This window comes from Natrinema versiforme JCM 10478 (assembly GCF_000337195.1).
Classification (GTDB): Archaea; Halobacteriota; Halobacteria; order Halobacteriales; family Natrialbaceae; genus Natrinema; species Natrinema versiforme.
The window spans coordinates 1-115,343 of sequence record NZ_AOID01000063.1 but is presented as its reverse complement, the minus strand read 5'-3'; the positions used below and the strand labels follow the sequence as shown (position 1 = coordinate 115,343).

General features: G+C 60.8%; 105 protein-coding genes and 6 pseudogenes. 50 read left to right on the top strand and 61 right to left on the bottom strand.

What is annotated here, in order from left to right; genetic code table 11:
* Positions 1-338: 338 nt before the first annotated feature.
* The 5 genes from C489_RS19720 to C489_RS19700 all read right to left on the bottom strand — a co-directional run bounded on the left by C489_RS19720 (position 339) and on the right by C489_RS19700 (position 5,403).
* The gene (locus tag C489_RS19720; RefSeq protein ID WP_006433152.1) at positions 339-1,415 is read right to left on the bottom strand and encodes a mannonate dehydratase; all 1,077 of its coding nucleotides are present in this window, start codon (positions 1,413-1,415) and stop codon (positions 339-341) included.
* A 446-nt stretch (positions 1,416-1,861) separates the two neighbouring features.
* Positions 1,862-2,305, bottom strand: coding sequence for a universal stress protein (locus tag C489_RS19715; RefSeq protein WP_049891141.1), 444 nt, complete (start codon positions 2,303-2,305; stop codon positions 1,862-1,864).
* Between the two features lie 122 nt (positions 2,306-2,427).
* Positions 2,428-3,723 (bottom strand): TRAP transporter large permease, encoded by a 1,296-nt coding sequence (locus C489_RS19710; RefSeq protein WP_006433150.1) that lies wholly within the window; start codon positions 3,721-3,723, stop codon positions 2,428-2,430.
* 1 nt (position 3,724) lies between these two features.
* Entirely contained in the window at positions 3,725-4,285 is a 561-nt protein-coding gene (locus C489_RS19705) for a TRAP transporter small permease (protein ID WP_006433149.1), read from the bottom strand.
* Between the two features lie 80 nt (positions 4,286-4,365).
* A complete protein-coding gene (locus C489_RS19700) occupies positions 4,366-5,403 on the bottom strand; it encodes a TRAP transporter substrate-binding protein (RefSeq protein WP_239642096.1) in 1,038 nt (345 codons plus the stop codon).
* A gap of 1,150 nt (positions 5,404-6,553) precedes the next feature.
* On the opposite strand from C489_RS19700, the gene xacF reads away from it, so the two are divergent.
* The 4 genes from xacF (at position 6,554) to C489_RS19680 (ending at position 14,125) form a co-directional block, all read left to right on the top strand.
* Positions 6,554-8,005 (top strand): 2,5-dioxovalerate dehydrogenase, encoded by a 1,452-nt coding sequence (gene xacF, locus C489_RS19695; RefSeq protein ID WP_006433147.1) that lies wholly within the window; start codon positions 6,554-6,556, stop codon positions 8,003-8,005.
* Between the two features lie 213 nt (positions 8,006-8,218).
* Positions 8,219-9,157, top strand: a complete 939-nt coding sequence (locus tag C489_RS19690) for a dihydrodipicolinate synthase family protein (RefSeq protein ID WP_049891139.1) — start codon at positions 8,219-8,221, stop codon at positions 9,155-9,157.
* 1,077 nt (positions 9,158-10,234) lie between these two features.
* Positions 10,235-11,929, top strand: a complete 1,695-nt coding sequence (locus C489_RS19685) for a thiamine pyrophosphate-binding protein (protein WP_006433145.1) — start codon at positions 10,235-10,237, stop codon at positions 11,927-11,929.
* Between the two features lie 936 nt (positions 11,930-12,865).
* Positions 12,866-14,125, top strand: a complete 1,260-nt coding sequence (locus C489_RS19680; RefSeq protein ID WP_006433144.1) for an orc1/cdc6 family replication initiation protein — start codon at positions 12,866-12,868, stop codon at positions 14,123-14,125.
* Between the two features lie 19 nt (positions 14,126-14,144).
* On the opposite strand, the gene C489_RS19675 is transcribed toward C489_RS19680, so the two are convergent.
* A complete protein-coding gene (locus tag C489_RS19675) occupies positions 14,145-14,927 on the bottom strand; it encodes a helix-turn-helix transcriptional regulator (protein WP_006433143.1) in 783 nt (260 codons plus the stop codon).
* A gap of 129 nt (positions 14,928-15,056) precedes the next feature.
* On the opposite strand from C489_RS19675, the gene C489_RS19670 reads away from it, so the two are divergent.
* Positions 15,057-15,707: an HAD family hydrolase gene (locus C489_RS19670; RefSeq protein WP_006433141.1), complete on the top strand. Its 651-nt coding sequence runs from the start codon at positions 15,057-15,059 to the stop codon at positions 15,705-15,707.
* 628 nt (positions 15,708-16,335) lie between these two features.
* On the opposite strand, the gene C489_RS19665 is transcribed toward C489_RS19670, so the two are convergent.
* A complete protein-coding gene (locus C489_RS19665; RefSeq protein ID WP_006433140.1) occupies positions 16,336-17,763 on the bottom strand; it encodes an orc1/cdc6 family replication initiation protein in 1,428 nt (475 codons plus the stop codon).
* Positions 17,764-18,742: 979 nt separating this feature from the next.
* Between C489_RS19665 and C489_RS19660 the strand changes: the two genes are divergently transcribed.
* From C489_RS19660 to C489_RS19595, 15 genes and pseudogenes are all read left to right on the top strand, one after another.
* Positions 18,743-19,738 (top strand): sister chromatid cohesion protein PDS5, encoded by a 996-nt coding sequence (locus tag C489_RS19660; RefSeq protein WP_006433139.1) that lies wholly within the window; start codon positions 18,743-18,745, stop codon positions 19,736-19,738.
* A gap of 289 nt (positions 19,739-20,027) precedes the next feature.
* Positions 20,028-21,158: a FecCD family ABC transporter permease gene (locus C489_RS19655; RefSeq protein WP_006433138.1), complete on the top strand. Its 1,131-nt coding sequence runs from the start codon at positions 20,028-20,030 to the stop codon at positions 21,156-21,158.
* Entirely contained in the window at positions 21,159-22,079 is a 921-nt protein-coding gene (locus C489_RS19650; RefSeq protein ID WP_006433137.1) for an ABC transporter ATP-binding protein, read from the top strand.
* Positions 22,080-22,093: 14 nt separating this feature from the next.
* Positions 22,094-22,369, top strand: a pseudogene (locus tag C489_RS19645) (ABC transporter ATP-binding protein); the annotation flags it as partial.
* 57 nt (positions 22,370-22,426) lie between these two features.
* Positions 22,427-23,623 carry an ABC transporter substrate-binding protein gene (locus tag C489_RS19640; protein ID WP_239642095.1) on the top strand — a complete coding sequence of 399 codons (1,197 nt, stop codon included), beginning with the start codon at positions 22,427-22,429 and terminating at the stop codon, positions 23,621-23,623.
* The gene (locus tag C489_RS19635; RefSeq protein WP_006433134.1) at positions 23,620-24,807 is read left to right on the top strand and encodes an ABC transporter substrate-binding protein; all 1,188 of its coding nucleotides are present in this window, start codon (positions 23,620-23,622) and stop codon (positions 24,805-24,807) included. Before C489_RS19640 ends, C489_RS19635 begins: the two co-directional genes overlap by 4 nt.
* A complete protein-coding gene (locus tag C489_RS19630; RefSeq protein ID WP_006433133.1) occupies positions 24,808-25,977 on the top strand; it encodes an ABC transporter substrate-binding protein in 1,170 nt (389 codons plus the stop codon).
* On the top strand, positions 25,974-27,152 hold the full coding sequence (locus C489_RS19625; RefSeq protein WP_006433132.1) for an ABC transporter substrate-binding protein: 1,179 nt from the start codon (positions 25,974-25,976) through the stop codon (positions 27,150-27,152). Before C489_RS19630 ends, C489_RS19625 begins: the two co-directional genes overlap by 4 nt.
* The gene (locus tag C489_RS19620; protein ID WP_006433131.1) at positions 27,149-28,342 is read left to right on the top strand and encodes an ABC transporter substrate-binding protein; all 1,194 of its coding nucleotides are present in this window, start codon (positions 27,149-27,151) and stop codon (positions 28,340-28,342) included. Before C489_RS19625 ends, C489_RS19620 begins: the two co-directional genes overlap by 4 nt.
* Positions 28,339-29,526 carry an ABC transporter substrate-binding protein gene (locus C489_RS19615; protein WP_006433130.1) on the top strand — a complete coding sequence of 396 codons (1,188 nt, stop codon included), beginning with the start codon at positions 28,339-28,341 and terminating at the stop codon, positions 29,524-29,526. The genes C489_RS19620 and C489_RS19615 overlap by 4 nt, the downstream gene beginning before the upstream one ends.
* The gene (locus C489_RS19610) at positions 29,523-30,689 is read left to right on the top strand and encodes an ABC transporter substrate-binding protein (RefSeq protein WP_006433129.1); all 1,167 of its coding nucleotides are present in this window, start codon (positions 29,523-29,525) and stop codon (positions 30,687-30,689) included. The genes C489_RS19615 and C489_RS19610 overlap by 4 nt, the downstream gene beginning before the upstream one ends.
* Positions 30,690-30,863, top strand: coding sequence for a hypothetical protein (locus C489_RS22360; protein ID WP_006433128.1), 174 nt, complete (start codon positions 30,690-30,692; stop codon positions 30,861-30,863).
* Positions 30,864-30,872: 9 nt separating this feature from the next.
* The gene (locus C489_RS19605) at positions 30,873-32,006 is read left to right on the top strand and encodes an ABC transporter substrate-binding protein (protein ID WP_006433127.1); all 1,134 of its coding nucleotides are present in this window, start codon (positions 30,873-30,875) and stop codon (positions 32,004-32,006) included.
* A complete protein-coding gene (locus C489_RS19600; RefSeq protein WP_006433126.1) occupies positions 32,003-32,914 on the top strand; it encodes an FAD-dependent oxidoreductase in 912 nt (303 codons plus the stop codon). Before C489_RS19605 ends, C489_RS19600 begins: the two co-directional genes overlap by 4 nt.
* Before the next feature lie 218 nt (positions 32,915-33,132).
* Positions 33,133-33,489: a metal-dependent transcriptional regulator gene (locus tag C489_RS19595; RefSeq protein ID WP_006433125.1), complete on the top strand. Its 357-nt coding sequence runs from the start codon at positions 33,133-33,135 to the stop codon at positions 33,487-33,489.
* Between the two features lie 398 nt (positions 33,490-33,887).
* Here C489_RS19595 and dpsA read toward each other — a convergent pair whose 3' ends face one another.
* Entirely contained in the window at positions 33,888-34,433 is a 546-nt protein-coding gene (dpsA, locus tag C489_RS19590) for a DNA starvation/stationary phase protection protein DpsA (protein ID WP_006433124.1), read from the bottom strand.
* A gap of 1,151 nt (positions 34,434-35,584) precedes the next feature.
* On the bottom strand, positions 35,585-36,457 hold the full coding sequence (locus C489_RS19585; protein WP_006433123.1) for a DMT family transporter: 873 nt from the start codon (positions 36,455-36,457) through the stop codon (positions 35,585-35,587).
* Positions 36,458-36,700: 243 nt separating this feature from the next.
* Between C489_RS19585 and C489_RS22800 the strand changes: the two are divergent.
* Positions 36,701-36,888 (top strand): annotated as a pseudogene (locus tag C489_RS22800) (hypothetical protein); the annotation flags it as partial.
* A 2,369-nt stretch (positions 36,889-39,257) separates the two neighbouring features.
* On the opposite strand, the gene C489_RS19575 reads toward C489_RS22800, so the two are convergent.
* A complete protein-coding gene (locus C489_RS19575; protein WP_006433121.1) occupies positions 39,258-39,980 on the bottom strand; it encodes a hypothetical protein in 723 nt (240 codons plus the stop codon).
* 145 nt (positions 39,981-40,125) lie between these two features.
* Here C489_RS19575 and C489_RS19570 point away from each other — a divergent pair, with 145 nt between their 5' ends.
* Positions 40,126-40,707 (top strand): helix-turn-helix transcriptional regulator, encoded by a 582-nt coding sequence (locus C489_RS19570; RefSeq protein ID WP_049891134.1) that lies wholly within the window; start codon positions 40,126-40,128, stop codon positions 40,705-40,707.
* 238 nt (positions 40,708-40,945) lie between these two features.
* Positions 40,946-41,362, top strand: a complete 417-nt coding sequence (locus C489_RS19565; protein WP_152423209.1) for a hypothetical protein — start codon at positions 40,946-40,948, stop codon at positions 41,360-41,362.
* 110 nt (positions 41,363-41,472) lie between these two features.
* Here the strand turns inward: C489_RS19565 and C489_RS22440 are convergent, their stop codons facing one another.
* Positions 41,473-41,742 carry a hypothetical protein gene (locus C489_RS22440; RefSeq protein WP_160163655.1) on the bottom strand — a complete coding sequence of 90 codons (270 nt, stop codon included), beginning with the start codon at positions 41,740-41,742 and terminating at the stop codon, positions 41,473-41,475.
* A 356-nt stretch (positions 41,743-42,098) separates the two neighbouring features.
* Between C489_RS22440 and C489_RS19555 the strand changes: the two genes are divergently transcribed.
* Positions 42,099-42,698: a hypothetical protein gene (locus tag C489_RS19555; protein ID WP_239642094.1), complete on the top strand. Its 600-nt coding sequence runs from the start codon at positions 42,099-42,101 to the stop codon at positions 42,696-42,698.
* Positions 42,699-42,905: 207 nt separating this feature from the next.
* Here the strand turns inward: C489_RS19555 and C489_RS19550 are convergent, their stop codons facing one another.
* From C489_RS19550 to C489_RS19520, 7 genes are all read right to left on the bottom strand, one after another.
* On the bottom strand, positions 42,906-43,571 hold the full coding sequence (locus tag C489_RS19550; RefSeq protein ID WP_006433116.1) for an HD domain-containing protein: 666 nt from the start codon (positions 43,569-43,571) through the stop codon (positions 42,906-42,908).
* Between the two features lie 98 nt (positions 43,572-43,669).
* Positions 43,670-44,113 (bottom strand): DUF5518 domain-containing protein, encoded by a 444-nt coding sequence (locus C489_RS19545; protein ID WP_006433115.1) that lies wholly within the window; start codon positions 44,111-44,113, stop codon positions 43,670-43,672.
* A 128-nt stretch (positions 44,114-44,241) separates the two neighbouring features.
* Entirely contained in the window at positions 44,242-45,027 is a 786-nt protein-coding gene (locus tag C489_RS23170; protein WP_394296307.1) for an RNA-guided endonuclease InsQ/TnpB family protein, read from the bottom strand.
* Positions 45,028-45,683: 656 nt separating this feature from the next.
* Complete coding sequence (locus C489_RS19535) at positions 45,684-46,814, bottom strand: hypothetical protein (RefSeq protein ID WP_006433114.1); 1,131 nt, start codon at positions 46,812-46,814, stop codon at positions 45,684-45,686.
* 104 nt (positions 46,815-46,918) lie between these two features.
* Positions 46,919-47,182, bottom strand: a complete 264-nt coding sequence (locus tag C489_RS19530; RefSeq protein ID WP_006433113.1) for a hypothetical protein — start codon at positions 47,180-47,182, stop codon at positions 46,919-46,921.
* A 34-nt stretch (positions 47,183-47,216) separates the two neighbouring features.
* The gene (locus C489_RS19525) at positions 47,217-47,717 is read right to left on the bottom strand and encodes a hypothetical protein (RefSeq protein ID WP_152423207.1); all 501 of its coding nucleotides are present in this window, start codon (positions 47,715-47,717) and stop codon (positions 47,217-47,219) included.
* A 106-nt stretch (positions 47,718-47,823) separates the two neighbouring features.
* Positions 47,824-48,408, bottom strand: coding sequence for an LURP-one-related/scramblase family protein (locus C489_RS19520; protein WP_049891152.1), 585 nt, complete (start codon positions 48,406-48,408; stop codon positions 47,824-47,826).
* A gap of 170 nt (positions 48,409-48,578) precedes the next feature.
* Between C489_RS19520 and C489_RS21165 the strand changes: the two are divergent.
* A pseudogene (locus tag C489_RS21165) lies at positions 48,579-49,309 on the top strand (IS6 family transposase).
* Positions 49,310-49,618: 309 nt separating this feature from the next.
* On the opposite strand, the gene C489_RS19510 reads toward C489_RS21165, so the two are convergent.
* Both C489_RS19510 and C489_RS19505 read right to left on the bottom strand, forming a co-directional pair.
* Positions 49,619-50,470 carry an ABC transporter permease subunit gene (locus tag C489_RS19510; protein WP_083902859.1) on the bottom strand — a complete coding sequence of 284 codons (852 nt, stop codon included), beginning with the start codon at positions 50,468-50,470 and terminating at the stop codon, positions 49,619-49,621.
* The gene (locus tag C489_RS19505) at positions 50,467-51,378 is read right to left on the bottom strand and encodes an ABC transporter ATP-binding protein (protein ID WP_006433108.1); all 912 of its coding nucleotides are present in this window, start codon (positions 51,376-51,378) and stop codon (positions 50,467-50,469) included. Before C489_RS19505 ends, C489_RS19510 begins: the two co-directional genes overlap by 4 nt.
* 263 nt (positions 51,379-51,641) lie before the next feature.
* Here C489_RS19505 and C489_RS21160 point away from each other — a divergent pair.
* A pseudogene (locus tag C489_RS21160) lies at positions 51,642-52,274 on the top strand (IS6 family transposase).
* A 3-nt stretch (positions 52,275-52,277) separates the two neighbouring features.
* Here C489_RS21160 and C489_RS23165 read toward each other — a convergent pair.
* Together C489_RS23165 and C489_RS22490 are read right to left on the bottom strand one after the other, a co-directional pair.
* Positions 52,278-52,499, bottom strand: a complete 222-nt coding sequence (locus C489_RS23165; protein ID WP_394296308.1) for a helix-turn-helix domain-containing protein — start codon at positions 52,497-52,499, stop codon at positions 52,278-52,280.
* A gap of 11 nt (positions 52,500-52,510) precedes the next feature.
* The gene (locus C489_RS22490; protein ID WP_006433106.1) at positions 52,511-52,939 is read right to left on the bottom strand and encodes a hypothetical protein; all 429 of its coding nucleotides are present in this window, start codon (positions 52,937-52,939) and stop codon (positions 52,511-52,513) included.
* A gap of 83 nt (positions 52,940-53,022) precedes the next feature.
* On the opposite strand from C489_RS22490, the gene C489_RS21155 reads away from it, so the two are divergent.
* On the top strand, positions 53,023-53,577 hold the full coding sequence (locus C489_RS21155) for an SDR family oxidoreductase (RefSeq protein WP_338041776.1): 555 nt from the start codon (positions 53,023-53,025) through the stop codon (positions 53,575-53,577).
* A 670-nt stretch (positions 53,578-54,247) separates the two neighbouring features.
* Positions 54,248-54,427, top strand: coding sequence for a hypothetical protein (locus C489_RS19495; protein WP_239642092.1), 180 nt, complete (start codon positions 54,248-54,250; stop codon positions 54,425-54,427).
* Between the two features lie 126 nt (positions 54,428-54,553).
* On the opposite strand, the gene C489_RS19490 is transcribed toward C489_RS19495, so the two are convergent.
* The 4 genes from C489_RS19490 to C489_RS19475 all read right to left on the bottom strand — a co-directional run bounded on the left by C489_RS19490 (position 54,554) and on the right by C489_RS19475 (position 58,843).
* Positions 54,554-56,212, bottom strand: coding sequence for a sensor histidine kinase (locus C489_RS19490; RefSeq protein WP_006433105.1), 1,659 nt, complete (start codon positions 56,210-56,212; stop codon positions 54,554-54,556).
* Between the two features lie 101 nt (positions 56,213-56,313).
* Positions 56,314-57,126 (bottom strand): ABC transporter permease, encoded by an 813-nt coding sequence (locus tag C489_RS19485; protein WP_006433104.1) that lies wholly within the window; start codon positions 57,124-57,126, stop codon positions 56,314-56,316.
* Positions 57,123-57,932 (bottom strand): ABC transporter permease subunit, encoded by an 810-nt coding sequence (locus C489_RS19480; RefSeq protein WP_049891130.1) that lies wholly within the window; start codon positions 57,930-57,932, stop codon positions 57,123-57,125. The genes C489_RS19485 and C489_RS19480 overlap by 4 nt, the downstream gene beginning before the upstream one ends.
* Entirely contained in the window at positions 57,929-58,843 is a 915-nt protein-coding gene (locus C489_RS19475) for an ABC transporter ATP-binding protein (protein WP_006433102.1), read from the bottom strand. The genes C489_RS19480 and C489_RS19475 overlap by 4 nt, the downstream gene beginning before the upstream one ends.
* Positions 58,844-59,005: 162 nt before the next feature.
* Here C489_RS19475 and C489_RS19470 point away from each other — a divergent pair, with 162 nt between their 5' ends.
* From C489_RS19470 to C489_RS19455, 4 genes are all read left to right on the top strand, one after another.
* Entirely contained in the window at positions 59,006-59,275 is a 270-nt protein-coding gene (locus C489_RS19470; protein ID WP_049891129.1) for a hypothetical protein, read from the top strand.
* A gap of 150 nt (positions 59,276-59,425) precedes the next feature.
* Positions 59,426-59,851, top strand: coding sequence for an EamA family transporter (locus tag C489_RS19465; RefSeq protein ID WP_006433100.1), 426 nt, complete (start codon positions 59,426-59,428; stop codon positions 59,849-59,851).
* Positions 59,852-60,377: 526 nt separating this feature from the next.
* Positions 60,378-61,469 carry a sensor histidine kinase gene (locus C489_RS19460; protein WP_006433099.1) on the top strand — a complete coding sequence of 364 codons (1,092 nt, stop codon included), beginning with the start codon at positions 60,378-60,380 and terminating at the stop codon, positions 61,467-61,469.
* Complete coding sequence (locus tag C489_RS19455) at positions 61,466-63,094, top strand: bacterio-opsin activator domain-containing protein (RefSeq protein ID WP_006433098.1); 1,629 nt, start codon at positions 61,466-61,468, stop codon at positions 63,092-63,094. The genes C489_RS19460 and C489_RS19455 overlap by 4 nt, the downstream gene beginning before the upstream one ends.
* Positions 63,095-63,101: 7 nt before the next feature.
* Here C489_RS19455 and C489_RS19450 read toward each other — a convergent pair whose 3' ends face one another.
* Entirely contained in the window at positions 63,102-63,686 is a 585-nt protein-coding gene (locus C489_RS19450; RefSeq protein ID WP_006433097.1) for a response regulator transcription factor, read from the bottom strand.
* Between the two features lie 317 nt (positions 63,687-64,003).
* Between C489_RS19450 and C489_RS19445 the strand changes: the two genes are divergently transcribed.
* A complete protein-coding gene (locus C489_RS19445; RefSeq protein ID WP_239642090.1) occupies positions 64,004-64,315 on the top strand; it encodes an ArsR/SmtB family transcription factor in 312 nt (103 codons plus the stop codon).
* A 233-nt stretch (positions 64,316-64,548) separates the two neighbouring features.
* On the opposite strand, the gene C489_RS19440 is transcribed toward C489_RS19445, so the two are convergent.
* Together C489_RS19440 and C489_RS19435 are read right to left on the bottom strand one after the other, a co-directional pair.
* Positions 64,549-64,896: a helix-turn-helix domain-containing protein gene (locus tag C489_RS19440; RefSeq protein ID WP_006433093.1), complete on the bottom strand. Its 348-nt coding sequence runs from the start codon at positions 64,894-64,896 to the stop codon at positions 64,549-64,551.
* 100 nt (positions 64,897-64,996) lie between these two features.
* The gene (locus C489_RS19435; RefSeq protein WP_006433091.1) at positions 64,997-65,452 is read right to left on the bottom strand and encodes a hypothetical protein; all 456 of its coding nucleotides are present in this window, start codon (positions 65,450-65,452) and stop codon (positions 64,997-64,999) included.
* Between the two features lie 223 nt (positions 65,453-65,675).
* Here C489_RS19435 and C489_RS19430 point away from each other — a divergent pair, with 223 nt between their 5' ends.
* A complete protein-coding gene (locus tag C489_RS19430; RefSeq protein ID WP_006433089.1) occupies positions 65,676-67,304 on the top strand; it encodes an RNA-guided endonuclease InsQ/TnpB family protein in 1,629 nt (542 codons plus the stop codon).
* A 301-nt stretch (positions 67,305-67,605) separates the two neighbouring features.
* The gene (locus tag C489_RS21740; protein WP_152423206.1) at positions 67,606-68,316 is read left to right on the top strand and encodes a hypothetical protein; all 711 of its coding nucleotides are present in this window, start codon (positions 67,606-67,608) and stop codon (positions 68,314-68,316) included.
* A gap of 154 nt (positions 68,317-68,470) precedes the next feature.
* On the opposite strand, the gene C489_RS19425 is transcribed toward C489_RS21740, so the two are convergent.
* Positions 68,471-69,319 (bottom strand): universal stress protein, encoded by an 849-nt coding sequence (locus C489_RS19425; protein ID WP_006433087.1) that lies wholly within the window; start codon positions 69,317-69,319, stop codon positions 68,471-68,473.
* 229 nt (positions 69,320-69,548) lie between these two features.
* Positions 69,549-70,049: a hypothetical protein gene (locus tag C489_RS19420; RefSeq protein WP_152423205.1), complete on the bottom strand. Its 501-nt coding sequence runs from the start codon at positions 70,047-70,049 to the stop codon at positions 69,549-69,551.
* A 190-nt stretch (positions 70,050-70,239) separates the two neighbouring features.
* Between C489_RS19420 and C489_RS19415 the strand changes: the two genes are divergently transcribed.
* The 3 genes from C489_RS19415 to C489_RS19405 all read left to right on the top strand — a co-directional run bounded on the left by C489_RS19415 (position 70,240) and on the right by C489_RS19405 (position 72,606).
* On the top strand, positions 70,240-70,677 hold the full coding sequence (locus C489_RS19415) for a DUF6653 family protein (RefSeq protein ID WP_006433084.1): 438 nt from the start codon (positions 70,240-70,242) through the stop codon (positions 70,675-70,677).
* A 108-nt stretch (positions 70,678-70,785) separates the two neighbouring features.
* Positions 70,786-71,400, top strand: coding sequence for a DUF7351 domain-containing protein (locus C489_RS19410; RefSeq protein ID WP_006433082.1), 615 nt, complete (start codon positions 70,786-70,788; stop codon positions 71,398-71,400).
* A gap of 144 nt (positions 71,401-71,544) precedes the next feature.
* Positions 71,545-72,606 carry a PAS domain S-box protein gene (locus C489_RS19405; protein WP_006433081.1) on the top strand — a complete coding sequence of 354 codons (1,062 nt, stop codon included), beginning with the start codon at positions 71,545-71,547 and terminating at the stop codon, positions 72,604-72,606.
* A gap of 306 nt (positions 72,607-72,912) precedes the next feature.
* On the opposite strand, the gene trxA is transcribed toward C489_RS19405, so the two are convergent.
* Entirely contained in the window at positions 72,913-73,269 is a 357-nt protein-coding gene (gene trxA / locus C489_RS19400) for a thioredoxin (protein WP_006433080.1), read from the bottom strand.
* 484 nt (positions 73,270-73,753) lie between these two features.
* On the opposite strand from trxA, the gene C489_RS19395 reads away from it, so the two are divergent.
* The gene (locus tag C489_RS19395) at positions 73,754-74,827 is read left to right on the top strand and encodes a CNNM domain-containing protein (RefSeq protein WP_049891126.1); all 1,074 of its coding nucleotides are present in this window, start codon (positions 73,754-73,756) and stop codon (positions 74,825-74,827) included.
* 64 nt (positions 74,828-74,891) lie between these two features.
* On the opposite strand, the gene C489_RS19390 is transcribed toward C489_RS19395, so the two are convergent.
* The 3 genes from C489_RS19390 to C489_RS22350 all read right to left on the bottom strand — a co-directional run bounded on the left by C489_RS19390 (position 74,892) and on the right by C489_RS22350 (position 76,593).
* Entirely contained in the window at positions 74,892-75,299 is a 408-nt protein-coding gene (locus C489_RS19390) for a helix-turn-helix domain-containing protein (RefSeq protein ID WP_006433078.1), read from the bottom strand.
* A gap of 103 nt (positions 75,300-75,402) precedes the next feature.
* Positions 75,403-76,443: a sulfite exporter TauE/SafE family protein gene (locus C489_RS19385; RefSeq protein ID WP_006433077.1), complete on the bottom strand. Its 1,041-nt coding sequence runs from the start codon at positions 76,441-76,443 to the stop codon at positions 75,403-75,405.
* Complete coding sequence (locus C489_RS22350) at positions 76,444-76,593, bottom strand: DUF7512 family protein (protein ID WP_006433076.1); 150 nt, start codon at positions 76,591-76,593, stop codon at positions 76,444-76,446.
* Positions 76,594-76,943: 350 nt separating this feature from the next.
* Here C489_RS22350 and C489_RS19380 point away from each other — a divergent pair, with 350 nt between their 5' ends.
* Positions 76,944-77,789: a universal stress protein gene (locus tag C489_RS19380; protein ID WP_006433075.1), complete on the top strand. Its 846-nt coding sequence runs from the start codon at positions 76,944-76,946 to the stop codon at positions 77,787-77,789.
* Positions 77,790-77,986: 197 nt separating this feature from the next.
* Here the strand turns inward: C489_RS19380 and C489_RS19375 are convergent, their stop codons facing one another.
* From C489_RS19375 to C489_RS19365, 3 genes are read right to left on the bottom strand one after another with little or no spacing between them, the layout of a single operon-like run.
* Positions 77,987-78,448 (bottom strand): DUF6691 family protein, encoded by a 462-nt coding sequence (locus C489_RS19375; RefSeq protein WP_338041775.1) that lies wholly within the window; start codon positions 78,446-78,448, stop codon positions 77,987-77,989.
* A gap of 49 nt (positions 78,449-78,497) precedes the next feature.
* On the bottom strand, positions 78,498-79,055 hold the full coding sequence (locus C489_RS19370) for a YeeE/YedE family protein (protein WP_006433073.1): 558 nt from the start codon (positions 79,053-79,055) through the stop codon (positions 78,498-78,500).
* Between the two features lie 6 nt (positions 79,056-79,061).
* The gene (locus tag C489_RS19365) at positions 79,062-80,255 is read right to left on the bottom strand and encodes an MBL fold metallo-hydrolase (protein WP_006433072.1); all 1,194 of its coding nucleotides are present in this window, start codon (positions 80,253-80,255) and stop codon (positions 79,062-79,064) included.
* Between the two features lie 250 nt (positions 80,256-80,505).
* On the opposite strand from C489_RS19365, the gene C489_RS19360 reads away from it, so the two are divergent.
* The 4 genes and pseudogenes from C489_RS19360 to C489_RS22785 form a co-directional block, all read left to right on the top strand.
* Positions 80,506-80,754: a sulfurtransferase TusA family protein gene (locus C489_RS19360; protein ID WP_006433071.1), complete on the top strand. Its 249-nt coding sequence runs from the start codon at positions 80,506-80,508 to the stop codon at positions 80,752-80,754.
* Positions 80,751-81,353, top strand: coding sequence for a DsrE/DsrF/DrsH-like family protein (locus tag C489_RS19355; protein WP_006433070.1), 603 nt, complete (start codon positions 80,751-80,753; stop codon positions 81,351-81,353). The genes C489_RS19360 and C489_RS19355 overlap by 4 nt, the downstream gene beginning before the upstream one ends.
* Positions 81,354-81,788 carry an ABC transporter substrate-binding protein gene (locus C489_RS22790; RefSeq protein ID WP_338041777.1) on the top strand — a complete coding sequence of 145 codons (435 nt, stop codon included), beginning with the start codon at positions 81,354-81,356 and terminating at the stop codon, positions 81,786-81,788.
* Between the two features lie 42 nt (positions 81,789-81,830).
* A pseudogene (locus C489_RS22785) lies at positions 81,831-82,058 on the top strand (universal stress protein); the annotation flags it as partial.
* A 10-nt stretch (positions 82,059-82,068) separates the two neighbouring features.
* On the opposite strand, the gene C489_RS19340 reads toward C489_RS22785, so the two are convergent.
* From C489_RS19340 to C489_RS19310, 7 genes are all read right to left on the bottom strand, one after another.
* On the bottom strand, positions 82,069-83,457 hold the full coding sequence (locus C489_RS19340; RefSeq protein ID WP_006433066.1) for a hemolysin family protein: 1,389 nt from the start codon (positions 83,455-83,457) through the stop codon (positions 82,069-82,071).
* A gap of 5 nt (positions 83,458-83,462) precedes the next feature.
* The gene (locus C489_RS19335) at positions 83,463-85,565 is read right to left on the bottom strand and encodes a dipeptide ABC transporter ATP-binding protein (protein ID WP_006433065.1); all 2,103 of its coding nucleotides are present in this window, start codon (positions 85,563-85,565) and stop codon (positions 83,463-83,465) included.
* Positions 85,562-86,482 carry an ABC transporter permease gene (locus tag C489_RS19330; protein ID WP_006433064.1) on the bottom strand — a complete coding sequence of 307 codons (921 nt, stop codon included), beginning with the start codon at positions 86,480-86,482 and terminating at the stop codon, positions 85,562-85,564. Before C489_RS19330 ends, C489_RS19335 begins: the two co-directional genes overlap by 4 nt.
* A complete protein-coding gene (locus C489_RS19325) occupies positions 86,479-87,474 on the bottom strand; it encodes an ABC transporter permease (protein ID WP_006433063.1) in 996 nt (331 codons plus the stop codon). The genes C489_RS19330 and C489_RS19325 overlap by 4 nt, the downstream gene beginning before the upstream one ends.
* A 187-nt stretch (positions 87,475-87,661) precedes the next feature.
* On the bottom strand, positions 87,662-89,572 hold the full coding sequence (locus C489_RS19320) for an ABC transporter substrate-binding protein (RefSeq protein WP_006433062.1): 1,911 nt from the start codon (positions 89,570-89,572) through the stop codon (positions 87,662-87,664).
* A 117-nt stretch (positions 89,573-89,689) separates the two neighbouring features.
* Positions 89,690-90,340, bottom strand: a complete 651-nt coding sequence (locus C489_RS19315; RefSeq protein ID WP_006433061.1) for a helix-turn-helix domain-containing protein — start codon at positions 90,338-90,340, stop codon at positions 89,690-89,692.
* 99 nt (positions 90,341-90,439) lie between these two features.
* The gene (locus C489_RS19310; RefSeq protein WP_006433060.1) at positions 90,440-91,876 is read right to left on the bottom strand and encodes an SLC13 family permease; all 1,437 of its coding nucleotides are present in this window, start codon (positions 91,874-91,876) and stop codon (positions 90,440-90,442) included.
* A gap of 88 nt (positions 91,877-91,964) precedes the next feature.
* Between C489_RS19310 and C489_RS23160 the strand changes: the two are divergent.
* Positions 91,965-92,078, top strand: a pseudogene (locus tag C489_RS23160) (twitching motility protein PilT); the annotation flags it as partial.
* Between the two features lie 1,416 nt (positions 92,079-93,494).
* Here the strand turns inward: C489_RS23160 and C489_RS19300 are convergent.
* Positions 93,495-94,250 carry a pirin family protein gene (locus C489_RS19300; protein WP_006433058.1) on the bottom strand — a complete coding sequence of 252 codons (756 nt, stop codon included), beginning with the start codon at positions 94,248-94,250 and terminating at the stop codon, positions 93,495-93,497.
* A 202-nt stretch (positions 94,251-94,452) separates the two neighbouring features.
* On the opposite strand from C489_RS19300, the gene sod reads away from it, so the two are divergent.
* On the top strand, positions 94,453-95,055 hold the full coding sequence (sod, locus tag C489_RS19295) for a superoxide dismutase (protein WP_006433057.1): 603 nt from the start codon (positions 94,453-94,455) through the stop codon (positions 95,053-95,055).
* Between the two features lie 197 nt (positions 95,056-95,252).
* Here sod and C489_RS19290 read toward each other — a convergent pair whose 3' ends face one another.
* Positions 95,253-96,209 carry a winged helix-turn-helix domain-containing protein gene (locus C489_RS19290; protein WP_049891149.1) on the bottom strand — a complete coding sequence of 319 codons (957 nt, stop codon included), beginning with the start codon at positions 96,207-96,209 and terminating at the stop codon, positions 95,253-95,255.
* 143 nt (positions 96,210-96,352) lie between these two features.
* Here C489_RS19290 and C489_RS19285 point away from each other — a divergent pair, with 143 nt between their 5' ends.
* Both C489_RS19285 and C489_RS19280 read left to right on the top strand, forming a co-directional pair.
* A complete protein-coding gene (locus tag C489_RS19285; RefSeq protein WP_006433055.1) occupies positions 96,353-96,982 on the top strand; it encodes a TetR/AcrR family transcriptional regulator in 630 nt (209 codons plus the stop codon).
* A 135-nt stretch (positions 96,983-97,117) separates the two neighbouring features.
* Entirely contained in the window at positions 97,118-98,680 is a 1,563-nt protein-coding gene (locus tag C489_RS19280; protein WP_006433054.1) for an aldehyde dehydrogenase family protein, read from the top strand.
* Positions 98,681-98,781: 101 nt separating this feature from the next.
* Here the strand turns inward: C489_RS19280 and C489_RS21970 are convergent, their stop codons facing one another.
* The 7 genes from C489_RS21970 to fba all read right to left on the bottom strand — a co-directional run bounded on the left by C489_RS21970 (position 98,782) and on the right by fba (position 106,469).
* Positions 98,782-98,946 (bottom strand): NAD(P)-dependent oxidoreductase, encoded by a 165-nt coding sequence (locus C489_RS21970; RefSeq protein ID WP_006433053.1) that lies wholly within the window; start codon positions 98,944-98,946, stop codon positions 98,782-98,784.
* Between the two features lie 176 nt (positions 98,947-99,122).
* Positions 99,123-99,509, bottom strand: coding sequence for a hypothetical protein (locus tag C489_RS19275; RefSeq protein ID WP_006433052.1), 387 nt, complete (start codon positions 99,507-99,509; stop codon positions 99,123-99,125).
* 210 nt (positions 99,510-99,719) lie between these two features.
* Entirely contained in the window at positions 99,720-101,198 is a 1,479-nt protein-coding gene (locus C489_RS19270) for an amidohydrolase family protein (protein WP_006433051.1), read from the bottom strand.
* Positions 101,199-101,312: 114 nt separating this feature from the next.
* Positions 101,313-102,071 carry a helix-turn-helix domain-containing protein gene (locus C489_RS19265; RefSeq protein WP_006433050.1) on the bottom strand — a complete coding sequence of 253 codons (759 nt, stop codon included), beginning with the start codon at positions 102,069-102,071 and terminating at the stop codon, positions 101,313-101,315.
* 846 nt (positions 102,072-102,917) lie between these two features.
* The gene (locus tag C489_RS19255; RefSeq protein ID WP_049891124.1) at positions 102,918-103,955 is read right to left on the bottom strand and encodes a 2-hydroxyacid dehydrogenase; all 1,038 of its coding nucleotides are present in this window, start codon (positions 103,953-103,955) and stop codon (positions 102,918-102,920) included.
* A gap of 4 nt (positions 103,956-103,959) precedes the next feature.
* Positions 103,960-105,468 (bottom strand): FGGY-family carbohydrate kinase, encoded by a 1,509-nt coding sequence (locus C489_RS19250; RefSeq protein WP_006433047.1) that lies wholly within the window; start codon positions 105,466-105,468, stop codon positions 103,960-103,962.
* Positions 105,465-106,469 carry a class II fructose-bisphosphate aldolase gene (gene fba, locus C489_RS19245; protein ID WP_006433046.1) on the bottom strand — a complete coding sequence of 335 codons (1,005 nt, stop codon included), beginning with the start codon at positions 106,467-106,469 and terminating at the stop codon, positions 105,465-105,467. Before fba ends, C489_RS19250 begins: the two co-directional genes overlap by 4 nt.
* A 435-nt stretch (positions 106,470-106,904) precedes the next feature.
* On the opposite strand from fba, the gene glpR reads away from it, so the two are divergent.
* The gene (gene glpR / locus C489_RS19240; protein WP_006433045.1) at positions 106,905-107,663 is read left to right on the top strand and encodes an HTH-type transcriptional regulator GlpR; all 759 of its coding nucleotides are present in this window, start codon (positions 106,905-106,907) and stop codon (positions 107,661-107,663) included.
* A gap of 332 nt (positions 107,664-107,995) precedes the next feature.
* Positions 107,996-109,276: a tyrosine-type recombinase/integrase gene (locus C489_RS19235; protein ID WP_006433044.1), complete on the top strand. Its 1,281-nt coding sequence runs from the start codon at positions 107,996-107,998 to the stop codon at positions 109,274-109,276.
* 255 nt (positions 109,277-109,531) lie between these two features.
* On the opposite strand, the gene C489_RS19230 is transcribed toward C489_RS19235, so the two are convergent.
* The 7 genes from C489_RS19230 to ureC form a co-directional block, all read right to left on the bottom strand.
* A complete protein-coding gene (locus tag C489_RS19230) occupies positions 109,532-110,101 on the bottom strand; it encodes a hypothetical protein (RefSeq protein WP_006433043.1) in 570 nt (189 codons plus the stop codon).
* Positions 110,102-110,257: 156 nt separating this feature from the next.
* On the bottom strand, positions 110,258-111,022 hold the full coding sequence (locus C489_RS19225) for an urease accessory protein UreF (protein WP_006433042.1): 765 nt from the start codon (positions 111,020-111,022) through the stop codon (positions 110,258-110,260).
* Positions 111,012-111,677: an urease accessory protein UreE gene (gene ureE, locus C489_RS19220; protein ID WP_006433041.1), complete on the bottom strand. Its 666-nt coding sequence runs from the start codon at positions 111,675-111,677 to the stop codon at positions 111,012-111,014. The genes C489_RS19225 and ureE overlap by 11 nt, the downstream gene beginning before the upstream one ends.
* Entirely contained in the window at positions 111,677-112,672 is a 996-nt protein-coding gene (locus tag C489_RS19215; protein WP_006433040.1) for an urease accessory protein UreD, read from the bottom strand. Before C489_RS19215 ends, ureE begins: the two co-directional genes overlap by 1 nt.
* On the bottom strand, positions 112,669-113,289 hold the full coding sequence (gene ureG / locus C489_RS19210; protein WP_006433039.1) for an urease accessory protein UreG: 621 nt from the start codon (positions 113,287-113,289) through the stop codon (positions 112,669-112,671). The genes C489_RS19215 and ureG overlap by 4 nt, the downstream gene beginning before the upstream one ends.
* Positions 113,289-113,666: an urease subunit gamma gene (locus C489_RS19205; RefSeq protein WP_006433038.1), complete on the bottom strand. Its 378-nt coding sequence runs from the start codon at positions 113,664-113,666 to the stop codon at positions 113,289-113,291. Before C489_RS19205 ends, ureG begins: the two co-directional genes overlap by 1 nt.
* A gap of 117 nt (positions 113,667-113,783) precedes the next feature.
* Positions 113,784-115,331 (bottom strand): urease subunit alpha, encoded by a 1,548-nt coding sequence (ureC, locus tag C489_RS19200; RefSeq protein WP_083902858.1) that lies wholly within the window; start codon positions 115,329-115,331, stop codon positions 113,784-113,786.
* Positions 115,332-115,343 lie beyond the last annotated feature (12 nt).

Below are 115,343 nucleotides of genomic sequence, written 5' to 3'. Positions count from 1 at the left end.
TGGCCTTTTGCTCACATACACATAGTTGTAAAGTTCGCCAGAGGGGAACTGAAGTTGTTCCGAAACGAGTTGGAAGTGGCCATCGGTGAGTAGAGAGATCCACTCCAGATAGTCACCGAGACAGTGAATGAGGACAGAGAGTATTATCATTACATCTGCATTGTCACTATCAACAACCGGATGATGTATTCGTCGCTTCTCGCCTCTGTGGGCACTACGGGTTTGTTCTCTCGTCATCAAGCCCGTTACTGAACGTTCTCTGATTCGTATACGGCTTTAGTCAACGACAGGAGGATTCGTACCGGTCGCGTCAACGAACGAAATGGAGACGTCTCAATCTACTCGGCCTCGGCTGTCGGCGTTGTCCGAGTTGTTTCCGAACAGACCGTATCGATGACACCACGGAGGTATCCGACAGTAAATCCACGTCCTCGGTGACGCCAGTCGTCGTCACCCTCCATCTTCGGGACGTGGTCGGGAATGACCGGTCCCTCGAAACCGATTTCGTGGAGCGTTCGCACCACGTCAGCGGTATCGAAGTTGCCTTTATCGACGAACGTCTCGTGGAACTTCGGCATCGTGCCGACGACGTCACGGAAGTGGATAAAGGTAATCTGGTCGCGCTCGCCGAATCGGCGGATGACATCGGTAACGTCCTCACCCATCTGTGAGAAACAGCCCAGACAGAGCTTCAATCCGTGATTATCGCTCGGGACTAGCTCCATCCCCTTCTCGAAGTTCTCCACGTTGCGGAACAGACGCGGAATCCCACCGAGCGACTCGAGACTCGGCGGATCAACCGGGTGAAGCGCTAGGTCGACACCTGCCTCCTCGGCTACCGGAAGAACGGTTTCGAGGAAGTACTGGTAGTTCTCCCAGAACTCCGCTTCGGTGTACGGACGATCAATACCAGGCGCCAACTCGTCCGGCTCGTCGAGTTCATCATAATCGAAAGCAGTAGATTCAGCGCCGCCTCGGTCTTCGACAGGAGACGTGCGCATCGGAACGACGCTGCGGGGATTCCACTGATATCCCAATATGGGGATGCCGGCCTCTCCGAGATTTCGAATCAGGGTCGTGATCTGATCGAGCGCTTCGTCCGCACCCTCACGGTCGAACATGATGTCTCCGTACATCGAGTACGGGAGCGATTGGATACCCGTAAAGGAAAGTCCCGCATCCTCGACCCGTTCTCGAGCGGCCGTGAGTTCCGAAACGGACGGAATCTGATTTGGACCGACTGCGATCGTGTCGGTTCCATCGCGGTCGTTGAACTCGTCGGGTTCCTCCTCTGTATCGGCATGATCAACGAAAATATCCGTTGCGCCCAGTTGACGAATGTACCGTAGCCGAGGTTCCGAAAGGGACCGTGTTCGAACGCCAACACGGACGTCAGCGTTACTATCCTGACTCATACTCTGTACTCATTTCGAGGCGACTAAACTGTTACGAAGGCGATAGCGACCGCGACTCGGATGGGTGTGATAATCGACATCGACTCCGGATCCCGTGTATCGATTATGAGAAACATGAGGAAGCATGGATCATCGAACGCGGACGAATATGGGTACCAGAAAGCTAGGTATACCCGCTTGCTATGGGACAGCAACACGGGACTAGCAGTTTCGATGAGCTACGACAGGTGGCGCAACGTTCCCTCGGAGCGGTCCGAAGCGGTGGCCGACTTGCAGTCTGGTACTCACCGTACTGGATTGCGCCATGTGTTGGGTCACTGCACAGTGGGATAAACGCTGCTATCTCCTATTCGAGTGGAACCCATCACGATCGGACTGTCCGTCAAAGAGATCTATATCGACAGCTACTAGATATCAGCTCGTGACGGTTGGCCGATCTCGCTCCGTTAGCTCGACATCGTCGTTACCGTTACCGGCCCATCGAACTGGAGAATGACCGATTGGGCCACATCCCCGAAAACCGCTTTTCCGGCCGGGGAACGTTCCTTTCCGCTAATGAAGATGTGTTCACAATTTTCTTCCTCGGCCACCCGGATGATGTCGTCAGGGATCGTCCCGACGAGGCCCATTGCTCTGTAGGAGATATCGCCACCGAACGCATCGCTCGCGATATCTTTCGCTTCGGTCTCTGCAATCTCCTCCATCTCGTCGATACTCTCGATCTTTCGCCCCGAGTTTGCCTGTCGTTGAAGATTATTCTGTAGCTTCTTTTCATCAACAATTCTACATAATATGATCTCGGCTTCCACTCCAGTGGCGTGTCGCGTTGCTGTACGTAGCAGTTGTTGATCCGGTTCATCCGCTGTCTGAACGACAAGCACGGTATCCATACTCTCTGTATTTCCGTGAGGACATATAAAACCCAGCCTGCGATGACACTGATCAGATTATTAAATCGGCAGGTTCCGATCACTCTCAGCGAGGGTGAACGCGCGAAAACGGGGAAATCGGGCTAGAAGAAATAGTTGTTCGGGACGTAGACCGAGACTTCCGGTACGAGGGCCACAATCAAGATGACAATTAGCAACGGAATGTAGAACAAGACCATCGCGCGCATGACGGTCTCGAGCGAGGCATCGGTCACCTTCTCTAGGACGAAGAGGACGGACCCTAGTGGCGGCGTCACGACGCCCGTCATGAGCGAGAGGATCATGACGATCCCGAAGTGGATCGGATCGATTCCGAGCGTCTCGATGATTGGCATGAGGATCGGAACCATGATCATAATCGTTGCAGTGATACTCATGAACGTCCCGATGAGCATGAACAGTGGGACGAAGATCAGAATTGCCACTGTCGGATCCGTGGTAAAGCCTGTAATTGCGTCAGCTAACAGAATCGGTATCCGGAGCTGCAGCGCGACGAGACCGTAGAGCATAGCAAGAGAGATGATGAACAGAATAGAGAACGTCTCGACCATTCCGTCTCGGAACTCCTCGAGCAGTACCCCTCCAGTGAGAGAGCCCTGATAGAAGCCAAGCCCGATCGCGTAGACGACTGCAACCGCGCCGGCCTCCGTCGCGGTGAACATCCCCGAGAGAATACCGCCGACGATGAATACGGGGATAATCAACGCGGGGAGAGCGTTGACGAACTCGTGACCGATCGTCCGGAGTCCGACGGCCTCGCCTTTCCCATATCCCTTCCATCGGACGACGAGATACGTGAATACGGAGAGGACTCCCGCGAGTAGCAGTCCAGGGACAATTCCGGCGAGGAACAAAGCCCCGATAGACTCTTCGGCTAACACGCCGTATAGAATGATCGGCACACTCGGCGGAATGATCGGTCCAATGATCGACGACGCGCCAGTGACACCGATTGCCGTCTTTTTATCGTATCCCTGATCGCGCATCGCATTGTACTCAACCCGGCCGAGCCCCGCAGCGTCAGCGACCGCCAGTCCGGACATCCCGGAGAAGATGACGCTTGCGCCGATATTAACCTGGGCAATCCCACCTCTAATTCGGCCGAATATCGCGTTTGCGAAGTCGAAAACCTCCGAAGTCATGTCCGTCCTGTTCATCAACCGGCCTAACATGAGATAGAACGGAACTGCGAGTAACGTAAACGAGTTCAGGCCGTGCATCAACTGGTTCGACATCAAGCCATAGTTGAGAGCGGGGCCGAACGGGGAGAGCATGATGAGGACACATGCTGATCCGATCGCGACCGCGACGGGCATGCCAAGCGCGTAGAGGAACAACAATCCGCCGAGGAAGATGAGTCCGATCAGTAATAGCTCCATCCTATTCTCCCTCCTTGTTCGCGCGGTTTTCCTTGTTCATGAGTTGTTGACTGAAGTTGGTTGTCGTTAGTAGAGAGCGAAGGTTGATCAGTTCGTAGAACACCATCATCCCGATGAATACCGTTATTGATCCGTAGACCCATCCCTGTTGCACCGCTCCGACGGCCATCATCGGTGTATCCCAGTTCTGGAGTGACGCACGTAATCCGGCATACCCCAACATGATCAGAAAGACGACCGTCAAGACCTGTGCAAGGATATCGACGATCGATCCGATCAGCGGAGCTCGCTTTTCGAGCTGAGTGGAAACGATTGTCATCTTGATGTGTTCCCCGTTTCTGGAGGCAACTGCAGCCCCACCGTATGTCCCGACGATGAGCAGATACCGTGCGAGCGGTTCCGTCCACCATGCACCCCCGCTGATTGGGAGATCGAATACACGGACGGTTATCTGAAATATTGTCAGAAGCAACATTAATATAAATATGAATGTTGCTACATTTAGCACGATCCAATCGTACCATGTATCTCTTTTTAATCCTAGCGACTGATCGATATCCATGCTGAATAATAATGGTTGCGATAGTATAATAGCACCGGTTCAGTGTGGCTGTACCACTCCGATAGTATGCCGCTCGGATGTTACGCCATGTCGCGCCACTTCTCCCACGAACCAGCGTACGTCTCTTCGAATAGCTGTTCGACAGCAGGGGCTGCTGCCTCGTAGAACGCGTCCGTATCAACGTCTTCGATGATTTCCATGCCGTTTTCTTCGGCCTCCGTGATCAGTTCCTCTTCCGAGTCTCGGGCCCACTGCGTTGCTTCTTCGGCGACTTCATTGACGATCTCGTCGATCATATCCTGCTGCGACTCGTCCAGTCCCTCATAGAAACTGGTACTCAGGTACATCTGCCCGCTCTGTGGGAGATGACTAGTGAGGCTGTAGTAGTCCTGCACTTCCCAAAGGCTGAGCGAGGCGATCTGGGCTGGCGGGCCTTCGGACGCTTCAACAACTCCCTGCTGAAGACCCGAATAGAGTTCGTCGAGCGAGACGGGCGATGGACTCGCGCCAACAGCTTCCCATGCTTTTACCCACGAATCGTGACTCGGAAGCCGTAGGTCCATCCCGTCAACGTCCTCAGGGGCACGAACTGGTTCATTGGACGTGTAATGTCGCATCCCTCTGTAGACCCGAGGACCAGCGACCTGAATCCCTGCTTCTTCAAGGGCCGGGTACACTTCTTCCTGGAACTCGTCCGACTCCATGATATTCTGCTGGTGTTCGAAACTCTCGAGGACGTACGGCGAGTTGAAGAAGTAGTACTCGGGTGCGTGCATGTCGTACGCGTCTGACCCACCAGTGTACATGTCAACTGCACCCTGATTCATCAGGTCGAACGTCTCGGTCTCCGATCCGTACGAACCACCGTAGGAGAACTCGACGCTGATGTCGCCATCCGATTCCTCTTCGATGCGCTCTTTGAATTGTTGACCGGCGTAGACCAGAGACGTTCCCTCCTCCATTACGCTGGCCATGGTGATGGTCGTTCCACCGCTGTCACCACCCATACACCCAGCGAGAGACGCGAGTCCGGATGCGCCAATTCCCATCTTAACGGCTTGACGGCGCGTCACATTGCCTAGTCGACTCTCTTCCCTAGCAGTCTGTTTGCCAGACATACTCAAGCCATTGCAATGGAGGGGTATAAATCTAATCATTATTAAGAGGCATCCGATCTTTCCCACCTGTCTAGTCGGTGAACACACGTCTTCGATTGGAGTTACAACAACGACGCTGTCTTCGCGACCACGACAGCGACAGAGGTCTCAAGGACATCAGCATTCGCGTATATAATGGTTCAACGTGTGCACGCGATATACTGAGGTCTACTCGTCCGCAATCAGTCAGCAACTCAAACGCGAACGTCTCGATTGATGCGTCCAATCTCCTCGAACTGATCGCGGTTTCGCAGTACTGAAACGGGGCCGTGCGACGCTTCACGGGGAACGTGACATCAGCATCCTGCCCCTCTCGCGACTGCCCATTGAAGAAATCCACCAGACGGCCCATCCTGTTACGTGTATTCTGATAGGCCGGACGATTGAGAGTAACCAAGGTGTAGGAGACGAGGACGGTTTGAGGGCGTTGCGGATATCTCGAACGCTGGCGTCGGGTCACGACCGCACAGGTTGCACGGGAATGCCAGCCCCATCCCTCGAGTTTCGCTTCGCAGGGCGGTTTCGAGAGTGCGGGATTGACTCCCTCGTCCTCGAGGACGGATATTCCGAGTTGGACGGATCAGCAGTGCTGACTCGGTTTGATGTGCTTGTGCCTGCCGCGGACACCGGTTGTAGCCTCGGTTCTACTACGCATACCCTTCTCAGTTCAGAGAGACAATTTCAACCTCCTTGCACTCCATCAGCGACCATCAGCACGATCACGAGTAGTGCATATTCGATGCTGCAAGCCAGATATGAGTTGACGGAGTGGATAACCTGCTGCATGAGGTCGTCGCTGGCGGGATCATGCTAGCCAAGCCAGTTGTTCTCACAGGAGCACTGTGACAATGCTACTTGCTGCCGTCTCGGTCGATAATCAATCAGCGAGCCGTTCCGTCGACAACCTTCTCGGAAGGAAATCGACGATCTGACGATGCGAGTTCTCAATCTCCAACGACGAAGGGACCGGTACCGCATTGGTTTCTTCTTCTGTATTACTTAGACGTATTCGTCATGGTGGATCTATGTCAGCAAGATCGCTGTCACCGATGCTGGTAGTATTGCCGAGAAACGAAGGTTCGTAAAGAGAACGACGAAACGACCAATTCGAATGTCGACAGTGCATCGCAACTACGTCGATGGAGAGTGGGTTGAATCACGTTCTGGAGAGACCTTCGAAGTACTGAATCCTGCAAAGACGACCGAGGTCGTCGGGAAGTTCCAGTCTTCGACGGCCGCTGACGCCGAGGAAGCAGTCGAAGCCGCAGTCGCCACCGAGGACGAATGGGCGTCGACGCCCGGTCCGGCGCGAGGAGCTATCCTCAAGGAAACGGCACAGATCCTCGAGGACCAGAAAGAGGTGGTGACCGAGACACTGACACGGGAGGAGGGGAAGACGCTCAGTGAAGCCGGCGGCGAGGTCCAGCGCGCGATCGACATCTTCTATTACTACGCACAGAAGGCCAGCGACCTCGGCGGTACCGTCAAGTCGCCCAGCGGCGAGAACAAGAACCTCTACACGAAGAAAGAGCCGCTCGGAACCGTCGGGCTGATCACGCCGTGGAACTACCCCATCGCGATCCCGGCCTGGAAGCTCGCTCCCGCACTGGCGGCCGGCAACACGGCCGTCCTCAAGCCCGCTTCGGCCGCCCCGACCGTTTCCCTGAAGCTGCTCGAGGCGCTCGACGAAGCGGGACTGCCCGACGGCGTCGCGAACTACGTCACCGGCTCCGGCAGCGAGGTCGGCGGCGTGCTGACCGACCACGAGGACATCGACGGCGTCTCCTTTACCGGGAGTACGCAGGTCGGAACTGCCGTCGCACAGGCCGCCGCGGACGACCTCAAACGCGTCCAGTGTGAGATGGGCGGGAAGAACCCGACGGTCGTCATGCCCAGCGCCGATGTCGACGAGGCGGTCGACATCGTCGGCGTCGGTGCGTTCGGGACGACCGGTCAGTCCTGTACCGCGGCCTCCCGCGCCATCGTCCACGAGGACGTCTACGACGAGTTCGTCGACGCTATCGCCGACTACGCCGAGACCATCGAGGTCGGCCCGGGTACGGATGATCCGGACATGGGTCCCCACGTGACCGAAAGCGAACTCGAGGGGAGCCTCGAGTACATCGACATCGCCGAAAGCGAGGGTGCGAACCTGGTCGCCGGCGGCGACGCGCTCACCGAGGGCGAGTACGCCGACGGCTACTACGTCGAGCCGACCGTCTTTGCCGACGTGGAAAACGACATGCGAATCGCCCAAGAAGAGGTCTTCGGACCGGTACTGGCAGTATTGAAGGTCAGCAGCTTCGAGGAGGGGCTTGCGGTCGCCAACGATATCGACTACGGGCTCTCGGCGAGTATCGTCACGCAGGATCTCTCCGAGGCCAACCAGTTCGCAGAGAACATCGAGTCGGGCGTCGCGAAGGTCAACGAGAAGACGACCGGGCTCGAACTGCACGTCCCCTTCGGCGGCTACAAGAACTCCTCGACGGACACCTACCGTGAACAGGGCGACGCGGGGCTGGACTTCTTCACGTCGACGAAGACGGTCTACATGAACTACTGACTCGTCTCTCTCATAGCGTGCGGTTCAATTTCGATTTTTCTCCGAAGACCTGAAGACCTCGTTCATCGCTGGCTCTGTATCATAACGTAAACCAGGCAATCGACAGTGTTGCCGGTCAAACAACGCCGGGATGCACTGATTTCGAGATTTACCTGCCGCACAGAATTCGTTTTAGACGATGGGTTTATATCGTACCAAATACATCCAGTTACTATGTCATCGTCAGCCGAGCAGGTACGGAGTCACCTCCGTGGCGTTGCTGTCGGTCTGTTGACGCCATTCGACGACGAACTCGAGATCGAACACGAAAAGATCGCGGAGAACGCTCGAGACCTATACGACGAGGGGATTCGGACGTTTCTAGCGACCGCGAACATCAGCGAGTATCACTCCCTCTCCCAGAGCGAGCGCGTCGACGTGGCCGAGACGAGCGTCGACGCGCTCCCGGACGACGCCTGCGTGCTCGCCGGCGTCGGCGGAAGTACGGCGGACGCACAGGAGTTGATTCGCGCCTACGATCGCATCGGCGTCGATGCGATGATGATCATGCCGCCCGACCACACCTATCTCCATGAACAGGGGCTACTGGAGTATTATCGAAGCCTCGCCTCGGTTACGGAGACACCGCTCGTTCCCTACGTCCGCGGATTCGATCCGTCAATCGACTACCTCGCCAGTCTCACCCGCGTGGAAGGCGTCGTCGGAATCAAGTACGCGCTCAAGGACCCGGTCAAGCTCGGTGCGGGCGTGGCTGCGGGTGCCGACGACGTCGTCTGGGTCGACGGGCTGGCAGAACCGTTCGCCGTCTCCTTCTGGGCCGAAGGCGCAGAAGGGTTTTCGGCGGGCGTGAGTAACTTCCGCCCCGAAATCGGGCTCGAGCTGTTCGATGCGCTCTCCGACGGCGACTGGGAACGCGCCCGCGAACTGCGGAACATCTGCCTTCCCTATCAGGACTTCCGAGACGAAACAGGCCAGGAAAACGAGATTCAGGGCGCGATCAGCGTCTCGGCGGTCAAAAAGGGACTCGAGCTCGCCGGATTGAACGGCGGCAACGTCCGGGAACCGATCCGGCCGCTCGCGCCCGAAGAAGAGCGAAAAGCCGAGGAACTCTACAGCCAACTCGAGGACGACATCGAATCGCTCATCGAATAGCACGGAGACACGGTCCGAACAGCAGTACGGCTAGTGATCTAGCTGCACTGGAAGAGTTGCAATCGTGCGGATAACGGGTCGGTTGCGCGGATAGCACTTCCGCGAGAACGTTTTTCGAAGGGGGTTCTGGTCCGATCGAGTACGGGGCAGTGTCCCGAAATCACGAACTCGGACAGAACACGTGATCAGCGGCCACTGGGCTGGTCCACCGAATGAGTTTGTCTGTGGGGAACAGAATCGGAGACACCGAGTACGGAAGCGACTCGAGTCGACGGAGTACGTTGTCTGAAAACACGGCTCTCAGAGGAACAGCGACGGAGAACGGGCGATACCGCGCAATGAACGCCTACCGAGATAGTACTCAGTGGCGGAACCGACTAGCGAGTTCGCCAACGGTACCGCCGATCGAACGATCGAAGACGATAGCGAACTGTAGTCAGTTCCCCTGTCGGGAATATTCCGTTAGAGTGGCCATTGGCGGCAGAAGATGGCGGTACTGGTGTGCATCTATTTTGACCGGTATAATACAGGTACTATCTGCCTGGAAATCTACTCTCGAGTGATCGAATTCGCGAATGTAGATTACAACCATATGCCTGTAAACGTTCGCATAGCGAGAATCGAGGAGTGGGCCCGCATTAGAAAACAAGCACCAGGTGAATGCTACTGATTGACTGGGGAAAGCCGTTGGACAAGTATTCCAGTATCTCTCGGCAGTCGCTGACAGCCGGTTCGAGATATCGCTGACGGCCGGTGGCGGCACCAACTGATTTCCAATCAGACGATGAGATTGTCTCGAGGCGGTCGATGTCGGAATCGACCGATGCGGTATTTGACTCGGAAAGTTGTTTCTTCTCGTTCCCGATAGGCAAACGCGTTAGTTCCAAGAGTTCGTCGCTCGTCGGTGAACTCCGTGACAAACTGGATGGCAGCAGTCGGAAATGCGGCGAAACCAGTCAGAACCAGTCAATACGATTAGCGGCGTCTATCGGAGTCGGTCGTGAAAATCCAAGCGGTGAAACGAGAGTGACCGGTGGTATTTATTGGTTTGTGTCGCGTTGGTCGAACCCAAGAGCGATGCCTACAACAAATGGCGGTTCGACGGCCCAACCCGGCAGTGAACAGTTGTACGACGCCCTCGTCGACGCCGGGGTCGACCTCCTCGTCGGGCTCCCCGGAACGCAGACGCTCCCGTTAGATCGTACCGTCGAGCAGCGGAGCGACATCAGATACGTGATGGCCCGCCACGAGACTGCGATCCCGCACATCGCGTGGGGACACTACGAGACCAGCGGCACTGTCGCCGCGACGCTTACCGTCCCCGGCCCCGGCGACACGAACGCGATGCACGGGCTGAAGAACGCGCTCGACGACCGCGTCCCGCTGATCCACGTCGCCGCCGACGCCGATCCGGCCGACCGCGGGAAGGGGCCGATCCACGAAATCGAACCCGAGACGTACGACACCGTCGTCAAGGAGAACATCTCGATCGAGCGGCCGGTCGAATTCCAGCAGGCGATCCAATCGGGGATCGAAACCGCGCTCACGCCTCCGCGCGGACCGGTCCGCCTCGGCGTTCCGAAGTCCCTCCTCGAGGCGGAGTTCCGCTCGCCAGCCGTAACGATCGATCCACAGACGAGTCGCTTCGACGGCGACGCCGAGTACGAAGACGCAAAGCAACTGCTCGCCGACGCGGAGCGACCGGTCGTCTACCTCGGCGTCGGTGCCCGCCGATCGGGAGATCCGGACTCGATTCGGGCCCTCGTCGAGACGCTGAACGCGCCGGTCGTCGCGTCCTACAAAGGAAAAGGGGTCTTCCCCGAGGACGATCCGCGCTGGCTCGGTGTCACGGGCAGTCACCTCCCGTCGGGGGCGACGAAGACCCTCGAGACCGCGGACGTCGTGCTCGCGCTCGGGACCCGGTTCGACGGCGTGACGACCGCCGACTGGTCGCTGCCGATGGGCGAGAAACTCGTCCACGTGACCCTCGAGACGAGTCGCATCGATATCGCCTACGACGCCGATATCGCGATCGTCGCGGACGTCGCCAGCGCGGTCGATCGGCTCCGGGCGGGACTCCGTTCCGCGTCGCGTCCCGACACCGCATGGGACGGGGCGTCCATCGGCGACCGCGTTCGTGCGGAGTACGATGATCAACTCCATGCCCGCGGTTTGCTCGAGGACGAGACGCCGATCGCGACGGCCGGCGCGCTCCGGACGCTTCGCGATGTCTTGCCGCGGGAGACCGTTGTGACGACCGATATCGGCGGCTTCCGGCTCTGGGCAAAGCAGACCTTCGAGACGTACGAACCCCAGACGTACGTTACTGCCGGATCGTGGGCGGGAATGGGCGTCGGACTGCCGGCTGCGATCGGCGCGAAACTCGCCGCGCCGGATCGGCCGGTCGTCGCGTTGACCGGCGACGGCGGGGCGATGATGTGCTTGCAGGAACTGCACACGGCGGCGGCGTACGACCTAGACGTGGTCACGATCCTCTTCAACAATCAGGACTACGGAATCATCAGTAAGTCGCCAGAAATCGATCAGTATGCGGAAGGACACCGGTTCGACTGGTCGTCTCCCGAGTTCGCCGCCATCGCGGAAGGCTTTGGCTGTCGGGGCGAGACGGTACGAACGCTCGCGGAACTCGAGAGCGCAGTCGATGCTGCACTGGCACGAGCCGACGGGCCGGAGCTGATCGACGTTCGCGTCGATCCGGACGAGCCGACGGCCGCCACCGTTGCCGAGTACGACTCGAGTGTGGAGTTTTGAGCTGCGAGGACTAATAGCCCGGTTTTCTTTCAGTCGCCACTTTCGTCCGATTGCTAAATTGGGGTGGGAACACCGTCCGAGGCGACCAAGAATGGTAATAGTCTATCCAGGTAGGCTAACTAGTTAGCCTAACTCGTAAAACCAGCACGATGGCTCGAATTTGAGGACTACGAATGCGAGTGGCGGCAATTGATGAGCAGTTCAGAAGGGCTACGAATATCGATTCTGTCGACACCACACCACCATGTCCGTTGTTATACTGATAGTTCGGTCGAGAACTGCGGACATGGTGGTGTGTGGTTGGACTGGGAGAACGGAACTCGAGAGAGGCCGGACCAAAGCACGGACACCACAATGTCCGCTGTTCCGTGTGGAAGACTGGGCGATCTCAGGGCTGTAGAGAGGAGAAACTCGGCGGGAAGGAGCGGCGGTATCCGCGATCCCGAAGAGATGGAACCGAACCGAGAGCAGCGGACAGCATGGTGTGGAAGAACGCAGTCGGCACCGATGGTATCGGAATACGCAGTTCGAGAAGACCAGTCAATCGGGTAGTATAGGGAGAAAACAATGGTGAGAGACGAGAGTTGCGGTCACACTGCTAACTCGAGTACGAGAGTCGACACACCCACCCCACCGTGTCCGCTGTTCTGCCGAACGAACGGGGGGTGCCTGATCTGGGAGCGTATATTTCAGATATTTACTAATCTGAAATATCAACTACAGTTGCCATTTGGACTAGCTCTCAGTGGATTGTATTAAAACTTCTGTAGTCTAGATAGCCATCTGAGACCATCCCCACCCTCGGAGCACAATTACTGCGGACATAGTGGGGTGGGTGTGTCCCGCGGTTTGATATAAGTGCAAAGAACTGCGGACACTCCGGACAGTGTGGTTTTATAAACCATGCCGAGAGACACACTGCCAGAGACAGTCCGAATGAGCCTGTTCGAACGAGACACCGAAATCTACAGAAATCGCGACGCGCTGCGGGAGGATTATCAACCGGCACAACTCGTCGGTCGTGACGAAGAAATCCAGATGTATCAGGCCGCGCTCCAGCCCGTGATCAACGGCGAACAGCCGAACAACGTCTTTCTCTACGGCAAGACCGGCGTCGGAAAGACCGCTGCAACCAGATATCTGCTTTCCCACCTCGAGGAAGACGCCAGCGAGTACGACGATATTGATCTCCGGCTCACGTTCCTCAACTGCGACGGCCTCACGTCCTCGTACCAAATCGCGACGCGTCTGGTCAACGAACTCCGGGACGAAACGAATCAGATCAGTACGACTGGCTACCCGCGAGCGACGGTCTACGAGATGCTCTGGGACGATCTCGACGATCTCGGCGGGACCAATCTCATCGTCCTGGACGAAGTCGACCACGTCGAAGACGACTCGATCCTCTATCAGCTTCCGCGAGCGCGTGCGAACAACAACCTCTCCGACGCGAAAATCGGGATTATCGGTATCTCGAACGATTTCTCGTTTCGCGACGACCTCTCCCCGAAGGTAAAGAGTTCGCTCTGTGAACAGGAGATCCATTTCCCCGCGTACGACGCGAGCGATCTACAGAAAATCCTCGAGCAGCGGGCGGCGGTCGCGTTTCACGACGACGTCCTCGACGATGCAGTGATTCCGCTGTGTGCCGCCTACGGGGCGAAAGACGCCGGCGATGCCCGCCAGTCGATCGACCTCCTGATGAAAGCCGGCGATCTCGCTCGAGAAGAAGCCGAGACGACCACCGTCGCCGAAACCCACGTCGAGGCGGGTCGTCACGACCTGGAACGCGGTCGGATCGAGGAGGGCATCAGCGGGCTTACCCAGCACGGTCATCTCGTGTTGTACTCCCTGCTCACGCTGCATCTCCAGGACGAGACCCCGGTCCGCTCACGAGACGTCCGGCCCCGGTACACCAACTTCGCACAGCGAGCCGGGCGGGACCCGCTTGTTCCGCGCCGGATGCGCGATCATCTGGCGGAACTGGCCATGCTCGGACTCGTCTCGGTCACCGAACGAAACGAGGGTCGGCGTGGGGGAACGTATCGCGAGTATACCCTCGATATGGACATCGAACTCATCCTTTCGGCACTCGACGAGGTCCTCGACGACGTCGGTATTCACGACTCCATTCAGGAGCATCTCCTCGACGAGGACGTGACCGACGAGAACACGTCACTCGCTCAATTTCAGTAATTCGGCTCCGTTGGGACCCTTAGCGCAGTGTGGCGGTGTCCTTGATCTCGTCGTACGTCTCCGTTGCCCACTGCAGGAGCTCCGATTGCGACGGCGCTGCGAGCACTGAATGGGTACGCATTCGTTCGTCGAACGCCCCGATAAGGACCGTCTCGTCGACGATACCGAGCGCGTACTCCGGCACCGCACTCGATTCGTAGAGCGTTACGTTTTCGGACGCGTCAATCGCGGCGAGCGTCTCGTCGTAGTCAGGACTCGCGGATTCGTACCCGGTTGGCGGTGCGACGACATCGAGCGTCAGGTCCTCGGTGATGCACTCGTGAAGCGTCTCGATGTAGAGCGGGTTGATGGTCGGTACGAATCCGCTGACACGGGTCGCGTCTACCACACTCCGGCGAACGTGGTAGAGTGGCTCAAACGGAGTATCCGTCGTCGATACGGTTATGTCACACGACGTCAGTGCATCCGAGCTAATGGGGAGCTCAGCCGGGAACCGCTCGAAGAAGGGGCCGAGTGATGCCCCGAGTTCGACTGCCGAGAGCGCGTCTCTGACCGCTTCGAACGCGATTTCGCCCGCGACGGTGATCTCGTATCGATTCTCCGTGACGACGTGGGAGATGTACCCCTGCTTCTCGAGGGCGGTGAGATTTCGTCGGAGCGTCGACCGAGGCAGGTCGAGCTCCTCGCCGAGCGCGTCCGGCGACGCTGCTCTCTCCGAGAGCGACCGCAGTAGTCGGTACCGATTCGGCGACGCGATCAGGAACTCGAGTCGCTCCAGGGTGGCCTCGCCAGGACTATCCATAACTCAGATGAAATCGGTGTGACACTTCGGCGTTTCGATACGCCGCGTTCACCCCGTGAACGGCGCTCACCCCTCGAGCGTCTCCCACGGAATAGCGTTATCCACCTGACGAAATATTCTCCGTTCACAATGAGCTACGACGCGGTACTGTTCGACTGTGACGGTGTCATCGTGGAACTGCCCGACAAGGTGGCCATGACGGAGGCGATGCGCCGCGTGCAGCAACGGCTCGGACTGTCCGCCCCGCCCGAACAGGTGGTCGAGGACTTCTTCCGGGGCAACCTCTCATCCATCACTGAGCGCTGCCGGTCGGCCGGAATCGAGCGCGAGACCTTCTGTACCGAGGCCGCTCGCGAGGGAGTCCGGGCACAAGTAGCCGAAATCCGGTCGGGGCTCCGCTCAACGTATGACGATGTCGTCGCCGTTCAGAACCTGAACTACCCGATGGGCGTCGTCAGCGATAACCACCCGCACGTGCTCTCGTTTCTCCTGCGACGGTTCGACCTGAGCAACTGTTTCGAGACGGTGCAGGGCTGTCGGTTTACGCCGTCGGACCTCAAGCGCCGGAAGCCCAACCCCCACAACGTCGAGGCCGCAATGGAGACGCTCGGTTCCGAGAGCGCGTTGTATGTCGGGGACCGGAAGATCGACGTCAAAGCGGCCGACAATGCCGGCATCGACTCCGCACTGCTACGACGCGAACGCCGGGTCGAGAACGGGGCCGACATTGCGCCGACGTACGAGGTATCCTCGCTCTGGCAACTCCACGATCTACTCTAAACGCAGATGGAATTCAGTGCACATCATGAGGACCGGTTACACAGGTCAAAACCGCTGTTCCCACACCAGCATGTCCGGAGTAAAACCGGATTTGGGTTGGTTCTAACCGTTATTTTGCCAGGTCTACTGGAAATCACTACCAGTAGCGAACCGACATCGTTTCTCTGCTCGCCTCCTTTCGACTTCCGATTTTGTCTGTCTGACTACAAGTCGATAGACGCTTCTGAAATAACTCACCACAGTACGGATACTAGCTGTGTGACTGTGGATGCGTTCGGGAATAACACCACTTCGTCCGCCGTTCTTCTTTCATTTTTCTCGTAACAATTCCGGGCTGTGGCTGGAGTACGAAACACTTCGATAGAGGTGTGTCTGGTTTCTCAGTTATTGAAAAGTCGGGAAGCCACGGAAGATTCCACGAATCGTTGGTGGCTGAGGTGTAATCACAAAACTGAGGACAAAATCAGAATGCAGATTTCGTGGTATATGGGCCATCTAAACGCAGATCACACATCGATAACGGTGTGTGGCGGAGGTCCGGGAATCGCGATTGCTCTCGCCGAGTTAGTCGAAATCAACGACAAACACGGAAAAACACATCGATAACGGGGTCCGTCGCGTCGGAACGTCAGGTTTCGTTTCGAACCTGCGCGTTAACGACGCTCGAGACTTCGTTTTCCGAGACCATCTCGAGACGCGAGTCCTCGCGCAGCGTTTCGAGGATCGTTTCGGGGCGTTCACCGAACTGGAACTCGAGGAACATCCCCGAACTCGGGCCGTGGCTCCGCCGTTCGAAGTCGACGAGCGAGTACGTCGTCATCTCTTTCATCTTGTTGACGTAGGTCTCTTGGTGATACTGCTCGGCGTCGATCGCGTCCGTGAGAAATTGGTACACGCGGTAGCCGGTCGTGCTGCGAGCGGATTCGTTGTCGGCCTCCGACGCGACGGCCGCCGTCGCGTAGAGACAGAGCTTCTTCTGCGTGCTGATACCGCGGACGACCTCGAGGACTCGGTTCTTCTCGACTTTGTCCTGTGCTTCGCGAACGTGTTCCTCGCGAACGCGTTCGTCGCCCTCTCGTTCCGCGAGCTCACCGGCGACTCGGACGAGATCGATTGCCTTCCGAGCGTCACCGTGGGTCTGCGCCGCGAAGGCCGCCGCCAGCGGGATAACGTCCTCGTCGAGAACATCATCATAGAAGGCGTCTCGCCGGCGACGGAGGATCGACTGGAGCTGGTTCGCGTTGTAGTCATCGAAGTGGACGTCTTCGGGGGTAAAGGAACTCAGGGCGCGGCTCCCCACGGACTCCATCATTTTCGTGTCGTTCGAAATCGCGACGACGGAGACGTGAGCAGTGAGGTCGTTGTTCGCGCCGGCTCGAGAGAGCTGGTAGAGCAGTCGGGAGAACGCGGGCTCCTGTTTGTCCCGTCGGCCGACGAGCATATCGAGTTCGTCGAGGACGAACACCGCGGAATCGAAGTTTTCGTTGACGATGCGATAGAGTTCGTCCCACTTCTCTTTGGTCGCGACGCCGTGTTTCGGGACCTGTACCTCGACGGCCGCTTCGTCCGCCGCGCGACTCGCGAGTTCGTAGACGGCGACGCCGAGGGTATCGAGATCTTGGCAGTTGACCTCGATCGTCCCGAACCGAATGTCTCGCGTCTCACAGATTTTGCTGATATTCTTGCAGACGGCTTTCGTGATCAGCGATTTTCCGGTTCCGGACGGACCGTAGAGAAAGAGGTTGGGCGGTCGGTTGTCTCCCAGAGCGACGCGGAGCATCTTGGTTACTTCTTGTAACTGTTCGTCCCGACCGACGATCCGGTCCTCGGAGACGATGTGATTCGGGTCGAGAAGCGATCGATCGCGAATGAGTCCCTCCTGTTGGTCGAACTCGAGGAGCATGTCCTCGATCGACTGCGACTCGCCCGCTGTTGCCGAATCGGTCGATGAGGAGGTCGGCTCGGGGATCGGAGAATCAGACGAGGAGTCAGCCTGCTCCGTCGTGTCATCCTTCGATGTCCCCGCCTCGTCTCGAGGGTCCTCGAAGTCATCCATGCGGTGACCCATACGGGGAAGATAGAAAAGTGTTACCCACCTCTATCGATGTGTATTTGTTCGATTGAGCGGACCGAATGCACTATTCCGACTCGGCGGAGGGAGAATACCGTCGAGGAGGTGTTGACGGCCGACGATGTGTTCGAGAGTCGGATCACCGGGACAGACACCCCTCTATCGATGTGTTTCCTCTCACTCGAGTGAGAGCGTCTCGGGACGTGTGAATCGGCGTTCGATCGAAACGAGACGGATTCAGCACAGAGAAGTACTGAAAAGGAGATCTATAGCTGTACTACCGCTCCACGTATGCCGGCGGATACGACGACCTCAAACCAACGAACCCCGTCCGGGTCGAAACACATCGAACACATCGATAGAGGGGTGTGTGAGTGTGTCGTCTAGAAAGCTAGAAGAAGAAAGAAGAAACCAGTCCGTGTGATCCTTGTAACTGGCCCCTCGATAGATTTCCTCCCGTAATCCCTCGAGTTCTCACTCTTCTCGCGTTTTCCCGATCAGCAATACCCCCTCCTGTTTGACGGGACAAACACATCGATAGAGGGGTGTCTGTGTTGTGGGCTACTCGCGCTGTCCGACGTTCGAACTGTCGAAGATCGATCATTCCTCGAGCGTGCAGGGATGCCGAGACACATCGATAGAGGGGTGTCCGCTCGGGAACGGGGACATCGAACGCGAGTGATGCGCACCGAATCCGTCCCTGCTCCCTTCCTCGAGGTGCGAGTGATCAACTCTCACGTACACTTCGATAGAGGGGTGCCCGGATCGGCGATCTACGCCTTCTCGAATCGCGTCGAACCGATGTCGGGGACAGTGAGACGACGAGTCACGTCTGGCGATCCGCATTCGGCGGAACCGAACCGATCCGCTCGTTGGAGCCGTCACACTCCCTCCCGTGCCGTCCGGACATCCAGTGGATTTTATTGTTCGCCGGGGTCCACTCTCCCGATACGCGCCGACGACTATGGACGATTCACCACAGCCGTCATCCGTCGACCGGCTCGAGGCCGCCCTCGACAGCGCCGCCTTCGAGGAGGCTGTCACGCACCTCGAGCGAGTCGAAACCCACGATATGGAGACGCGGAAAGCGGCGCTTCAAACGGTAACGAAGATCGCCGAAACACAGCCGAGCACGCTCGAGCCGATCCTCGAGACGGTAACGTCGTTTCTGACCGACGAGGAACGATCGGTCCGTCTGACGACCGCGAAACTGTTCGTCGAAATCGCGGCAGCCGATCCGGACGGCGTCTCGTCGGTCGTTCCCTCGCTCGCGGCCCGGTTGGCTGACGACGACGAGTTCTATTTCGTGCGCGCTCGATCGGCGGAGGCGCTGGGCTACGTCGCGTTGGAGCACCCGGAGACGGCCGCCACGCCCGAGGTGCTGGCCGACCTGCGAATCGGTTTGTCGTTCGATGAGCCCGAGGTCAGAGAGAAGCTCGCGAAAGCGCTCGAGTTCGTGGCGCTGGGCGATCAAAATCGGCTCCGCCACCACGTCGGAACCCTGACCGAGTCGCTCGACGATCCCAACGAACTCGTCCGCTATCACCTCTGTACCGCGCTCGTCGTGATCGGCTGTACGCACCCCGATGCGCTATCCGAGAGCGTCGGTACACTGCGTGATCGACTGGACGACGAGAACCCTTACGTGCGCGGACGGGCAGTTGAGGCGCTCGGTGTGCTAGAGCGAGCGGATGCGGACGTGTCGATTCCGGACGTGACCGCGGCCGTCGACGACGATCCCGAGCAGTTCCTCACCGCTCGAGTTCGCTTTGCGACCGGTCGGGACGACCCCGCAGATAACGTTCCTGAGACGGTCGGATCGATTCCGGCCATCCGCGACCGAACCGATGAGCTCGTCGCGGAAATAACCGCGCCGGACGGCGACGAGTGTCCGAACTGCGGACTCGTGCTCCCCGAAGCGAGCGTTCCGATGTGTCCGCGATGTGGCGTTCCGTACTGAGCCAGCGACACGTCGGTGTGGTGACTCGTCCTGACCACCAGTGGGATTAGGTGGGCCTAAATCGGAACGGTTTTGTATTTTAGGTGGCCCTAAACCAGTATGCGAGGCGAAACCGGGGCGATCGAATCTATCGGAAACCGTGAATGTCGGTCGGATAGTGACGCTGTCATCGATGGCGTGTCGCGGACACGGCGCGGGGGCCTACTCGGAAACGAGACCAAGCGATCTACCGGACCGGTCAGCGGGACGAGAGACCGCGATTGGATCGAACCTATCGGCGTGGTCCGTCATGAGTAAGCGAAAGTCGACCGTCGGGCCGGATCCGACGGCTCCGTCGTCGGCAAAGGAGTCACGATTCGGGTGGCTCTTCGATCCGAATCTCATCACGGTTGTCCTCGGCAGCCTCGCGATCGTGTTCGCCGGCGGGCTCATCCAGGTGAGTTACGGGGCGTATTCGATGACGTTCGCTCAGGCGTGGGCCGCGGTGTTCAATCCCAACGTCGTGTTCAATCCGCAGGCATGGGACGCGTTCCTCCTAGGAGAAACGATGCCGGAGATGAGCACCGAGAGCCTCATCGTCTGGAACATTCGTCTCCCCCGGGTGTTCGTCGCGGCCCTCGTCGGGATGAACCTCGGCGTCTCGGGGGCGATTTTCCAGGCGGTGACGCGGAACGAACTCGCGAGCCCGTTCATTCTCGGCGTCTCCTCCGGCGCAGGGTTGATGATTTTGCTGACGCTCGTCGTATTCGGGAGTCTGACCGCTTTCCTCCCGCTGATCGCCGCCCTCGGGGGTGCCGGCGCCTTTCTCATCGTCTACGTCATCGCGTGGAAGAACGGAACGTCACCGGTTCGACTGGTACTCGCCGGCGTCATCGTCGGCACGGTCTTCGGCTCGCTGCAGACGGCGCTGTTTTTCTTCGCGGACGACATCGGCGTCGTCCAGTCGGCGATCGCGTGGACGACCGGGTCACTTACCGGGACCGACTGGGAGCAGGTCCGTCTCGTGCTTCCGTGGTCGTTCGTGGTCGTGTTGCTCTCCGTCGCCGGCTCGAGGCAGATGAACGTCATGCTGTTGGGCGAGCAGACGGCGAAGTCGCTGGGCATGTCGATCGAGAAGGTTCGTTTTGCACTCTCTGGGGTCGCGGTCCTCGCGGCGGCGGCGAGCATCGCCGTCGCGGGTATCGTCGGCTTCGTCGGGCTCATCGTCCCGCACATGGTGCGAAACCTCGTCGGGAGCGACTCGAAGAAGCTGATCATCGGCTGTCTCTTCGTCGGGCCGGCGTTGATGGTCGGTGCCGACGTAGGGGCGCGACTCGCGTTGAGCCCCACACAGATCCCCGTCGGCATCGTTACCGGCCTCCTCGGTGGGCCGTACTTCCTCTATCTCATGCGAAAACAGGAGAATATGGGTGAGATCTGAATGGGTGCCCCTGTCACGGACCCGGATCGGTCGACCGAACCGGAAGACACAGCCGTCACCGACGCGGCAGCGAGTACGCTCTCCGGTTCGGAACTCGTGTTGCAGTACTCGAGTTCGGACGACCCGATAATCGGCGGCGAATCCATCGCGGCCGAACCGGGTGCGGTCACCGCGCTCGTCGGCCCGAACGGATCGGGGAAGAGCACGCTGTTGAAGGGACTTGCCAACCAGCTCGCGCCCGAGGGCGGGTCGGTACTGCTCGGTGGCGACGACGTCCAGTCGATGGGGACGAAGGCCCTCGCCCGGAAGCTCGGCCTGCTCTCCCAAGAGAGCACGTCGCCGAGCAGTATCACCGTGGAGGATCTCGTCTATCACGGCCGCTATCCCTACCGTGGCTTTTTCGAGTCGATCTCCGACGCGGATCGCGAGGCGGTCGAGCGTGCGATCTCCCTTGCGGGCTGTGGGCACCTCCGCGGGCGCGAGGTCGGCAGCCTCAGCGGTGGCCAGAAACAACTCGCGTGGATCGCGATGGTGCTGGCCCAGGAAACCGACGTGCTCTTGCTCGACGAACCGACGACGTTCCTCGATCTCCACCATCAGCTCACGGTCATCGAGATCATCAAACGGCTGCGCGAGGAAAGCGACATTACGGTCGTCGTCGTGCTCCACGACATCGAACAGGCGGCGCGGCTCGCCGATCACATGATCGTCCTCGAGGACGGCGAAATACGGGCTCGAGGGGCACCTTCGGAGGTTGTTACCGAATCGCTGCTCGAGGCGGTGTTCCGGATCGACGCCGATGTCGAACTGACCGAGCGCGGACCGCGGATCGATCCGCTCCGCGCCCGCAACGACGGTAATGAACCGGATCGCGATGACGCGGAGAGCCGGCGACACGATGGCACGGAGGCTACAGAATGACCGAGCAGAAGGGGCTCGAGACGGAACTCGATGCCTCGCGCTCGCTCGAGGAACTGACCACCGAGCGGACGACGGTGGCCATCGCCCACCGACTCTCGACGATCAAGGATGCGGACACGATCCTCGTCCTCGAGGACGGGCGGATCGTCGAGCACGGCACTCACGACGACTTGCTCGCAGCGGACGAGCTGTACGCGACGCTCTGGGGCGTCCAAGCCGGTGAAATTGATGCCGCCCCCGAATCGTTTCTCGAGGCCACCGCTCAAGAGGTAGTCGGCGACCGCTCTTGATTTAGGCCCGCCTAATAATCGGAGCGTTTATTATGTTTTAGGCAAGCCTAAAAGACGATGGGAGACAAAATGAGAGGCAACGGCCCGACACGGCGGGATTTCGTGACGTGCAGCGGCACGGCCGTCGGAAGCGGACTGCTGGCGGGGTGTTCGGAGTTCGTAGGCCAGACCGACTCGGGATCGACGGCGGAAGCAGGCGGGGGCTCCTACTCGGTGACGATATCACCGGTTGGAACCATCGAATTTGAGGCGGTCCCCGATCGGATCCTCACCTATAGTATAAATTACGTCGACATGGCGGTGGCTTTCGGCCACGGTGAAGCGATCAAGGCGATGCCGACGGAGCGCTTTTATACTGGCTATTACGACCAGTTACCCGATATCGGGTTTGACCCCTCTACACGGATGACGAGCAGTTACGACAACAAGGAACTTATCTACGATGTCGATCCCGACCTCATCTTGCTCGATCCGACGTGGTACTCCGTTTACGGCGAGTACTACGACTTCGATGAGAACGATGTTGAGGAAATCGAACGGAACGTGGCTTCCTACTTCGGAAATCGGTTCTCGCGGGCGCACAACGAGCGAGTCGATCAAAGCGTCGAGAATTACGAATTCTACACCGCCTGGGAGTTATACAACAAGGTCGCACAGGTATTCCGCGAGACCGAGAGGTATCAGGCGTTAAAACGCGTTCGTGACGATCTCGTCTCACTCGTCGAATCCAACCTCCCGCCTGCGGACGAACGCCCGACGGTGGCACTGGTTGCGATGAACGACTGGGGTGTGTTCTCGCCGTATAAGATAGACAACGAGGGATACGGCGTCTCACACTACCGGCCGCTCGGCGTGCGGGACGTATTCGCCGAGAGCGATCGGACGTACGAATCGGACGCAGGAACCTACGACCTCGAATTGATGCTCGAAATCGATCCGGACGTTCTCATTCACAACTTCGGCACGGGCGGCTTTGACGAACGATATCAGTCGATGCTCGAACTTGAAGACGATCCGGTTGGCTCGAAGTTGAGCGCGGTACAGAACGATCGGCTGTACGGTGGCGGCGATTCGATGCAGGGCCCGATTTATAATCTGTTCCAGATAGAGATGGCTGCGAAGCAAATCTACCCCGAGCAGTTTGGCGAGTTCCCAACCTACAACGACGATGGGACGTACGACATCCCGGAATCGGAGCAGTTGTTCTCGCGAACGCGCGTCGCGGACATCATCAATGGAGACTTCGATGCATGAATGGCGATGGCGACGGCACGACCGATGGACCGACGCGTAGGGAGACGCTGAAATACGGCGGCGCACTTGCGGCTGGGACCGCCCTCGCGGGCTGTTCGGAGTTGGCCGGGCAGGACGACGGCACTGCAGGGACTGACAGCCAAGGTTCGTACGAAGCCTGTATCGAGCCCGTCGACTGTCTCTCCCTCGAGGAGGTTCCGGAGACGTGGATGGCGCTTACGGGTCCGTGGGCGGATATGGCCGTTGCACTCGGCCAACGCGATGGGTTTCGGCCCGCCGGATGGTATCCAGAGTCGTACTTCTATGACCGCGTCGGCGTGTCGATGCCGACGGACGTTCCGAACCCGCTGGCCGGGGGCGGTTGGGACAAGGAGTTGTTCTACGAACTCGATCCGGATATCATCCTCTGTGACCCGAACTATCTCCACGGAACCGGCTTCGACGACTCGTGGGACGAGTCCGACACCGAGGAGATCGGAGAGACCGTCGCTCCCTTCTTCGGGAACAATATCGTTCGCCGACGCGAGTTTCACGACTACGAACTGTACTCGCTGTACGAGGCGTTCGACCGGTTGGCCGACGTCTTCGACGAGCGCGAGCGGTACGAGGCGTTCGCCGACGTCCACGACGACCTCTGGGCTGAGATCGACTCGGAATTATCGGCCGACCGCGATCGTCCCGAAATCGGACTCATCAACTTCGGATCCGACCTCGAAAGCGGCGATTTCGCGGCGATGACGACTGATTCCGAAGGCCTCGAGATGAAGCAGTATCGCGACCTCGGCATCGACTCAGCGTTCAGCGAGGAACACACCGACGGAATGCTCGACTACGAGGCGCTGGCGGATATCGACCCCGAAATCATCGTCGTCCACGGCGGCGTTCGCCTCACGGACGAAACCGGCGAGTTCTCCGCGAGCGCGTTTCACGACCAGTTCGTCGCGCCGCTTTCGGACCATCCCGTCGGCCGTCAACTCACTGCTGTCCAGAACGACGCCGTCTATCCGGGCCCGTACTTCCAACAGGGGCCGATCGTGAGCCTGTTCCAGACCGAACTCGTCGCACGCCTGCTCTACCCCGAAACGTTCGGCGCGTTCGACCCTGAGCGGTTCCCGGACGTTCCCGAGGACGAACAGCTGTTCGATCGCCAGCGCGTTGCAGAAATCATCGACGGTGAGATCTAAATGAATCCCGAGAATACAAACACGACAGCGGCACCGACACGCAGAGACACGATCAAGTACGGCGCGGCGCTTGCGACCGGGACCGCCCTCGCGGGCTGTTCGGACCTGGTCGGACAGGAGGGTTCCCAAGGGACCCAGACGACTGAGGACGGCTCGTACTCGGTATCGATGGAACCGATGGGGACGGTCTCGTTCGACGAGGTCCCCGAGCGATGGATCGCATACGACGGCGGCTACACCGATATGGCCGTCGCACTGGGCCAGGCCGATGGGTTGGCCGGCGTCGGTGGCGCGGACCGGTACTACACTTACGTCTACGACGAACTTCCCGGCGTCTCGGTCGATCAAGCCGTCCTTGAGCAGTATCCGGAGGTCAGGACCAAAGAGGAGTTCTACGAACTCGAGAGCGACGTCCACCTGTATGACCCCCAGATGCTCATCAACTGGTTCGACTGGGGTGAGGAAGACGTCGACGAGATCGCGACGACCGTCGCGCCGTTCGTCGGGAACCTGATCTTTCGGCGCTCCGACGGGTGGCACGACTACCGCTACTACACGCTATACGAAGCGTTCGAGAAGGTTGCCGAAGTGTTCCAACAGCAGGCACGCTACGAGGCCTTCAGCGACCTTCACGACGAGTTCATCGCGTCGATCCAAGAGCGACTCCCGCCGAGCGACGACCGACCGGACGTCTTCCTCACGTTCGAGGGGACCGACGAGCCGGAGACGTTCTCGCCGTATCGACTCGACGACGCTGGGACGAGCAAGAAACAGTGGCGCGATCTCGGCGTTCACGACGCACTGACGGGGACCGATATCGACAATCTCAGCACCACGAACCGCGGTGAACTCGACTACGAGAACTTACTTGAGGTCGATCCCGAGGTAATTCTCGTCCGCGGGCACGAACGAAAGTCCGCCGCGGAGTTCCGGGACGTCGTTCTCGACTACATGCAGAGCCATCCCGTCGGGAGCGAGCTTTCCGCCGTCCAGAACGGGCGCGTCTACCGCGGCGGCTACCTCAATCAGGGGCCGATTCACAACCTCTTCCTGACCGAGCGAGCGGCGAAGCAACTGTTCCCCGACGAGTTCGGGGAGGTGACCGGCGACGACCAACTCTTCGACCGACAGGCGGTCGCAGACATCATCACCGGAGAGTTCGAACGATGAGTGACAATACCGACAGCACGACCAGAGACCCGACGCGCAGAGACGCGTTGAAATACGGCAGTTCACTCGCGGCCGGCGTTGCCCTCGCGGGCTGTTCGGAGCTGGCCGGGCAGAGCGACGGAGTCGAGACGGACGGAAGCGAGTCGTACACGGTGTCGATGCCACCGATGGGCGAGGTCACCTTCGACGCCGTGCCCGAGACGTGGATGGCGTACTTCAGCACCTATGCTGACATGGCTATCGCGCTCGGCCAACTCGACGGTCTGCAGGGACTCATTTACACGGAGAACTGGCCGAGCGCGTTCTACGACGCGCTTCCGGGCGTCGATGTCTCGTTCGACGACGTTCCGCAGCTCATGAGTGAGGGCGGAATTGATAAGGAAACGTTCTACGACCTCCAGAGCGACGTCCACCTGTTCGATCCGAACTTCATCAGCGTCCTTGATGACAGCTGGGAATCGGCGGATTTCGATGAAGTCTCCACCGGCATCGGCCCAATCGTCGGCAACTCGATTCGTCGTCGCGGCGACGATTGGCACGACTATCCGTACTACTCGCTGTACGAGGCCTTCGACGTAATCGCCGATGTCTTCCAACAGCGAGAGCGATACGAGGCGCTCAACGAGATTCACGAACGCCTCCTCTCGAAGATTCAGTCCGAACTACCGCCGAACGAGGAACGACCGACCGTCGGACTGCTATCGATCAACTCGAACTTCGAGAAGGGTGCGTTCTATGCCTATCCGGTTCACGACGGGAACGGACACAAGCAGTACCGGGACCTCGAGATGCGAGGCGCGTTCGACGACGAGATCGATGGGAGCTACGCGGAGTGGGACTACGAACGGCTCCTCGAGATCGATCCGGACGCGCTGCTGTTCCAGTACGGGTTTTCTCACGTCTCGACCGAACAGTTCGAGCAGCGAATGGATGCCATGCGCGAAGACCCAGTCGGTAAACGGCTTACCGCTGTCCAGAACGATCGGCTCTATCGCGGTGGAACCTCCTATCAGGGACCGATTATCAACCTGTTCCAGACCGAAGCTGCCGCAAAGCAGTTCTACCCCGAGACGTTCGGAGAGTGGAACGGTCTCGAAACGCTGTCGAACGGCGATGAGCGCCTCTTCGACTACGATCGCGTTGCGGACATCATCAACGGAGAATTCGAACGATGACGGATGACGACGCGGTTCGACATGAGGCGGTGACGCGACGAGACACCCTGAAGTACGGCGGAACGGTCGTCGGCGGCGGGCTGCTGGCGGGCTGTTCGGAACTCGCCGGCCAGAGCGAACCGGGTTCGTCCGGCGAGTCGGACGGGTCCTACTCGGTGACGATGTCACCCGCCGGCGAGATCACGCTCGAGCAGCCGCCGGAGAACGTCCTCACAGTCCTCCCGCATCACGCGGATATGGCGCTTGCAGCCGGCCACGGCGATGCCGTCTCGTCGATGCTGTACAACCCCGAGTACAACGACACGATCTGGAATAAATTCCTCGAGCGCCTCGACGGTGTCTCCGCGGAGTGGGCCGACCTCCCCGGTACGTGGGATCCGGACAAGGAGTTCCTCTACGAACTCGAGAGTGACCTCCACTTGGCTGATCCAGCCTACATGACGACGATGGGTGCCTGGAGTACCGACGACATCGAGGAGATCGGCGAGACCGTCGCCCCGTGGTTCGGGAACACGTTCAGTAACGCGAACAAGGAGCCGCCGGCCGAGTGGGCCGACGGCTACGAGTACTACACGCTCTGGGAAATCTTCGCGAAGGTTGCACAGGTCTTCCAAGCGGAGGCGCGGTACCAGGCGCTCGCCGACGTTCACGCTGAGATGCTCGCGACCATCGAAGCGGACCTCCCGTCCGAAGACGAGCGACCGAGCGCGGCGATGATCATTCTCAACCAGTCCGAGGACAGCATGTACGTCTACGCGCTGAACGGTCCCGGTTTCCTGACGGCCCACACCCGTCCCCTCGGTGCGACGGACGTCTTCGCCGACGTGGCGACCGAGTCGACGGTCGACTTCGAGGCGCTCATCGAGGCCGACCCCGATGTCATCCTCTGTCTCGCGGGGATGTCCGAATTCAGGCACGTGTCGAAGACGCGAGAGCGACTCGCGGACGATCCGACGACGGCGTCGGTGTCGGCCGTCGAAAACGGCCGGATCTACACGCAGGGCGGGCGGAATCAGGGACCGATCATGAACCTGTTCCAGACCGAGATGGCCGCGAAGCAACTCTATCCCGATATCTTCGGCGAGTGGCCGACCTATACTGAGGGGCCATACCCCGAAATTCCGGCCGACGAGCAGTTGTTCGACCGCGATCAGGTTGCAGACATTATCAACGGTGACTTCGACGCATGAACGGTACTAACGACAGCACGACCGACGGACCAACGCGCAGAGAGACGCTGAAATACGCCGGCACGATCGCAGTTGGAACCGCCCTCGCGGGCTGTTCGGAACTCGTCGGACAGAGCGAGAACGAGGACGCGGGATCCGGCGACGGCACCTATTCGGTGACGATGGCACCGATGGGCGAGGTATCGTTCGACTCGCCGCCCGAGAGCATCTTCACGCGGCTGACCCACCACGCCGGGATGGCCTTCGCTCTCGGTCGCGGGAACGACGTCAACGCGATGCACGCACCCGAATACTATGACAAACTGTGGAATCAGTTCACGCCGCGACTGCCCGGCGTTACGCTCGACTGGACCGGGTTGTACTCCTCGTGGGAGCCGAGCAAGGAGAAGCTCTACGACCTCGACAGCGACGTTCACCTCGCCGATCCGGCGAGCGTCAACGCCCTCGATAGCTGGAACCCGGCGGATGTCGAGGAGATCGGAGAGACCGTGTCCCCGTGGTTCGGAAACACGTTCAGCGACAGACACGAACAGCCGCCATCAAACTGGGCCGATCGCTACGAGTACTACGGCCTCTGGGAGCTGTTCGAGAAGGTCGCGGCCGTCTTCCAGGAGGAAGAGCGGTACGAGGCGCTCGCGGAGATCCACACGTCCCTGTTGGACACGATCGAGACGAACCTGCCTCCGAAACAGGAGCGCCCGACCGTTGTCATGGCGGGGATGAGCGACATCGAGAGCATGTACGCCTACACGCTGGACACGCCCGGATTCCTGACGGCCCATGTGCGCCCGCTCGACCCGATCGGCGCGCTGGGCGATGACACCTCTTCGGGCGACGTGATCGACATGGAAGTGCTGCTCGAGGCGGATCCGGACGTGCTCTTCTCGCTTGGCGGGATGCACCCCGAAACGGATCTGGCCGGGATTCGATCATCGCTGCGGAACCACTCCGCCAGCAGCAGGCTCTCGGCGGTCCAAAACGACCGCGTCTACCCGCAGGGGGCCCGCTATCAGGGACCGATCCTGAACCTGTTCCAATTGGAGATGACCGCGAAACAACTCTATCCCGATGTCTTCGGCGAGTGGCCGACCTACACCGAGGGGCCGTATCCGGAGATTCCGGAAGGCGAGCAGTTATTCGATCGGCAGGCCGTCGCAGACGTAATCGACGGTGATTTCGAATGAGTGATCATACTGATAGCACGCTCGAGCGATCGACCCGAAGAGACGCACTGAGATACGGTGGCGCGCTCGCGGCCGTCGTCTCCCTTTCGGGCTGTTCGGACCTCGTCGGCCAGAGCGACCCGACCGAGACGTCGGAGACCGGCTCGTACTCGGTCTCGATGGAACCGACGGGGGAGGTGACCTTCGAGTCCGTCCCGGAAACGTGGGTTCCGTACGGTGGGGATTACGCCGATATGGGCGTTGCGCTGGGGCAGGTAGACGGGATGACCGGAATCGGGCAGGCCGGCGAGTACTATACCGACATCTACGACGAGTTACCGGGCGTGAGCGTCGATCGAGACCGGATCGCGACGAACGACCTAGTCGAGGCGGAGATGGACAAAGAACTGTTCTACGAAATGGACAACGACATCCACGTCATCGACCCTGGCATGCTCCGTAACTGGTTCGATTGGACCCAGTCGGACATCGATGAAATCAGTGAACACGTCGGTCCGTTCGTCGGCAACATGATCTTTCGGCGGTCCGATAGCTGGCACGACTACCGGTTCTATACGCTGTATCAAGCGTTCGAGAAGATGGCGGAACTGTTCCAAGAACGGGAGCGGTTCGAGGCTCTCACGCAGTTCCACGACGAGTTTATCGCCGATATTCGGTCGCGAATGCCGGCCGTAGGGGATCGTCCGAACGCCCTCTTGACCTACGAGGGAACGAACGAACCCGAGACGTTCTCGCCGTACCGACTCACCGACGAGGGGACGAGCAAAAAGCAGTGGAACGACCTCGGCGTCGAAGACGCGCTCGCGGGGACCGACATCGAGAACCTCAGCACCGAGAACCGTAGCGAACTCGACTACGAGACCCTCCTCGAAGTCGATCCCGACGTTCTCCTCGTTCGGGGACACGAACAAAAATCCGCAGCCGAGTTCCGCGATACGGTACTCGAGTACATGCGAGATCATCCCCTCGGGAGCGAACTGACGTCGGTCCGGAACGGCCGAGTGTATCGTGGCGGCTATCTCCGTCAGGGCCCGATTCACAACCTCTTCCTGACCGAGCGCGGGGCGAAACAACTCTATCCGGAAACGTTCGGTGACGTAACCAGTGATCACGACCTATTCGACCGGCAGGAGGTCGCGGAGATCATCACGGGTGATCGGTGAATGCGCGCTCGAGAGTGGGCGATCGCCGGTGCCTTTCGCGATCCGGTGGATTACGATATCCCCGACCTGCCGTCGTGGCGCGTCCGCCACAGCGAGTGCGGCGGGCTGTCCTTCGCCGACGGGGACGACGAACCGTTCATCGCCGCTGACCACCCAGTGACAGTGAGACGCTAACGATAACCTATGACTGACAATACCGATAGCACGACCGATGAACCGACACGCAGAGACACGCTGACGTACGGTGGCGCTGTGATCGGCGGCGGATTGCTCGCCGGCTGTGTGGCTAGCCCGGAGGACGAAACGAGCGAAACGGACGGATCGTACTCGGTCACGATGGAGCCCGTCGGCACCGTCGAGTTCGACGAGGTCCCCGAAACGTGGTTCCCGTACACGGGCGATTACGCGGACATGGGCGTCGCGCTCGGCCAGGGTGACGGACTTTCGGCCATCGGCATCCGCGCCCGGTTCGCCTCACACCTGTACGATGAACTCCCCGGCGTCTCCGTCGACGGAAGCGAACTCACCGAGCTCTATCAGGACGGCACCGGCAAAGAGATCTTTTACGAACTCGATGCCGACGTTCACCTCATCGATCCGAACTTCATGGAGAATCGTCTCCAGTGGGATCGGGCCGATGTCGACGAGATCCGAGACGCCGTCGCGCCGTTCGTGGGGAACACGATCTTCTCGCGTGTCTACGACTGGCACGACTACGCCGACTACACGCTGTACGAATCCTTCGAGAAGATCGCCCAGGTGTTCCAAGCCCAGGATCGCTACGAGGCGTTCGCGGCGTATCACGACGAGGTGCTCGCGGACATCCGAGCGCGCCTTCCGAGCGAACCCCCGACCATTGCGGTTCTCTATCCGGATGGAGTCCCGCCGGAATCGTTCTACCCGTACCTGATCGGCTCCGGGACACAGTCCAAACACTGGAACGATCTGAACGTTGGGGATAGTCTCGCCGAGAACGGCGTCGTGGATACGCAAGCCGGCGGGGGGACCATCGACTACGAAACGCTGTTGGAGATCGATCCGGACGCCCTCGCGATCAGGTTGCAAGGCGAGATTACACAGGAGTATTTCGATGCCGAAATCATCTCCCATCTCGAGGACCACAGCGTCGCGAGCGAGCTTCAGGCGGTTCAAAACGACCGCGTCATCTACGGTGGCCTGACCTACCAAGGGCCGATTATCCACCTGTTCCAGCTCGAGCGGGCGGCTCGTGGCCTGTATCCCGACGAGTTCGGAGGCGAACAGTTATTCGATCGCCAGCGCGTTGCGGACATCGTCACCGGGGAATTTCAGCAATGAGTGCTAGCGACACGACCGACACGGACGCAGCGTTCGATCACGACGTCGTCATCGTCGGCGGCGGCCCCGCGGGCTGTGCCGCGGGCGTCTTCACCGGCCGGTACGGGCTAGATACGGTCATTTTCGATCGCGGACGGTCCTCGATCCAGCGGTGTGCCGTCCTCGAGAATTACCTCGGCTTCCCTGCCGGGATCGACATCGAGACGCTGTACGGGCTGATCCACGACCACGCGGAGGAGGCCGGCTGTGAAATCGTTCCGGACTTCGTCGAGTCGCTCGAGCGTGCCGACGGCGGCGACGGGTTCGTCGTCGGCGTTCAGGAGGGTGAGCCGGTCACCGCTCGTCGCGTGATCGCGGCCACGCGCTACGACGGCGAGTACATGCGCGGGCTCGACGACGAGACGGTGATGTTCGAGACGCACGAACACGACGGCGAGGAACACGAACACTTCGACAAGGGGTACGCCGAGGGCGACGGAACGACACCGGTCGAGGATCTGTTCATCGCATCGCCGTACGGAGCTACCGGCTACCAGGCGAGTATGGCCGCCGGGCGCGGGACGCGGGTCGCGATCACCGTCGTCGAGGCAGTTCGGCGGGAACGGGGCTATCCCGAACCCGTCGCGAATTACTACGACTGGATGCGCCCGGAGGCGGAACTCGACGAGGAGTGGAGCGACCGGGACCGATGGCGGGAGTATTTTGACGACCGACTGCCCGACGACCACGACCTCGAGGACGAGGGACGCCGCGAGCTCCGCGAACGGGAGATCGATCGCCGACTCGCGACGTACCTTTCCGACGACGAGATCGACGCTCGCGTCGAGCGCGGCCACAAGCGGCTCCTCGAACACGTCGACGATGACCTGATCCTCGAGGCGGCGCGCGAAATCGAGGCCGAGGAGTGAGTTGCGAGTGACCAATGGCGCTCCCTGTAGACACACCCCCAGCTCCCGACCGTGTGCCGCGTCTGACCGTCGTGGCGGTGAGTGAGAACGAGCAGGAATCGCTCGAGCGTCTCGCAAAATGGCGGGCGTTTCCGAGCACCGCATCGGTCCTGCTGACGGGGATTCGTTCGGGTGGTCCCGTCACCACGGCTCGAGACCGGGTATCGATTCAGTCATAAATGACCGGTGCTCCCCAATACCTGCTCGTTCTATACCTCGCCGAACGGCGCGACTCGCCGCCGGTGTCCCCCGGCCACGTCGCCGATGTGGTCGATCGCTCGCCCGCGGCGACGACGGAGATGCTCCAGCGACTCGAGTCAAGAGGGCTGGTGACGTACGAACCCTACGAGGGAGCGACGCTTACCGCCGCGGGACGGGATGCCGCCGAAGAACTCTACGAAGCCTACACCACCCTCTCGACGTTCTTTCACGAGGTACTCGAGCTCGACGCGTACGAGCGCGAGGCGATGGAACTGGCGGGAACGATCAGCCCGGTCGTCGTCGAGCGACTCGAGTCGGCCCTGCTCGCCGAGTGAGACGCGTTCGGGACGGCTGTCGCGATCGAATCGAGACGAGGCGTTGCTCTCTGATCCTCCGCCGACGCGTCGACTGAGACGAACCGCGAGCTTTTTATTTTAGGTCTACCTAAATAGCGCTAATGGCTACCGGGACCAAGTCGTCTGCACCGTCCGACCTTGAACCGGCTGCGAACCATGGACCCGAGATAGCAGTCTGTGAAAGCAGCCCGACGAAATCCGTCTTCATCGAATCCGGGAACACCGACGGATGGATTTCGAGCGACCTCGTCGTCGATGTGAGCCGGTAGTCTCTCGAGTACCGATCCAGTCTCGGCCTCTCGTCGGCTTGCTCAGCCGTCGGCCTGTTTGAACCGACTGGAAAGCGATTCGATTCGGAACCGTTGAACGACCCGTCGTTAGTTCGTCGCGGACTCGAGGACGAGGGTGTCGTCTTCGAGGTAGTGTTCGATGTGGTGGGTGTGTTCTTCGATGGTCTCGAGTTGCTCGCGGAGGATCTCTCCCGTCGCGTAGTCGCCGAGTTGCTCCGCGAGTTCGATGTGCTGGCGGTAGCTCTCGATGATATCGCCCATCATCTCGAGGTCGTTGGCGAGCGAGGTTCGGATGTCGTAGACATCCTCGTCTTCGGGCTCGACCGTCGCGGTCTCTGCGAGCGTCGTCATGCTCGCGTTCGGGACGCCGCCGAGCGCTTGGAGTCGCTCGGCCAGTTCGTCGGCCGCGTCTTCGACGTCCTCGTAGACCTCTTGGAGGAAGACGTGGACATCGAGGAACTCCGCGCCTTCGACGTTCCAGTGGTGCTTGTGCAGCTGGTGGTAGAGGACGTAGGCGTCCGCGAGGTCGGTATTGAGCGCGTCGATGATCTGTTCGGCCTTTGCGGGCTCGAGTCGCAGCGCGTTCTCTTCGACGGTATCCGCTTCCTGTCGGATGCTCTTTTGCGTGTTCATCACGTTTCACTATTGTACCCTCACCCTCTTATAACTTTTCAAGTATCAAACAATTTTTCGCACCGCCTAAATCAGCGGTCGTTCCGAACCGTTGTGTCTCCCTTTTCATCCAGACTGGACTACAACTGAGAACGGACGGAAACGACCGATCGGGTGCTTGCTGTTTGATCTACGGCTATAAAAAGTCAGAATAATAGTAACTATATAGTCCTATAATGTTGTGTGTATTGAACAACATCTGGGCCATCGATGATTCTCGGTAGCGTAGCCGGCGAGATATCGAAACGCAAATCAAATCATACTCCACCGTACCTATTTTTTAAATAGGACCCGTTCTGAATACGGGTTTCCCCTCGGTAGAATCCGATGGAGAACTACCCAATCGAGCAGTATTGGCGGGCTATTCGGTTACCGAATCGAAACCCGATCAAATCGCGAGATCAAATTGCGACGTATGTACTTGTGGGGTAGATACAATACATCTGCGGGAAGAACATGATATGTGTCTGAATAGGTATGACGGGGCCGTGGTCCAAAGCAATATGCGCAGCATGGGATTACACCCGTGTTCCTGTAATATACTACCGCCAGTAGTGATCCATCACGGGGATGGGATCGAAGCGAACGCGGCGGCTAACCCACTCTGTGGGTAGGCGAACGACCCGAGCTGCCGTGTTGGCCACGGTTGCGGCGGATATTCAGTAACCGCCTTTCTAACTCGCTTTTTCGAAGCCGACCGAGAAGCCCCGCTAGCAGCGGCTCTACTCGCGACGCGTTGGGAAGATGGACCGACTGGGTCGCTACGAAAATGAAATCGACCGAGGTCGCCGTTTTACGGCGATACCGCTACTGGATCGATCACTCCCACTCATCCACTCGGGGACCTCACAGCGCAGCCGGCGATCGATGCCGTCGATCCGTTCGAAGTAGACTATCACTGTTCGAAGGTAGTTCACGATCATAGTATTGTAATGGTAGGGTGCTTTTGCCGCGCGGTCGAGTATCGATCACTGCTAGTCCGACCCGACCGTTTGAGAGACGCAAATCAGTTCCCGGTCGAGCTTCGACGTTCCGTTCTCGAGATGGGTGTGTTGCCGTCTTGCCGACGTGAATCAGTCCGGTCGGAGAGCGCGTGCAGACGACTCGCCGGGTCACCCGACCGAAATCATCGTAATGCCGACGATGGCCAAGCCGGTCGCGACGAGCCGGGCCTGGAGGTGTGACTCCTCGAGGAAAATCGCCCCCAAAATCACGGCGACGATCGCTTGCCCGTTGACGACGGGAGAGACGATACTCGCCGGCAGTCGCTGGAAGGCGAGCAAGACGATGTGGTTCCCCGACGTGATGATCAGCGCCGTGACGAGGAAGAAGGGCAGATCGCGCCACCAGTCGTTCGGCCAGCGAGATCGGGTCGCCAGTGGTCCCATCAACGCGATGATCCCGATGAACATCAATGGAACGTACGTCGTCGGGGCGATCGCTAGCTCTTGCATCAGCACGCGCTTGCCGACGTCGACGACCGCAAACGTCGCCGCCGATAGCAGCGCCAATTGGGCCGGTCGCGACCGAGCGGCTTGTTTGAGCGGGGCGAAGAACGTCGTTCCCTGCCAGTTGGCGACGTAGATCGCAACGGTTGCGACGACCACGCCCCCGATCTGGAGCGCGGAGAGATGCTGTCTGAGTAGCCCCACTTCGAGGGGCAGGACGAACACCGGGATTATTTTACTGATCGGCGAGACGTACGACACCTCGCCGATCCGAATCGCGCGGAACAGGAGTCCCATCGCGAGCGCCGTCAACGCGGTCACTGCGAAAATCGATCCGAGGGCATTGACCCGATTCGACGCCGGAAGGAAGGGCGCATCGCTGGCGATAACCACCGGAAGATAGAGGACCACCGAGAGCGCGTACGTAACCGACAGGAAAACCGGCGACGAGTAGTCGGCGAACCACCGCTTCATCGCGAACAACGACGTTCCGTACAGCAGCGCACCGAGGCCGGCGAATCCGATTCCGATGTTCACACTCCTGTCCACCCAGGCTGAATGCAAGAAGACTTCGTTTTCGGTCCGCGGGCGCTCGACGACTGCACTACGCCGAACCCAGTCGCCCCTGTATCGACATTCTGTAACCGGAAGCAGAAATCGGGGTATTCCGTCTGAACAGTATCGATAACTTATCATTCAGCTGCGGGAGATTTTAAGCCCTAGCTCCTATTCTGTGGATATGGGACTGTATAACAGAAGAATCAGTTAAGATGTCCACGTCTCGGCGCGTTACTCGAGAACCTCCTCGAAGAGCAAACGTCTCGCAGAGTGTTCGAGACCGTCGAATCATTTCGGCGGGCCGCCATCGAGTACCGCTCGGGCGAACTCGAGTCCCAGGACCCGCTCATCACCGAACTCGAGACCCTCTCGCCCAGACGCAACGAATCGTCGCCAGTGCGTTCACGAGTATGAACCGGTAGTTAGCCGTCTCGTAGCGTTGAAATGATATGAAGATAAGGTATGCGTCTTTCTGTTCTCTATTAGATATTTCCTAATATCCGGACCGGCTCTATTTTCATCCCGAAACGGGTGCCCGAATCACCGATTCCCTAACCAGAGATCGCCACTCTATCGACGACACAGATTGCCTTCGAGATTTTCTACTCCTCATCATCTTACGTATGAATCCTCCAAACGACGACGTTGTTTGCGTGTGTGACCGCAATGCAGTTGTGCGTTTTCTGATCGATAGTTCCGATAGTCGATACTACTAGATCCGAACTACTATCTCCTCGAGTACACTATATTTGGTGTCACACCGGAAACAAGGACTCGAGTACGCTCGCCTCTGCCCACGAACGGTGTTCGATGAGCGTTCGATACCAAATACTCGAGTCCTCGAACTGTATTCAAAAGCGAGAGATCAGTGATCCGATCCCGTTCGGCGTAGTCTTGCTGAATAAGGACCATCGGCATCGATCCGGGATCTGAGTGTCTGGACTCTCTTCGGTTGCAGGAGCAGCTGATGGTGGCGGTCGTATTCGCAAACGGACACGGCGAGAACGGCGAGACGCTGTCTCACCTCGCTCGAGAACTGACCGATCTGGAATCGATCGACGTGTACGTGTTCCGCTGGGAGTGGATCACGCTGTTGATTCCAGTGACTGTCCGACCAACACAACATAATTGGTGCCGTGATACGCAGGGACGATTCCAAGTTACTCGGAATCGGGGAGAAGTTGATAGTCTCATCGCCGAACATATTCACCGTCGCGCTCACCGCGTGACACGGCCGATCCAACCATCATCCCACCTGGCATTGTCCACATCTCGCCCGGCGACGGTTGCTACCCCTGACCTGCCGGGCGCTTTTGTAATTCTGACGAACCCGCTTCGTTCCCTTCTCGAGCCCCGAGCGCTCCCGTATTGCCACAACTATCGGACGCACGAACAGGGGGATTCTCTGTCCACTCGAGGTCGGAACACACGAGATTCCCCTCACAGCAGTGAAACCGTGTCGGGTCTACCGTCTCCGATAGCGGACTCGGAATGGACAGTCCGATTGTCAGTCTTCGGTTCGTTTCAGTTCGACCGTGATCGAGTCAATTACTGTCTCTCCTCGGATGATATCGATCCGATACGTCCGTTTTTCACCGGGGTCCCAGGGCGGCGGGAGATCGTTCTTGTGTGTCGGCTCGTGTCCCGTCAAGCCAGCCGTTGACACGAATTCGCTCGAACCGTTCGTCTGCCCGTACGTTTTGAGCGTATAGTTCCCGTTATACGCTGAACAGGCGCAATACCACGGCATTCACGCCGTGGATACGCGCCGTCACTTGCGAGAGGTTCCACGTTCGACAGCACTCTGAGTTTCAGAATACCGGTGTTTAAGTTAAGGCAACCATATCTACGGGTAGGAATCAGTCTGAACGGAGCGGATTCTGAACCGTCCTTCGGAGGCGGCCTGTCCGCCCACGAAACGAGGCAGTATCCGAAAGGATAGTCGGTGAACGCCACATCCTCGAAGGGTGTGCCGACGTGCCGACTGCTCAAAGCACGCGACACGATACCCCCGACTCTGCTGACGCCTGCTGGCGTCCCCATGGCAAAAACAACACATGGACGCCGTACACGGTAGAGGATAGGGGTAACGGCCACTTGGCATGGCCAGCAGTCCACCAGTCCGATACCATGGGACTACCCGTGCCCGAAAGGTCTGGTAGTCCGGTGACTGGATTGCGAACCTGAAACTCCACTGCTCGGGATTCCTCCGCGTTTACGCGGAGGGGGATGTCAAACTGCTGTTGCGGTTGTATTCTAGTTCGTGCTGTGCCCCATCGAGTTCGTTGATATCGGTGACAGAGAGGTTCTGAATGATTGTCCAGTTTGTCGGTTCATCGACCGACACTGAATAGTCGCTGGTCGTCACGCAACCGGCCAATAGTGTCGCACTCGCGACGACACCAAACCAGTAGCAGTCGTACGTTCGACGGACGCGAACCACGGTTTCCTTCCATTACGGTGTTGTTGAGTCCCACTCAGTCATTCGTTCAGTAGATGTACTGTCTGATATATTGAGACGTAACGCTGTCTTCCGTTTAGTCTCGTTCCTCGCTCAAAGAGAGATTGTATCTGCGTCTCCCTACTAAGGGGATACGGAGTCCGATTGGGTGGCTCTCGTACCCCCACGATCTAGTCGGGTTTCTCCTCCGAGATCGTCAGTCACTGGTTCGGGACCTTGCGGTTTGTCCGCTATCGAAATACAGCCCATTCCATCGTTCGTGACCGATAACGCGTCGCTCGAGGCAAAGCGAAACCCGGACGGTTTCGAACGGGGTTATCAGTTCTCGATATCGACCGTTTCAGACGAATTCAGTTCGCCGGTCATCGTGACCGTCGGCGACTCCTGTCGAATATCGTCCCAATCGGTGATATCCGTGACCGTTCCGTTCGCTACATCGATGTCGACCGTATATTGTAGCTCGTGGCGATCGCTGGCGTTGGGCTGTCGGATACGCACGTTCGCGCGGTCTTGGACGTAGCTGGGGTCGCGCTCGACGGTTATTGACCCGTCTCCGCCGTCGTCAGTGGTGCCGATGATGACCGTCCCGTTGTTCGTCTCGTTGAGCCCACCGGCGACATCGTACGATTCCTGACTGAAGGCATCCACGCTCAGCTTCCGGATCGGTTCGACCGAGAGCTCGTACGTGTCCATCTCGCCGAGTTCGGTTTTCACCGTTTCGTTCGTCATCGCAATCGTCCGCGCCCGTTCGCGTTCACTGTCGGTCAGCGGTCGCTCTTCGGTTGTTTGGACCGTGAACTCGCCGGTATCGGTCTCTTCGATCGTTATCTCGCTCACATTGGAGAGATCGTCCACTACGGTTTCCGATTCGTCACCCGTCGCGAACGTGACGTTGTCCTCGGCGACGACGAATTCGGCCGACGTTCCCGTAGTTGCGAGCGGTTCGGCCACGCCCAAGGCAGTCCCCACTCCGGCTAATCCGACGCCGATCACGGCCAACCCGACGAGAACCAGCAGGCGCGAGCGAACGACTTCGTTCATACTCTCGTCTTTGGGTGAAAGCCCTCATCAACGCTGGGATACACGCGTTCGAAACCAGTTGGAAACGTGTTTCATACCCGTTTCACGGCTGCTCGAGTCCATATAAATCGGTAGACATAAAGTTCCGGTATCGAATCGTTCCGCCATGGATTTCCGGTCCCTCCAACAGACACATTTGCTGGCGGCTGTCGTCTTTCTCGCTGCTGTCCTCGTTTTGGCCGTCCAGTTGATTACTCCCTCCCCAGTGATGGTCTCATCCGGTGAAAACGGCGCACAGGCGACGAGCGTCGGCGAATATTTCACCTACCGCGAGGTGGCCGTCGTCGTAGTCGCGGCCTTCGTCTGCGGGGCCAGTGGTACGTACCTCGTCGTTCACGATCAGACACACGTACTCGCCTCACCGGATCGAACGCCGACGGGAGCACGGACACAGCCGCGTCTCGAGACGAACGGTGGCACAACGCTATCGGAGCGACCACAGAGTCCAGGCGAGCAACCGGTCCCGGACGAAAAACGGTGGGAAGAGACGCTCGAGAAACTCTCGAACAATCAAGAAACCATCTACGCGGCGCTGGTTGAAGCTGGCGGGGAACTGGCACAGCAGGACCTCGTCGAGGAAACCGACCTTTCAAAGGCGACCGTCAGCCGTACCCTCGACAAACTCGAGTACCGGGAACTCGTGGAGCGACAGCGGAACGGCATGGGGAATACGATCCGTCTGCAGTGATTGATTCTCCTTTCTAAATCGATTACAACGGCTCTGCTGAAACCCCAGCTAAGCGGAACTGACAGCCTGTTCCCTTCGTTACTGACGCCGTGTCCAGCCATCCAACTACACTGTCTCTTACCGCCTTCTCACAATATAACAACATACTTTACATTTCGGATAGACCTCCCCGTGTATGCCCTCCAGACGAGACGTTCTTGCAGGCATCGTAGCGGGAGCTACCGGAGTGTCGGGCTGTTTGGCATCCGATACCGTGAGCGGCTACGTCCAACTCAAAAGTATTGAGGGCTGGCGGCTGGACGGCAGCAACGAGACCGTACTGGATATCGCATATAGCGATCGCGAAGAAAGCGTGGCCGGCCACGTTTACGAGCCCTGGACCGAGTACGTCGATGACCCCGATCGACCGACAGTCTCGGAGACGTTTCACGACGAATTACGTCAGACGTACGACCAGCTCTGGTACGTAATCGGCGTCTGTAGTGACCAATGGGACACCGGTGATTCCACGGGATGTCGTAACGACTTCACAGATCGTAATAATTTTAATCAGGCACAAGTCTACGACCGTGTGGAAGCCTCATACTCGAAAGAAGACGAATACATCGAGATTCATGATGTCACCGGTACTCAAACACCAGCAGAGACACAATAAAGCAGCCTAACCGAGACGGATTTCACAAAAGATGGTCCTTAGGGCGCGGAGAAACAGCAGTTCTCGATGTGTGAACAGATGAAGTGAAAGGAGAGGGACGATGAAGTATATCAAAAAATTTTGTTGATTTGAATAGAGTATCCATCGGTATGGTCCCGACAGGCTTCCGACTGTTCCAGTTGATCTTCTCTGTAATCGCCCTCTTTATCGCAGTCTTCGCGCTTGCGATGGCTGTGTTTCCTCGTCGGCTGACCCGATGGCAGATGCATGGCCCCGACAGTACTACACAAATCGAACCGAGTCGGATGCGTCTTCTCATGATGCGTCTCATGGGCATCTTTGTCGCGGTTGTTGCTCTCTTCATGGCGTTTGGGAGCCATGTAATACTCCCCTGAGATAGTACTGATCGCCGCTGGATGGCGTTGCGATCGGTATGTTTTGCTTTCCAGCGGTTACTCTCACTCAACAGCCTCGTCTGCTCGCAAAACGGCTTTCAAACTGGTTTTGAACGCCTTTCATACGCCTTTCAATCAAGGACTATGAGGTCTTTCAGACGATGTGTGAGCGAGGCGAATCGGACGACACGGCCGTGGTCCCCGCTGACCGACACGCGGATATCGGCTCTCCCGTCTCGGTTCGCCACCAAATTCAAATCGAACCCATGCGAACTACCGTACTCACGCTCGCAATCGTGGCAGTGCTTGCCCTTAGTGCAAGCGGTGTCGCCGCCGCGAGTATGGACTCCCCGAATGCCGACACGGCGTCGGCAGCCGAACTGCCAGCTAACTACACCGTTGATGTCGTCACCCCCGACGCGGTGAGCGATGCCGAGGTCGACCGCGCCATCGCGACTGCGTGGGCGAACGACGCCGTCCGGAGCGCCCTCGATGACGGCGACGAAGTCAGCTTCGAGGTTTCAGCCTCGGAGTCCGAGGACGATATCGTCCACGTCGAGGTGTCGCCCCAAGACCCGACAAAAGGCTCTCTCGTCGTCGCCGATGTCGATATCGACCAGGGGACGGTCACGTCCGTTGACGAAGCGGTGACGATCGACGCCTCGGACATGAACACGACCTCGATCGATGACACTGACTACGACATCGTGTCGGCCGACGGCCACGAGTCCGATTTGGACCACGATGATGCGAACGGTGACGAGAACGCAACCCAACACACCGGCGAACAGGTGACCGAACTCTCGCTCAGCGAGAGTTCGATGGAGTCCGTCGAAGAGGGAACGTTCTCTATCGAAATCAGTACCGGCGACGAAACGTCCTCGAATGCAGCCATCGAAGAGGTCTTTCCGATCGGGCCTGCGGATGAGACTGGACGGTAACGACTGAAATCGACCGCCGCTACCAACCAGCCGTCACCGTTCTTTCCCCGTCTTTGAGTCGTGCGTCGTCGCGTCGCCAGCGAGACGCCAACGCGACCGACCAAAACCCCGATCTCGGCGTCTCCTCTTTCCTTTCGTTGCCTTCGCTAACGGCTTGGCTGGCGTATACAACGGCGTGCTCTCGATGAAACTCCTTGACCCCTTGGATTATCGCTCCCCGTCGACACCGCTCTCCGCGTTAAACCGTGTGAAAAACTCCGTCACGAACTCCCAGCGGGACGCTCCAAGTCGGCGTCCGGGTTCCGTGTACAGGGCCTCGAGTCGCTCTTTGGCCCACTCTCGGAGGAGCGAAATATCGGGTCCGTCCGCGGGCTCCATGCCGAGTCGCGACGGATCGTCGATGACGGCGTATGGCCCGCCCACGCGACCCGACCGCTCTCCGACGATACAGGCCAGCCGAACGAGGCCGCGCGCTCCGATCGCGTCTAATTTGTCCGCGTCGAAGAGTAGCTTCGCCTCGAGCGTCTCCGGCTCCGGGGAGGTGGCTCGAATGCTGTGCGATCGCAGGCAGTGTTCGATCGCCTCGATCTTGTCGGCCGGGACTGATTCGGCCGCAAGCAGTTCCGTCGCTTCAGTTGCGGCCCACTGCCCGTGGTTTTCGATCTCTCCGGTTCGTTCCCGCGGCCGGCCGATGTCATGTAACCAGGCCGCTGCCGACAGCACGTCCCGAGCCACGTCTTCCTCGCACTCGTCCGCTAACCGAATCGCCAGATCACGGACCCGCTTGGCGTGGAATCGATCGTGTGCCGGGAGGGCATCTTCGTAGTACGGGACGGACAACTCTCGAGCGAGGGTATCGAACGCGAGCGTCATCGGAGGGTGTATCGAATCATTTCTCGGACAATATAATAGCTATGACTGTCTGGAACGTTGTCCTTCCGCTACACATAGCGCGGTGGCCGGCCGCTATCTCAACCGCCGGTCGCGGGCGGGCGACGGCGACTACCGCGGTCGGCGAGCCAGCCACCCACTCGTGCACCAGCGATACCGACGAGCGCGGCGAGTCCGAACGCGAGTATGCCGACGACAGCCGCGAACCCGAGCAAGAGGGCGAGTCCGAGCGCGACGAACCACGCGGGACCGCCCAAGCCGCTCGAGGCGGCGAGGAGGTCGACGAGGAGCAAGACTGCCGGCAGTCCGCCGATGAGGCCGGCACGGACGCCGACACCGCTATTCGATCCGGCCGCGCGCTCGGCCAGGAAGCCGGCGAGAAGGGCGCCGAAGAACACTGGTGCGAGCGACAGTTCCGACCCCGTCTGCAAGTAACTGGCGGCGGTAAACGGGATCGAAACGAGACCCCCGAGGAGGGCGTACTGCCACGTCTCGTTCGACTCGTTCGAAAGCACTCCGACCATAGTCACGTGTTCAATAGTTGTCTGTTTGAGCTACCCACGACTGAAGTCGTGGGATTCAGCGTGGACTCCCGTTCTGGCCGATTCCTCGGCAGGAGAATAGCCTCCATTCACGTTCAACATCCCGCTGTTCAAGCGCACGCCCAAGGNGCGCCTCCGCCAGACCCAGTTTGGTTCCGACGGAGATACCGTAAGCCGATGTTCTTCGCGGCGTTGTAATCTGCGTGATTCTCGTACCCGCACTTCAGACACTCGAACTCCTCGCCGTTGCGGTTGTCGGGGTGCGTGAACCCGCAGTGCGAGCAACGGCGTGACGTGTTCTCGGGGTTAACCTGCTCAACTGTGATGCCGTGTTCCTCGGCTTTGTACTCGACATACTCGTACAGGCGGTCAAACGCCCACTTGTGCCCCCACGACGCGCCAGTCCGTTCACGAATGTCAGTCAAGTCCTCGAACGCGATGACCGTACACTCGTTTTCACGAGCGTCAGCGACGAGTCCGTTGGCGATTCGGTGTAACATCAGCGTGAACTGACCTTTCTCTTTCCGACCGACTGACTGGATGTTCTCGTGCGCCCAGCGCGTTCCACATTGTTGGAGTGAGCCACGACGTTTCTCGTACTCACGCTGCCAGTGGTCGAACTCATCACCCGTCCAGAACGTGCCCGTCGATGTGACGGCGAGGGTGTTCACGCCGAGGTCAACCCCGAGAACCGTTCCGTTCTCAGGTGTTGCCTGTTTCGACGTGTCGGACTCCACTTCCTTCTTGCAGTGGATGTGAAGTACCCAGTCGCCGTCTCGATAGTGTAGTTCCNGTTCCGTTCTCAGGTGTTGCCTGTTTCGACGTGTCGGACTCCACTTCCTTCTTGCAGTGGATGTGAAGTACCCAGTCGCCGTCTCGATAGTGTAGTTCCGCACCCGTCGTCTCGTACTCGTCTGAAAACAGGTACGCCGAGTGCGGCGTGTCACGATCCTCGTCGGGCAGTACGTACTCGACTTCGATGCGACCGTCTGTAGTGGCGAGAGATACGTAGTTGTCGTGGAATGTGGCGGTTCGGTGGTCGTAGACGACGTGTGGGCTGGTGACCGTCGGCTTCGAAGCTTTCTTGCCGTTTTTCCAGCGTGCGACGACGCTTTTGCAGGCTTCAGCGGCCTTGTTCCGAGCGGCTTGCACCAATCCACCGTTGAACCCGTCCGTTTTCTCGCGTACGTCGTCGTAGGTTTCGTCGTCCAGCGTGGTTTTGCTGGTGGTGACGTAGTCACCTTTGAAAGCGTGGTCTACGACGTACTGTGCCGACCAGCGGAACGTGTCTACGGTGTCTTCGAGGAGTGCGGCGGCGTCGCTGTCTACGTCGAGTGCAACGGGGACGGTACGCCGCACCTCCATATCTTATATGTAGCACTAGTATTTCTTAAACGCTGGGGAGTCGGCCTGCCACCGTCGCGTGGTTTGGTTCAGCAGTGACGGATTCATCCCACGGCTAAAGCCGTGGGTTTTCTCCTGTATTTTGTATAATATTTGTGTATTTATACTTTGATAGCCGATCGTCGACGGACCGAGCCGCTCGAGTACGCTACGGGTAATACCGCTCACGGTGGATCTCTTCGGGCTCCTCGCCGTCCGTCAGCGTCACGACCACCTCGTCGTCCTCCGCGTCGACGCCGACGGTGAGATGCGTCGCAGTGTCCGCGGGTTCGATCGACGCTTCGTCGCCCTGGACCGTCGATTCGACCACGATCCGGTCACCGGTCTGCTCGCCCGTGAACTCGACTCGAGCGGTCGCGTCGAACAGTTCGGTATCGGGTCGTTCGTCGAACGAAATCTCGTCGACGGCTCGATCGGCCACCGGGTACTGCTCGCGGTGGACGGGTCGCGTCTCGCCATCGACCGTGGCAGTGACGACGACTTCGTCGCCGTCGGGATCGAGCGAGAGATCGAAGTAGTCGATCACCGCCGGCGTACTCGACGACCTGGACGAATAGGCGGTCTCCGCCTTGGCGGTGACGCTGTCGGCTACTGGCGAGTCGACCAACTGAACGCGAGCGCGGTCGGCCTCGGCGTCGAATTCGATGTCCTCGACGACGCGCGCGTCGAACGACGACGGCTCCTTCGGTCTGTCGTCGGTTTCGATTCCCTGTGCGAGGATCGACCACTCGCCGTCTGCCGTGACGGTTACGGCGTTGAACGCGGTCGTCTCACCGCTCTCGTCGATCACCGAGACGTCGACGACTGCCGTCCGCTCGCCTTCGAGCGCGTCGGCGACCGCGTCACGTTCGATGCTCGAGGCCTGTAAGACCGGAGCCGAGAGGACGGCGTTGGGTGTCACGTCTCGGTCGGTGGTCTCGGTCTCGATCTCGGACACGGGATCGTCTTTCAGCAGCCACGCCTCGGCGGTCTCGGCCTCGAGGGTGTCCGGATGGAACGGATGGATTGGGTGGAAGTACGCACCGACCTCGGCCGGATCGCTCGCCTCGGCGCTGGTCTCGACGTATTGTCGGAGCAGCGTTTCGGGCGTTCCGGAGACGTCGTCGGACGAGGGCTGTGTCTCGCTGTCGGGCTCCGACTCGTCATTCGGCGCGTCGTCCGCGTCCGCGTCGGGATCGTCGTCGTTTGTCGCAGCATTGCTGAGACAGCCGCCGAGGGAGGCGCTGGCCGCGATAGCGAGTCCGCTGAGGTACCGTCGTCTCGTCGTGGGGGGAACCATTCCGATTCGGGATTGCAACTGTTCGATGATTAACCCGAACGCACAGTCTCTGCGACAGAAACACCCGCAAGAAATTGCCACTGCCGGCGACCGGAAGAGACCACCTATCGCCGGCGGTCGGTGAGGAAATCGACGCAGTACGCGAACAGACGCGACAGAGAGGTACAGAAGGCCGAAACCACGAGCGCCACGGCCACCGTGGTGATGAATACGACGACCAGTCGGAGCGGAAGACCATCGACAAGCGTCTCCGCAGCGATCGCTCCCGACAGTCCCGCGACCCCACCGACGACTGCTCGCCGCCACGGCGACTCGACGCGGATGGCCGCGTACAGTCGGCGGTACCGTTCGATCGCGGACTGGATCATACTCGAGACGGACAATCGGACACGAGTGGTCCTCTCACTGTCCGAAGTCCGAGAGGCTCTTCCCGACGCGGAAGCCGATCGGTTCATCGACTTCCTCGGAGCCGAGCGCGACGGCGAGCATCTCCTCCTCGGGATCGTCGATCGTCACCGTCTCGTTCGCCCCCGATTCCCCGTCGATTTCGGCGTCGTCCAGTTCGACGGTCACCTCGTAGTCTCCCGCCCCGTCCCACACGTCGTCGTATACCGCGACCGACTGTTCGTCGTCTCCGTTACTTTCGTTGTCCTCGGAGTCCGATGCAGCGATATCGAACGTCTCGTCGAGCGCGGTGTCGCCGTCGGGATCGATGACGACGATGGACCCGCTGACTCGCCGGTCGGTTTCGTTGAACACGTTGACCTGTTCGAGCAGTTGGTCCCCGATGAAATCCATCACGGCCGTACAGCCGGCCGTCGCCGCCAGCGCCGCTGTGCCGCCCGCTGCGAGAAACATTCGTCTCGAGGTCGAACCGCCGTCGTGGGAGGTCTGAGCAGTCATGATCGACGTGCCTGAATGGTCGACCGGAGCGGTAGTAAACGTGGACGGCGGTTCTCTCGGCGAGAAACACCGCGACGGAGGTCAGCGTCCGGCGGTTTCAGAGAGATCAGTTCCCCTCGATCGCGTCGATGACCATCGCGGCGGCCACGACCGGTTCCCGTGGGACGGTGCTGGCGTCGTCGATCCGGACGTCGTACCGGTCTTTCATCGACAGCTGACCCGAGATCGACCCCACGTGACCGCCGTCGGCGTCCGTGATCTCGTAGTGGTGGGGAATCAGGTTACCCAGCAGCCCCCGTCGAAACAATCCGACGAACTTCCGGGACGTGATCTCGGCTAGTTCGGCGTCGGTCTCGGCGTCGCGGATCGTCCAGGTTGCGCCCGTTATCTGCTCGAGGAGGGAGTACTCGTGATCGAGCACGACGATATCATCGCCGCTGCGGGCGTCCGTGAGGACGTACTGTCCTTCGTAGTCTCTGATCTGCTGGGCATTTATCGTAAATACCGTCTCGCCGTTCCCGTCGACGAACGGGAACTCTTCTTTGAGTTTGAACGTCTCCTGTTTCCCTTCGAGGACCGTGTTTCCGTGGTCGTCCAGCGCCTTGTACTGGTTTCGCACGAGGTTCTGTTCGACGGTGTAGTGGTCGTCCGACAGATCGAGCCCTTCGATGTCGTATTTCGACGTGCCCATGAACGCCGGTACGGCCGCGTCGACAAGAAAGAGATCGCGGCATCTCTCGTCGTGAAACGCCATCGTCTCCGTTGTTGGAATTGATATTATTCGATAGAGGGCGTCATAGACAGCACCGTCTAGTTAGCGCAGTTTGAGAAGTGAGCAGGTCGTAGCGTTTGTTTGGGACAATGCTCGCAGACCTGCTCAGCGAGAGCTACACGCCGGAATTTGATGAATGTTAGGAGCGTGAGCGGACGGCGACGCCCGTCAGGGCGTTCGCCGTCCGGCTCCACGCGACTGGTTGTTCGCTTCGAGAGACACAAGAAATTCTTCGCTCACTCGGCGTTGAACGGTCTCATCAAGAAATCTGGCACTGGGCACATCGGCTGGCTGATAGCGTGCCAAACCCGCCGACGTCCACGAGAGCGGAGCTCTCATGCGGCCCATCAGAACGCGAAGCGTTCTGAGGACGGCGAAGCCGTCGCGGGTCGCGGTTGATGAAACCGCTATCAGAATTAACGGCGATCGGTCTTGGATGTCCGCTGCAATAGAACTCGATACGAAACTCATTCTCGACGTCGCGCTCTTTGGACGGCGAGGCACTGATCCAGCTGCTGCGTTTCTGCATGGATTTACCGAGAAACACGATCTCTCCGAGGCTGAGTTTCTCGTCGATGGTGCTGGCTATCTGACTGTCCTCTCTCGATTAGGATTAAGCGGTCACCTCGACTACGTTGATCGAAACCACATCGAAAAGTGGTTTCACACCCTCAAAATGCGGATCGACCGCTTCCATAACTCGTGGGTCGGCAGTCGGGCGGGCGTCAGAGAGTGGCTTGAACAGTTCGTACACTATTATAACACACAGCGGCCACACCAGTCACTCAACGGACAGACGCCAGCGGAGGTGCTAAACTAGACGGTGACGTTCCATCATCCAGTAGTGTAGCTGGTAGGTACAGTCTAATACTCTATCAGGTGTATACAGTGTATCTCGGTGTTGTTTCTAGTTCCGTTGTTCTCTTCGTAGTATTAGAATAGTAGAATTCGACCCAGATATTACTTATTAGCAAACAGATGTTCCAGTAACGAGGATGTCGAGCTATTGTCCTAAAACGCTCGGTCTTAAATCGTGTCTCCACACCTAGTACTCGGTAGTCAGATAAGACGTTGTGAACTCCCAAGGGTGGAACTCCGGAGCAGTTCTTCGACCAGATACCGAGTTGTTTTAGTTGAGGTCCGCTCCCTTGAATCGTCGATATCCGAGGTAGACCGGGATAGTCGCCCATCCGATCAAAACGATGATACCGAATACGTTTGGAGCGTGCGGTCCAGGGACCGTCGTCCCGTACCAAAGGCCTTCGAGAAGGTTCGGAATATAGTAGCGGGCAGCGTTGAACGCTTCAGCAGGGCTGAGCCGATTGACGTAGAGGTACCACGTTGGTTCGTCAAGCGAGTGGAAGACGGCCGCCTGACTCGGTGTTTGTGTAGTCCCGGTAAAGACAAGCGCGAACAACCGGAGGATGAGGTTCTGCCAGAGCGGTTCGACGACTGCGTAAATACCCATTACGAGACCGATTGCACGGGTTTCGCTGGCGGCGAAGCTGGATACACCGACGGTAAGGCCAATCCATGCGAATGCAAAGAGGAGAAGCGCTATCGTCCCGCCGAATACGTTGAGGAAACCGATGGTTCCGAACCCAAAGGCAACGACGACAGCCATTACGGTGAGGGCGAATAACACGGTTGTCGCCAGAATCAGTGACCGACCGAGATAGGTCCCAAAGACAACACTCCGACGGGTTCCTGGCTGTCCGAGCAGAATGCGAATACTGCCGGAGGTGCGTTCGCCGACGATAGATTTGAACCCGATACCGATCGCCGCGAGCGGTAGCCAGAGTGTGAACTGAGCGACTGCAAGAATGAACGGTTGGGTATGCTGATCAGCAATCGGAGTGGATAGGAACGCCAGAATGTGCGATAGGCTGAGAATCGTCATAGCTCCAGCGATCACCCAGATCGACCGAGTTCGTAGTGAATCCTTGAAATCCTTCTGTGCGATCGTTGTTAGCGAACTCATTTCGAATCACCTCCGGTTGTAAGTCGGCTAAACAAATCAGCCAGTGACGCCTCCTCGATTTCGATGTTGGATACAGACACGCCGGAGGCCTCAACTTGCGTGATAACAGTGGATTTCAGCTGTGGATCACTCAACTGAACAGTGAGGGTCTCATCAGTGTATTCGACATCGGTGACACCATCAAGGTCGGTCAGGTTGAGCTCGATCGGCGTGCCGTCGATTGAAAGAGTCAGAACCGATTGTTTGTTGAATGCATCGCGCAGCCCGGAAATCGTGTCAACGGCGACGAGTTGGCCGTCATTGATAATCGCAACGCGATCACAGACTGCTTCGACCTGCTCGAGGATGTGAGTCGAAAAGAAAATCGTTGTACCGGATTCGGCTTCCGATCGGATTATCTCTCGCATGTCTTGGACGCCGTTCGGATCGATGCCTCCCGATGGCTCATCGAGAATGAGTACGTCGGGGTCACCAACCAGTGCCATCCCGAATGCCAGTCGCTGAGCCATCCCTTTCGAATAACTCCCCGCTGGTTGGTCGCCGGCATCAGCGAGCCCGACACGAGAGAGGAGTGTATCCGTGTCCTCGTCACTGCCGTGCAGATCTTTCGCTAGCTCGATGTGCTCTATCCCGGTAAGCGAGTCGTAAAGACTGTAATCGTCAGGGACGACACCGATGTTTTGTTTCACCTTCTGGGGGGATTGCTGTGGATCGCAATCTGCAAGGACAGCGTGACCGTCGGTCGGCCGGATAAAGTCCAGGAAAATGTCGATGGTCGTCGATTTCCCTGCACCGTTCGGACCGAGAAAGCCAAACACCTCTCCACGCTCTACGCGGAGAGTAAAATCATCAAGCGCGGTTTCCTCACTATACTGTTTCGTCAGGTTTGAAGTTTCGATGGCAGTCATCTAGAGGGCGTTTTCTTGTTAATTTCCAGTCATAAGTATATTTTGATCATTCTCACTCTAAAACGGCGATAGACAACAGAAACGCGGTCACAAACACATCTGTTCCGATCGTGTACGAGCCAATTTCCGGGAGCAGGTTCGAGGTGGACTATAAAGAAGAAGGTGGTATTAATCGATCTCGCGGTCAGTACAGGATAAGGAGGGACCAGCGGGCGGTTTCAGATAAGAATGAAGGATGAGGCGGTTCGTTTTCTGAGTGATCTATGCCCGAAATAGACCGTCTCAACGGTTATTTAGACGAGATCAACTTAGAGTTTGTTGAACGAGAAGCGACACCGCGATTGCTGATGAAGCTCAGTATTCAACTGCACCTCGCTGGACTCTCGCTTTCGAATACTGTCTCTGTTCTTTAGATATTCGGTGTCAAACGCTCGGTCTACTGTTCACAATTGGGTTCACAAGGCCGATCTACAGCCCGAACCTGGTCGGTGTCCGGATCACGTTGCGGTTGACGAGACCGTGATCCGACTGAACGATGAGCAGTATTGGCTGTACGCCGCAATCGATCCAGAGACAAACGAATTACTCCATACAAAGCTTGAACCGACAACAACAAGGGTTCTCGCTCATCCGTTCTTACGGAACTCTCCGAGAAACATGACGCCTCTGACGCCATGTTTCTCGTCGATGGATCGCACTCGTTACAAGATGCATGTCAGCGTCATGGCTTCGATTTCAGATACGAGAAACATGGAAATCGGAATGCTATTGAACGTGTCTTTAGAGAGATAAAACGACGAACGCTCTGTTTCTCAAACTGCTTCAGCAATGCCGAAGCAGAAACCACCGATGACTGGCACAGATCGTTCAGCTTCGCATGGAATCAGCTTATCTGAACACTACCCTCGGGCAAATTGTGCACGAAGTATCTGTGACTCTGCTTTCTGCAGATGTTCTGCGGCGGTACTCGGTGCACAGTTGAGTTCGGCGGCGATATCCTCCTGAGTGGCCCTCTTGGGAATATCATAGTAACCAAGTTCTAGTGCCGTTTTGACAGTGTCTCGCTGGCGCTCCGTGAGACGTGCCTTAACGGCAGCCCTTGTTCTGGCGCGGCCACCCACTGCTTCGATAGTCACATCAACTGAAACGGAAATATCCGTTCTGCAGCCTGGATTTCATCATCTGGACCGAAGATCGAGAACGCCACCGTCCCGTCGGTTTCATACTCTATGGGCGGGACGACGACAAGCCCACCAGAGGAAATGGTGCTAAACATCTCCTGAAGCGGATCGGTTGTAGAATCTCGAACGTACACGCAGCAAGACTGCTCATTGATACGTTCTATGTCGTAGCCGACGACCTCTGGTATCTCTTGTATCGCCGCCTCAAGCGCATCGGTGTCTCCCACAACGTAGTGGAGGATTCCCAAAGCGTCTCCGGTGTAGTTCCACTGTAGTGCCGTCGCCCGCTTAACGAACGGTGCCCTAGTCATCACGCCATACATGGGGTGAATGTCTCTCTTTCGCCCGTGAGCCGTGATACGAACCCGGACGTGTTTCATATAGTGAAGTCTGATGATTCGCACTTAAATTCGCCGAGCAATTCCGGCAGTATCCATTCTGCCCCGGAAACGAATCACCAATTGTGATTCGAATATCGGTGACCGGCGCAACAGGAACGCTAGGGACAGCCCTCCGATCACGACTCGCAGCGACAGGTCACAACGTCCGAGCGGCGAGCCGTGAACACCCCGAAGAGAGCGGCGAAGATATCGAATGGGTCGAACTCGATTTTATTGACGGCGGAGGTGTCAATTCAGCGCTTGCAGATATTGATGTCGTTATTCACGCTGCGACGGCCCCACGAAGAGACACGGAAGGAGTTGATGTCCGAGGGACGAAACCACTTCTAGAGACGGCTGAGGAAGTTGATGTGACGAACTTCATCTATTCCTCTATCGTTGTATTGACGATATTGCCTTCTCCTACTACGAACACAAACGCGCCGCTGAGGAGGCAATCGAAGCCAGTGGTGTACCGGCGACTATCATTCGTGCAACGCAGTTCCATTCGTTCATTGCGGAATTACTCGGCTATGTGGCAAAGCTTCCGGTATGGCCTCTGCCAACAAAGATGCAGATTCAGCCCATCGATGTCGGCGACTTTGCTGATGTCATTGTTGATCACGCTACGCTGGTAGCGAACGGTCGAATTGACCCAGTTGGTGGTCCCAAAGTCCACTCAGTGCGGGAACTCGCACAGTCCTACCGCGATGTGAGTAGCCTCCGATGTCCTATTATCAGATTCCCGCTACCGGGAGAAACCGCGGCGAGTCTTCGCGCCGGGTATGCAACCTGTCCCGAACACACTGTCGGAACAGTCACCTGGAAAGAGTGGCTCACGGAACGGTGTGAGAGCAGGGCAGGAGAAACGACTGCCAATACCCAGTCGTCCACGTAAATACTAATTGGGCGATAGACCTGATTCTCGCCGCAGTAATCAGTCTAATGAGAACGCACATCTGTGGGCTCACGCCGCAGTGCCGGTCTTCCGACCGGGAGAAAGCGGTGGTGATGAACGAACCCACTAGTATGTCCAGTCTCAGTATCGAGGAGTGTCGTCGTCCCGTACGAGATCCTCGAGACGTGTTTCCGAGTCGGAGACGCTGCCTCGAGACCTATTTGGGTACCGACCCACCGATCGAACATGGAGGTGACCAAGACGAGGATTGCGAGCATCGTCGCAGTGACGACCGCAGCCGGTTATGCGCTCTCTCGACGCCGCTCGAGCAACCTCTGACATCCATGGTGACGAATAGTTCCCCTGCTGATGACACCGGACGCCCTGAACGGGCGATCGCGGACAAATCAATGCCCGTCGCACTCCTGCTGGCACTCGTGCTGTCGCCGGCCGCGTACTACTACGTCGGCCGGACGAAGCTGGCAGTGATCAATCTCCTCACGCTCAACTACCTGTTGTTGGGCATCGTGATCGTCCCGATCCACGTGTACACGATCATTACCGGTGCCCGAAACGAACAAGGCGTCTAGCTCGAGGACGGCTCCGGAACGCGCTCGGCCGGCGATTCACGCGAATCGTCGGCCTCCTTGAGGGCGAACCGGAACCGTCCCGACTGCCACAGTCGTCACCGACCCCACCTGCTTTTTCGTGACGAATCACGGATCGAACTCGGCGTCGTAGAGACGGACGGTCACGACGCTTCCCGTCGGACCGTTCTCGCGGAACGACAGATCGCCGCCTAACTGGGTGACGGCCCAGTTGACGAACCACAGTCCGATTCCGCTACCGTGCTCGAGTTGGGTCTCCGTCCCGTCGTCTAGAACCGTCCGTTCTCGGTCCGGAATCCCCGGCCCGTCGTCCGCGACGACGAGTTCTGCGGCTCCGTCCGGATCTGCCCGAACGGTGACATCGACGTGGGGAGCGTCCGCGTGTTCGATCGCGTTGGCCACGAGCTCCGAAAGCACCTGCCGGACGACGGATCGGTGCGACGAGACGACCAGTTCGTCCGGGCAGGAAAGCGAGACCTCGCACGGTCGGTCCGACGTTCGGTACTCCTCGACGACCTCCCGTGCGACGGCTGCGAGGTCGACCGGGTCCGGCGACCCCGCGCTCGCGGTCATTACGTCCTCGGCCTCTCGAGCCTTGGTACTGAGTTCGACGAGGTCTGTCGCGCTGTCGCGGATGCCGTCCCGCACGTCCTGGTCGTCGATGCGGTCGGCGTACGCGAGGACGACGTCGAGCTCGTTCCGGACGTTGTGCCGGAGGACGCGGTTGAGTACCGAAAGCCGCTGTTCGCGGGTTCGGCGGTCGGTGACGTCCCGCAACAGGACGGTCCTCGCGACCGGGTCGGCCCCGCTGTCAGCGTCGGCTTCGGCATCGTCGACCGCCGAGACGCTGAACTGGAACCGCCGGCGTCCCTTCGTCGTCTGGAGAGTGACCGTCCCCGTCGAACCAGCCGAGAGGTCGCTCCCCTCGAGGCCGTCGACGATCGAGTGTATCGGCTCGCCGATCATCGACGCCGGGGCCCGGTCGAACAACTCCGCGGTCGTCGCGTTGGCGTCGAGGACGTGGTTCTCCCAGTCGATGACGATGACCGCCTCTCGGAGCGCCTCGACGACGCGCGTTCGGGCGACGTAATCGGCCTTCGGGAAGCCGGTCATCACCGGATAGCGCCGCACCGCGACCGCGAACAGCCCGCCGGAGACGAGGAGGCCCACGGTCACGCCGTCCGCGACGGGCTCGCTACTCCCCATCCCGCCCGCGAGATACGGTGCAGCGCCCGCCGCGATCACGATCGCGATCTGTGTCCTCGAGATGCGGGCGTGGTTCCACCCGTGTCCGAGCAGGAGATACGTTCCGTACGTGAACAGCCCCAGCAGCAACAGGATCTCCGTCCCGATGAACGACGCGAGCAGCCGCTCGATGACGGCCGTCGGCGGTCTCACAGCGATGACGACGGCGCTCAGGACGATCGGTATCGCGATGCCCGCGAACATGGCGACGCGCCACCGAGTCAGTCCCGTTCCCCGACCGGTGTAACTGAGCGCATACACGACCCAGACGCCCGGAAGGACGATCCCGACGCCGAACTGGCCGAGGTCGATAATCGCCGAGAGCAACGGGACTGCCGACGTGCCGGGCAGTTCCGAAAGCACCGAGAGCACCCCCATGATCGTCAGGAGGCCCAATATGGCGATGACCGGTGGGGCGCTGGGCCGGTCTCGTGACCGGACGGCGAGCCGCGTCGTCCAGCCCAGTATCGCCACCGCTACCGCGTCGAGGGCGACGGCCGCGACCGTCTCAGCGAGCGACATCGGTCTCTCGCTCGTGTTTTGACAGCCGACTGTAATGAACGCAGTGATCTCGAGTTCTGCAACGGATCCGCGACTGGTGGTCAGTACAGTTTCGGATCCGGTTACAGATCTCCGGATTCGAACCGCCGGTAGCCGACGGCAAGCGACGCCGCGATCCAGCCCACGAGTATCGCCAGTGCGGCCCACCAGTCGACGAACGCCGGCGCGCTGTCTCCGACGTACCGACTTGCCCGGTCGATGTCGAACCGCGCGTCGAGGAGGCGGGCGTACGCTTCGCTGGGTTGGGCTAACTGAACCAACAGCGCCCAGTCGGGCATCCCCATCCCGGGGTCGAACCGGTGGAGGAACGCCACGGCGAATGCGGTGAGGTCGCGCCAGAGAACCACCAGCAACAGGTATCCGACGACTGCACCGTAGGTGAGCCGGCGGTCGTTCGCGGTCGCGGCCGAGAGCGCGACGGCGGCCGCGACGAACGACGCGCCATAGAGGGCGGTCGCGAACAGGAACCACGGATACGCGATCGCGCCCTCGGTCCCGTATCGCAGCGCCGCATAGAGCCCGGCGATCGACAGCCCGAGGAGCGTCGGTACCAGCAACACTACCACCCGACCCAGCGCCGTCCCGATGAGCAGCTCCGTGCGGGACTGTGGGAGCGCCATCGAAAGCAGGAGGCTCCCGTCCGCACGATCGTCGGAGATCGACCGATAGCCCGCCAATATGCCGAGTATCGGAAGGATGCCGCCGACGAGTCCGGCCGAGCCGGCGACGAATCCCGCAAACGTCCCGTCACCGACGTAGGTGTACGCGGCGGCGTAACCGACGAACAGGACCGACAGGAGACCGAACAGCAGCCAGAGCGTGCGGGACCGACTGGCGTCGTTGACGTCCTTGTACGCAACGTCGCGCCAGCTCACGACAGATCACTGCCGGCAAAGCGGCTGTAGGTTAGCGCCAGCGGGCTGATCAACCAGAGAAGGAACACGACGAGCGCGGCCCACTCGCTGAGATACCACGGGCCGTCGACGGCAGCGCTCGGATCGAGGAAGCCGACTGTCACCCGCTGGAAGACGGCCCCGGGCTCGAGATCGAAGACGAACCGGACGGGGCCGGGAAGCGTGCCGTCGACGAGGCCGGCCCGGTTCAGGCCCAACCGAAGGCCGCTGGCGATGCCGTCCCAGACCAACACGAACAGCACGAACAGTCCGAACGCGATCACGAACGCGCGCTGTTTGGTCGCGGTCGAGATCGATGCGGCGATCCCGAGGTTGGTCCAGATCGCCCCGAAGGCGAGGGTCGTCGCGACGAAGCCACAGAACGGCGCGGCGACGAACCGACCGAACGGGTAGACGACGAGTCCCGCACCGACGACCATCGCAGCGAGGAGAACACCGCTCAACAGCCCGACGCGGCCGAGCGCCTTCCCGAGGACGAGATCATCCCGTCCGTGGGGCAGCGACAGTGAGAGCAACAACGCGCCAGACTCCCGCTCGCTCGCGACGGCATCGTAGCCCAACAGGATGCCGGCCAAGGGGACGACGGTCGCGAGCCAGCCGTCGACGAATCCGGTGAAGCGAGCGGTCGTGATCGGTTCGGTTCCGAACGCCGGATAGAGGTACGCAGCCGCGAGAACCGTCACGGCCGGCAGCCCGAGTAGCAGGCGGGTCGATCGCGGCTCGGCAGTCAGCGCGCCGTCCATCCGGGCGATAACTCGCCAACTCATTCTCGACCGCCCCCGGTGTACGCGACGAACATATCCTCGAGCGAGGCCTCCTCGGTCCGGAAGTTTACCACGTCCGCGCCGAGGCGCTGAAGTTCGACCACGACGTTCATCTTCGCGTCGTTCGTACAGGTCATCTCGAGCGTCGTCCCGTCCCGGACCGTCGCCGTCTCGACGCCGTCGACGGCGCGGACGGTTTCGACCGTCTCCTCGTCCAGTCCGTCGACGTCGATCAGGAGCTTGGTGCCGCCGCCGATCGACTGTCGGAGCCCGTCGATCGTGTCGACGGCGACCAGGTCGCCGTCCTGGAGGATGGCGACGCGGTCGCAGATCGCCTCGACCTGCTCGAGGATGTGGCTGGAGAAGAAGATCGCGGCACCGCGGTCGCGCTCTTCGCGGAGGATCGACCGGATCTCGGCGGCACCGTTCGGGTCCAGTCCAGTCGTCGGCTCGTCGAGGATCAGCAGGTCGGGGTCACCGACGAGGGACATCCCCAACACGAGGCGCTGTTTCATCCCCTTGGAGTAGTCGCTGGCCGGGCGGTCGGCGGCTTCCCGAACGCCGACGCGGTCGAGGATCTCGATCGGATCGTCGTCGGCGTCCTTGGATCGACGGGCGTACTCGACGTGTTGGCGGCCAGTGAGCCGGTCGAACACCGAGTATCCTTCGGGGAGCACGCCGATGCGATCGCGCGCCGCGACGCCCTCGGTCTGACAGTCGTGACCGAACAGTTCGACCGACCCGTCGGTCGGCCGCACGAAGTCCAACAGGACGTTGATGAACGTCGACTTGCCGGCACCGTTCGGGCCGAGGAACCCGAAGATCTCCCCTTCCTCGACGGAGAGCGAGATCCGATCCAACGCCGTCACCGTCGCGTACCGCTTCGACAGTCCGTCGGCAGCGATCGCCGTCATAGCCGCGGCTTCGAACACCGTGGGGAAAACGACCGCCGCCGCGTGTCACGCTGAGAAACACCGTCCGCTGCACACCAGCGTAGCAGTCGCTAACACCGATCCGGTTTCTTCAGCGCAACGCATGACAGGTATTATGTGTCACGGGGTTAAAACGATTCTCGTATGCCCTCCAGCAAAGCAGTTGGTGCCGCACCGTTGATCACGGGGATTTTGCTCGCGTTCGAATCGGCAGGTGCGATCGTCCAAAGCGGAGCGTCGGTCTGGCCAGTGACCGGTTTCGTTGGTGGCTGTGCTGCCATCGCCATCGGTCTCGGAACACTGCTCGAGTGGGAGACGCTCGAGCGAGAACCGACAGGGAGTAACCGATCTCTGGCGGTGCTTGGGCTCGCGGCCGTCGCGTTCTTCGTCGGTGCAGGAATCGCCGTCGCGTAGACCGAGTAAACCAGACCGGCACGTACGTTTTGGAGCCGAGGTCCTCCGGTACAGTAATTGTGATCGAGCGCCTCCTCAACTTGAGGCTGTTAACAATCTCAGATAATAAAGGGAGAGACGTTTCTCAGTAGCGGTGGAGAGCACACACTGATGGAATTCCCCGAGATCGATTCGGCTGTTTTCTTTGGAACGATCACGATGGTAACATGGGGAATCTGGGTAGTCTTGGGCAACGCTGCGTCGGAGTCCATCGACCCGCGGACGGCCGCCGCGATCTCCTATCTCGTTGCGGGACCCCTTGCACTCGGATTCATCCTCGTTTCAGACGCCTCGCTCGTGATTACCGCGAAGGGAGGACTGCTCGCTGGCACGGCCGGATTATTTACCGGAATCGGCCTGATTTCGATGTATATCGGCCTCTCCGGCGGGTCAACAACAACCGTCTCTACGCTCGGTGCGATGTACTTCGTCATCGCGGCCATCATCGGTATGGTCGTCCTCGGAGACGAAGTTACGATCGCACGGCTTGCCGGGATCGCCTTCGCAGCTATCGGTGTCGTCTTGATCACCTACTAGAGCTGCCCTCCGCAATCGGTGGGCCGTCGGACAGATGCTCGACCAAGCCGAATTTCGCTCCGGCCTCAGCACGCGTTCTCGATAGCGGTTGCATCGATTCCAATCTGCAGGATTTTCATCCTTCCAATTCCGGGCATGCAGCGCTGCCACCCGCTCGTGAATTCGAACCGTGACGAAGCGTGATGGGCGCTGCAGGATTTGATCAGTTGCCTATACTGACCGGATTTTCGTGGCTTTCTGGATGCCAAACCGTATTACCAACGACTGCTGTCAGCGAGACCCGATGACCGAGAATTACAGACCGTCGCCTACAGCCGGTTCGGCTGCGATCGGCGCGGCGTCGTGTCGGACAGCCGAAACACGTTTCATATCGAGTTTCGCTATTACTAGAGTGTGCGTCTATGCGTACAGAGCCAAATGATGAGCGTATGACCTCGACAGCAGTACGCCGGACGGCGGTTCGGGCGGTAGGCGTGACTCCTCGGAGAGATGGCCTCGAGCGCGTCGCTCTCGAGGCCGGGAGCCGGTGATCGTCGTGACGGATCACCGGGACGACGCTCGGGCAGTCGGGTCCGACACTGTCGCGATCGACGCCGTTCCGGAGCCGGTCGCCGGCTACGAAACCGCAGACGGTATTCCGCGGATCGCGGCGACGAACGACGCGTTCGATGCGACGTTCGACGCGGTATCAAGCGGCACCAGCATCCGCGAGTGGCTGCTTCGGTGCCGCGCGGTCGACGAGGCGACGGTCGCGGACGCCTGCTCTCGGCTCGCCGACGGGGATGCGATCGATGTCGAAATCGGTATCCACTTAGCCACCGGGACCGACGCCCACCGACGACCGGTGCGGCTTCGCAGCGTCGACGGCTCGAGCGCCGGTGACACCGCCGCCGGAGCGGATGGCGGCGAGACGGTCGATGGCTACGTCTTCGTGACCGAACTGGTGCCGGCGAGCGCTGATACCGTCGAACTCGACCGCGTCGCGAGCGTCATCACTCACGATCTCCGGAACCCGCTCGACGTCGCGAAGGCCCACCTCCGGGCGGCCGAGGAGACCGGCGACGCGGACCACTTCGAGCAGGTCGCGGCCGCCCACGATCGGATGGAACGGATCATTCGGGACGCGCTCGCGCTGGCCCGCGGCGAGCACGCGCTCGAGGTGACTGATGGCGTCGCGATCGACGCCGTGGCGTCTGACGCGTGGGCGACCGTCGATACGGGGGCGGCGTCGCTTTCCGTCGCCGAGGACCTGCCGCGGGTCGACGCCGATCCCGATCGGCTGCAACGGCTGCTCGAGAACCTGTTCCGGAACTCCGTCGAGCACGGCTCGACGAGCACTGACTCGCATCCTCGTCAGGGCGTGACCGACCCGGTCCGAGTCCGTGTCGAACGCGCTGGCGGCGGGTTCGCCGTCGCCGACGACGGCTCCGGAATCCCGGCCGACGAGCGCGAACGAGTGTTCGAGCCCGGCTATTCGTCGACCGAGGCAGGGGACGGAACCGGGCTCGGGTTGACGATCGTCGAACGGATCGCCCGCGCACACGACTGGACTGTCTCGGTCTCGGAGGGATCACGCGGCGGCGCAAAGTTCGAGTTCCGACCGATCCACGAACGATGACTGAACGGCACGACGCCGATATGGGGGGCAACGGCGGCGGTTCAGACGCGATGGACGAGCGACTACGACAGGCTCCGATCGGGATCATCGAAACGACGAGCGACGGGGTGGTCGTCGACGCGAACGACGCCGCAGCGACGCTGTTAGAAACTGATCCGGCCGCGCTCTGCGGGGCAGCGATCGAGGAGAAGTTCCCGAAATCGGCCGCTGGGACGCTGCGGGAGGCCTTCGACGGCACGTCGCCAACCCCCGCGTCGTTCGAAGAGTACTACCCGCCGATCGACCGATGGCTCGCGGTCGACATCCGTGTCGACGAGGGGGCGCTCGTATACGTCCGGAACCACACGCCGCGCAAGGAACTCGAGCAGACCGCCGACCGGTTGGACCGACAACTCGAGCGGGTCCAGCGGATCAACTCGCTGGTCGCGACCGTGTTACAACAGGTCATCGGCGCGTCGGATCGCTCTGATGTCGCTCGAACGGTCTGCGAGCGACTGGGCGGGACCGACCTCTACCGGTTCGCGTGGGTCGGCGACCGGGCGTTTTCCGAGGAGCGCCTTCGGGTGCTCGCCGCGGCGGGCGACGCGGCCGACCTTCGCGAGCGGATCGACGAGAGTCTGGACGGCGAGCGACCCCTTCCCGGGCAAGCAGCCGTCGCATCGGGCGAGACCCGACACGTCGAGGCGATCGCCGAGGATGATGCCGTCCCCCGCGGTGTCCGTCGAGCGGCGTTTGGCCACGGGCTTCGGTCGTGTCTCGCGGTCCCGCTTGCCTACCAGGGGACTGTGTACGGCGTCGTAACGGTGTACTCCGGACAGGAAGACGGGTTCAGCGAACAGGAACGGGTCGGCCTCGAGACGCTGGGAAGCGTCGCGGGGTTTGCGATCAAGGCCGGCCACCAGGAGGACCTGTTGGTCGCCGACACCGGTACCGAGGTGACAATCGAGGTTCGCGACGAGACGGTCCCGTTCGTCGGCGCTGCGACCGCGGCCGATCGAACCCTGTCGTTGGACGGTGCGATCCCTCGTGGCGATGGTGCCGTCGTCTGCTATCTCACCGCCGACGGGCCGCTCGAGGGGGTCGCTGAGTCGCTTTCCGACCGTGAAGATGTCGTCGACGCGCGACGGATACGGTCGGAGACGGACCCGCTCCTCCAAGCGACCGTCGTCGACGACACGCCCGTAACCGCACTCGCGGCGTGGGGTGCGACGATCAAAGGCGGCGAGTACGGGGCCGGATCGGCCCGACTCGTCGCCGAACTTCCGTCCGACGGGGACGTTCGGCGGCTGATCGAAGCCGTCGACGCCGTCGTCGCGGAGACCCGACTCGTCGCCAAGGAACAGACCGCTCGAACGCCAGCGTCGGCCGAGGCGTTTCAGGATACCCTCGAGGAGCAACTGACCGACAGACAGCGGACGGTGCTGCGGACCGCTCACCTGTCGGACTACTTTACGTCGCCGCGCGGGAGCACCTCGGCGGAGGTGGCGGAGACGCTCGATATCGCCGGGTCGACGATGCTCTATCACCTTCGGCGGGCGGAGCAGACACTCGTCGAGGCCTTTTTCGATGCCGACTCGAGGGCGGGAGTCTCCGATCCGGACGCGGGCGCGACCGACGACCGGTAGGTCGGCGTCAGTATCGCCCGCGGTCGATACCGGAGAACTCGGCCAGTAACTCCTCGCTTTCCGGGAGCAGCCCCAGCACTCGCTCCTCGATGGCATTGCGGCGCGCCTCGAGGTCGGCGAGCCGATCGTCGGTTTCGATCTCGGCGGCGGGCAGTTCGGCGTCGACGACCGCCCGCGTCGACTCCAGACGGAAGTACTCGCCGAGGAGTTCGTACGCGAGGACCTGACACTGTTGGTCGACGGCCGCGCGGAGATCCTCACGCTCGACCGGCTTCGAGAGGTAGTCGTCGAACGGCATGTCGACGATATCCAGTCCGGGATCGATCGCCGTCACCATCACGACTCGCGTTTTGAGATCGCGTTCCCGAAGGCGATCGAGTACCTCGTCCCCCGAGAGATCGGGCATATGCCGATCGAGCAGGACGACATCGGGAACCGGTCCGTCGTCGACGACCGTGAGCGCTTCCTCGCCGCCGTATGCGACGGTCACGTCGGCGACGTCCTCGAGGCGGAGCGCGTACGCGTCGGCCACTTTCTTCTCGTCGTCGACCATCAGAATCCGGGGTTCCGATACGCGCATCACGTTTCCCATCCTACCGGTCGGTAGACTGTCACCGTACTAATATCCCGGCACGAGCGGGACGCGGTGACCACGCGCCGACGCACAGTCGTCTGTCCCCGAACCGAACGGTGAGCACGACACCGCATACCGAGTCGGTTGGACGCCTGCCAATAGCTAGAGTGGCTCCGTGACATCGTTGGGACTAGTAGCGTCATCGTACAGGGACCGTCCCGTCCAACCAACAACCACCGATGTCGAGATCACAGCCGTCTCACAGTGGGGTACGATCGAACGGGCGACGTGGAGCCCCGTTCGAGAACGACGAATCGACGATCGATGCCGAGGCAGTGCTCGAACTCCTGAGCGACGACCACGCCCGGTGTGTCTTAGACGAACTCGGCGAGGCCCCGCGTTCGGCGAGCGAGTTAGTCGAACGCCTGGACAGTTCCCGCGCCACCGTCTACCGGCGTCTGGACAGTCTCGAGTCCGCTGGGCTCGTCCGGAGTTCGATCAGCGTGCAGGCAAACGGTCACCACCGGCAGCGATACCGTATCGCGGTCGATCGAGTGCGCCTCGGCTTCGACAGCGACGGGATCACGCTCGAGGAGAGCGCTCGAGGTGACCGCGGATGCGATGTCGTCTCACCGGTGCACCGCTAAGGGGGTGTGTCGGCTGGGTGTGTAATTCGGAACGAGAGACGACACGACCGTCCGAACTGTACGAACCCTTCTACGATTCCAATACCGAGTCGGCCTGCAGTCCGGTCGAACGCCTAGAAATCGCCCGAATAGCAAGGCGAGAACGACCATATCGACGACTTCCTCGCAGTGCGAGGGAGAAGCAGACGACCGCTATCCTCGCGGCGCTGGGCGACGAATCGACCCTCGCCCTTTCATTCTGTGACGCCGACTGCGATCTCTACTCCATCGTTGAATGAGACGGAGAGCGACACGTCGAGGGCCTCGAACTTCTCCCGGTGGTGCCCGTCGTCACAGATCGTCGTTTCCCGTCGTGCGAGACCGGCGTCGTGAAGATCGTTGAGGCGACGGTAGGCGGTCGGTCGTGATATCTCCGCGGCTTCGGCGACGGCACGGCCGCTTCGTGGGTGCTCCACGATGACTTCGTACACGCGGCGGGTGTACTCGTCCCCGAAGAGCTCGAGGAGTTCGGCCGTCGTGGGGCCATCGGTTTCCGGTCGATCGCTTCGGCGTTTCGACTGTGACGTTTCGAGGGGAGCCATACTACTCGAGACACGACCCGTCACACTGGATGGCGGTGCTAGCTATCCCGTCCGTCTCGGTCGCACGACTCTAGAAGTACAGAGCGACCAGCGGGACCTGTTAGGTCGGCAGGTTCGCAAACATGATGGCCAAGCTACCGAGAACGAAGGTTCCGGACGCGACGACCGCGTACCAGACGATGCCGAACGCGAGTGCGATCCGACCGCTTCGCCCCGCCGCCTCGGCCGTTCGATCGCCGTTTGCAGACGAGAAACGCAAGGCGGCGAATACACCGATTGAGGGGAGGAACACATTGACAGCGAGGACGCCGACGACGATACCCGCTGCGTCGCCGCCCGTGATCGGCCCGGTTCCAGCAACGAGTAGCGCGACGGCGAGATACGAGAGACACTGTCCCACGATCAGGCCGCTTCCGAGAAGCAGATAGTTCGCGACGAACCACCGGGTCGGCCACCGGAACAAGTCGCGGAGTCGTTTGACCGCTAAGAGCGGGGACCAGAACAGCAAAACGACAGCCGCAAAGCCAGCGATAATCCCTAGTTCGGCGAACGCCATACCCGGTCTTATGCCCCGCTACACATATCACCTCGTCTGTGTTTCTCGGTCAGAAATACGAATCGGTTGCTCACTCTCACAGCGGTAACAGCGCGGAAGCCCACGGCTTTAGCCGTGGGAGGAAGCGCGTAAGCTACACTACACGAACCACCGAACACAGCACAGCTGACTCTCCAACGTCATACAAAATCATTAATAAAGAGTAGGCATTACTGTGATACAGATGGCGTGGGAGGTAACTCGCACCGTACGCATCCGCCTCGACGTGCCCGACGACCGCAAGATCGACCTCCACGCCACCAACGACAAATTCCAGTACTGCGCCAACCGAACCAGTGACTGGGCATGGCGCTACCCTGACGAGGACTGCGTAACCAGCAAGAGTGAAGCCGAAGACGCTATTTACGACGACCTCCGCGAAGAAACCGACTACCTGCACGCGAATCTTGTGCAGAAGGCCATCAAACGCGCCACCGACGNCGAAGACGCTATTTACGACGACCTCCGCGAAGAAACCGACTACCTGCACGCGAATCTTGTGCAGAAGGCCATCAAACGCGCCACCGACGACATCGACAACTGCGTTGACAGGCTTGCTGACAGCAAGAACACCAGTAAGCCAGAGTACGACACGTTCAGCATCGTCTACGACAAGCGAGCCGCCACCTACTACCGCGACAAGGTGAGTCTCGCCACCGTCAACGGCAGANCAGAGTACGACACGTTCAGCATCGTCTACGACAAGCGAGCCGCCACCTACTACCGCGACAAGGTGAGTCTCGCCACCGTCAACGGCAGAGTCGAATGCGAATACGACCTGCCTGAGTATACTAAAGGAACGCCACACGGCGAGTACTTGCTGAACGACGACTATTCCTTCTCAACCAGCACTGTCCATTACGACAGCGAAGCCGATGAGTTCTACCTACACGCGGTGATGGAACGAGAACTCGATGTTGAACGTCCTGAGAAAGCCGAGCATTCGAAAGTGCTTGGCGTGGACTGCAACGTTGATGANCATATCGCCGTGACCTCAACAGGTGCATTCGTCGGAAATGCTGACTACCTCAACCACCAGCGCCGCGAGTTTGAAAAACGACGTGCCAGCCTCCAACAAACAGGTACGCGGAACGCCCACCTAACCGTCCAGCGTATTGGTGACAGGTTCAGTCGCTGGAGTAAAGACTACCTCCACCAGTGTTCAAAAGCCATCGTGGAGGCGGCTCGTCGCCACGAGTGTACGCACATTGCGTTCGAGAACTTGGAACAGANCCACCAGTGTTCAAAAGCCATCGTGGAGGCGGCTCGTCGCCACGAGTGTACGCACATTGCGTTCGAGAACTTGGAACAGATTCGAGAGCGGATTAGCGACGAGAAGAAATTCCAACAGTGGGCATTCAACGCACTGCAAACAATGGTTGAGTACAAGGCTAAAGCCTGCGGAATCGTCGTGGAGACTGTGAATCCGCAGTACACGAGCCAGCAATGCTCGAAGTGTGGGTGTACCCTTGAAGAAAACCGTAACGACCAGCACTTCGAGTGTCTGGACTGTGAGTACACGGCGAACGCAGACTATAACGCGGCGAAGAACGTGGCACGGAAACTCACACTCAAACTCCAGCGGGGGCAGAAGTCCCCTGTTGGAGGGGCGTTCTGTCAGTACGCCCTGAAGTCAGGGATGATGACCGTGAACGCTACTGAAGTGGCGTCCGATACTCCCGTGTCGGTAGAACGAGAGTCCACTGGCAAGCCCACCCCTGAAGNGAACGCTACTGAAGTGGCGTCCGATACTCCCGTGTCGGTAGAACGAGAGTCCACTGGCAAGCCCACCCCTGAAGGGGTGGGTAGCTGACGTGAGTGCAGTGCGGTCTCTCGTACCCGGATCGGAGTTTGACACCCGGGCCTGCGACTCGCGTGGGAGATGACCGACGACCTCGAATTCTACTTGACGACGTGCCAGGTCTGGATTTCCCGCTCACTCACTGCGTTCGCTCGCAGTGAGTGCAACACTGCTCCGCCTGTACTTACCGCCAATTCACGATTCCTATCCGGCCCTCTCTGAGTTCTCGGACACAGCGCATCCGATAACTATGTCTGCGAACTGAGGTTTACACTTCCGAAAGCACTTACCGATTGTATTACGATCTATATTCATGAATAGGCGGACACTTCTTGCTGTAGTTACCGCGAGTATAGCTACCATCTCTGGATGTATCGGTGGACGAAATAATGGTAGTGAAGGAAATTACGAGCCATGTAATGCGCGAGTCGTATCCTATTTACAACTTCCAGAAGGCGTCAAAGATGAGGTTGATATAGCATTTGAGGAAGGACAATACTCAACAAGAGGAGAATTATTGTGGGAAAAGATTGACGCTCCAGAGCTACAAGCGATTGAAAAAGATGACGATTATTTTTCTCCCATAGTAGATACAAACGGTGTTTTCCCACTCAAGGAAACGACTCTACAATTTGAGAAAACAACCCCGCAGTATGATGAGCCAGTGAATCTTTCGATCTATCAATCTGTAGCTGACACACTAACTATTTCTATCACAGTCGAATATGAGGGTAGGGTAGTAAATAAAGAACAGAACATTCGTATTCAGGAGAAAGTAAATCCGTATAGTACCGATTATGAGGATAAGAGTGTTCGTCCAAACATTCTAACTGGTCGTAAATATGGACGATATACGTTCGATATTGCTATCGAAGGAAGAGAGAATATTACAGAGATCTTTCAAATCGGCAGTAGTCATTATACTCATACTCCCACTATTCTCTATATACAAGAAGAGAATTCAAGCATTTCAGTGGCTGTAACACGACGAGTAGGTGGTGACCCTGCGCCCTGCCCCTGGTGAGTTGGTACTACCACTCATATCTCGGAACTATTTTCACAATCTCTACTGAACAGTATGTGTCTGACCTCTATTCAGCGGGCCAATCTCGACGACATCCGGAGAGGCCGAGACCTATTCTGATAACTGCATTTCAGTGGCTACTATAGCCATCCGATTATCGGTTCGTCGTCAGAACGGGACTCGAGGCACTGCGAAGCACCCGTTCGGTGATGCTCCCCAGAAAGTGTTCGTCGAGTCCGGTCCGGCCGTGGGTCCCCATGACGACGAGGTCGATCCCTTCTCTGTCGGCGTAGGTCGTAATCTGGTCCGGGACCGATCCCGTTTCCACGGCGGTCACGACGTCGTCGACGCCAAGATCGGTTACCGTCGATTCGGCGTCCGCGAGGAGGTCCACTGCGCGATCCTCGCGGTCGGTCCGATCGATGAGCGAGCCGAACAGTTGCTCCTCGAGAACCGTAAGAATGTGTACCGTCGCGTCGTTTCGGGTTGCCGTGTCCGCCCCTAACTCCAGTGCAATCCCCGCGTGGTCGCTTCCGTCGGACGGGACCAGGACGGATTCGTACGGGTACGTCGGGGTGTCGTCGGTCGCACGAACCGTCAGTACGGGCATCGGCGCTGCGTTGACGACGCGCTCCGCAACGCTTCCGATGACGTAGCCCTCGAGGCCGTCGCGTCCGTGGGTTCCCATCGCCACGAGATCGACATCTTTCCGTTCGGCGTAGTCGACGATCGCGTCGGCGGGCCCGCCTTGTACGACATCCGTGGTTGCGGGAACGTCGCGGTCCGCCGCCCGTTCGCGGGCGTCGGAAACGATTTCCTCGCCCTCGCGTACGAGGACGTCGACGACGTCGGTCCCGATCCGGGTCTGACTCGGCTCGTTCGTGTCCGCGACGTAGAGGAGGGTCACGGTCGCGTCGTGGTCGGCCGCGATCTCGAGTGCGTGGTCCAGCGCCACTGTCGCGGAATCGCTCCCGTCGACGGGAACGAGAATGCGGTCGTACATGACAGTCGGTGCCTACGTTCCGATCCGGTATACACCTTGACCTCTCGGAGACGGATTTGTTCGGAGCGGCGATCGTCGTCCAGTTCGGCTGAGACAGGGTGGCGAATCTCGTCGCTTCGGACGAGAGCGAGGACTGACGAACGCGACCGTGTCTCGAACTGCGACGCATCTCCTTTCTCGAGGTGATCTCGGATCGACGCCGAACGAGGAGCGCGGTCCGGGTTTCGGATCAGTGCTGGGATGCTTTGATCTCCGCGTAATACTCTTCTTTCGTCCAGTCGCCGTCGAGATACGCGGTCGCCCATTCGGGCTCGAGAAAGACCATGAAATCCGTGATCCCGTCCTCATCGAGAGCGGTCGGCATCGATTGTCGGTCGAACCCCTGATCGACGATGTCGGCGTACGCGTCGCCGAGAATCCGGATGTCTCCGTCGACGCCGGTGCTGTCGGTGTACTGGGGGACGAACATATCGTGTAGATGCCATTCGGCCACCGAGAGATCGCCGTCGATCGCGTCGACCATCTCCGTCGCGAGCGCGCTCGTTTCGTCGCTCACGTCGCTTCCGACATCGCCTCGCTGGTCGCCGTCGTCGGTTTCTTGGTTTTCGTCCCCACTTTCGCCTGTCTCGCCGAGACACCCTGCGATCGTTCCGACGCCGACGGCGACCCCGCCGGTCAGCACTGATCGTCGCGATACGCCATCGACCGCAGTAGATAGCTTTTCTTGCACGGTATGTTCTCCGTTCGATCGGCTCTCTCGGAGCTACGGACTCAAACAGTTAAAAACGTGCGTTCGATCACGTGTCATCGACGACCGATCGATTCGCGAAACGGGGTGCTCGAGGTCCGTTCGCCGACAGCGCAGTTCGTCAGTTGCGACAGGGGGATCTATGCTCTGGCGGCCGGTACCGACTAGTGCTGTGGTATCCGATCGACACCGACTCGAGGAGACGTTCTGGCGGCGACATTCCAATCCGAAGAGCGGCTGGAGTCGCACGGTAGTGCTCCCCGCACTACTCTACGCGATTTACCATCGGGAGTGGAAGATGGCGGCGGCGGTCGTGGCGTTCACCGTCCTCAATCCGCTGCTGTTCTCGCCGCCGGAAACCGACGAAGCGTGGATGACCCGCGTGGTCCTCGCCGAGCGATGGTGGAAGGACCGAGACCGCGGTGTCCTCGGAATCACGTATCCGAACGTTCTCAACACGGTCAACATCCCGGTCACTCTCTACGCGATTTTCGCAGCGTCTCGCCGGCAACCGCTTCGAACCGCACTCGCCGGAGCCGGGTCGATGCTGCTCAAATTCTGGTACGTCGGCGAACTCGTCCGCGAGTACGATGTCGAGACCGACCGCTAGTTGACGAGCCGCTCGCTGGTTGCTCCGCTGTACGCAGCGACCGCTGTCTAACGGGGACTGGCAGGGGGTTTCAATACCGACGCGGAAGTGGAAGCGACTACCGGACCCATGACGGAGGATCGTTCCGCCGCGGATATCTTTCGCCTGCTCGCCGACGAGACCCGGATCGATATTCTTCGCGCCGTCGCCGTCGCACAGTCCGAGCGGGAGCAGGTCGGCTCGGGGGCCGCTGAACTCGCGTTTTCCGAAATCTACGAGCGTGTTGCGGTGGAGAACACGTCGAAACTCTCGTATCACCTCGGTGAACTCGCGGGAACCTACCTGCGGAAACGCGACGACGGGTATTCGCTTTCCCATGCCGGAGAACGGATCGTCCGGTTCATTCTCTCGCGGAACTACGAGCGGCCGGCGTCGTTCGGTCCGGAACCGGTCGCCGGGACGTGTCTTTTTTGCGGGGCGGAAGCGCTCGAGGCGAGGCTGTCCCACCAGTTCTTCCGTATCGACTGTACGGCCTGTGACCAGCAGGTAACGGGGCAGCCGATAACGCCCGCACAGGTCGAGACGCGCGACGGTGACGAACTGATTCGGAGCGTGAAATTCCAGAGTACGGCAGATTTCAGGCAGATCCGACGGGGGATGTGTCCGGAAGCAACTGTTCTGTGGTTGCGTCATCTTCCGTCGGTTTCCTCTCCGACCTACTCGCTCACTTCGCTCGCTCCTTGAGATCGGAGGATCCACCTTGTATTATGCTGAAGCGGAATACGCACAGCATTGACGTTGAACTATTCCACTCGGGAATAAAACAATCGTGTATAATTTCGGTTGGAGGGCAAATATTTAACCGGTATACACCTAAACCACGCATAGATGGCTAACCCCGAATCATCGACGTCTGAGGCTCGTTTCTCTTCTCCCTCTCTCGCCTCGAACATCGATGGCCGCTTTTTCCAGACGCTGCTCGAAAACACGTCAGATGGCATACTGACGATCGATGAACACAGCGAAATCGTCTTCGCAAACCCCGCGATCGAAGACATTCTCGGCTATCGTCCCGACGAGTTGATCGGAAGTTCCAAACTGGAAGTCATCCCCGAACGGCTCCAACACGTCCACAAACGGCAACTCGAGCGATACATCGAAACCGGCGAGAAGAACATCGATTGGGGCGGTGTCGAACTCCCCGCGGTACACAAAGACGGGCACGAAGTCCCAGTCTCGATCAGCTTCCGCGAACACGAGTACGACGGTACTCGGTTGTTCACGGGCATCTTCCGGGACATCTCCGAGCGAAAGCAAAACGAGCAGGTCCTACGGGAACAGAACGAACGGCTTGAAGAGTTCGCGAGCGTCCTCTCGCACGATCTACAAAACTCGGTGAATATCGCGCAGGGATATACGGAACTCCTCGCGGAGGACATCGACCGGGACGAACTAGACGAGATCGCGGACGCCATTACTCGGATTCAGAACCTCCACGACGACATGCTCACGCTCACGCAAGAAGAAAAATCGCTGGGGACGATTGAATCAGTCGCCCTCGGGAAAGCCGTCGCAGAAGCGTGGCGATGGGTCGATACGGGCCACGCGACATTAGTGCTCGAAGACGAACCGATAACGGTGGAGGCGGATAAAAGCCGCCTCAGTTCGTTGCTGGAAAACCTGCTCAACAACGCCGTCGAACACGGGGGCGCTTCCGTGACCGTTCAGGTCGGACCCCTCGCGGACGGCGACGGGTTCTACGTCGAGGACAACGGGGCTGGCATACCAGACGAAGAGCGAAAGACCGTCTTCGAGCACGGGTATACGACCAGTTCCGACGGCACCGGGTTAGGACTCTCGATCATCAAGCGAATCGCTGACGGTCACGGATGGCAGGTACGACTTCGTGACAGCGAGAGCGGCGGTGCCCGCTTCGAGTTCCATATTTAGAATCCGCAGCCGTCTCGAAATCTGCACGGGTGATCCGTTCCACACCAGTACTGTATCGTTCGTCTCGATCGTATCTGGTCGCAGTTCGATGTCGTTCAGTTCGCCGAACTCTTGCTATTTGCGATTCGTGTACTGGATCGTCGCTTCGGTATCGAGGTGTGTAAAGGGAACCGGCCGTGTGTCCACGGCCGCTGGACGACCCGCTGTCTCCCGGCCATTCAATCCGTTTTCAGTTCAGTGACGGAGAGACGGGTGTTCCCGTTTTAGCGGATCGACACCGCGGCCGTCGCCGGGGAGCCGCCACGTTCATTCGGTGTATCTCTCGATCAGGCCGCGGAGCCGATCTGCTGGGAGCGCGCCAGTCTGTTGTTCGACCTGCTCCCCGTCCGCGAAGAGCGCGAGCGTCGGAACGCCTCTGACGCCGTACGATCCCGCGAGCTGCTGGTGGCTGTCGACGTCGACTTTCGCGACCACGGCCTCGGTCTCGTCGGCCAGTCCCTCGAGAACGGGCTCGAGCATCTGACAGGGGCCACACCAGTCGGCGTAGAAGTCGACGAGAACTACGTCGTGTTTCGCCGTGACCTCCTCGAGGTGGGCTTCGCCCTCGATGGGGAGTGGCTCGTTCATCGACTGGTCGGCACCGCCGCGTGTATCAGTCGTCATCACTCCCACGTACGGATCGAGGGCGCTTAAAGTTTGTGTGTATTGCACAATACAGTGGCCTTGAGAGCTGACGGGTACATACTGTGTTAGTTCAAAACTGAAACGAAGGCGGCGGTAATACTTGATAACAACGCGGAATACGGGGACCATCTTTTTCGAAATTCAGCTATTGTTGTGCGTTTAATTGGCAATTATGGCCAGACGGAGCCGACGGTGGCGACGCGGCCATGGCGACCACGTGCCAGCATCGTCCCGCAGCTAAATTGCGGAATCACGTATCGAATCGTGCATCGTACTCTCTTGTGCTTCGCCGTGATCGTTGCACTCGAGTCTGCTGCCGTCAGGCAGGTGGGGACGGTACTGCTGGCCGTGCCGGGGAACTCATGGTGTACGCGTTGGATCGATCGTGCCACCGGCGACGGAGTTCTCAGAGTGCAGGAAGTGACGGTGTTCTTATGGAACGCTGGGGCGAAGCCCCGCCGGAGTGAACTCCCTCGAAATCGGTCTCAGGCTGTTCGCCGGGATGGGGCTGATACTCGCGAACGCCTTCTTCGTCGCGATCGAGTTCGCCCTCACTCGCGTCAGACAGTACCCGGAATCGGCGTTTGACGAACCGGGGCTCCGGCGAGCGTGGGAGATGACCGACGACCTCGAGATCTATCTCACGAGTTGTCAAGTTGGGATCAGTGCGACGAGTATCGCCGTCGGCATCGTCGCCGAACCGGCCCTCGCGACGCTCGTTAGCCCGCTGTTCGAGAACACGACCGTCGCATCCGCGGGAGCCGGTGCCGTTCTCGCATTCGTCATTATCAACCTCCTCCATCTCACGCACGGCGAACAGACACCGACCTACCTCGGCGTCGAGCGAACGAAGTTCGTCGCGAAATACGGCGCGACACCGCTGTATTGGTTCGCACGGCTGCTCTCGCCCGTCATCTGGTTCGGCGACGCGGTCGCGAAGTGGACGCTTCGACGCTTCGGTATCGAGATGACCGGCGCGTGGCTCGAGACCGAAACTGAGATCATCGAGACCCGGGCCGAGCTCCGGAACCGGCTCGCGTCCGTCCTCGAACGGGGCAACCTCCCCGACGAACGGCGCGAGGAAATCATCAATGCACTGACCGTCGGCGAACGTCCCGTCGAGGACGCTATGACGGACATCGAAGACGTCGTCTTTCTCTCGCGGACGGCGTCGGTCGAGGAGAACCTCGAGCGGATCGGGTCGAGCCCTCACACGCGCTTCCCACTGATCGATGACGAACCCGAGGCGTTCGTCGGAATCGTCTACGTTCCGACGGTCGTCGACAGGATCGACGCCCTCCGGAACGGAACGGTAATGTTCGACGACCTCGCGACACCGCCGAACACGCTCGTCGCCGATATGCCCGTTAGTGACGCCATCGACGAATTTCAAGCGGCCCATCAGGAACTCGCGCTCGTCGAAGCCGACGGCGAGATCGTCGGCCTCCTCACGGCGACGGACGCCCTCGAGGAACTGGTCGGCGCGTTCGAGGATCCGCTCGATACGGTGGATTTCGTCCCGGATCGGCACCGATAAGCGCCGATCGAAACGGATCGGTTGCGTTTTCGTGGCCCGCTCGATCTCTCGGCGGCCGATCGGATCAGCTCTCGGCGGGGACTTCGGTGTTGGCCTCGGCGTGTTCGTACTTGTCCTCGAACTCCTGGATGAGTTGCCCCATCTTCGCGTACCAGTCGTTTAACATCCGCTGCATATCGTTGGCGATCTGGGTTGGATCCGTCGGGTAGTAGACGTGGTAGTAGCCGCCCTTTTCGTAGTTGATCTGCTCTTTCTGGATGAATCCGCTCTGGAGCAGTCGCTGGATCGAGCGGTACGCGGTCGAACGCTCGCGGTCGACTCGGTCGGCGACCTCGTCGATCGTCAGCGCTTCCTCGCTCTCGACCAGTACGCGGAAGCAGTCCTTGTCGAGTTGTTTGAGCCCGTGGATACACTCCAGCAGCCCCTCACACTCCATGTCCTGCTGTAGTTGCTCTGCCATCGAGTTTGCCATTTTACTACTGCGTGGTAGGGCCCGTACCGGCATAAGGGTTGTGTGAATATTGTGCAATCTCAATGAGCCGATACGGGACGGCAACGAGCGGTCCGCTGTGACGTTACTCTGCGGACGCCGCAGAGGACTTCGACCGCTTTCGGACCGCGGTGACGGTGCTGTAGATCACGGCCCCGCCGACCGTAAACGCCGAAAGCAGGATCAGGGCGAAACCGACCGTGTTGAACGCCTCGATCGCCAAGTAGTCGCCGGCCTGCTGGAACGCCACGGCGACCGATCCGCCCAGCAGCATCAGCCCGAAATAGATCTCGATGTCGTCTTCGTCGACGATGGTCGTCGCGGCGGACCCGATCCGGGCACCCAGCGCGCTCCCGGCGAGCAGCGGCGCGACGATCGAGAGGTCGACGCCGCCGTTGAGTCCGTAGGTGAACGCGCCAAACCCACCCGAGAAGACGATTTCGAACAGGTCGGTTCCGACCGCGACGGGAACTGGGACACCGATGAGATAGACCATCGCGGGCATCTTGATGAACCCGCCGCCGACGCCGAGAAAGCCCGATAGCAGGCCCGTCGCGAACGCGACGGCCAGAACCACCCATAGCGACACGTCGATCCCGCCTGCGACCGTCATCATGGGCGGCACGCGGTAGGACTGAATCGTCTTCGCGACATCCGGAATTGCGTCCGGATCGAACTCCTCGTCCGACCGCTCGTGGGGACCGTCGCTCGAGCCGTCTCCACCGTCGGTTTTGAGCGCGTTCCGGGTTACGAATAGCCCGACGACACCCAGCAGGATGACGTACGTGACACCGATCGCGCCGCTGGCGAGCCCCAGTGTTTCGAGGTGATAGACCAGTCGACTGCCGACTTCGATGCCGGTCGTCGTTCCGGCGATCATCAGCGCGCCGAGTTTGTAGTCGACCTGTCCGAGGTCGCGGTGTTTCAGCGTCGCGATGACGGCGGTTCCGAAGACGAACGCCATCCCGCTCCCGACGGCGACTCTGGCGGGATACCCCATCACGAGCAACGCGGGCGTGACGAGGAACGACCCGCCCATTCCGAAGAATCCGAACAGAATGCCGATCATAAAGCCAAAGCCCACGAACAGCACGAGCGTCGTGAGTGCGATTCCGAGGAGTTCCATCTATCTGTCTTCGATCGCTTGAATGAGTGTGGCTGCGACGACGGACTCGAGCGCGCCGTACCCGACGTAGAGGACGAACGCTTCGAGGAGGACGGTGCCGACGAGCGCGCTTGCCTGTACTGCTGACGAAGACCCAGCGAGGTCGATCATTGGGATCGACCACCGCGGTTCGGTTGTGTGCGTAACATGGTTTTCTGCTCGGTATCGTCTACCCGGAGGATGGCTATAATGCTTTTGGGAATACTATACAATATTACTGCAGTCTATCTCACGACTATCCAACGAGAATATTCGAATACGTTACGGAGATACTGACATCGGGTAGTCGACCGTCTCCGCTACTGGGGCGCGGATAGCGCGACTCGGCCAAAATACTACCGCATCTTATAGGTTGTCGCGACGAACGTCATCGCGAACCGACGAATCGGAACTCCATCGTGATTTCGGAGTTAATATTGATTCGCCCAAACAATATTATGGCGCTGCTTCCTACGCGTTGTATGAAAGCGATCTGTGCGACCGACCTCTCCGCCGCCAGCGAGGCGACGATCGAGAGCGAGACCTGCCTCGAGTGTCTCGGCCGAATCGGCGTCGAGGAACTCCACCTCGTGACCGTGATTCCGTCGAACGTTCACGGTGGAATGCCCGGAATCGACTTCGAAAAGCGACGCGAGCGGGCACTGGGACGCTACCGTCGCGTCATCGAAGACGCGGGCTTCGACGTGGAGGCACACGTCGTCCGCGGCACACCCCATCGTCGTCTCAACGGGGTCGCGGAGGCGATCGGCGCTAGCCTCACGGTCATCAGTTCGCGAGGAGAGAGCCCGCTCGAGAACCGCGTGATCGGCTCGACCGCACGCAATCTCGCGCGAACGACGGTCGTTCCACTGCTTGTCAATCGCGTCGAACGCGCGGCGGACGAGCCGGACGTCCTTCGCGAACACCTGTTCCGACGGATGCTGTACGCGACGGACTTCTCGGAGAACGCCGAGCGGGCGTTCGAGGCGTTCTCGTACCTCCGTCACGCGACGTGGGAGGCGACGCTCGTTCATGTCGAAACGCCGAAAGACCCGGGGCTTCCGGAGGCTGTCGACCCCGAAGCGCGACTGGCGGAGCTGGCGACCCAGCTCGAGGAGTGGGGAATCGAGACGCGAACCGAGGTCCGGCGGGGCGATCCCGCCGACGAGATCCTCGCTGCGGAGGTCGAGTACGATCCGACGACGGTCCTCGTCGGCTCGCGCGGTCACAGCCGGCTCCGCCGACTGTTGCTCGGCAGCGTCTCCGAAGACATCGTCGCGCGGGCACACGGGAACGTACTGCTCGTCCCGCCGGAGCGAACGGCCTGACACAGCGACGACCCGAATCGGTTCGACGCGCCGCGAGCGCTCGCGACGAGAGATGTCGCAATACGAGCGGAGACGGCCAGTGTCGATACCCGCGTGGCTACCAGGCTCGCGAGAGCGGGGACTGCGAACAGTCGTCTCGTTCCGTGATCTGGTCGTGGCCGAACCGCTGGGTTTGCGGCCTCGACCCTCGAGAGACGTTAGTCGGCACCCGCCGGGGCCGCGTCTGCCGCGGTGTGCTTGCTGCGCCAGACGCCCTGTAGGTACGCGCCGGCGAACATACCGGCAAGCGCCCACAAGATCGAAACGTTGCCGACGCCGAGGCTGGCGTAGGCAGCGCCAGGACAGATCCCCGAGAGCCCCCAGCCGACGCCGAAGATCCCGCCGCCGATCAGGACGTTCCGGTCGAACGGCTTCAGTCGGCGTTCGTACGGGTCGCCCGTCAGCGGCGCACTGTCACGGAGTCGGGGCATTACGGCGAACGCGATCCCGGAGACGATCGCCGCGCCGAACATGACGAACAGCAGTCCGAAGTCCTCGAACTGCAGGAAATTCAGCACGACTTCCGGACGCGCCATCTGGCTGAATCCGAGCCCGAACCCGAAGAGCAGGCCGCCGACGAGGACCAACGGCATGAACAGGGGATGTCGATTCCGACTCACGGCTCGTCACCTCGCCGTTCACCACCTCGAGACGTAATCGTCTCACACATTACGGACTCACCCCCACCGTTGCGACGAGCTGTGCGGTCACGATCGCGACCGTTAGAAACGTCACGACGCCGACGATCGAGGTCTTCGACGCCGAGCCGACGCCGCAGACGCCGTGGCCGGACGTACACCCCTTGCCGAGTCGGGTGCCGATCCCGACGAACACGCCGCCGACCAACAGCCGCCAGGCTTGCACGTCGGTCGACCAAAGCGTCAGGCCGCCGACCTCGTAGAGCTCGCCCGTCGTTCCGGGCTGGTAGAGCGAGGTCGTGATCACCCCGGATTGGACCGTCGCTGCGAACGCCAGTCCGCCCAAGACGATGCCGAGCGTGAACACGACGCGCCAGTCCCGGGACGAGACGTACTGCTGGAAGCGCGACTGCTCGGAGCCGTACGACAGCGTCGACTCGAGGAACGTACTCGCCCCGGCCGGGATCCCGGTCCCGACGTAGATCACGACCGTACCGAGACCCACGAGTACCCCGCCGACGGCGTAGCGGCCGATTCCTTCGGGGAACAGCGCGGCGACCAGTTCGAGCGTGACTAGGTCAGCTACCATTGGGCGTTAGTCACCGGCGAGCGATTCCTGGCTCGCGGCACAGTTGTTCGGACCGAGCTCGAGCGCGAACGCCTCCTCGTCGTCGACTTCTTGCTGGCCGAGGTTCGTCGGGATGATGGCCTCGTAGTTGGCCGGGCGGGGCGGCATGTCCGAGAGGAGCAACTCGACGAACTCGGCTTCGTCCATCGTCAGGACGTCCATTCTCTCGATGAGTTGGCCGATCGGTGCCGTGTACGTCCCGTCGTCGGCCGGCTCGGCTTCGTCGCTGACGTGTGCGCCACCGACGAGGGTGTCGGCGGGCAACGGCAGCACGCGCTCCTGTAGCGTCTCGTAGAGCTGACGCGCGGCCTCGGGTGCGCCGTCGTCGCCGTCCTCTAAGTCGGGGCGTGCCACGCTCTCGACGAAGAGACCGTCGCCGGTGGCGAGCAACGAATCGCCGATCAGATACGAGGTCATCCCGGAGGTGTGGCCGGGCGTGGAGACGGTCTCGATCGTCGCGTCGCCGACCTCGAACTCGTCGCCGTCCGCAGCCAGCGTCACCTCCTCGGCGTATGTGACGCCGCGGTCGACCGCCGCCTCGGGAATAACACCTTCGACACCGACGGCGTCGAGCGCGCGGACCCCTGAGATGTGGTCCGCGTGAACGTGCGTATCCATCGCGTACGTTAGCTCTGCGTCGAACTCATCGACATCCTCGAGGTACCGACTCGTGAACGCGCGCAGCGGATCGATCACGGCCGCCTCCGTCCCGTCGACAACGAGGTATCCGAGACAGCCACTCGAGGGGCGCTGGTACTGGTAGAGCGTTCCGGCACCGTCGTAGCGCTCGATTTCCACGCGCTCGTAGATGCGCGCCCAGCCGTTCATCCCGCCCTCGAGGTGATCGACGTCGTACCCCCGTTCCTGCAGTGTCGCGGCGACGAACTCGCTCGAGCCGCCTTTCGCACAGACCACCGTGATTTCGCGATCGTCGGGAATCCGTTCAAGAACGTCGGCGTCGATCTCCTCGTCCAAGAATTCGAAGTACGGGACGTTGATTGACTCGACTGTCTCGCCATCGATATGCCACTCGTCGTACGCCGATTCCATGCGGGTGTCGAGGAGCGTGACTGCCTCCCTTGCGTCGATGCGTTCTTTCAGCTCGCCCGGGCTGACCGATTCGACTTCGGCATCCGGCATCGGTAGATCCATGTCGTCCATGTTGTACGGGCTCCAGTATCGGTTACGGGCACTTAAGGATTTCTATGGTATCCCACAATACACACAATACAATTCGCTCAGTAAGCTGGTGTGGGTCGATTTTATCCCCTTATTTTGGATCTAAATGGCTCTATAGCCGGATACCCCTGTGTCGGCACCGAGAGAGATATTTGTGTATTGCACAATAACCGATGTCCTTATGACGCTACAATCAATATTGTGTGATAGCTCCAATACGGGGCACAAAACAATGAGTTCGGACTACCAGACCGCGGAGACCCTAGACGTGACAGGACAGTCGTGCCCAATTCCCGTCGTCAAGACCAAGCAGGCGATCGACGATCTCGAGGCCGGTGACGTGCTCGAGGTCGTCGCGACGGACTCGGGCAGCGTGAGCGACATTCAGGGGTGGGCCGACGGCACCGCCGGCGTCGAACTCCTCGAGCAGGTCGAGGGGGATGATCGCTACACCCACTACGTGACGAAGACGGAAGAATGAGTACGGACAATCCAACGACAGCGGCCGACGGGACCGACACGGAGCCCGACCCCGACTTCGACGCCGGCGAGTTGCAGGCATTGCGCGAGCGCGTCGCGGAACTCGAGGCGTCGCTCGCGGAAGCGGACGTGGACGACGACCAAAAGAAGATGACCATCGTTGCGACCAAGGGGAGCTTCGATATGGCCTATCCACCGCTGATCCTCGCGAGCACGGCGGCCGCCTTCGGCTGGGACGTCGTCGTCTTCCACACGTTCTGGGGACTCGACATCCTTCACGAGGAGAAATCGAGGGACCTGCAGCTGTCGGCGGTCGGCAACCCGAACATGCCGCTGCCGAACTCGATCGCCGCTCTCCCCGGAATGGACCGGATGGCGACGCGGATGATGGCAAAGAAAATCGACGAGAACGGCACCGCGACGATCGAGGAACTCATCGACCTCTCCCTCGAGCAGGGCGTCGATCTCCAGGCCTGTCAGATGACCGTCGATCTGCTGGGGTACGACGAGGACGACCTCTACGACGATGTCACCGTCGGCGTCGGCGCTGCGACCGCCCTGCAGCACATGGCCGAATCGGACGTTCAACTCCTCGTGTGAATCGCTCGTTCGGATTCTTCGTTACATCCTATCGATACGATCGAGCCACTCGCCAAGTGCAGTAAGAGCCGGAACCAAAGCGGACGCGTTCCCGATTCGGAGCTGTTCGACGACGAACGGGTTCGGCGGGTCGTCTCCTTCGCGATCGATCGAGAGACGATCACCGAGTCGCTGCTCAACTGCATCTGTAATCCCGCCGTGTCCCCGTCGATCACGGAGTGGGCGAATCCGGATCCCGACCGGACCCCGTACGATCCGGATCGGGCCCGGAGGCTGCTCTCGGACGCCGGCTGGACCGGCGGCGTTGGCGGCCCCCGAATCCGTGATGGCACGAATGTGGGGCGCAAACGTTCAGGTCTGTCGATACTTGCAGCCGTCGATGTGACGAGCGAACACGATGCCGTCGTCAAGACCGGCTATGACCTGGAATCCTAGCGCGCCGACGCCGCGGCGAACGTCGCGAACGAAGTCGTCGTCGAAACGCTCGAGAACGCCGATATCATCTCGAGATCGGCGGTCGGACGCATCGGTGATCCGGTCCCGTCGATTCTGGATGTCGCGTCCGATATCGACGCCGAATACACCGTGATCGGCGGCAGAAAGCGATCGCTGACTGGAAAGGCGCTGTTCGGGAGCACGACCCAATCGCTCCTGCCCGAGGTCGACCGTCCGGTCGTGACGGTCATGTCGGGCGGCGGAGAATAGGATCGGTCGGCTAACTTGAGGCGGCGACTCCCGAACCGTCAGCAACCGACGGATCCAGTTTGTCGATTCGGACGCGTTTGATTCGCGTATCGTCGACGCGTTCGACGGTCAGTTCGACGCCGTCGTACGCGAACGTCTCGCCGGGCTCGACGAGTCGGCCGGCGCGGTTGAACACGAAGCCGGCGATCGTCTCGAACTCTTCGCCTTCCGGGAACTCGATCTCGAGGGCGTCGTTGACGGCTTCGATGTTTACCTCGCCGTTGACCCTGACAGTCCGTTCGTTGACGACTTCGACGGGTTCGTCCTCTTGGGTGTCGAGTATCTCGCCGACGACCGCCTCGACGATGTCTTCGGTCGTGACGATCCCTTCGGTCGTCCCGAACTCGTCGATCACGACGACCTGTTCGACCCGCTCGGTGCGCATCTCGCGGAACAGTTCGTCGACGTGTTTGCTCTCCGGCACGTGTAGCGTCTCCTCGATGCGGGCCTCGATCGAGGCGTCTTCGGCCGCCACGCCGTCCCAGTCGTCGCGGACGAGGTCGCCGAGTTCGACGACGCCGACGATCGTGTCGAGGTCGCCCTCGTAGACCGGCAGGCGGGTGTGACGGTTCTCGACGCACTTCGCGACGGCCTCGGTGAGCGTCGCCGTGCGGGGGACGGCGGTCACGTCCAGCCGCGGCGTCATCACCTCCTTGGCGATGGTGTCGTTGAACCGGAACACCCGTTGGAGCATCTCGCGTTCGTCGGCTTCGATGATCCCCTCGTTCTCGCCGGTCCGTATCAACTCCCGGATCTCCTCGCGGCTCACGTACGACGACTCGACGGCGGTCCCGCCGCCGCTCAGGCGGTTGACCAAGCGGGTCAACGTATCGAACAGAACGACCAGCGGATACAGCACGTACTTCGAGACCTGCAGCGGCCGAGCGACCGAGAGGGCCCACGACTCCGTGTTCTCGATCGCGTAGGACTTCGGCGCGCTCTCGCCGAAGAGGAGAACAACGGCGGTCACGCCGAACGTCGCCGCCGCCATCGCCTGTCCCTGCCCGACGTACATCGCGAACAGTCCGGTCGCGATCGACGACATCGCGATGTTGACGAGGTTGTTCCCGACGAGGATCGTCACCAGCAGCCGGTGGGGATCGCTCTTCAGCAACTGGACGGTCTCGGCACCCGGCCGTCCCTCCTCGACGAGCGCCTCGATCCGGTGGTGGGCGAGCGAGAACATCGCGATCTCCGCCGAGGAGAAAAACGCCGACAACACGAGCAACACCAGCAGCGTCCCGACGCCGATGCCGGCCACGAGGTTCGTCGACGGATCGACGCCGACGGCTTCCGAGACGAGCGCCGCACTATCGATGTCGACGAGGCCCCGTCTCACCGCGGTCTCGAGGCCGGACATGCCGATCAGTCACCCACCGAATCGGTGTTTGCCGACCCCGAGAACTCGGGTTCGTCTACCGCCGACGCCCCCGACGGCTCGGGTCCGTCCTCGCTCTCCGGGAAGTAACACGCCGCTCGGTGGTCCTCGTCGCCGGTTTCGTCGATGGCCGGTTCGGCCTCCCAACAGGACTCCTCGGCCTTCGGACAGCGCGGGGCGAACGCACAGCCCGAGGGGAGATCGACCGGATCCGGCGGCTCGCCCTCGAGCAGGACCCGCGTCCGATCGGCCGTCGGATCCTTCTCCGGCGCGGCAGAGAGCAGCGACGACGTGTAGGGATGCTCGGGCCGGGCCGCGATGCGGTCGACCTCGCCCTCCTCGATGATGCGGCCGAGGTACATGATGGCCAGTCGATCGGACACCTGCGTCAGGCTCGCGAGGTCGTGGGAGATGTAGACGATCCCGATGTCCTCCGCGTCGGCCAACCCGCGCAACAGGTTCAGCAGGTTGACCTTCAGCGAGACGTCGAGCATCGACGCCGGCTCGTCGCAGATCAGGAAATCCGGATCGAGCACCAGCGCTTTGGCGACTGCGACGCGCTGGCGCTGCCCGCCGGAGAGCTCGTGGGGATAGCTATCGAGGAACTTCTCGGCGGGGGTCAGTCCGACCTTTTCGAGCGTCTCGACGATCGCTTGCTCTTTCTCGTCGGTCCGGTAGTCGTGGATCGTCAGCGGCTCCCCGACGAGCTTTCGCACGGTCTGACGGGGGTTCAGCGAGTCGAAGGGGTCCTGAAAGATGATCTGGACTTTCCGCCGGAACTCTTGGAGGTTGCCGTCCTGATAGTACTCGTAGGGCTCGCCATCGAACGTGAACTCGCCCCCGGTCGGATCCTCGAGCAGGGCCATCGTCTCGCCCAGCGTCGACTTCCCGCAGCCGGACTCGCCGGCGACGCCAAGCACCTCGGAGCGACGGACCGACAGCGAGACGCCGTCGACGGCTTTCACGTAGTCGGGGTCCTCGCCGCGGACCTTGTCCAGTAGCGGCTGGCTCTGCTCGTAGTGTTTCTCGAGGCCGTCCGTCTCGAGGATGACCTCGCCGCGGTCGGAGCCCTCGTCGACGTCATCGGGAATGTTCCACGTCGCCGGATCGTCGGCGTCTCGCCGCAGTTGGGCCGCCTCCTTGACCCGGTGACAGGCCGAGCGGTGGTTGCGGTTGGGCAGATCGACGAGGTCGGGATGGGACTCCCCGCACTCTTCGGTGGCGAACGGACAGCGATCCTCGAAGACACAAGCCGTCGGCTCCCCGTTCAGGTTCGGTGGGGAGCCGGGGATAGTGACGGGGTCCTCGTTTTCCTCGATCTCCGGGAAGGAGTTTTTCAGTCCCATCGTGTAGGGGTTGGTCGGATTGACGAGCACGTTGTCGACGCTGCCCTGCTCCATGACCTTCCCGCCGTAGAGGATCGAGAGGTCGTCGCAGGTTTCGGCGATGACGCCGATCTCATGGGTGATCAGCAACAGCGAGCTGTCCATCCGCTCTTGGATCTCGAGGATCTTGTCGATGATCTTGTCTTGGACGATGACGTCCAGCCCGGTCGTCGGCTCGTCGGCGATGATGAGATCCGGCTCGAGGGCTAGGGCCATCGCGATGGTGACTCGCTGGCGCATCCCGCCGGAGAACTCGTGGGGGTAGTCGTCGATCCGATCGGGATCCAGCCCGACGATCTCGAACAGTTCGCGGACGCGGTCGCGGGCCTTCGTATCGCTGACGTTGCGGTGGGTATGGATCGCCTGTGAGATCTGGTCGCCGGTCGACATCACGGGATCGAGCGAGTCCATCGCGCTCTGGGGGATGTAGGCGATATCCTCCCAGAGGATATCCCGTCGTTCGGCCGCCGAGAGCGAGGTGAGATCGGTTCCGTTGAACTCGATCGTCCCACTCTCGACGGTGCCGTTGCCGGGCAGCAGTCCTAGTAGCGCCTCCGCGACGGTGGACTTCCCGGAGCCGGACTCCCCGGCGAGGCCGTAGTTGACGCCCTCGTCGATGCTAAAGGAGACGTCGTTGACGGCGTGGACTGGTTCGTCGTCGGTTGCGTACGTGACTTTCAGGTTTTCGACGTTGAGTAGCGTCATTGGTCGGTCTGGATTTCGGGGTTGATGACTTCCTCGTAGGCGCGGCCGATGAGGAACACCGAGGTCGTTATCGCGGCGATACCGATCGCGGGCGGGAGCACCCACCACCATGCGACGCGCATGTTGCCCGACGCGAACACCTGCCGGAGCATCCGACCCCAACTGGTCATCGTCGGATCGCCGAAGCCGAGGAAGGCGAGACTCGCCTGCGCGGCGATCGCCCACGCGACACCGTAGGCGGTGTAGAGGAATCCGATCGGCAACACGTTCGGCGCGACGTGGTACAGCATCGTTCGCAGGTTACTCGCACCGCTGGCTCGAGCGGACCTGACGAACGTCCGCTCGCGGACCGACAGCACCTCGGAGCGGACGACCCGCGCCGGCATCTTCCAGAGGAACGCGGCGATGATCGCCGTGATCAGCCAGATGTTCGGCGTCATGAACGTCAGCAGCAACAGTGCCATCGGCATGAACGGCAGGGAGAACGTCAGGTCGGTCAGTCGCATCAGGAGTTCGTCGACCCAGCCGCCGTAGTAGCCGCTGACGACACCGACGGTGAAGCCGAGCGCGCCCGTGCCCAGCCCGCCGAACAGGCCGACGATGAGCGTCGGCCGTGCACCGGCGAGGAACTGGCTCAGCACGTCCTTGCCGTAGGCCGTCGTCCCGAAGAACGCGTCAGCGCTCGGAGCGGCGAGTCGGAGTACGGAACCGCCGTCGCCGCGAACGGTGTGCTCGATCGGATCGTGGGGCGCGAGGAACGGGCCGAATAGTCCGAGGAACACGAACGCCGCGACGACGAGCATGCCGCCGAAGGCCATCGGATCTTGTCGCAGGAACGCGAACTGGTCGCGAACCGTCGTCCACAGCGCGTCAACGCGCTTGTACAGCTCCGCCTTGGGTTTCGTTTCGGTACTCATGCTGAGCCACCTCCGCTAGTCGAGACCGTCGGATCGAAGTACGCGTAGAGGACATCGGCGGCGAGGTTTGCGATGATGACCGCCAGCGCCATGATGAAGACCGCTGCTTGTACCAGCGGGTAGTCCTGCTGCTGGATGGCCAGGACGAGTTCGCGACCGATACCGGGCCAGCTGAAGACCACCTCGAGCAGGATCAGTCCTTGGAAGATCATGCCCAGTCGGAGCGTGAAGTAGGTCAGGATGGGTAGCATCGAATTGCGACCCGCGCGGGCCAGTTGCTCCATCTCCGAGAGGCCCTTCGCTCGGTGGAGTTTGAGAAACTCCGAGCCGCGCTTCTCGACGACGCCGTTGCGGGCCAACAGCAGGAAGTCGCCGCTGTAGTAGAGGACGGCGACGGTAAACGGCAAGAGGTAGTGATGGAGGAAGTCCAGCGAGACGAACGTCTCGAGGTAGCCGTCCGGCGTCGCCCGGATCGACCGCATCCCGAGCGCGGGGACGATCTCCAGATTGTACGCGAAGACGATGATGAAGAAGATCGCCGTGATGAACACCGGCGTCGAGCGCAGCAACGTCGTCGAGACGATGCTCGCCTTTTCGAGGCGGCTGCCCCGGTTCCAGCCGGCGTACATACCGAGCACGGAGCTCAGGACCGCCGTGGTCACCAGTGCGGGTACCAGCAGGATCAGCGAGTTGATCAGCCGCGGCTCGAGGACATCCCAGACCGGCTGGCTCCGCAGGATGGAGTAGCCAAACTGGAAGGTCAGTAGGCTCCCGAGATAGTTGACGTACTGTTTCCAGATCGATTGATCAAGCCCGTACATCGCCCGGATCTCGTCTATCTGCTCCTGATTGAGGTTCCCCGACGTGACGAGCGCCTCGAAGGGACTCCCCGGCAGGAGCCGGAGGACGACGAAGATGACCGAGACCGCGACCACCGTCAGGAGGACCGAAATCGCGAGCCGCTTGAGCAGGAACCGCTGGAACTTGCTCATCGGTTCTCACCCGCCACGATACCGGTCGCCGGTCGCGTCGTTGCATCGGCCGCGCCGTCACACTCGAGGGATGTGCGCCCGGGTCGAGCGGCGGTGCGGTCGGGGTGTCGGTTCGCCTTGAATCGGGTCCGCCCTCGCGTCGGTCGCGGGAAACGGTCGGTGGTGTAGTCCATTGGTAGCTGGCTGTTCATGAGAAATCTGACTGGTCGAGGTCCGAGCGGCGCTTGTTGGTGTTCCCGGGCTGGAGTCGCTCGACGAACGCTCCCCACGCGTCGCCGTTGGGGAACCGCAAGTTGCCGTCGCCATCCCACGTGTAGCCCGCCCGCTCGAGGATATTTCGTGCTTCTTCGACATCGTAGCTGTAGCCGGTCGTCTCGCCGTTGTGCCATTGGGTGAGCGGCGAGATCGGGTTCTCGCCGGCCGGGACTGTCGCCTGCCCTTGGAGGAAGTCCTCGACGAACCCCTGCGAGTCGACCGCCTTCGCCAGTGCGACGCGGAACTCCTTGTCTCGGATCGGCGGACAGGAGAACATGAGCTTCGCGTCCAGCGGCGCATAGCTTCCGGTCGACATCTTCTCGATCCCATCGGTGTTGGCCGCGCGGTCGGCCTGCAGGTCCGAGAGATTCGTCCCGATAGCATCGATTGCGCCACTCTCGAGCGAGCCGATCAGCGCGTCGACGTTGCTCACGTTGATCCAGATGACGTTCTCGACGCCGGGGCCGCGTTCGGCCTGTTCACCGAGGGCGTCAGCGCGCCAGTCGTCGTTGAACATCCAGTGACTCTCGTTGCGCGAGGCCTCGAACCGGGTCCCCTGTTCCCAGTCTTCGAACTGGAAGGGGCCGGTACCGACGGGGGCGTCCGGGTTGTGCTGTGATGGGTTGTCGATATCCTCCCACCGGTGTTTCGGGAGGATGACGCTCCGGACGACCCGCTGGGTCATGAACGACGCGTCGGGGTTCGACAGGTTGAACCGCACTTCGTGATCGCCGAGTACCTCGACGGATTCGATCGGCTCGTAGAACGGCACCTGGCTCGTCGAGGCGTATTCGTCGTACAGCTCGACGGTGAACTTCACGTCCTCGGCGGTGAACGCCTCACCGTCGTGCCACTCGACGCCCTCGCGGAGTTCAAGTTCGACGGTCGTGTCGTCGACGAACCCGCCACCGGTCGCCAGCGCGGGGACCACGTCGAGATCCGGCGTTGCGTCGAACAGGCCATCGTAGATGAACGTGAGTCGATTGGCCTCCGCGCCGCCGGCGGCCCACGGCAGGTTCAGCGAGTTCATCGACGTGGTGACGCCCTTGACGTAGGTCCGGTTGTCCGTCTCAGGCTGGAGATTGACCTCCGTCCAGACGAACGAATCCATCGTCGGGCCGTTGCCCGGTGTCTCCACGTAGCCGCTCCACCGCTCCGTGTTCACCGCCGTGATGATGTCCGGAAAGAGCGTGATGAGTGCCCCGACGTCCTCGGCGAATATTTCCTGTGCCCGATCGACGAGTTCCTCGCGCTCGGCCCGCTCGGTCGTCTGTGCCTGCTCGGTGAGCACCTCCTGTAGTTCCGGGTGGTAGTAGTTATCGTAGTTCGAGAGCGATCCCTCGGTCCGGCGCATCAACAGCGGGTTCGGATCGAGCCCTCGCTGCGGGTCGGGCCCGTGTGTGCTCATCGAGATTATCGCCTCGAGCCCGTTGGCTGTCCAGCTCTGTGCGTACAGCTGGTTCAACGGACGGTCGTTAAGCGTGGTCGCGATCCCGAGATCGTCGAGCCCGCGTTGGACCATCAACGCGTGTTCGCGCATCCACGGGTCGTCCTCGCTCGAGAACTCCACGGGGAAGCGGTCGAGCACCGCGCCGGCCGTTGCGCTGTAGTCCAGCGGCGGCGAGTCCGCGTCGACGGTCTCCCACTCGCGCCAGTACTTCGTGTCGACGGTCTCCGGAACGCCGTCAGGCACCTCCGGCTCGAGACTCTCACCGCGACTGGCGCTACAGCCGGCCAGTGCGCTCGTTCCGAGCGCCCCGACGGCCGTGACGAGATAGCCGCGGCGCGTGAGTCCGTTGCCAACCCCTGTGGCAGAACCCTCATGATTTTCTTGCGTCGTCATCCACCCCCACGTTACGGACTCACTAGGTTTGGTTTACTCCCTATCGGCCTCGATAGCTATCGAACTTTAAGTCGGGGCGGATGAAAACGCAGGCTCGAGGCGAACTCGGATTTCCGGTCACTCCCGCGGACCGTAGATGAGTTCGAGCAACGTCCGCTCGGCGGTCCGAAGTCGTTCGCTCACCGTCGACTGGGCGACGTCGAGTTCGTCGGCGAGATCCGTCGCCGACGCCTCCCGAGGGATCTCGAAATAGCCGCTATTGTACGCCGTCTCGAGCACCGCCAACTGTTCGTCGGTAAGCTTCGAGACGAGAACTTCCGTTAACCGGCCGCTATCGAGCGGCTCGCCCGGCTCTTCGTTTTGGGTCACCGATAGGAGTTCGAACTCGCCGAGGGTCTCTTGGACTTCGTCGGCCATCGACCGGAACTGGTCCCAGTCGCGTGTCGTCGTCACGACTTCGAAGACGCCGTTCTGGAGAACGATACGGTTCGGAATCGCCTCTTGACGAAGAACTAAACTCAGGATGAACGGATACGATTCCTTGGCTAGGATCGTGAGCCGGCGAATCTCGAGTTCGTCGGATCCAGTCGGAATCTCGCTGCTGTAGAACAGCGACGCACCGGGGATGTCCTCGAGGATCGCTTCTGGGTCGAACTCGGCGTTCGACGCGACGGTCAGCGACTCGATCCACGTGCCGTCCTCGACGTAGAACGCGTTGTCGAGTTCGATGCTTCGGACGTCATCTAGCTCCTGCTGGAGCTTCGCCATCACGCCTGTCGGAACGGTAGTGAACTCAACACGTAGAATTGGCGACCCACCTACAGGGAAGAGTCCGGCCCGTTCATATATAGCTCACGCTTGTCCCGCTCAGGTTACCAGCGGCCAGTAAACGAGCCACGACAGGGCGGCGACCCCCGCCGACAGTACCATCGTGACGATACCGAACGAAGCGACATCGCGGTGCGATAGCGGCCCTCGATCCATCGAGACCAGCACCGCCGTCGTGTTGAACGGCAGGATCGTCGTCGAACCAACGACCAGCAACACGGTCAGCGCGAGCGGCAGTTGGTCGATTCCGAACGCATCCGCGAACTCGAGAACGATCGGGAGCGCGACGACGATCGCCGCCGACCCCGTCGAAAACATGACCCTGATCCCGACGGCGATGGCGACCAGCACCGCGATCATCTGCCAGTGAACGAGCAGTTCGAACGGAACCCACCGCGTGAGAACGTCGATGACAGCCTCGATGGCACCGGTCGTGTCTAGCACGTCGAGGATCGACAACATCGCGCCGATGAGGAAGATGATTCCCCAGTTCACCGCCGCGATATCCTCCGACGTAATGACGCCGACGGACGGCACGGAGAGCACCATAACCGCGGCGACAGCCGGGAGTACCGTTGGAACCCCGACAAACGATCCGACGATCCAGCTCACGACGGCACCGATGAGGACGAGCCCGACGAGTCGCTGCTCACGAGTCAGCGGGGACGTTTCGTCGCCGTCGGTCTCCAGTTGCATCTCGCTGTCCGGGCCAATCGTTGTCTTGCGGTCGACCGACGCAAACAGGCCCGCACAGAGGGTCGCCAACGCGTAGAGGAGGATCGTCGGCGGCACCATCAACACGGCCCACTCGACCCACGTTATCGGTCGGATCGTCGTCCCAACGATCTCGGAGGTGACCAACGCCATTCCGCCGCCGGTCATGAGCGCCATCGACGCGATCGGATTGACGTGGCCGAGAACGAGAAACGCCCCGCGTTCGAAACCCACGTCGGCTTCGACTTCGAACGCACTGCCGAGTCGGTTCACGATTGGAATGAACGTTACCGCGCGGGCCATCGCGGATGGCATCACCAGCGCCAGTGCGAGCAGACTCCCGGCGACCGAGTGCAGCGTCCCACGCGGCGTACTGTCCGCGGTTAGCAGTCGCCGCGCCACCTGCTGATCGAGATCGACGCTCGCCGTCGCGTCACCCAACAAGAGAAGCAACAGTAGGAAGAAGACGAGCGTCGACGTGAATCCCGTCGCCGCCGCGCTAAACGAATCGACGGCCCCCAACGCGAACAGCAACGCGACGCTGAGAACGCTCGAGACGACGTACGGTACGGGTCGAGTCAGCCACAGGACGAGCGCAGCCACGAAGACCGCCAGCGCGCGCTGTCCGTCGACGGTCAGCGCCGGCGGCGGGGAAAGCGTCGCGCCGACGACGAGCACGCAAACCGCGACGAGCAGTCCCACCGCTTGTCGGGACGGCAGTTTCGTCTTTCCTCCTGACCGTCCCTCGAGCCGATCGCTCATTACCGCTATCGTTACCGTTCCCGCTGAAGAATGTGCTGACACGGTGGCTAGTGTCGTTCGTCACACTCGCACGCCAGAACACTGTCATCTGATCGCGGCGACCGCCCGCTCGACCGGCGATCATCTCGTCGTCGCGGATTCCGATTTTCAGACGGACCCCCTCGAGTCCACGCTCCGAGTGACGAATCTTCGAGAGGAGTAGCTGCCCCGTCCGAACCGTCCGCGTACGATATCACAGACTAGTCTTTCCCGGGAGCGGTATCGAAAGCGTGTGGGACGATCGGTGCGGACCAGACCGATGAGCGACGCCATGATACTGCCGTCGGTCGACCACGTACTGTCGGATTTCGCGGGCGCGCTCATCGAATGCGACCTCGTCCCCTGGTCGCCGACGAGGACGATTTCGAGTAACTGGGAATCGGGTAGAAGTTGATAACGGTGTCCCCGAACGTGTTACCCGTCGCGCTACCCGCTGTGCGCGACAGATCGCGATCCAATCAGCCACCTACCAACACCCTACTGTGGCCCCGACGGTGGGTCCCCCTCCCACCGTCGGCCCTGTCGCTGTACTCCTCGAGGGTTTCACCACCAGTCCGTCACTACTAGCTCGTTGTTTCTTGAACGTATCTGACAATCTGTCTGGGTAGTGTAACTGTCGTGGTTTTGCCCCATTCACTGGCAGCGCGGTTTCATATTGCTATCGAGTAGCCATTGATATCGCACGAATTAAAATATATGAGAGACTATATCATCGATATCTCTCCGGATAGTGTATGTGTCGAGAATGAATTAGCTCTTCTCGGTTTCCGACCGTCGTCGGAATCCGTATCGGTCGCGTACGGTAGAATACTGTCATACAGTTTTGTCGATGTGTACGACTCCTCGAGATCGCTCCGCTCGAGAAGTCTGTATAGAACACGTTCTATGACCATATCCAGCGCTGCCGAAGCAAGCCGTTTCCGGTAGGCTATCGCGTCTTCAGTGAGGTTCCGTGTATGCCGCTGTGACGGAATTTGGGACAGTATCTCGTTGCACAACCCGTGATTCAGCGACCCGCCACCACCGACTGCTGCCTGATCTCCATCGGTCCGGCACGGATAACGTTCCCATTCCGACTGCTGCCTAATTTATAAAAATCTATAGTAGTATATAAATATGAGTGGTTTGATCTATGATGGTATTTCGGTACGGCAGCTCGAGTGTCACATCTCATACTTCACCCAAGGGTAGTAATACTGTCTTACCCTCGGTATAATTCTATTACAGGGGTAATCGGTATGGGGGATGGGGTAATTCACTATCCTCACGTTGACAAATTCTCGCTGTACACTCCTACAGTTGTAAATTCGAAATGTACCATTTGGTCAAAACCGACTCGAAATCGTTCGGGGTCCATGCAATCGAAGCCCCCGAAACGTTGCTGTGAGCCAATGACTACGGAGTAAAGCGGGTTCCGTTCGGTCCGAGGCTGCTGCAATACTCTCCTGTACCGTTCGGAAACTCGGTGATTACCCATTCGGGGAATCGATCGGGCGCGAGGCAAATCGCTCTCGCGGAAGCGGAAAGATTCCACGAACGAGACAGAAAACACCCATTGCAAACCCGACCTACCGGGTGTTCAGAAGACGAACGGCCCTTGCTGGCGAATCGGCTCTTCGTGTGGCAGGCCGGAGACGGCGACGAGCCGAAACGGACCGTCGTTGTCGTTCTCGACGACGACCTCTCGAGTATCCGTGACGGGGAGGACGTTGCCCTCCTCGAAGCCGTCTCCGTCGACGGTGCCCGATCCGGTGACGCCGTAGAGAAAGCCGGACCAGCTGTCGGGCAGCGTCCACGTCCACGTGTCGTCGACGTGGACATCCAAGTACTCCATCTCCGTGTGGAGGTCGATCGGCGAGCCGTCGCCGATGACGGTGGTCACGGTCGCGCCGTCGACCGCTGTAGTGGGGAGTTCCTCTGCCGAGGCGTCGACGTAGTCCGGGTCCGCTTCCTTGTCCTCGCGGGGGAGGTTCACCCAGAGTTGGAGGCCGTTACAGGCCGCGCCGTCGGCCGGAAACTCGGAGTGTTGGATACCGCTGCCGGTCGTAATGCGCATGGCGTCGTTCTCGTAGGCGGTGTGCTCGACGCCCAGCGAGTCCTCGTGGTCCATCCCGCCCTCGATCATGTAGGAAACGATCTCGAAGCCCTTGTGGGCGTGCATCGGGAAGCCCTTGTCCGGGTCGATATAGAACCGCTCGAAGAGCACGAACGGATCGAGGTTCGCCTGGTACTCGTTCGTCGGGAACGCGCGGTTCGAGTTGACGCCCGTTCCGTGTTGGACACGTTGACCCGAGAGCGGCTCGCCGCGACTCTCTTCGGCCTCATCTCTTGTCATATGCGACCCGACGCTCTCACTCCTGATAAGCATCCCGTCTGCGGAATCGCAGTCCGGTCAGTGACAAGACATGGTCTCGTCCGTCTCAGCTTCTGCCGGATGTATTTAGCGTGCAACGGGCGATGCGGTATACCAGTTCGATTACTTGAACACGGTACAGAGAACGTTCATATTCACAGCGTGTGTAGCCATAATCGGAAACATGAGCGACTACGAACTACCGCCGCTGCCGTACGACTACGACGCACTCGAGCCGGCACTGTCCGAACAGGTACTGACCTGGCATCACGACACGCACCATCAGGGCTACGTCAACGGATGGAACGCAGCCGAAGAAACGCTCGCTGAGAACCGCGAGGAAGGCGACTTCTCCTCCTCCGCGGGCGCGCTCCGCAACGTTACCCACAACGGCTCCGGACACGTTCTTCACACCCTCTTCTGGGAGTCCATGAGCCCCGAGGGCGGCGACGAGCCCGAGGGTGACCTCGCCGACCGCATCGCGGAGGACTTCGGCTCCTACGAGGCCTGGAAGGGAGAATTCGAGGCCGCCGCGTCCGCCGCGGGCGGCTGGGCGCTGCTCGTTTACGACAGTCACAGCGAACAGCTGCGAAACGTCGTCGTGGACAAACACGACCAAGGTGCGCTCTGGGGGAGCCACCCGATTCTGGCGCTTGACGTCTGGGAACACTCCTACTACCACGATTACGGGCCGGCCCGCGGCGACTTCGTCGAGAGCTTCTTCGATGTCGTCGACTGGGACGAACCCTCGAGCCGCTACGAAGCGGCCGTCGAGCGATTCGAATAAGCGGCCACACGCGACGATCGCGCGGTTTCCGGCCTATTGAGGCCACTCCATCGAAATCGATGGATGCCGTGGGCTTTCGTCCGCTGGCCGAGTTGCGGACGGTTTCTGTACTCGAGTACAGTTGAGCCGAGGGACCGTCTATACAGCGACACGCACGTCACACGCTCGCTCGAGGCCTCCCGCCCCGAGCGGGCGCGCTATTCGGGGAGTTGCTCGACGACGGCGGTGTCGATGACGGTGACGGAATCGTTGAGGAGGACCTGCAGTTCGTCGTCCTCACAGGGGATGGTCACTCGGACGCGCAACGGATCCGTTTCGGTGACCGTCGTCCGGCTATCGCTCACGCACCAGTCGAAGTGCCAGAACGGTTCGGTGTTCAGATCGACGCCGCGTTCGGAGTGGAAGACGAGAACCTCGGCGTTGTCGAGGAGGGTGACGCCGACCGTCGACTGGAGCCGGTAGCTACAGCGCTGACAGACGTGCTCGACGGCGACCTCGAGGTCTTCATCGTCGGGATCGCGGACGAGGTCGGTTTCGACCGGGCCGGTACACTCGGGGCAGACGCCGTCGGCGGCGAGACAGTAGTGATGGCGAACGTAGTGATGGAACGCCTGGAGGAGGTCGTCCGTCGTGCGATCGTCGAGGCCGCCCGAGGGGAAGGGATAGCTCACTTGGATGGTGCCGCAATCGGTACAACCGATGGTGAGGGTGTCGTCGACGTACCAGCCGTGCAGGGGACCGTCGCAGGCGTAACAGGAGCCGCTGGCGGGGAAGAAGCCGAGTTGGGCACGCTCGGTGAGCGTTCCGGTGAAGATGGAACTGACGACTTTCCGCCCGGGGTAGCGGAACGCGTAGCCGTCGTCACTTTGCTTGATGAAGTGGCCGGTGAGCTTCTGGAGGTGGTAGTTGAAGTTCGCGCTGTCCGCGATGTCCACCCGCTCGAACAGTTCCGTAAAGCGGACGGGGGCGTCGTCGGCACCGAGCTCGAGGAGTGCACGGAGGATCGCGACCCGGGTATCGTTCCCGAGGACGGCAAAGACATCCGCGGGGACCATCTGTGACTCTGTCCGGGCGACCGGTTTGCCGCCACCGTCGCGGTCGATGTCCCCCTCTGTTCCCGTCCCGGCGTCGGCGGTTCGATCGAACTGGCTCATAGGGACGAATTCGTTGACCGACCGGTAAAGGATATCGGAACGCGCTCCGTTCCCCGACAGGATCAGCCCCTGGACGCCGTCGCCGAGCGGCGACTCGAGCGGGTCCCGCGACACTGATAAGGCGCTCGCTCGTATCCCTCGGTATGACCTCGTCACGCGAACCGGATGCGTCTCTCGAGACGCGAGAGGCGATCATGGAGGCGACGTTCCGAGCACTCAGCAAGCACGGTTCGACGGACCTGCGCGTGCGGGATATCGGCGCGGAGTTCGACAAGAGCCGCACGCTCATCCACTACCACTTCGACGGGAAACACGATCTCATCTCCTCTTTTCTCGAGTACCTCGTCGAGCAGTACGAGGACCAACCCGACGTGGACGAAACGGCGGATCCGTGGGAGGCCTTACACGTCCGTATCGAACAGTGTCTTTTCGGGCCCGACCTCGGCGCGGAGTTCGATCACTGGGACCGCATGAAAGTCTATCACGAACTCTTCTCGCAGGCCCAGCACAACGATCGCCATCGCGAGGCGTTCAACGACCATTACGACGAAATTCGGGAGAACATCGCCCGGGTGCTTCGCATCGGTATCGAACAGGGCGACTTTCGTGACGTCGACGTCGCGGACATGGCACAGCTCATCACCGATGTCATCCACGCTGCACGAGCCAGGAAAATCTCCCTCGGCCACGACGACGCCCCGGAACAGGCCCTGCATGCGGTCGACGAGTTCGTTCTCCCCGCGCTTCGCCCGCAGCCCTCTTTAGACGACTGAGCGCGATCCTGCCCATTGCTTCGGTCGCCGGTCTCAGCCCACTCGTTGCGAACGACCTACTGTCTACTCGGTGAACCGGCACGGATTTCTCCGTTCCCGCTCCTTTTACGCGATTAGACCATTTGGTAAACCACGATGCCAGACGAGATACTACTCGACGATACGTGGGACGAACTGTACATCGACGGCGACTGGACCTCGAGCGAGAGCGGTGAAACGATCGCCGTAGAAGACCCGTCGACCCGCGACGTGATCACCGAGGTCGCCGCCGCGACCGAAGCGGATGTCGACGCCGCATACGAGGCCGCGGCCGAGGCACAAACGGAGTGGGCGGACCAACCGCCCGCGCGTCGGCAGGACGTTATCGAACAGTTTCAGCAGGCGATCCGCACTCACCGGGACGAAATCATCGACCTACTGGCGGCCGAAGTCGGCGGCTCGCGTATCATGGGCGAGACGTCGGTCCAGATCGCGTCCGATCACGCGAGCGAGGCCGCGACGCTCCCGCGCCGGATGAAAGGCGAACACGCCGCCTCTAACATCCCCGGGAAGGAAAACCTCGTCCAGCGCGAGGCCAAGGGCGTCGTCACGGTCATTTCGCCGTGGAACTTCCCGCTGAACCTCTCGATGCGGGCCGTCGCACCCGCCATCGCCGCCGGGAACAGCGTCGTCCTCAAACCCTCGACGAACTCCCCCATTACCGGCGGTCTCCTCTTCGCCAAACTCCTCGAGGAGACGGACCTTCCAGACGGCGTGGTGAACGTCGTCACGGGTCGCGGTTCCGACATCGGCGACCGCGTCGCCGGCCATCCCGAGAGCGACGTGGTCGCCTTTACCGGCTCGACCGAAGTCGGCCAGCACGTCGCCAGCCTCGCCGGAGAGAACCTCGCCGTCCCCGCGATGGAACTCGGGGGCAATAACGCTCACGTCGTCACCGCCGACGCCGATCTCGACCGCGCTCTCGACGGTGCGACGTTCGGGTCGTTCGTCCATCAGGGGCAGGTCTGTATCAGTATCAATCGCCATATCGTCCACGAGGACGTCTACGACGAGTACGTCGAGCGCTTGACCGAGCGCGCGGCAGCGCTCCCGGTCGGCAGCGCCCACGACGAGGACACGGTCGTCGGCCCCATCATCGACGAGGGCCAGCGCGACGAGATGCTCGGCTACGTCGAGGAGACCGTCGACGCCGGCGCGACCCNCATCATCGACGAGGGCCAGCGCGACGAGATGCTCGGCTACGTCGAGGAGACCGTCGACGCCGGCGCGACCCTCGAGACCGGCGGCAAAACCGTCCCCCTCGACGGGGTCGAGGACTCCCTCGTCGTCGCGCCGACCGTCCTCTCCGATGTCACGAACGACATGGCCGCCGCGTCCAACGAGCACTTCGGCCCGATCGCCCCAGTAATCCCGTTCTCGGATATCGACGAGGCCGTCGCCCTCGCGAACGACACGGAATTCGGCCTCTCGGGCGCGGTCCACGCCGGGGACCTTGAGGTCGCGAAGGATATCGCCGATCGGATGGAAACGGGCAACGTCCACATCAACGACCAGCCGATCAACGACGAGGCACACGTCCCCTTCAGCGGAATCGGGGCCTCCGGCATGGGGACATACAACAGCGACGCGTTCCTCCACGAAATTACCGAGACGAAGTGGATCTCGATCCAGCACGACGCTCGAGACTACCCGTTCTGATCGACGGCTGACAACCCCGCCGTCTCCGCGGGCCAGTCATCGCACTCGGCTGCGAAACCTGCTTTCAGCGCCAACCGAAGTCCTCTCGCGACTGCGACCGATCAGTACCCGGTTCCGAAAGAGGTATCGACCGCGGTCGCCTCCTCGAGTCCGTTGGCGAAGGCGATCGCGAAGTCGTCTATCGTAATGTCGCTGTCTCTCCTCGTCTGCGACGAGTTCCCCGCAGCGGTGCGATACTCCCCGGTTCGCTCGCCGGGTTCGATCATCTCAGCCGGCGCGAGGGATATCCACTCGAGGTCGTCGGCGTCGGTATCGCCCGTTCCGAACCGGATTCGATTGCGGGGTCGGTGGGATTGCGGGGGTCCGGTGGCGACGGGCCTCGAGAAAGAGAGTCGAAATCGATCGAATCGTCTCGGCTATCGTCGCCGGGACGCGGTTGCCGTTACTCTCGGTTCGCTCGTCGGAAGAAGGCGATCGCGGCACCGAGCAGCGTCAGGTTCTGGAGGAACGAGGTGAGTTCCTCGTCGCGCGATTCCGAATCGACGGCCCAGAAGTTGTGCATGACGGGCGTGACTCCCGCGAAGAACGTCGCGATGCTTCCCGCCGAGAGCTTCGGCGATTTCCAGAGGCCGACTCCGATGCTGCCGCCGAGCAAGAGTCCGCTCGAGGCCGGAACGAGCGTCTCCGCGAACGGAACGCCCTTGGCGTCGGCGTAGGCGATGCGCCCGTCGAGATCAGTTAGATTGCGAACCGCAAGTAGTGCAAGCCCACCCGCAAAGAGGAGTCGGCCGAACCGAGACGGCGTGCTATCGTCCGTGGTTTCAGACATCACTGTATTCGATGGTTCCCGCCGAGTTAACTCTTCTTTTCTCGAGGCAACTGTAACGATTTCTATTGCGAAGAAATGTTCACAATACCGGAAACCCATGCCGCGTTCCCTCGAGTCATGGGAACCATACCTACCGGCGAGACCGGTTTGGTGAGAGCGAGCTATTGGACCACCGGTTCGGAGCGGAATCAGCCATTTGGATTCCGCCGGTTACTGGAGCCCGCTTTCCCGGAGAATCCGCCGGCCTGACTCCACGAGTCGGTCGCGGTGTTTTCTCGCCGTCTCGTTATACAGGTCGCCGTTTCGTTTGACGATTTCGCCGTCGACGAGGACGGTATCGACGTTCGCGACGCCCGCTTGGAAGACGACCGTTTCGACCGGATCGTGGACCGGCGACGTGTTGATATCGTCCGTCCGAATAAGCGTGATATCCGCCCGCTTGCCCGGCGTTAGCGAACCGATCTCGTCCTCGAGGCCGAGCGCTCGGGCCCCGTCGATCGTCGCGAGCTCGAGTGCGCGGCTGGCGGGCAGGGAGACGGTTTCGATCTGTTCGTTTCGCTCGACGGTCGGCTGGTTGTCGAGCGCTCGTTGGACCTGTAGTGCCATCCGCGTCTGGGTGAACAGGTCGCCGCTCACGTTCGAAACGATATCGATACCGACCGACGGAATCCCGCCGCCGTCGATGGTCTCTCGGAGCGCCGGCATTCCCATGCCCATCTGCATCTCGACCTCGGGTGTGGTCGACACCGACCCGCCGGAGTCACCGATGAGACCGAATTCGTCTTCGGTGAGGCGGTTCGCGTGGACGTAATTGAGGTCGTCGCCGAGGAGATCCAGTTCGTCGAGCGTTTCCACGCCGCCCGGGCCGAGCGACCCGATGTGCATCGAAGCCGGAATTCCGAGTTCGCGAGCGAGTTCGATATCCTGCGTGACGACCTCGTCCGTCGAGTAGTCCGGGCCGCGGATCCCCATCGCCAGCGTGAGTCGCCCGTCGTCGGTGGGGAACCGGTCGCGGTGTAGTCGGCGAACGTCGTCCGGATGCGGCTCCGTGCTGTTCTCCCACCACGTCGCGCTGTCGTCGCCCGGCGGGCCGTGTGCGAACACCGCCCGGATACCGGCGTCCTCGAGGCCGTCTATCGCGCGGTTGGTGTGACCCGGCGAGTTCGCGATGTGGAACCAATCCAGGATCGTCGTCGTCCCGGCGTTGAGTTGCTCGACGGCACCGAAGAGGTTGCCCAGATACGCGTCGACGGGCCGGTAGTGACTGCTGATCTCGCCGAGCATGGTGTTCAGGTACTCGGAGAACGACCAGTTCCCCGCGATGCCGCGAACGCCGGCTTGCCACGTGTGGAGATGGGAATTGACGAATCCCGGAATGACGATCGCGTCGCCGGCGTCGATGACGTCGGCGTCCGAGCCATCGATGGACTGCTCGATCCGTTCGATCGTTCCATCCTCAACGAGAACGTCGCTATCGCGGCGGACGCCGATATCCGAATCGACGGGGACGATCGTCCCGTCTTTGATCACGATTCGACCGTTTGAGTCGCCGTCCGAATCGGTGGTCCCCGATTGACCGGCTGCTTTGGCGCTCCCGAGCGAAGCGAACGACAGTGCCGTCGCACTGCCGAGTTTGAGGTAGTTTCGCCTCGATACGTCGGAGCCGTCAGCGTCGCTCGTTCGTCTCATGGGCTCTACGGATCATCGTTCAGGGCGGGACGGAATAGGAGTTGATTCGGAACATACCAACACTCCTCGTCGATCGTTCATATCACGCTCCGCAAACAGCGCGGACCGCGTCCGTCACTCGTCGCCAGCGATCCCTGTGGATTCTTCCCGATCCGGCGGTTCGTTCGAGAGAAATGTCGTCGCGAGCCACGCTTCAGCGCGTGTCACGCGGTACTGGAGCGTCGAAATCGGAATTCCTTCGGCGTCGGCGATCTCCTGTAAGGAACACTGACGCGGCGTCTCGTAGTAGCCGTATTCGACGGCCAACTCGAGCGCTTCACGCTGTGCGTACGGCAGATTTACACCGGATACGCGGCCGGTCTGCCACGTCGGCGATTGCTCGAGTCGCTCGAACTCGAGCGTAAGTCCCTCGCGAAGGTGTTCCTCGAGGGCGTCGTAAATCGAACTCAGAGACGCCTCGTCATCCGCGAGGAGCCGCCATCTGTACTCGTTTCCGTACTGCTCGGCTCGACACAGGACACCATCACCGAGGTGCCCCGCCACGAGATACGGAATCGATCGGCAGCCGTCGCCTTCGGACTGTCGAGAATAGATGTGCCGACTCGTCGGCTCTCGAGCGAGGACTTCGTACGTCAAGTCGAGCCGACAGCCGCCCATTCCTTGGAGATTGGTACATCGTTCCAGTTTCTCGAGCCGTCGATCGTACGCCGCGAGGGCTTCTCGCGGCCCCGTCACTTCGTCGACTCTCCACATGGTATCGGTAGTTGCCTGACACGACACCGTTCGGGAATAGAGCCCGGACTGATCGATAAAGACGTCCATCAGCTCATCCGCTCCCCGCTCGTAGGTGACGGTAAAAGCGAACTCCTGCATGGACGGTCCTTCGGGCAGTATTCACATGAAGCCAGTGGTAGAATATGCGTCCGAAGGCATTCCCGACCATTCAGGTTGCTGCCTTTCTCGAGCGAGTACTGCTGTGGTTGCAGCTATCGGTGTTTCTCTCGACTGCGCAGATCGCGGACCGACTGCTGAAGTCCGTCATGGTACATATCGATATCAAACACTGTATTTTGGGACAAATGAAAAAGTTCATATACTAATATGTCTAGTTACGTCTTTAATATCGGAACCGATAGATAGCGGTCGGAGTCCACCGGTCTTCATCCAACAGGGTTCATATGTACGATCTGACTGAAACGTAAACAGCGATCTATCTTACGTTCAGTATACCGCTTATCGAGAACTATTCTGGACGCTATGGCGGCCTTTACGCATTTCTTGTGAGTATCGTTGTTATATTCGGTCTCGATTTGTTCGGTATCGCAACGCAGAATCGCTGCTGGGTAGTACAAGATCAGTCGTGTCCGTGCCGATGAACCGTCTCTAAAAATAGTATTATATTTGTACTCCCTCCAGAACCATAGATATTCAAACAATAGTGTCTTCATGTGTCTCTCTCGATAGGCTCGAAATCTATCCTCTCGAATACTCGATATAATTCGCGGATAGACCATCGGTCTGGTTCCCATAGGTGTTTTGAATAGTTCATGCATTACTATACCTGTCAGAGACCACAGCAGGCTCTCGACGGACAGACGCGGGTCAAAATAGTACAGCGAATCAGATACAAACGAGTCAAACGCGGGCCAGAAGACGTTCAGGTAGCCACTGGTCCCCCTACGAGTCACAGCGGTGAGCGTAGGCGACGAAAGACGGCGCTTACCGGTCGGCGCGGACGACGTGTGCTGGTGTTTCGTCGTCGAGGTAGTCCTCGAGTTGCGAGGCGATGATGCGGGGACCTCCGAGGACCGCGTCACGGGTCGAGCCGGCGACGTGTGGCGTCAGAACGACGCCCTCGAGGTCGAACAGCGGGTGACCCTCCGGGATCGGTTCCTCCTCGAATACGTCGAGGGCCGCGCCGGCGATACTCCCGCTCGAGACGGCGTCGACGAGGGCATCGGTGTCGACGAGGCCGCCGCGGGCGGTGTTGACGAGGTAGCCGTCGGTGTTCATCTGTTCGAACTCCTCGGGTCCGATCATCCCCTCGGTGTCCTCCGAGAGGCGGACGTGCAGCGTGACGGCGTCCGAGTCGCCGAGCAGCGTCTCGAGGGCGGCCGGCTCCGCGCCGGCCTCGCGGATGTCGTCGTCGTCGACGAAGGGGTCGTAGACGAGCAGTTCGGGGTCGAACCCGGCGAGCCGGCGAGCCACGCCGCGGCCGATGTGACCGAAGCCGACGATTCCGACGGTCGTCGTTCTGACGTCCGGCGGCAGCTGGTCGGGGTCGAAGACCTGATTCCACTCGCCGTCAGAGAGGTCGGCGTGGTTGAACGGGATCTCGCGGAGCCGCGAGAGCAGCATCGAAACCGCGTAATCCGCGACGGCGTCCCGGTTGCGGCCCGGCGCGTGTAAGGCCGTCACGTCGTTGTCGGCCGCCGCCTCGAGGTCGATGTTTTCGGTCCCGCCGCGAGCCGCGGCGACGAGCGAGAGGTCGGCACCCTCGATGAGTTCACGAGAGACCGGCGCTTTGTGTACGACGAGGGCGTCGACGCCATCGAGGTTCGCGGCGATCTCGTCGGTATCGTAGCTGCCCGGCCCGAGCGACTCCATGTCCATCGTGACGTTGCGGAACTCGGTCGGCGACGCGTCGCCGAGCCAGTCCATGCGGTCGAACGTCACGCCGTGTTCTTCTAACCCGCCGAGGGCTTCGTACATGTACTCGCTTGGCTGCTGTGGGTCCCCACAGAGTAGTACCTGCATCGAGCTATCGTTTTTCACCAAGCGTCTTGAGTGTTTCCCACGGTTGCTCCATCGCTTCGGACACCTGTGCGAACGTGTCGGTAAGTGTCTGATATCTCGTTTCGGTCTCCGGGTTCGGATCGTATCGTGCTGCGGTCCCGATCGTCCGCTCGACCGCCGTCTCGGCGTCGGGATAGACGCCCGCGGCGATGCCGCCACAGAGCGCTGCGCCGAGCGCGCCGGTCTCGCGCTCGGTCGGAATCGTCACCGGAAGCGTCGAGATGTCGGCGAACATCTGTGCCCACGCCTCGCTCTGTGCGCCGCCGCCGGTCAACCGAACGGACTCGAGTCCCGGCGTTATCGACTCGAGCGCGCTCGTCTGCGTGACGGCGATGCCCTCGTAAATCGCGCGAAGCATGTGTGCGCTCGTGTGCTCTAGCTGAAGCCCGTAGAACCCGCCGGTGCTGTTCGGGTTATCGGTCGATCCCTTGAGGAACGGGTGAAAGAGTAACCCGTCCGACCCGGGTGGCACGTCCGTCACTGCTTCCTCGTAGACGACGTACGGTGAGACGCCGCGCTCGTCGGCTTCGCGACGCCAGTCGCTACCGCAGTTCTCGACGAACCATTCGACGCAGGCCGCCCCGGATCTGATGCCCTTGTAGCGAAGCCATCCGTCCAAGTACCGCCGCGGGAGGCCGTCGTCGCCGTCGTCGGCCGACGCCAAGACGGCGACGCTCTGTCCCCACGTGCCGAGGATCTGGAGCCCGTTTCCGGGCTCGACCACGCCCGCACCCAACGTACAGGCGGCGACATCGTGGAGTCCCGTGGCGACCGGGGTGCCCGCCGGGAGGCCGGTCCGGGCTGCCGCCGTCTTCGTGACCGTCCCGCAGACGCCGGTACTCGAGTCGATCGGCGGGAGTGCGTCGAACGCCGCCTCAATGCCGAGGTCGGCGAACACCTGCTCGTCGTACTCGCCGCTCGGTCCGTAGAACACGCTCCCCTCCGACGGGTCCGTCGAGCGCTCGCCCGTGAGCCGGTAGGTGAGCACGTCTTTCGAGAACAACACCGTCTCGAGACGGTCGTACGTGCTCGGCTCGTGCTCGCGGAGCCACACGAGGAGGCTCAGCGGATCGGCACCGAACGGCGTCCAACCGAGTCGGTCGACGACTGAGTCACGGACTGTCTGGGGATACTCCTCGAAGGTATCGAGCGCGCGGTTGTCCGTGGACTTGATACCACAGACCGGCTCTCCGTCGGCGTCGAGCCCGTAGAGTCCATGTCCGTGGCCGGCGACGCCCACGCCCGCGATGGCGTCCGTTGGTACGGCCTCGTGCTCGAGGACCGCCGTGATCGTCTCACAGACGGCATCCCACAGGCGGTCGTGTTCTTGCTCGTCACGACCGCGAGCGGCCTCGACTGTGGGCGTTGCCCGCGACGCACTCGCGAGTTCGTCGCCCGCGTCGTCGAACGCCGTCACCGTGATGTTGGTGAGGCCGGCGTCGACACCGACGAGGACGGGACCCACGCCGCTCATGTGTCGGCGTGCATCGTCTTCCCGGCGCTTCGGGTCAGTTCACAGAGGTCGCGCATGACCGACGCGATGCGATTCCGGGCTTCCTCCGAGACGACGTGGGGGTGGAACGACGTCTTTTCGGGCTCCCAGTCGCTGTCCGCGAAGAACCCGTCTCGGTCGTCGACGACGCCCTCGGGCGGTCGAATCGCCTCCGCGTGTTCGTGGTAGAAGTCCGCGGCCGTCCGCGCGAACTCGTACTGGTACCGCGTGTTCTTGTTGAACTTACAGACCCCGGCCTCGAGCAGTTCCTCGATCCGTTCGTCCGAGAGTCCGGACGCGCCGTGGACGACGAGTGCGGTGTCGTGACCCGCGTCGACGAGCGCGTCGTTGATTTCGGCGGCCAGATCCGGACGGACGTCGAGGTCGCGGCCGGCGGCGACGCCGTGTTGGGTGCCGATCGACACCGCGAGGAGGTCACACCCGGTTCGGTCGACGAACTCGACGGCGGCCTCGGGGTCGGTATAGAACGCCTCGTCGGCGGGCGTATCGGTGCTGCCCTCGACGCCGGCTATCCGTCCGAGTTCGGCTTCGACGAGCACGTCCCCGTCGACTCGGTCGACGGCTTCGGCGGTCAACTCGACGTTCCGCTCGAACGATTTCGCGGAGGCGTCGACCATCACCGAGTCGGGAACCCCGGAGTCGACCGCCGCCTCGAGGAAGTCGAAGCTGTCCGGCAGGTGGATGTGATCGATGTTGCAGAACACGTCGATATCGTACCGTTCGGCGAACGTGTCGAGACACGCTCCGAAGACGCGGACGCCGAGCGCCGGATCGCCGTCGCCGAAGAAGGCCGCCTCCTCTTCGCCGAGTTGGACGACGAGATCCGAGTCGACGCTTGCGCTCCCCCGCAGGAGTCCGACGAGGATATCGAAGTGCGTGACGTTGCTCGCGAAGAACCCGTAGCTCCCGTCTCTGGCCTGTGCGTAACACTCGCGTAGCGTCGGTGCGGACTCGCGTGACATACCGGGTACATACCGGCGGGATCCCTTATCGTTACCGTTCGCACGACGCTCTCGAGGGCATGTCGTCTCGTCGTTGTCATCCGACTGGACACGGAATGGCCTTGATGATTCCATTTGGACTTTAGAGCCGTGTTTTTATTTCTGATTAGAGTGAGAGAGATCATGCTCGAGGTCGGAGAAATGAACACAGTTGTTCGAGAGCAACCGAATCGGTGGTCGCCTCGAGTCGCAGTCTCGTCTCTTTCTAACCACTGTTTGCTAGCCTTCAACTGCTATTTTACAAAACTATGGCAGTAAACAACTCTCGGAACATATCTGCTGTGTATCCATTAATTCAGCCAACTGATGCACAAAATGTCTGGTTCGATCACGATACCGACCCCGCCAGCGAAACACACCGTAAACGTATATCCCGACGGACCCGATTGGTCCCGTATGCTCCCGAAACAGCGACAACAGACGATCGTCGATCTGGTCAACGACCGGAACGGCTGTTCCGTCGACGAGTTAGCCGACGAGATCGGCGTCTCGGCGGCGACGATCCGTCGTGATCTCCGCGAGCTCGAGGACCGGAGTCTCATCGAACGGACCCACGGGGGTGCGACGCCGGTCGTCAGCCACGGGAAGCCCTACGAGAAACGGAAGGTGTACAACATCGACCAGAAGCGTGCGATCGCCGAGCGAGCGATCGACGAGATCCACGAGAAACAGGTCGTCTCCTTCGACAGCGGCTCGACGCTCATCGAGGTAGCAAAGCGTGTCCCGTCGGAGTTGTCGATCACGCCGGTCACTCGAATGCCCGCTATCGCGTCCGAACTCTCCGAACGGGGCCACGAGGTGTCCCTCACCGGCGGAACGTATCAGACAGAGAGTCACTCGTGTGTCGGGCCGTGGGCGGACGAACGCATTCAACAACTGAACGCGGATCTGCTCTTGTTGGGCACCGACGGAATCGACGAGGAGGGATTGACCGCCCAGGACATCCAGCAAGCACAGAGCAAGCGGACGTTGATCGCCAACGCGAAACGCATCGTCCTCGTCGCTGACCACTCGAAATTCGGGGACAAACACGCGTTTCAGTTCGCGTCCCACTCCTCGATCGATTCGCTCATCACCGACGCGGACGTCTCGCAGCCGATCCGCGACGAACTCGCCGCTGCTGGGGTCGAAATCGTCGACAACGCGGACTCGTGACAGCAGCGATGAGCCCTCATCGAGGGTGAATTCGAACGTGCAACTGTCGGTTCGCCCGGTCTTCAGTCCGCTGATCTGCTCGAAACGACGCCCTCTGTCCTTCTATCGGGTGTCTCGTCCGATCAGCCGCACCTCGAATTTGATATAGCATTATTTGATTTATGTAGTTTGCTGGCGACAGTCCCGCAATATCGCTTATCTTGTTTGTCTACACGAGACAAGTAGCTAAGCGATAGTATTATGTGACTATCAACTCTATCGAGACGTACGAAAATGCGGGTCTTAGAACACACCCAAACCGGAGGAAATGGCCTTCTCGAGCCGGTGAGCGCATGACCCAGCGGGAACGAATCAACTGGTCCCGGAAGTCACTCGATGAACTTCAGTCCTTTTGGAACACCCATATCGAACCGGACCTCGCTCGTGAGGGCCTCGATCTCGAGACGCGGCCGACCTACGAGGAGATCACCGACGCGGGGTATTCGGGGATCGCGCGGGCGCTGCGCGAACACCACGATCTCACGCTCTCGCAGTTCCTCGCGACGGTCGGCTATCCGGCCCCTAACGCCGGCGAAGACCAGGGGTACGAGTGGGGAATCGACGACGAGATGACGATCCGCGAGCTCGAGTTGTACCTGCATACCTACCTCGAGCGATCGGGCCACTCCGAGACGACGATCACGTCGAAACGGTCCCGGCTCGCGCGGTACGTCCGGACCTATGCTGACCTCCACGACGCCGCAAACATCGTCGAGCGCGTTCGGGAAGACGATATCCCCCGACGAGACGAAAAACAACGTGTTCGGACGGTCTACGACACCTTCGACGACGAACTCTCGAGTCCCGAATCGAAGTTCAAGCACGCGACGGACGTTCGCGTCTTCTATGACTGGCTCGAGACCGATCGCGACGCGGCGTATAATCCGGCGCTCGGTGCGCCCCAAGAGAACCGCTGGAAGGGACAGACCCCTGACGATGACGATCGCGACCCGCCCGCGCTCGATGCCGCAGACGTCCGGGCGATGGCCGATGCCTGCGAGTCGGCCGAGGATCGCTTGCTCGTTGTCGCGACGTGTGCATGGGGTCTTCGGCGCGGGGAGGTCGCCGCGCTCTCGGCGGATCAGTTCGAACCAGTAGACGAGAGCGGGACCGTCGATTTCGACGCCGAGGACCCGCGAATCGTCTTCGGTGACGGCCGAAAGAACGGTCCCGGACGCGTTTCGGTCCAGTACGGCCTCGAGACGTTAGCCGATCGGTGGGAACAACTCGCCGATCGCGACCGGTGGAACGGCTATCTCTTTCCGAGCACGGCCGCCGAAAGCGGACACCGTACTCCGAATACGATCACGTCCCGGTTCAAGTCTCTCGCAGCACGCGCTGGGGTAACGGTTCGCGGCGAGACGCCAACGCCGCAGTACGGGCGACGGTTCTGGTACCGAACGTACGACGACGCCGTGAAACGGCTCGCAGACCGGATCGAAGTGATTGCCGAGGAACAGGGCAGCGACGACGCCCACGTCGTCGTCACGAACTACCTTGGCGAGGAAGAAGCCCGAAAACGGCGGCGAGAGTTCATGCGCGAACAGTTGGCGGCGGCGTTCGAAGGCGAGTGACTCCTCACGGTTTTGACTCCGTTTGCTTTTCTCTCGAGTATCGGCCATCACCGGCTGGAACGCTCTCGAGCCGCTGGGCAGTCGAGTGTCGAACGATCGATCACCCCGCCCTGTAAATAAACTCCATGGCGCTACATAGAATCTCGGGCCGGAGCGACCGTTGACCTGGAGAGGCAGTCACTCCGTACTCTCCTCTCTCCTCCAGTATCAGGCGCTCGCAGTCCGAACGGAGATCGAACGTCGGGCTCCCGACGTTTAGTGCTCGTGACCGTCTTCCCCTTCGTGGCCGTCGTCGCTATGGTCGTGTACCGAATGGCGTTCCGTCGTGTCGGGTGTCAGCTCCGCGTCGCTCTCCGAGCGTAGTTTCGCCTCGAACTCCGCGGGGACGTGTGCAGTGAAGATCGAGTAATTCCCGCCGGATTCGACCTCGAGTTCGATCGTCGTTTCTCCCGAGTCCGCGAAATCGACGCGGTACAACGTATCGGACGACGGCTGTACGGTCTGGCCGTCGGTGACGGTGACGTCTGCCTCGCCGCGCTCGAAGAGGTCCGTTGCCGTCTCCCCGGCGTGGTAGAGGCCGTGATCGCCGTCGTCGTTCGCCGAGACAAACGCGAACTGCATATCGGGATCGGGACCGTTCTGATAGGTGTACGTGTACGTCCCCGAATCGAGGGCGTACAGTCCGCCCCACTCCCATGGTGGGTCCTCGTGTTCGTGGTCGTGCTCGCCACTCTTGGTGAGACTTCCCAGACAGCCGCTGCCGAGTACCGCCGTCGCTCCGATTGCACCGAGGCCGAACCGCCGTCTCGTTAGTGGCGTCATCATTATTTCCGGTCTCTCGCTACGATCCCAATAGGATTGCTATTCGAGCGGTATCTCTGCTCCATGATCGCCGCGGGTGACACCACGCCGCTCGTCGGTCACACCGTCTCCAAGCTCAACGGGTCCGCTCGAAAGCAATTCGATCGAGAATCGTCCCGATCAGCTCATAAACAGCCGTCTGCCGGCGTGTTCGTGGCGCATTCCCATGATCTCGGCCAGCGGCGCGAACGAGGCCATCGCCGCGACATCGTCGTCGACGTGGCGTTCACAGACCGCCGTTATCTCCGACTCCAGGGCCTCGAGCACCGACTGGATCTCGGTGTGGCCAAAGCGACCGAGTCGCTGTGCGGCCCCGAGCAGTCCCGTCACGAACGAGTGTGCGTGTGCAAGACAGGACTCGAGTCGCGAGAGTCCCCGCGCCGCGGTGACGACACCGAAGACGACCGGATAGTGGCCCGGCGTCTCGTCGGCCTCGATCGCGGCGGCGAAATCGGCCACGATGTCGCCCCCGTCGGTCGCCGGTGTGGAGGAGTTGTCTTGCACGTGCTGGGTTCCGCTCGCGTTCGAATCTCTCGAACTCGAGTCCGACTCCAGCAGCTCACAGAGCTTCGCACCCGCTTTCGTCGAACTCTCGCGGAACTCCCGGGGCATCGTTACCGCGTGCAGTCGTTCGTCGACGGCCAGCAACCGCTCGAGGTCGCCGGCGGCGCTCGCGGCGTGTGCGTTCGACAGCGCCACGGTCTCGCACGGGCCGACCACGCGCTGCAGGTAGGCCGTGATCAGTTCCCGCAGATCGTCGCCGTCCTCGATCCGGTCTTCGTTGAGGTACTGCTCGAGCCCGTAGGAGGCGGTGTAGCCGCCGACGGGGAGAAACGAGTCCGAGAGTCGGAGCGCCGTCAGAAACGCAGTCGGCTCAGTGGTCATGGCTGTGGTCGTGGTCCGCGCCGTGGCTGTGAGTGTGGTCCGTACCGTGGCCATGCTCGTGGTCTGCACCATGACTGTGAGCGTGATCTGCGTCGTGACCGTGCTCATGTTCATGATCGACGCCGTGGGAGTGATCGGGATCACCGCCCGAATTGGACCCCTCGTCGTCGATATCTGTCACGAACAGGTCGGCCTCGACCGTCGTTTCCCGACGTTCGGCGTCGGGGACGACATCGGCGACGACGCGCTCGACGATATGGCGGTCGGCCTCGAGCGGGACGTAGACGGTCCCGTCCTCGACGGCGAGATCCCAGTGCTGGTTCCCGACGCGGTGGCCGAGTTCGACCGCTGCCGCGAGCGCCTCGTCCGTCGGATCGGGCAGCGAGATCGCGATGGCGTCGAGCGGTTCGAACGCGACGACGATCAGCCGATCGTCATCGACGAGCAAGACGTCGCCGGCCGACACCGCGGGGTTGTCGACGATGACGCCGATGTCCGTTCCCGCGTCGGTCGTCGCCCGGAACCGCGATCGGCGGCGGTTCTCGGCGTCGATCACGACGCGCTCGACGGCGTCGCGGTCCGCGTACTCCGCACGCAGCGCTGCGAGATCGTCGTCGGCGTGGACGTTCCCGACGATACCATCGATTCGCTCCATCAGTATCGCCGGTCGGCGGGTATGCCGACCCCCAGTATCGCCTGTCTCGTTTCGTCCCACGCGCCGCGCAGCGTCTCGGTCACGTCGGCTTGCCGGTGGCCGAGGAGCCGAACGATCACCCCGGCGTCGTACGGCAGCCTCGAGACGCCGACGTGGACGCCGTCGCGGTCCGCGATCCGGTCGTGCACGGCCTCGGTCAGTGACTTGAGGTCCGGGTGCCGGATCGATCCGTTTGATTCGTCGGCCGTGGCTGCACCGTCGCCGTCTTCCCGCTCGGCACTCGGAGCGAAGACGTACAGCGTCCCGACGACGCCGTACTCGCCGACGCTGGCCGGGTCCCGCGGATCGCGCTCGTCGGGGCGCAGATCGACGGCGTCGGCACAGACCAATCGCCCGTCGCATTCGGCTTCGACGCGCGCGTGATAGTGGTCGAACCCGAACGGCTCGTGGTCGGTCAGCCCGTCCGGGACGAGTACGTCGGCGACGACGACGACCGCGTCGGTCGCGAGGTCGACGGCCACCGTCTGGAGACAACGCGCGTTTTCGTTGACGATCGTCGATCCCGGCACGTACTCGAGGTAGCTGCCCGACTCGGCTCGGAGCGACGTCTCGAGGTGGGCGTAGTTGGCGGCCATGCTGTGGACCTTCGTCGCGCTCTGGGTGGTGGCGTGTGCGCGGGCACCGGGCTTGGTCTCGATTGCCATCCGATGGCGGTCGCCCTGCGCGACGCCGCCGGTCGGCTCCTGTGCGACCAGCGTCGCGAGCCCGGGTGCCGGATCGGTGTCGAGGGTCCCGGTCAGGTGGTAGGGGACTTTCACGCGGTCCCGGATCATGCGGGTCGGTCCATCGCCGCTGCGGGCGAAGGTCGCCTCGAGCAGCCCGTTCTTGCCGGGGCCGCCGGCGGGAGCCTGCGCGAGCGATTCGTCGGCGTAGGCCTCGAAGGCGGGCGGTAGCCGCGCCGGGTCCGCGCCGGGGCTCGCTCGCCCGGCGCTCACGCGAACAACACCTCCCGCTCGACGTGCTTGAGGACGCCGTCGACTCCCTCGCCGTCCTTGCAGTTGGTGAAGACGAAGGGGTCCTCTCCGCGGACGGTCGCGGCGTCGTCCTCGATCACGTCCAGATCGACGTCGACGTGGGGCGCGAGGTCGGTTTTGTTGACGACCAGCAGGTCGGCTTGGGTGACGCCGGGGCCGCGCTTGCGCGGAATGTCCTCGCCTTCGGCGACCGAGATGACGAACAGGAAGTAATCGGCGAGTTCGGGGTTAAACGTCGCGGCGAGGTTGTCGCCGCCGCTCTCGATTAGCACCACGTCCAGTTCGGGGTGGCGCTCGGTGAACTCGTCGATGGCCGCGAGGTTCATCGACGGATCCTCGCGGATGCCCGTGTGGGGACAGGCCCCGGTTTCGACGCCCTCGACCAGATCCGCGGGCAGCAGGTCGGCGAAGGACTCGCGGAAGACGTCGGCGTCCTCTTGGGTCATGATGTCGTTGGCGATGACGCCGACCTCGTAGTCGCGCTCGACGAGTTCGGGGACGAGCCGACGGACCAGCGCCGTCTTCCCCGACCCGACGGGGCCGCCGAGGCCGACCTTCGCGACGTCGCGGTACCCCATTATTCGATCTCCCCCTCGAGGTCCTCGCCGGGGTCCGGATCGACGGTCTCGAGTTGGTCGTGGCTGTCGGCCCGGATCGGATCGTGGACGGTGACGAGCTTGGTGCCGTCGGGGAAGACGGGCTCGATCTGGATCATATCGACCATCTCGGGGACGCCGTCCATGACGTCCTCGCGGGTGAGCAGTTGGGTCGCTTCCGAGCGGATCTGCGAGACGGACTTCCCTTCACGGGCGGCCTCGCAGGCCCAGTCGGAGATGTACGCGACCGTCTCGGGGTGGTTGAGCTTCACGCCCCGTTCCTTGCGTCGGCGCGCGAGTTCGGCGGCCATGAAGACCGTCAACCGTTCCATCTCCTTCGGCGAGAGGTTCATTCCCATCGGCGCACCTCCGTCGGTCCGCTCGGCCGGCCTCGCCGACTCGAGACGGCTGGTCGCGTCGTCGGTACTACCGCAATCGCTGTCGTGGATGTCCGTGTGGAGCTGTCGATCATGAGTTCAGAGCAGGTATCGCTGGGCGAGGGGCACTTCCTCGGCCGGATCGCAGGTGACGTGTTCGCCGTCGACTTCGACCTCGAACGTCTGGGCGTCGATCTCGATGTCGTCCGGGCAGTGGTCGTTGTGGAGCATGTCCGATTTCCGGACCGACCGCGTCCCGCTAACGGGCCGGACCGGCGTTTTCAGGTCGTAGGCCTCGCCCACGTCGTTTTCGGAGGCCGCCTCGCTGACGAACGACACTGACAGGCCCTGTTTCGCTCGTCCCTGTGCTCCGGCGCGTTCGCGGCCGATAACGGGTTCGCACGTCATCAGCGAGCCGTTTGCCTCGCCCATCTGCGACCAGACCGGGAAGCCGCCTTTGATGACCGCCTTCGGCTTGACCCCGAAGAATTCCGGCTGCCACAGCGCGATGTCCGCCAGCTTGCCCGACTCGAGCGAGCCGACGTAGTCGTCGATTCCCGCGGTGATCGCGGGGTTGATCGTGTACTTCGCGACGTAGCGCTTGATTCGGGCGTTGTCGGCCTCGGTGCCCTCGTCCGCCTCGAGCGGGCCGCGCTGGGCCTTCATCTTGTGGGCGGTCTGCCAGGTGCGGCTGACGACCTCGGCCATCCGCCCCATCGCCTGCGAGTCGGAGGTCATCATCGAGATCGCGCCGGTGTCGTGGAGGACGTCCTCCGCGCCGATCGTCTCCGCGCGGATGCGGGACTCCGCGAAGGCGACGTCTTCCGGAATGTCGGGATCGAGGTGGTGACAGACCATTACCATATCCAGGTGCTCGTCGAACGTGTTCTCGGTGTAGGGCATCGAGGGGTTCGTCGACGACGGCAGCATGTGCTCGTGGCCGATCAACTCGAGCACGTCGGGAGCGTGGCCCCCGCCCGCACCTTCGATGTGGAAGGTGTGGATCGCGCGGCCGTCGATGGCGTCGAAGGTGTGCTCGACGAAGCCCGACTCGTTTAACGTGTCCGTGTGGATACAGACCTGGACGTCCTCGTCCTCGGCGATCTCGAGACAGGTGTCGATCGCGGCGGGGGTCGAGCCCCAGTCCTCGTGGAGCTTGAGCCCTGCCACGCCCGCTTCGATCTGCTCGCGGAGTGCGTCGGGTCTGCTGCTGTTGCCCTTCCCGTAGAAGCCGACGTTGACCGGCCAGTCTTCGGCGGCCTGCAGGAACCGTTTGACGTTCTCCGGGCCGGGCGTACAGGTCGTCGCGCCGCCGCCGAAGCCGCCGCCGAGCATCGTCGTCACACCCGAGGCGAGGGCGTGTTCGACCAGTTGCGGGCTGTTGAAGTGGACGTGAATGTCGAGCGCGCCGGGCGTCGCGATCAGGCCATCGGCGGGAATCGTGTCCGTACTCGGGCCGATCACCATGTCGACGCCGTCCATCGTATCGGGGTTGCCCGCCTTGCCGACGCCGACGATCTTTCCGTTTCGAACGCCGATATCGCCCTTCCGAACGCCCAACACGGGGTCGATGATCACGACGTTCGTAAAGGCCCAGTCGAGTGCCCCGTCGGCCTGGGTCGTCCCCGACCTGTCTCTTATACACATCTCTGAGCGGGC

Coding starts and splice junctions, on each gene's coding strand:
- C489_RS19720 (WP_006433152.1), bottom strand. CDS start 1,415: ATGAGTCAGGATAGTAACGCTGACGTCCGTGTTGGCGTTCGAACACGG.
- C489_RS19715 (WP_049891141.1), bottom strand. CDS start 2,305: ATGGATACCGTGCTTGTCGTTCAGACAGCGGATGAACCGGATCAACAA.
- C489_RS19710 (WP_006433150.1), bottom strand. CDS start 3,723: ATGGAGCTATTACTGATCGGACTCATCTTCCTCGGCGGATTGTTGTTC.
- C489_RS19705 (WP_006433149.1), bottom strand. CDS start 4,285: ATGGATATCGATCAGTCGCTAGGATTAAAAAGAGATACATGGTACGAT.
- C489_RS19700 (WP_239642096.1), bottom strand. CDS start 5,403: ATGTCTGGCAAACAGACTGCTAGGGAAGAGAGTCGACTAGGCAATGTG.
- xacF (WP_006433147.1), top strand. CDS start 6,554: ATGTCGACAGTGCATCGCAACTACGTCGATGGAGAGTGGGTTGAATCA.
- C489_RS19690 (WP_049891139.1), top strand. CDS start 8,219: ATGTCATCGTCAGCCGAGCAGGTACGGAGTCACCTCCGTGGCGTTGCT.
- C489_RS19685 (WP_006433145.1), top strand. CDS start 10,235: ATGCCTACAACAAATGGCGGTTCGACGGCCCAACCCGGCAGTGAACAG.
- C489_RS19680 (WP_006433144.1), top strand. CDS start 12,866: ATGAGCCTGTTCGAACGAGACACCGAAATCTACAGAAATCGCGACGCG.
- C489_RS19675 (WP_006433143.1), bottom strand. CDS start 14,927: ATGGATAGTCCTGGCGAGGCCACCCTGGAGCGACTCGAGTTCCTGATC.
- C489_RS19670 (WP_006433141.1), top strand. CDS start 15,057: ATGAGCTACGACGCGGTACTGTTCGACTGTGACGGTGTCATCGTGGAA.
- C489_RS19665 (WP_006433140.1), bottom strand. CDS start 17,763: ATGGATGACTTCGAGGACCCTCGAGACGAGGCGGGGACATCGAAGGAT.
- C489_RS19660 (WP_006433139.1), top strand. CDS start 18,743: ATGGACGATTCACCACAGCCGTCATCCGTCGACCGGCTCGAGGCCGCC.
- C489_RS19655 (WP_006433138.1), top strand. CDS start 20,028: ATGAGTAAGCGAAAGTCGACCGTCGGGCCGGATCCGACGGCTCCGTCG.
- C489_RS19650 (WP_006433137.1), top strand. CDS start 21,159: ATGGGTGCCCCTGTCACGGACCCGGATCGGTCGACCGAACCGGAAGAC.
- C489_RS19640 (WP_239642095.1), top strand. CDS start 22,427: ATGGGAGACAAAATGAGAGGCAACGGCCCGACACGGCGGGATTTCGTG.
- C489_RS19635 (WP_006433134.1), top strand. CDS start 23,620: ATGAATGGCGATGGCGACGGCACGACCGATGGACCGACGCGTAGGGAG.
- C489_RS19630 (WP_006433133.1), top strand. CDS start 24,808: ATGAATCCCGAGAATACAAACACGACAGCGGCACCGACACGCAGAGAC.
- C489_RS19625 (WP_006433132.1), top strand. CDS start 25,974: ATGAGTGACAATACCGACAGCACGACCAGAGACCCGACGCGCAGAGAC.
- C489_RS19620 (WP_006433131.1), top strand. CDS start 27,149: ATGACGGATGACGACGCGGTTCGACATGAGGCGGTGACGCGACGAGAC.
- C489_RS19615 (WP_006433130.1), top strand. CDS start 28,339: ATGAACGGTACTAACGACAGCACGACCGACGGACCAACGCGCAGAGAG.
- C489_RS19610 (WP_006433129.1), top strand. CDS start 29,523: ATGAGTGATCATACTGATAGCACGCTCGAGCGATCGACCCGAAGAGAC.
- C489_RS22360 (WP_006433128.1), top strand. CDS start 30,690: ATGCGCGCTCGAGAGTGGGCGATCGCCGGTGCCTTTCGCGATCCGGTG.
- C489_RS19605 (WP_006433127.1), top strand. CDS start 30,873: ATGACTGACAATACCGATAGCACGACCGATGAACCGACACGCAGAGAC.
- C489_RS19600 (WP_006433126.1), top strand. CDS start 32,003: ATGAGTGCTAGCGACACGACCGACACGGACGCAGCGTTCGATCACGAC.
- C489_RS19595 (WP_006433125.1), top strand. CDS start 33,133: ATGACCGGTGCTCCCCAATACCTGCTCGTTCTATACCTCGCCGAACGG.
- dpsA (WP_006433124.1), bottom strand. CDS start 34,433: ATGAACACGCAAAAGAGCATCCGACAGGAAGCGGATACCGTCGAAGAG.
- C489_RS19575 (WP_006433121.1), bottom strand. CDS start 39,980: ATGAACGAAGTCGTTCGCTCGCGCCTGCTGGTTCTCGTCGGGTTGGCC.
- C489_RS19570 (WP_049891134.1), top strand. CDS start 40,126: ATGGATTTCCGGTCCCTCCAACAGACACATTTGCTGGCGGCTGTCGTC.
- C489_RS22440 (WP_160163655.1), bottom strand. CDS start 41,742: ATGGCTCCCAAACGCCATGAAGAGAGCAACAACCGCGACAAAGATGCC.
- C489_RS19555 (WP_239642094.1), top strand. CDS start 42,099: ATGGACTCCCCGAATGCCGACACGGCGTCGGCAGCCGAACTGCCAGCT.
- C489_RS19550 (WP_006433116.1), bottom strand. CDS start 43,571: ATGACGCTCGCGTTCGATACCCTCGCTCGAGAGTTGTCCGTCCCGTAC.
- C489_RS19545 (WP_006433115.1), bottom strand. CDS start 44,113: ATGGTCGGAGTGCTTTCGAACGAGTCGAACGAGACGTGGCAGTACGCC.
- C489_RS19535 (WP_006433114.1), bottom strand. CDS start 46,814: ATGGTTCCCCCCACGACGAGACGACGGTACCTCAGCGGACTCGCTATC.
- C489_RS19530 (WP_006433113.1), bottom strand. CDS start 47,182: ATGATCCAGTCCGCGATCGAACGGTACCGCCGACTGTACGCGGCCATC.
- C489_RS19525 (WP_152423207.1), bottom strand. CDS start 47,717: ATGACTGCTCAGACCTCCCACGACGGCGGTTCGACCTCGAGACGAATG.
- C489_RS19520 (WP_049891152.1), bottom strand. CDS start 48,408: ATGGGCACGTCGAAATACGACATCGAAGGGCTCGATCTGTCGGACGAC.
- C489_RS19510 (WP_083902859.1), bottom strand. CDS start 50,470: ATGAGTTCGCTAACAACGATCGCACAGAAGGATTTCAAGGATTCACTA.
- C489_RS19505 (WP_006433108.1), bottom strand. CDS start 51,378: ATGACTGCCATCGAAACTTCAAACCTGACGAAACAGTATAGTGAGGAA.
- C489_RS22490 (WP_006433106.1), bottom strand. CDS start 52,939: ATGAAACACGTCCGGGTTCGTATCACGGCTCACGGGCGAAAGAGAGAC.
- C489_RS19495 (WP_239642092.1), top strand. CDS start 54,248: ATGCCCGTCGCACTCCTGCTGGCACTCGTGCTGTCGCCGGCCGCGTAC.
- C489_RS19490 (WP_006433105.1), bottom strand. CDS start 56,212: ATGTCGCTCGCTGAGACGGTCGCGGCCGTCGCCCTCGACGCGGTAGCG.
- C489_RS19480 (WP_049891130.1), bottom strand. CDS start 57,932: ATGAGTTGGCGAGTTATCGCCCGGATGGACGGCGCGCTGACTGCCGAG.
- C489_RS19475 (WP_006433102.1), bottom strand. CDS start 58,843: ATGACGGCGATCGCTGCCGACGGACTGTCGAAGCGGTACGCGACGGTG.
- C489_RS19470 (WP_049891129.1), top strand. CDS start 59,006: ATGCCCTCCAGCAAAGCAGTTGGTGCCGCACCGTTGATCACGGGGATT.
- C489_RS19465 (WP_006433100.1), top strand. CDS start 59,426: ATGGAATTCCCCGAGATCGATTCGGCTGTTTTCTTTGGAACGATCACG.
- C489_RS19455 (WP_006433098.1), top strand. CDS start 61,466: ATGACTGAACGGCACGACGCCGATATGGGGGGCAACGGCGGCGGTTCA.
- C489_RS19450 (WP_006433097.1), bottom strand. CDS start 63,686: ATGGGAAACGTGATGCGCGTATCGGAACCCCGGATTCTGATGGTCGAC.
- C489_RS19440 (WP_006433093.1), bottom strand. CDS start 64,896: ATGGCTCCCCTCGAAACGTCACAGTCGAAACGCCGAAGCGATCGACCG.
- C489_RS19435 (WP_006433091.1), bottom strand. CDS start 65,452: ATGGCGTTCGCCGAACTAGGGATTATCGCTGGCTTTGCGGCTGTCGTT.
- C489_RS21740 (WP_152423206.1), top strand. CDS start 67,606: ATGAATAGGCGGACACTTCTTGCTGTAGTTACCGCGAGTATAGCTACC.
- C489_RS19425 (WP_006433087.1), bottom strand. CDS start 69,319: ATGTACGACCGCATTCTCGTTCCCGTCGACGGGAGCGATTCCGCGACA.
- C489_RS19410 (WP_006433082.1), top strand. CDS start 70,786: ATGACGGAGGATCGTTCCGCCGCGGATATCTTTCGCCTGCTCGCCGAC.
- C489_RS19405 (WP_006433081.1), top strand. CDS start 71,545: ATGGCTAACCCCGAATCATCGACGTCTGAGGCTCGTTTCTCTTCTCCC.
- trxA (WP_006433080.1), bottom strand. CDS start 73,269: ATGACGACTGATACACGCGGCGGTGCCGACCAGTCGATGAACGAGCCA.
- C489_RS19390 (WP_006433078.1), bottom strand. CDS start 75,299: ATGGCAAACTCGATGGCAGAGCAACTACAGCAGGACATGGAGTGTGAG.
- C489_RS19385 (WP_006433077.1), bottom strand. CDS start 76,443: ATGGAACTCCTCGGAATCGCACTCACGACGCTCGTGCTGTTCGTGGGC.
- C489_RS22350 (WP_006433076.1), bottom strand. CDS start 76,593: ATGATCGACCTCGCTGGGTCTTCGTCAGCAGTACAGGCAAGCGCGCTC.
- C489_RS19380 (WP_006433075.1), top strand. CDS start 76,944: ATGAAAGCGATCTGTGCGACCGACCTCTCCGCCGCCAGCGAGGCGACG.
- C489_RS19370 (WP_006433073.1), bottom strand. CDS start 79,055: ATGGTAGCTGACCTAGTCACGCTCGAACTGGTCGCCGCGCTGTTCCCC.
- C489_RS19365 (WP_006433072.1), bottom strand. CDS start 80,255: ATGGACGACATGGATCTACCGATGCCGGATGCCGAAGTCGAATCGGTC.
- C489_RS19360 (WP_006433071.1), top strand. CDS start 80,506: ATGAGTTCGGACTACCAGACCGCGGAGACCCTAGACGTGACAGGACAG.
- C489_RS19355 (WP_006433070.1), top strand. CDS start 80,751: ATGAGTACGGACAATCCAACGACAGCGGCCGACGGGACCGACACGGAG.
- C489_RS19340 (WP_006433066.1), bottom strand. CDS start 83,457: ATGTCCGGCCTCGAGACCGCGGTGAGACGGGGCCTCGTCGACATCGAT.
- C489_RS19335 (WP_006433065.1), bottom strand. CDS start 85,565: ATGACGCTACTCAACGTCGAAAACCTGAAAGTCACGTACGCAACCGAC.
- C489_RS19330 (WP_006433064.1), bottom strand. CDS start 86,482: ATGAGTACCGAAACGAAACCCAAGGCGGAGCTGTACAAGCGCGTTGAC.
- C489_RS19325 (WP_006433063.1), bottom strand. CDS start 87,474: ATGAGCAAGTTCCAGCGGTTCCTGCTCAAGCGGCTCGCGATTTCGGTC.
- C489_RS19320 (WP_006433062.1), bottom strand. CDS start 89,572: ATGACGACGCAAGAAAATCATGAGGGTTCTGCCACAGGGGTTGGCAAC.
- C489_RS19315 (WP_006433061.1), bottom strand. CDS start 90,340: ATGGCGAAGCTCCAGCAGGAGCTAGATGACGTCCGAAGCATCGAACTC.
- C489_RS19310 (WP_006433060.1), bottom strand. CDS start 91,876: ATGAGCGATCGGCTCGAGGGACGGTCAGGAGGAAAGACGAAACTGCCG.
- C489_RS19300 (WP_006433058.1), bottom strand. CDS start 94,250: ATGACAAGAGATGAGGCCGAAGAGAGTCGCGGCGAGCCGCTCTCGGGT.
- sod (WP_006433057.1), top strand. CDS start 94,453: ATGAGCGACTACGAACTACCGCCGCTGCCGTACGACTACGACGCACTC.
- C489_RS19290 (WP_049891149.1), bottom strand. CDS start 96,209: ATGAGCCAGTTCGATCGAACCGCCGACGCCGGGACGGGAACAGAGGGG.
- C489_RS19285 (WP_006433055.1), top strand. CDS start 96,353: ATGACCTCGTCACGCGAACCGGATGCGTCTCTCGAGACGCGAGAGGCG.
- C489_RS21970 (WP_006433053.1), bottom strand. CDS start 98,946: ATGATCGAACCCGGCGAGCGAACCGGGGAGTATCGCACCGCTGCGGGG.
- C489_RS19275 (WP_006433052.1), bottom strand. CDS start 99,509: ATGTCTGAAACCACGGACGATAGCACGCCGTCTCGGTTCGGCCGACTC.
- C489_RS19270 (WP_006433051.1), bottom strand. CDS start 101,198: ATGAGACGAACGAGCGACGCTGACGGCTCCGACGTATCGAGGCGAAAC.
- C489_RS19265 (WP_006433050.1), bottom strand. CDS start 102,071: ATGCAGGAGTTCGCTTTTACCGTCACCTACGAGCGGGGAGCGGATGAG.
- C489_RS19255 (WP_049891124.1), bottom strand. CDS start 103,955: ATGCAGGTACTACTCTGTGGGGACCCACAGCAGCCAAGCGAGTACATG.
- C489_RS19250 (WP_006433047.1), bottom strand. CDS start 105,468: ATGAGCGGCGTGGGTCCCGTCCTCGTCGGTGTCGACGCCGGCCTCACC.
- fba (WP_006433046.1), bottom strand. CDS start 106,469: ATGTCACGCGAGTCCGCACCGACGCTACGCGAGTGTTACGCACAGGCC.
- glpR (WP_006433045.1), top strand. CDS start 106,905: ATGCTCCCGAAACAGCGACAACAGACGATCGTCGATCTGGTCAACGAC.
- C489_RS19235 (WP_006433044.1), top strand. CDS start 107,996: ATGACCCAGCGGGAACGAATCAACTGGTCCCGGAAGTCACTCGATGAA.
- C489_RS19230 (WP_006433043.1), bottom strand. CDS start 110,101: ATGATGACGCCACTAACGAGACGGCGGTTCGGCCTCGGTGCAATCGGA.
- C489_RS19225 (WP_006433042.1), bottom strand. CDS start 111,022: ATGACCACTGAGCCGACTGCGTTTCTGACGGCGCTCCGACTCTCGGAC.
- ureE (WP_006433041.1), bottom strand. CDS start 111,677: ATGGAGCGAATCGATGGTATCGTCGGGAACGTCCACGCCGACGACGAT.
- ureG (WP_006433039.1), bottom strand. CDS start 113,289: ATGGGGTACCGCGACGTCGCGAAGGTCGGCCTCGGCGGCCCCGTCGGG.
- C489_RS19205 (WP_006433038.1), bottom strand. CDS start 113,666: ATGGGAATGAACCTCTCGCCGAAGGAGATGGAACGGTTGACGGTCTTC.
- ureC (WP_083902858.1), bottom strand. CDS start 115,331: ATGTGTATAAGAGACAGGTCGGGGACGACCCAGGCCGACGGGGCACTC.